Source organism: Salinimicrobium sediminilitoris, from assembly GCF_020866905.1.
Classification (GTDB): Bacteria; Bacteroidota; Bacteroidia; order Flavobacteriales; family Flavobacteriaceae; genus Salinimicrobium; species Salinimicrobium sediminilitoris.
In genome coordinates this window covers 218,365-333,707 of sequence record NZ_JAIVCC010000001.1, presented here as the reverse complement: position 1 = coordinate 333,707, position 115,343 = coordinate 218,365, and the positions used below count along the sequence as shown (strand labels likewise).

At 39.3% G+C, this 115,343-nt stretch carries 105 protein-coding genes and 1 pseudogene (1 of these 106 running past the window's edge); 58 read left to right on the top strand and 48 right to left on the bottom strand.

The features are described 5' to 3' along the window. From LA313_RS01420 to LA313_RS01305, 24 genes are all read right to left on the bottom strand, one after another. Positions 1–932: the 5' portion of a glycosyltransferase family 4 protein gene (locus LA313_RS01420; RefSeq protein WP_228912823.1), read on the bottom strand. Its footprint begins 85 nt before the window's first position; 932 of the gene's 1,017 nt are visible here — the first part of the coding sequence; its start codon is at positions 930–932; the stop codon falls past the left edge of the window. 31 nt (positions 933–963) lie between these two features. Continuing rightward, complete coding sequence (locus tag LA313_RS01415; RefSeq protein ID WP_228912822.1) at positions 964–2,331, bottom strand: O-antigen ligase family protein; 1,368 nt, start codon at positions 2,329–2,331, stop codon at positions 964–966. A 73-nt stretch (positions 2,332–2,404) separates the two neighbouring features. Then, positions 2,405–3,535, bottom strand: coding sequence for a glycosyltransferase (locus LA313_RS01410; RefSeq protein ID WP_228912821.1), 1,131 nt, complete (start codon positions 3,533–3,535; stop codon positions 2,405–2,407). Positions 3,536–3,579: 44 nt separating this feature from the next. Next, positions 3,580–3,981, bottom strand: a complete 402-nt coding sequence (locus LA313_RS01405) for a four helix bundle protein (RefSeq protein WP_228912820.1) — start codon at positions 3,979–3,981, stop codon at positions 3,580–3,582. Between the two features lie 63 nt (positions 3,982–4,044). After that, entirely contained in the window at positions 4,045–5,256 is a 1,212-nt protein-coding gene (locus LA313_RS01400) for a glycosyltransferase family 4 protein (RefSeq protein WP_228912819.1), read from the bottom strand. Positions 5,257–5,261: 5 nt separating this feature from the next. Beyond that, positions 5,262–6,251 carry a glucosamine inositolphosphorylceramide transferase family protein gene (locus LA313_RS01395; protein ID WP_228912818.1) on the bottom strand — a complete coding sequence of 330 codons (990 nt, stop codon included), beginning with the start codon at positions 6,249–6,251 and terminating at the stop codon, positions 5,262–5,264. 1 nt (position 6,252) lies between these two features. Then, positions 6,253–7,251, bottom strand: a complete 999-nt coding sequence (locus LA313_RS01390) for a glycosyltransferase family 2 protein (RefSeq protein ID WP_255702450.1) — start codon at positions 7,249–7,251, stop codon at positions 6,253–6,255. 64 nt (positions 7,252–7,315) lie between these two features. Beyond that, positions 7,316–8,887 (bottom strand): glycosyltransferase family 2 protein, encoded by a 1,572-nt coding sequence (locus LA313_RS01385; RefSeq protein WP_228912816.1) that lies wholly within the window; start codon positions 8,885–8,887, stop codon positions 7,316–7,318. An 86-nt stretch (positions 8,888–8,973) separates the two neighbouring features. After that, a complete protein-coding gene (locus tag LA313_RS01380; RefSeq protein WP_228912815.1) occupies positions 8,974–10,116 on the bottom strand; it encodes a glycosyltransferase family 4 protein in 1,143 nt (380 codons plus the stop codon). Further along, the gene (locus LA313_RS01375) at positions 10,107–11,186 is read right to left on the bottom strand and encodes a glycosyltransferase family 4 protein (RefSeq protein WP_228912814.1); all 1,080 of its coding nucleotides are present in this window, start codon (positions 11,184–11,186) and stop codon (positions 10,107–10,109) included. The genes LA313_RS01380 and LA313_RS01375 overlap by 10 nt, the downstream gene beginning before the upstream one ends. Then, positions 11,179–12,597, bottom strand: a complete 1,419-nt coding sequence (locus LA313_RS01370; RefSeq protein ID WP_228912813.1) for a CDP-glycerol glycerophosphotransferase family protein — start codon at positions 12,595–12,597, stop codon at positions 11,179–11,181. The genes LA313_RS01375 and LA313_RS01370 overlap by 8 nt, the downstream gene beginning before the upstream one ends. Positions 12,598–12,643: 46 nt before the next feature. Continuing rightward, positions 12,644–14,356: an asparagine synthase (glutamine-hydrolyzing) gene (asnB, locus tag LA313_RS01365; RefSeq protein ID WP_228912812.1), complete on the bottom strand. Its 1,713-nt coding sequence runs from the start codon at positions 14,354–14,356 to the stop codon at positions 12,644–12,646. Then, positions 14,356–15,048 carry an acylneuraminate cytidylyltransferase family protein gene (locus tag LA313_RS01360; RefSeq protein WP_255702449.1) on the bottom strand — a complete coding sequence of 231 codons (693 nt, stop codon included), beginning with the start codon at positions 15,046–15,048 and terminating at the stop codon, positions 14,356–14,358. The genes asnB and LA313_RS01360 overlap by 1 nt, the downstream gene beginning before the upstream one ends. Beyond that, complete coding sequence (gene neuC, locus LA313_RS01355) at positions 15,045–16,199, bottom strand: UDP-N-acetylglucosamine 2-epimerase (RefSeq protein WP_228912811.1); 1,155 nt, start codon at positions 16,197–16,199, stop codon at positions 15,045–15,047. The genes LA313_RS01360 and neuC overlap by 4 nt, the downstream gene beginning before the upstream one ends. Positions 16,200–16,338: 139 nt before the next feature. Beyond that, complete coding sequence (locus tag LA313_RS01350; protein WP_228912810.1) at positions 16,339–17,334, bottom strand: N-acetylneuraminate synthase family protein; 996 nt, start codon at positions 17,332–17,334, stop codon at positions 16,339–16,341. Positions 17,335–17,337: 3 nt separating this feature from the next. Beyond that, positions 17,338–18,222 (bottom strand): glycosyltransferase family 2 protein, encoded by an 885-nt coding sequence (locus LA313_RS01345; protein ID WP_228912809.1) that lies wholly within the window; start codon positions 18,220–18,222, stop codon positions 17,338–17,340. Position 18,223: 1 nt separating this feature from the next. Then, positions 18,224–19,483: a glycosyltransferase family protein gene (locus LA313_RS01340; RefSeq protein ID WP_228912808.1), complete on the bottom strand. Its 1,260-nt coding sequence runs from the start codon at positions 19,481–19,483 to the stop codon at positions 18,224–18,226. Positions 19,484–19,554: 71 nt separating this feature from the next. Beyond that, on the bottom strand, positions 19,555–20,655 hold the full coding sequence (wecB, locus tag LA313_RS01335) for a non-hydrolyzing UDP-N-acetylglucosamine 2-epimerase (protein WP_228912807.1): 1,101 nt from the start codon (positions 20,653–20,655) through the stop codon (positions 19,555–19,557). Continuing rightward, positions 20,652–21,593, bottom strand: a complete 942-nt coding sequence (locus tag LA313_RS01330; protein ID WP_228912806.1) for a glycosyltransferase family 2 protein — start codon at positions 21,591–21,593, stop codon at positions 20,652–20,654. Before LA313_RS01330 ends, wecB begins: the two co-directional genes overlap by 4 nt. A gap of 4 nt (positions 21,594–21,597) precedes the next feature. Then, positions 21,598–22,536: a glycosyltransferase family 2 protein gene (locus tag LA313_RS01325; protein ID WP_228912805.1), complete on the bottom strand. Its 939-nt coding sequence runs from the start codon at positions 22,534–22,536 to the stop codon at positions 21,598–21,600. A gap of 21 nt (positions 22,537–22,557) precedes the next feature. Next, positions 22,558–23,301 (bottom strand): class I SAM-dependent methyltransferase, encoded by a 744-nt coding sequence (locus LA313_RS01320; protein ID WP_228912804.1) that lies wholly within the window; start codon positions 23,299–23,301, stop codon positions 22,558–22,560. Positions 23,302–23,327: 26 nt separating this feature from the next. Further along, a complete protein-coding gene (locus LA313_RS01315) occupies positions 23,328–24,371 on the bottom strand; it encodes a glycosyltransferase family 2 protein (RefSeq protein WP_228912803.1) in 1,044 nt (347 codons plus the stop codon). Beyond that, the gene (locus LA313_RS01310) at positions 24,358–25,584 is read right to left on the bottom strand and encodes a glycosyltransferase (RefSeq protein WP_228912802.1); all 1,227 of its coding nucleotides are present in this window, start codon (positions 25,582–25,584) and stop codon (positions 24,358–24,360) included. Before LA313_RS01310 ends, LA313_RS01315 begins: the two co-directional genes overlap by 14 nt. Then, positions 25,581–26,588, bottom strand: a complete 1,008-nt coding sequence (locus LA313_RS01305; protein WP_228912801.1) for a glycosyltransferase family 2 protein — start codon at positions 26,586–26,588, stop codon at positions 25,581–25,583. Before LA313_RS01305 ends, LA313_RS01310 begins: the two co-directional genes overlap by 4 nt. A 98-nt stretch (positions 26,589–26,686) precedes the next feature. Between LA313_RS01305 and LA313_RS01300 the strand changes: the two genes are divergently transcribed. Both LA313_RS01300 and LA313_RS01295 read left to right on the top strand, forming a co-directional pair. After that, complete coding sequence (locus LA313_RS01300) at positions 26,687–27,619, top strand: beta-1,6-N-acetylglucosaminyltransferase (protein ID WP_333473539.1); 933 nt, start codon at positions 26,687–26,689, stop codon at positions 27,617–27,619. Between the two features lie 12 nt (positions 27,620–27,631). After that, positions 27,632–28,426, top strand: coding sequence for a class I SAM-dependent methyltransferase (locus tag LA313_RS01295; protein ID WP_228912799.1), 795 nt, complete (start codon positions 27,632–27,634; stop codon positions 28,424–28,426). A 14-nt stretch (positions 28,427–28,440) separates the two neighbouring features. Here LA313_RS01295 and LA313_RS01290 read toward each other — a convergent pair whose 3' ends face one another. The 10 genes and pseudogenes from LA313_RS01290 to LA313_RS01250 form a co-directional block, all read right to left on the bottom strand. Further along, positions 28,441–29,385, bottom strand: a complete 945-nt coding sequence (locus tag LA313_RS01290) for a glycosyltransferase family 2 protein (RefSeq protein ID WP_228912798.1) — start codon at positions 29,383–29,385, stop codon at positions 28,441–28,443. Then, complete coding sequence (locus LA313_RS01285; protein WP_228912797.1) at positions 29,385–31,232, bottom strand: ATP-grasp fold amidoligase family protein; 1,848 nt, start codon at positions 31,230–31,232, stop codon at positions 29,385–29,387. Before LA313_RS01285 ends, LA313_RS01290 begins: the two co-directional genes overlap by 1 nt. A 6-nt stretch (positions 31,233–31,238) precedes the next feature. Then, positions 31,239–32,099, bottom strand: coding sequence for a glycosyltransferase (locus LA313_RS01280; protein WP_228912796.1), 861 nt, complete (start codon positions 32,097–32,099; stop codon positions 31,239–31,241). Further along, entirely contained in the window at positions 32,092–32,670 is a 579-nt protein-coding gene (locus LA313_RS01275) for a hypothetical protein (RefSeq protein WP_228912795.1), read from the bottom strand. Before LA313_RS01275 ends, LA313_RS01280 begins: the two co-directional genes overlap by 8 nt. Positions 32,671–32,688: 18 nt before the next feature. After that, a pseudogene (locus LA313_RS16435) lies at positions 32,689–33,069 on the bottom strand (glycosyltransferase family 2 protein); the annotation flags it as partial. Beyond that, entirely contained in the window at positions 33,063–33,872 is an 810-nt protein-coding gene (locus LA313_RS01270; RefSeq protein WP_228912794.1) for a glycosyltransferase family 2 protein, read from the bottom strand. The gene LA313_RS01270 and the pseudogene LA313_RS16435, both read right to left, overlap by 7 nt. A gap of 7 nt (positions 33,873–33,879) precedes the next feature. After that, entirely contained in the window at positions 33,880–34,551 is a 672-nt protein-coding gene (locus tag LA313_RS01265) for a class I SAM-dependent methyltransferase (RefSeq protein ID WP_228912793.1), read from the bottom strand. Next, complete coding sequence (locus LA313_RS01260; RefSeq protein ID WP_228912792.1) at positions 34,548–35,297, bottom strand: class I SAM-dependent methyltransferase; 750 nt, start codon at positions 35,295–35,297, stop codon at positions 34,548–34,550. The genes LA313_RS01265 and LA313_RS01260 overlap by 4 nt, the downstream gene beginning before the upstream one ends. A gap of 71 nt (positions 35,298–35,368) precedes the next feature. Further along, entirely contained in the window at positions 35,369–36,622 is a 1,254-nt protein-coding gene (locus tag LA313_RS01255; protein WP_228912791.1) for an ABC transporter ATP-binding protein, read from the bottom strand. A gap of 23 nt (positions 36,623–36,645) precedes the next feature. Further along, a complete protein-coding gene (locus tag LA313_RS01250; RefSeq protein ID WP_228912790.1) occupies positions 36,646–37,506 on the bottom strand; it encodes an ABC transporter permease in 861 nt (286 codons plus the stop codon). Between the two features lie 217 nt (positions 37,507–37,723). Between LA313_RS01250 and LA313_RS01245 the strand changes: the two genes are divergently transcribed. The 4 genes from LA313_RS01245 (at position 37,724) to LA313_RS01230 (ending at position 42,129) form a co-directional block, all read left to right on the top strand. After that, on the top strand, positions 37,724–38,440 hold the full coding sequence (locus LA313_RS01245; protein WP_228912789.1) for a glycosyltransferase family 2 protein: 717 nt from the start codon (positions 37,724–37,726) through the stop codon (positions 38,438–38,440). Further along, complete coding sequence (locus LA313_RS01240) at positions 38,441–39,748, top strand: ArnT family glycosyltransferase (RefSeq protein ID WP_228912788.1); 1,308 nt, start codon at positions 38,441–38,443, stop codon at positions 39,746–39,748. It begins immediately after the preceding gene. A gap of 68 nt (positions 39,749–39,816) precedes the next feature. After that, positions 39,817–40,707 carry a hypothetical protein gene (locus LA313_RS01235; protein WP_228912787.1) on the top strand — a complete coding sequence of 297 codons (891 nt, stop codon included), beginning with the start codon at positions 39,817–39,819 and terminating at the stop codon, positions 40,705–40,707. Next, a complete protein-coding gene (locus LA313_RS01230; protein ID WP_228912786.1) occupies positions 40,708–42,129 on the top strand; it encodes an MBOAT family O-acyltransferase in 1,422 nt (473 codons plus the stop codon). 262 nt (positions 42,130–42,391) lie between these two features. Here the strand turns inward: LA313_RS01230 and LA313_RS01225 are convergent, their stop codons facing one another. The 4 genes from LA313_RS01225 to LA313_RS01210 form a co-directional block, all read right to left on the bottom strand. Beyond that, positions 42,392–44,860 carry an exopolysaccharide transport family protein gene (locus LA313_RS01225; RefSeq protein WP_228912785.1) on the bottom strand — a complete coding sequence of 823 codons (2,469 nt, stop codon included), beginning with the start codon at positions 44,858–44,860 and terminating at the stop codon, positions 42,392–42,394. Between the two features lie 3 nt (positions 44,861–44,863). Then, positions 44,864–45,652 (bottom strand): polysaccharide biosynthesis/export family protein, encoded by a 789-nt coding sequence (locus LA313_RS01220; RefSeq protein ID WP_228912784.1) that lies wholly within the window; start codon positions 45,650–45,652, stop codon positions 44,864–44,866. A gap of 635 nt (positions 45,653–46,287) precedes the next feature. Beyond that, the gene (locus LA313_RS01215; RefSeq protein ID WP_228912783.1) at positions 46,288–46,986 is read right to left on the bottom strand and encodes an outer membrane beta-barrel protein; all 699 of its coding nucleotides are present in this window, start codon (positions 46,984–46,986) and stop codon (positions 46,288–46,290) included. A 157-nt stretch (positions 46,987–47,143) separates the two neighbouring features. Further along, on the bottom strand, positions 47,144–48,070 hold the full coding sequence (locus LA313_RS01210; protein WP_333473538.1) for a GDP-L-fucose synthase family protein: 927 nt from the start codon (positions 48,068–48,070) through the stop codon (positions 47,144–47,146). A gap of 728 nt (positions 48,071–48,798) precedes the next feature. On the opposite strand from LA313_RS01210, the gene LA313_RS01205 reads away from it, so the two are divergent. Then, positions 48,799–50,667: an ABC-F family ATP-binding cassette domain-containing protein gene (locus LA313_RS01205; protein ID WP_228912782.1), complete on the top strand. Its 1,869-nt coding sequence runs from the start codon at positions 48,799–48,801 to the stop codon at positions 50,665–50,667. A gap of 21 nt (positions 50,668–50,688) precedes the next feature. Here LA313_RS01205 and LA313_RS01200 read toward each other — a convergent pair whose 3' ends face one another. Continuing rightward, positions 50,689–50,958, bottom strand: a complete 270-nt coding sequence (locus tag LA313_RS01200; RefSeq protein ID WP_228912781.1) for a hypothetical protein — start codon at positions 50,956–50,958, stop codon at positions 50,689–50,691. A 10-nt stretch (positions 50,959–50,968) separates the two neighbouring features. On the opposite strand from LA313_RS01200, the gene LA313_RS01195 reads away from it, so the two are divergent. The 14 genes from LA313_RS01195 to tnpA all read left to right on the top strand — a co-directional run bounded on the left by LA313_RS01195 (position 50,969) and on the right by tnpA (position 66,069). Further along, positions 50,969–51,559, top strand: coding sequence for a hypothetical protein (locus LA313_RS01195; RefSeq protein WP_228912780.1), 591 nt, complete (start codon positions 50,969–50,971; stop codon positions 51,557–51,559). Positions 51,560–51,844: 285 nt separating this feature from the next. Then, positions 51,845–52,726 carry an O-methyltransferase gene (locus tag LA313_RS01190; protein ID WP_228912779.1) on the top strand — a complete coding sequence of 294 codons (882 nt, stop codon included), beginning with the start codon at positions 51,845–51,847 and terminating at the stop codon, positions 52,724–52,726. Positions 52,727–53,500: 774 nt separating this feature from the next. Then, a complete protein-coding gene (locus LA313_RS01185) occupies positions 53,501–54,208 on the top strand; it encodes an ABC transporter ATP-binding protein (protein WP_228912778.1) in 708 nt (235 codons plus the stop codon). A gap of 577 nt (positions 54,209–54,785) precedes the next feature. Beyond that, positions 54,786–54,983: a hypothetical protein gene (locus LA313_RS01180; protein WP_228912777.1), complete on the top strand. Its 198-nt coding sequence runs from the start codon at positions 54,786–54,788 to the stop codon at positions 54,981–54,983. A gap of 261 nt (positions 54,984–55,244) precedes the next feature. Next, the gene (locus LA313_RS01175; protein WP_228912776.1) at positions 55,245–55,820 is read left to right on the top strand and encodes a cob(I)yrinic acid a,c-diamide adenosyltransferase; all 576 of its coding nucleotides are present in this window, start codon (positions 55,245–55,247) and stop codon (positions 55,818–55,820) included. 157 nt (positions 55,821–55,977) lie between these two features. After that, entirely contained in the window at positions 55,978–56,199 is a 222-nt protein-coding gene (locus LA313_RS01170; RefSeq protein WP_008272287.1) for a DUF2795 domain-containing protein, read from the top strand. Between the two features lie 88 nt (positions 56,200–56,287). Further along, positions 56,288–59,647 carry a preprotein translocase subunit SecA gene (gene secA, locus LA313_RS01165; RefSeq protein ID WP_228912775.1) on the top strand — a complete coding sequence of 1,120 codons (3,360 nt, stop codon included), beginning with the start codon at positions 56,288–56,290 and terminating at the stop codon, positions 59,645–59,647. A 309-nt stretch (positions 59,648–59,956) separates the two neighbouring features. Further along, a complete protein-coding gene (locus tag LA313_RS01160; RefSeq protein WP_228912774.1) occupies positions 59,957–60,190 on the top strand; it encodes a hypothetical protein in 234 nt (77 codons plus the stop codon). Positions 60,191–60,307: 117 nt separating this feature from the next. Continuing rightward, on the top strand, positions 60,308–60,826 hold the full coding sequence (locus LA313_RS01155) for a DUF4199 domain-containing protein (RefSeq protein WP_228912773.1): 519 nt from the start codon (positions 60,308–60,310) through the stop codon (positions 60,824–60,826). A 175-nt stretch (positions 60,827–61,001) separates the two neighbouring features. Further along, the gene (locus LA313_RS01150) at positions 61,002–61,571 is read left to right on the top strand and encodes an iron transporter (protein WP_228912772.1); all 570 of its coding nucleotides are present in this window, start codon (positions 61,002–61,004) and stop codon (positions 61,569–61,571) included. A gap of 21 nt (positions 61,572–61,592) precedes the next feature. Then, positions 61,593–62,324: a VIT1/CCC1 transporter family protein gene (locus LA313_RS01145; RefSeq protein WP_228912771.1), complete on the top strand. Its 732-nt coding sequence runs from the start codon at positions 61,593–61,595 to the stop codon at positions 62,322–62,324. A 147-nt stretch (positions 62,325–62,471) separates the two neighbouring features. Beyond that, on the top strand, positions 62,472–62,969 hold the full coding sequence (locus LA313_RS01140; protein ID WP_228912770.1) for a DUF2383 domain-containing protein: 498 nt from the start codon (positions 62,472–62,474) through the stop codon (positions 62,967–62,969). Positions 62,970–63,549: 580 nt separating this feature from the next. Continuing rightward, positions 63,550–64,134 (top strand): DUF2911 domain-containing protein, encoded by a 585-nt coding sequence (locus tag LA313_RS01135; protein WP_228912769.1) that lies wholly within the window; start codon positions 63,550–63,552, stop codon positions 64,132–64,134. A gap of 1,476 nt (positions 64,135–65,610) precedes the next feature. Beyond that, on the top strand, positions 65,611–66,069 hold the full coding sequence (gene tnpA / locus LA313_RS01130) for an IS200/IS605 family transposase (protein WP_228912768.1): 459 nt from the start codon (positions 65,611–65,613) through the stop codon (positions 66,067–66,069). A gap of 673 nt (positions 66,070–66,742) precedes the next feature. Here the strand turns inward: tnpA and LA313_RS01125 are convergent. The 5 genes from LA313_RS01125 to LA313_RS01105 all read right to left on the bottom strand — a co-directional run bounded on the left by LA313_RS01125 (position 66,743) and on the right by LA313_RS01105 (position 72,287). Further along, positions 66,743–67,429 (bottom strand): peptidoglycan DD-metalloendopeptidase family protein, encoded by a 687-nt coding sequence (locus LA313_RS01125; protein WP_228912767.1) that lies wholly within the window; start codon positions 67,427–67,429, stop codon positions 66,743–66,745. Between the two features lie 23 nt (positions 67,430–67,452). Continuing rightward, complete coding sequence (locus LA313_RS01120; protein ID WP_228912766.1) at positions 67,453–68,850, bottom strand: YggN family protein; 1,398 nt, start codon at positions 68,848–68,850, stop codon at positions 67,453–67,455. After that, complete coding sequence (locus tag LA313_RS01115) at positions 68,831–69,454, bottom strand: hypothetical protein (protein ID WP_228912765.1); 624 nt, start codon at positions 69,452–69,454, stop codon at positions 68,831–68,833. Before LA313_RS01115 ends, LA313_RS01120 begins: the two co-directional genes overlap by 20 nt. Beyond that, positions 69,438–69,983: an RNA polymerase sigma factor gene (locus LA313_RS01110; protein ID WP_228912892.1), complete on the bottom strand. Its 546-nt coding sequence runs from the start codon at positions 69,981–69,983 to the stop codon at positions 69,438–69,440. Before LA313_RS01110 ends, LA313_RS01115 begins: the two co-directional genes overlap by 17 nt. 957 nt (positions 69,984–70,940) lie before the next feature. Beyond that, complete coding sequence (locus LA313_RS01105; protein WP_228912764.1) at positions 70,941–72,287, bottom strand: FAD-dependent oxidoreductase; 1,347 nt, start codon at positions 72,285–72,287, stop codon at positions 70,941–70,943. Between the two features lie 321 nt (positions 72,288–72,608). Here LA313_RS01105 and LA313_RS01100 point away from each other — a divergent pair, with 321 nt between their 5' ends. Further along, positions 72,609–72,764 carry a lmo0937 family membrane protein gene (locus LA313_RS01100; RefSeq protein ID WP_029038389.1) on the top strand — a complete coding sequence of 52 codons (156 nt, stop codon included), beginning with the start codon at positions 72,609–72,611 and terminating at the stop codon, positions 72,762–72,764. A 234-nt stretch (positions 72,765–72,998) separates the two neighbouring features. On the opposite strand, the gene LA313_RS01095 is transcribed toward LA313_RS01100, so the two are convergent. Continuing rightward, positions 72,999–73,829, bottom strand: a complete 831-nt coding sequence (locus LA313_RS01095; protein ID WP_228912763.1) for an IS3 family transposase — start codon at positions 73,827–73,829, stop codon at positions 72,999–73,001. An 8-nt stretch (positions 73,830–73,837) separates the two neighbouring features. Continuing rightward, a complete protein-coding gene (locus LA313_RS01090) occupies positions 73,838–74,236 on the bottom strand; it encodes a transposase (protein WP_228912762.1) in 399 nt (132 codons plus the stop codon). Between the two features lie 167 nt (positions 74,237–74,403). On the opposite strand from LA313_RS01090, the gene LA313_RS01085 reads away from it, so the two are divergent. The 6 genes from LA313_RS01085 (at position 74,404) to LA313_RS01060 (ending at position 79,099) form a co-directional block, all read left to right on the top strand. Further along, positions 74,404–74,742: a four helix bundle protein gene (locus LA313_RS01085; RefSeq protein WP_228912761.1), complete on the top strand. Its 339-nt coding sequence runs from the start codon at positions 74,404–74,406 to the stop codon at positions 74,740–74,742. Between the two features lie 122 nt (positions 74,743–74,864). After that, on the top strand, positions 74,865–75,620 hold the full coding sequence (locus LA313_RS01080; RefSeq protein WP_228912760.1) for an SDR family oxidoreductase: 756 nt from the start codon (positions 74,865–74,867) through the stop codon (positions 75,618–75,620). A gap of 527 nt (positions 75,621–76,147) precedes the next feature. After that, positions 76,148–76,795 carry a hypothetical protein gene (locus LA313_RS01075; RefSeq protein ID WP_228912759.1) on the top strand — a complete coding sequence of 216 codons (648 nt, stop codon included), beginning with the start codon at positions 76,148–76,150 and terminating at the stop codon, positions 76,793–76,795. Positions 76,796–77,823: 1,028 nt separating this feature from the next. Beyond that, entirely contained in the window at positions 77,824–78,057 is a 234-nt protein-coding gene (locus LA313_RS01070; RefSeq protein WP_228912758.1) for a hypothetical protein, read from the top strand. After that, a complete protein-coding gene (locus tag LA313_RS01065) occupies positions 78,042–78,335 on the top strand; it encodes a type II toxin-antitoxin system RelE/ParE family toxin (RefSeq protein ID WP_228912757.1) in 294 nt (97 codons plus the stop codon). The genes LA313_RS01070 and LA313_RS01065 overlap by 16 nt, the downstream gene beginning before the upstream one ends. Before the next feature lie 287 nt (positions 78,336–78,622). Beyond that, the gene (locus LA313_RS01060; RefSeq protein ID WP_228912756.1) at positions 78,623–79,099 is read left to right on the top strand and encodes a UpxY family transcription antiterminator; all 477 of its coding nucleotides are present in this window, start codon (positions 78,623–78,625) and stop codon (positions 79,097–79,099) included. A 737-nt stretch (positions 79,100–79,836) separates the two neighbouring features. Here the strand turns inward: LA313_RS01060 and LA313_RS01055 are convergent. Together LA313_RS01055 and LA313_RS01050 are read right to left on the bottom strand one after the other, a co-directional pair. Beyond that, positions 79,837–80,250 (bottom strand): type II toxin-antitoxin system VapC family toxin, encoded by a 414-nt coding sequence (locus LA313_RS01055; protein WP_228912755.1) that lies wholly within the window; start codon positions 80,248–80,250, stop codon positions 79,837–79,839. Beyond that, on the bottom strand, positions 80,247–80,492 hold the full coding sequence (locus tag LA313_RS01050; RefSeq protein WP_228912754.1) for a DUF6364 family protein: 246 nt from the start codon (positions 80,490–80,492) through the stop codon (positions 80,247–80,249). The genes LA313_RS01055 and LA313_RS01050 overlap by 4 nt, the downstream gene beginning before the upstream one ends. 1,520 nt (positions 80,493–82,012) lie before the next feature. Between LA313_RS01050 and LA313_RS01045 the strand changes: the two genes are divergently transcribed. From LA313_RS01045 to LA313_RS00900, 30 genes are all read left to right on the top strand, one after another. Beyond that, a complete protein-coding gene (locus tag LA313_RS01045) occupies positions 82,013–83,017 on the top strand; it encodes a mannose-1-phosphate guanylyltransferase (RefSeq protein ID WP_228912753.1) in 1,005 nt (334 codons plus the stop codon). Positions 83,018–83,061: 44 nt separating this feature from the next. Further along, positions 83,062–83,499: a DUF2061 domain-containing protein gene (locus LA313_RS01040; protein WP_228912752.1), complete on the top strand. Its 438-nt coding sequence runs from the start codon at positions 83,062–83,064 to the stop codon at positions 83,497–83,499. Then, a complete protein-coding gene (gene cysC / locus LA313_RS01035; protein ID WP_228912751.1) occupies positions 83,492–84,094 on the top strand; it encodes an adenylyl-sulfate kinase in 603 nt (200 codons plus the stop codon). The genes LA313_RS01040 and cysC overlap by 8 nt, the downstream gene beginning before the upstream one ends. Beyond that, positions 84,087–84,992: a sulfate adenylyltransferase subunit CysD gene (gene cysD, locus LA313_RS01030; RefSeq protein WP_228912750.1), complete on the top strand. Its 906-nt coding sequence runs from the start codon at positions 84,087–84,089 to the stop codon at positions 84,990–84,992. Before cysC ends, cysD begins: the two co-directional genes overlap by 8 nt. 29 nt (positions 84,993–85,021) lie before the next feature. After that, the gene (locus LA313_RS01025) at positions 85,022–85,417 is read left to right on the top strand and encodes a GxxExxY protein (RefSeq protein ID WP_228912749.1); all 396 of its coding nucleotides are present in this window, start codon (positions 85,022–85,024) and stop codon (positions 85,415–85,417) included. Between the two features lie 69 nt (positions 85,418–85,486). Next, the gene (locus tag LA313_RS01020) at positions 85,487–86,743 is read left to right on the top strand and encodes a sulfate adenylyltransferase subunit 1 (RefSeq protein ID WP_228912748.1); all 1,257 of its coding nucleotides are present in this window, start codon (positions 85,487–85,489) and stop codon (positions 86,741–86,743) included. A gap of 162 nt (positions 86,744–86,905) precedes the next feature. Then, positions 86,906–87,694 carry a 3'(2'),5'-bisphosphate nucleotidase CysQ gene (gene cysQ / locus LA313_RS01015; RefSeq protein WP_228912747.1) on the top strand — a complete coding sequence of 263 codons (789 nt, stop codon included), beginning with the start codon at positions 86,906–86,908 and terminating at the stop codon, positions 87,692–87,694. Between the two features lie 113 nt (positions 87,695–87,807). Beyond that, positions 87,808–88,149, top strand: a complete 342-nt coding sequence (locus LA313_RS01010; RefSeq protein WP_228912746.1) for a phosphomannose isomerase type II C-terminal cupin domain — start codon at positions 87,808–87,810, stop codon at positions 88,147–88,149. A 45-nt stretch (positions 88,150–88,194) separates the two neighbouring features. After that, on the top strand, positions 88,195–89,313 hold the full coding sequence (gene gmd, locus LA313_RS01005) for a GDP-mannose 4,6-dehydratase (protein WP_228912745.1): 1,119 nt from the start codon (positions 88,195–88,197) through the stop codon (positions 89,311–89,313). Between the two features lie 375 nt (positions 89,314–89,688). Next, positions 89,689–90,639: a GDP-L-fucose synthase family protein gene (locus LA313_RS01000; RefSeq protein ID WP_228912744.1), complete on the top strand. Its 951-nt coding sequence runs from the start codon at positions 89,689–89,691 to the stop codon at positions 90,637–90,639. Positions 90,640–90,779: 140 nt separating this feature from the next. Continuing rightward, positions 90,780–92,219, top strand: coding sequence for a UDP-glucose 6-dehydrogenase (locus tag LA313_RS00995; protein ID WP_228912743.1), 1,440 nt, complete (start codon positions 90,780–90,782; stop codon positions 92,217–92,219). A 156-nt stretch (positions 92,220–92,375) separates the two neighbouring features. Further along, positions 92,376–93,209, top strand: coding sequence for an exostosin domain-containing protein (locus LA313_RS00990; protein ID WP_228912742.1), 834 nt, complete (start codon positions 92,376–92,378; stop codon positions 93,207–93,209). A gap of 37 nt (positions 93,210–93,246) precedes the next feature. Further along, on the top strand, positions 93,247–94,998 hold the full coding sequence (locus tag LA313_RS00985; RefSeq protein ID WP_228912741.1) for an ABC transporter ATP-binding protein: 1,752 nt from the start codon (positions 93,247–93,249) through the stop codon (positions 94,996–94,998). Positions 94,999–95,046: 48 nt separating this feature from the next. Next, positions 95,047–95,835 carry a polysaccharide pyruvyl transferase family protein gene (locus LA313_RS00980; RefSeq protein ID WP_228912740.1) on the top strand — a complete coding sequence of 263 codons (789 nt, stop codon included), beginning with the start codon at positions 95,047–95,049 and terminating at the stop codon, positions 95,833–95,835. Next, positions 95,816–96,808: a glycosyltransferase family 2 protein gene (locus LA313_RS00975; protein WP_228912739.1), complete on the top strand. Its 993-nt coding sequence runs from the start codon at positions 95,816–95,818 to the stop codon at positions 96,806–96,808. Before LA313_RS00980 ends, LA313_RS00975 begins: the two co-directional genes overlap by 20 nt. Further along, the gene (locus tag LA313_RS00970; RefSeq protein ID WP_228912738.1) at positions 96,808–98,073 is read left to right on the top strand and encodes a protoporphyrinogen/coproporphyrinogen oxidase; all 1,266 of its coding nucleotides are present in this window, start codon (positions 96,808–96,810) and stop codon (positions 98,071–98,073) included. The genes LA313_RS00975 and LA313_RS00970 overlap by 1 nt, the downstream gene beginning before the upstream one ends. Before the next feature lie 299 nt (positions 98,074–98,372). Continuing rightward, positions 98,373–99,287: a sulfotransferase family protein gene (locus tag LA313_RS00965; RefSeq protein WP_228912737.1), complete on the top strand. Its 915-nt coding sequence runs from the start codon at positions 98,373–98,375 to the stop codon at positions 99,285–99,287. Positions 99,288–99,370: 83 nt separating this feature from the next. After that, positions 99,371–100,381 (top strand): glycosyltransferase, encoded by a 1,011-nt coding sequence (locus tag LA313_RS00960; RefSeq protein ID WP_228912736.1) that lies wholly within the window; start codon positions 99,371–99,373, stop codon positions 100,379–100,381. Continuing rightward, the gene (locus tag LA313_RS00955; RefSeq protein WP_228912735.1) at positions 100,378–101,511 is read left to right on the top strand and encodes a glycosyltransferase; all 1,134 of its coding nucleotides are present in this window, start codon (positions 100,378–100,380) and stop codon (positions 101,509–101,511) included. The genes LA313_RS00960 and LA313_RS00955 overlap by 4 nt, the downstream gene beginning before the upstream one ends. Before the next feature lie 128 nt (positions 101,512–101,639). Then, positions 101,640–102,041, top strand: a complete 402-nt coding sequence (locus LA313_RS00950) for an acyltransferase (RefSeq protein ID WP_228912734.1) — start codon at positions 101,640–101,642, stop codon at positions 102,039–102,041. An 8-nt stretch (positions 102,042–102,049) separates the two neighbouring features. Continuing rightward, complete coding sequence (locus tag LA313_RS00945; protein WP_228912733.1) at positions 102,050–103,309, top strand: glycosyltransferase family 4 protein; 1,260 nt, start codon at positions 102,050–102,052, stop codon at positions 103,307–103,309. After that, positions 103,303–104,625, top strand: coding sequence for a hypothetical protein (locus LA313_RS00940; RefSeq protein ID WP_228912732.1), 1,323 nt, complete (start codon positions 103,303–103,305; stop codon positions 104,623–104,625). The genes LA313_RS00945 and LA313_RS00940 overlap by 7 nt, the downstream gene beginning before the upstream one ends. 15 nt (positions 104,626–104,640) lie before the next feature. Then, positions 104,641–105,717: a glycosyltransferase family 4 protein gene (locus tag LA313_RS00935; protein WP_228912731.1), complete on the top strand. Its 1,077-nt coding sequence runs from the start codon at positions 104,641–104,643 to the stop codon at positions 105,715–105,717. Further along, the gene (locus LA313_RS00930; protein WP_228912730.1) at positions 105,717–106,799 is read left to right on the top strand and encodes a glycosyltransferase; all 1,083 of its coding nucleotides are present in this window, start codon (positions 105,717–105,719) and stop codon (positions 106,797–106,799) included. Before LA313_RS00935 ends, LA313_RS00930 begins: the two co-directional genes overlap by 1 nt. A gap of 16 nt (positions 106,800–106,815) precedes the next feature. Further along, on the top strand, positions 106,816–107,775 hold the full coding sequence (locus LA313_RS00925; RefSeq protein WP_228912729.1) for a UDP-glucuronic acid decarboxylase family protein: 960 nt from the start codon (positions 106,816–106,818) through the stop codon (positions 107,773–107,775). Between the two features lie 326 nt (positions 107,776–108,101). Then, positions 108,102–108,686, top strand: a complete 585-nt coding sequence (locus LA313_RS00920) for a putative colanic acid biosynthesis acetyltransferase (RefSeq protein ID WP_228912728.1) — start codon at positions 108,102–108,104, stop codon at positions 108,684–108,686. Between the two features lie 75 nt (positions 108,687–108,761). After that, the gene (locus LA313_RS00915) at positions 108,762–109,508 is read left to right on the top strand and encodes a glycosyltransferase family 2 protein (RefSeq protein WP_228912727.1); all 747 of its coding nucleotides are present in this window, start codon (positions 108,762–108,764) and stop codon (positions 109,506–109,508) included. 158 nt (positions 109,509–109,666) lie between these two features. After that, positions 109,667–110,824 carry an MraY family glycosyltransferase gene (locus LA313_RS00910; protein ID WP_228912726.1) on the top strand — a complete coding sequence of 386 codons (1,158 nt, stop codon included), beginning with the start codon at positions 109,667–109,669 and terminating at the stop codon, positions 110,822–110,824. 240 nt (positions 110,825–111,064) lie between these two features. Then, entirely contained in the window at positions 111,065–111,850 is a 786-nt protein-coding gene (locus LA313_RS00905; protein ID WP_228912725.1) for a polysaccharide biosynthesis/export family protein, read from the top strand. Between the two features lie 3 nt (positions 111,851–111,853). Next, complete coding sequence (locus LA313_RS00900; RefSeq protein ID WP_228912724.1) at positions 111,854–114,247, top strand: GumC family protein; 2,394 nt, start codon at positions 111,854–111,856, stop codon at positions 114,245–114,247. Positions 114,248–115,343: the final 1,096 nt, after the last annotated feature.

The following is a 115,343-nucleotide window of genomic DNA, read 5'->3' as shown; positions in this document are numbered from 1 at the left end:
TTTTGAGATTTTTCAGGATTCTGCAGCAAATCTTCAATGGCAGAGACCATTGCGGGTACATCGTTTTGAGGCACCAGAATCCCATCTTTATCGTTTTCAATGAGATAGGGCATGCCGCCAACATCTGTAGAGATCACGGGAAGGCCCAGGGCCATTGCTTCAATAACACTTATTGGCGTGTTATCGACATCTGTGGAGTTGATGAAAAAATCGTAATCCAAAGAGAGTGCTGCCCAGTCCTTCTTTTTCATTTTGCCCGGAAATTCTACAGGCAAGTTTTTTTGCTTTGCATACTCCTTGCAGGTGGCAAGAGAGCCATCTTTCTCGGGGCCCACCATACACATTTTAGCTTCGGGATGTTTTTTGTAAACCTGTTCGAAAACTTTTATTGCCATTAGCGGATTGTATCGCTCTTGGAACCTGCGTACCCAAAGAAATTTTGGTTTAAATGTCTTCCTCTCTTTAAAAGGATAATTCTCCAGGGTGATTGAATTGGGAATGATCCGGGAGTTGGAAAAACCATGGTCAACGAATATGTCGAATAAAAAGTGAGAAGGTGCTACATTGATCCTGGCGTTGCCAAAGAGGGACTTTGTAAGGTTTGGAGTTTTATCCAGGCGTTCTTTTAAATTCCCGCCGTGTAAGATTGGAATATAAGGCAGCTTTAGTTGCTGACATAACTTCCCGATGCTGTAGGCATAATAGAAATTCTGGGCCCCGTAAGTGTCAATAAGAACAACATCAGTTTGTTTGCGGTTTGTCCAGATAAGGGAGAGCATCTCCATCAGCCGCAGTGCTTTATTATCCTTTCCCGATGCCGTTTTCACCCAATACCCTTCCTGCTTTAATACTTCACTAAAAAAAGAAATATAGGTAGCGGTAAAGGTGGGATTGGAAAGATTGTTACCTATATAAAGAATTCTTTTTTTCATTAACTATTTATAACAGCGCCAGCCCATCTACTTATTGAGCTTCTACTTTTTTCTTGTATACCGATTTCTTTTTATCATCAACTATATACAACAGGGCTAGCCCATAAACAAAAGCCGGCATGGCTATTCGCATCGCCGAATGGTTGATGGTAAGAAACCAAAAGGCTAAGAAAGCTAAAAAATAATAATTGTTTTTAAATTTTGTCCAAAATATGATTGGGACAAATATAAGAATTAGAATGGCTACCAAGCCTAATAAACCATGTTCTGAGAGTAACCTACTGATTTCGTTATGAGAAGCTGTTTCTGTTCCGGTTTCTTCACTCCTATACTCTTTTCCTTTGCCAACTCCGATTCCCACCACAGGATTATAATAAAAACCTTGAAGTTCTGTTACGATCAACTCCTTTCTGCCGGTAGTAATATCAGTTTCCAATTGCCCGGCCGCATCTCTATTGGTATATCTGTTAACGATTAGTCCCTGGGTTAAAACTGTAGTGAGAAACCAGATACCGAATACCACTCCTCCAAATATCATAATCTTATTCCAGATTTTTTTCCTGTCATAGATATCTTGTTTATAAATTAATAACACTAAAAACGCAGCAATGCAAATAATAGCCGTCAAGACTCCCCCCCGGGAAAATGTCACAATAGCTCGATAGCTCATCATGCCAAAAAGAACAAGATCAATAAGATTTATGATTCTGTTCTTAATTGTAAAAAGTCGTGTGGCAAGTAAAAAAGCTCCCATTCCCATAACCGTGGAAATCTGATTTGGTCCAAAACCTCCGGAAGCAGCATAGTTAGAATTTGTGCCAGAATGAAGAGCCTCTCCAATATTTGGAGTAACTAAGAAAAGGTAAATCATATGGCTAACGAGAGGAAGTAGCAGAAACATTAGCACGTAATTGAACTGTATTTTTGAAATCTTTTTATAGTAGCAATAAAGGGCAGAAATTCCCAGACATACAGGACCAGCTAAATTGAATGCAACGGCTTTTCTGAAAACCACATCATAACTTAAGGTTTGGGAGGCAATTACCACTCCCGGCACGAGTATTATAAGGTAAATCCAAAAAGGTGTAGTTCTGGAAGAAGTACCTTTAAAAAACATTCCGATTAGAAGAAACAGGATAACAGAATATTTTCCCGTCTCGTAGAAAATGACTCCTCCCGTTTGTCTGAAAAAAACCTCTGCTCCTGCAATGTAAGCAGCAGCCATTAAGGCTTCATTGTTTTTATTGCCCCTGCTAATGACGAAAAACAACAAAAAAATAAGAATTCCTATAAGTATAGGCTTAGCAAAACCTCCATACATGGAAATAGCAATTCCCATTGCTAAGTGGATGAGCAAAAGCTTTACATATTCAGTATAGGTTAAATTTTTAAATGCCATAAATCATAAAAACCAGAAGAAAAACTTAATTTTTCTTATAAACACCATCATCCTACCTCTCTTAACTATTCTTCTAAACACAGGACGTTCTGCGTAGTATATCCTCATAAAAGGTGGTAATCATTGTTATAACAGCTCCAGAAGAATAAAACCTTTCAACTTTTTCCTGGAAAGCTACTGAATCTATTTTCCTTTTCTTGTCATCATAAATATAAAAAGAAATAGCTTCTGCCAATGCTTTTGGATTGTGGGGTAGAACCAATTTACCATGATCTCCAATAACTTCGCTACATTCTCCTACACTCGTGCAGACAACCGGCAGACCAGAAAGTCCATACTCCAAAAGAGCTATCGGTAAACCCTCGGAAGCTGAAGCTAATACTCCAATGTCAGCTTGTTTTAAATAACCTGAAATATTTGCCTGTTCTCCGTAGATAAATACTTCCCCATTCAACTGATGATCTCTTATGTACTTCTTTATTTTTGTGGAATATTTATCCTCTTTATCTTTTCCTATTAGATGTAAAGTAAGCTGCAAATTTTGATTCTTTAAAAGCACAAACGCCTTCAGAAGATTCAAATGGTCCTTCTGAGGCCGAAGATTTGCCAAACAAATAATTTTAAAGCTTTTCTGCGGTCCAAGTAGTACCCTCTCCTTCCTACCATTAACTATCTCTAAATTTTCTGGTAAAAAATTATTAAAGAACTGAACCTTGGGAGCTAATAATTTTTCTTTCGCCCATAGCTCAAGATTTTTGTTTACAACAATAACACCGTTGAAAAATTTAGAGGCGGGTTTCAATAACCCCGGTTTCCTTTTATCAAGCTCTCTTCCGTAATGATCATGCCACACTAGTTTCACCTGTGACAGACTCAGCTTTACCATTAGCGCCAGGAACCACGAACTACTATGCGCCTGGATGAGATCGATCCTATTTTCTTTTATAAATCTTCGTAGCTTAAAAAATGCCTTCGGGTCGAGGGTACTTTTTTTATTCAAAAACAGGTAACCTACTTCAGGAGCCAACTGCTTTTTCAGTAAACCTTCTTTTCGGGTACAGCAGAGAAAAGACCCTTCAATACGCTTCACCAGGCCGTTGGCATAGGAGACGGACATACGTTCAGCACCGCCGGAGCGTAAGCTGTCGATTAGCTGTAGGATTCGTATCTTGCTTCTTGGCTCACGATTAGATTCCTGTTTCATTGTTGTTCAACGTTTAACGTTCAAGGTGCATGCGTTTTTTATTGTTAATTTTTATCCTTTTTAAATTTCGAACCTTTTAAAGTGGATCTGTTCAGAAAACTGATAAAGGAAGTGATCTTCGCGATCTCCTTTTCACATTTTTGAGATAACTTCTGAAATTCTTCTTCGGTGATTAAATTTTTATCCTTTGCGCGATACAGTTGAGACTTTAATTCGGTACAGGAGCCGCGGGAGAAACCTAGGAAATTTCTGAACTCCAGGTTTCCTCCCCTACCAAATCCCTCTGCAATATTATCCATAACAGAACCGGAACTTCTGTCCATTTGATTTAGTAAAGAAAACCTTTTTCCTAATGGCGTGGTTTCAAACAGAGTTTCAACATCCACACAAATTTCTCTAGCTAAAACCCAGACCTCTAAATCTTCAAAACTTTCTACTTTCCCCATACCTTTAATTTAAGTTCAGAAGTCACCTTGAACTTTAAACGTTACACCTTGAACCTTGGTTATCTACTTTTTATTATTTAGCAACTCTTTAATCGCCCCTTCAAACCTTTCTAACGTATACTGCTGACTCCACTTTTTTGCTTCCTCAGACATTCGTTTCATACGTTCGGGATCTGTCATTAGGTTACGAATCTTTTCCAGATCACCCGACCACTGACCACTGACCACTGACCACTCTTTTCTCCCGTCTTGATTCTTGGCTCTTGGCTCTAGATTCTTGTATTCATCTAATAATATCCCCCTACTTCCATAATTCAGCATCCAAGGGACACAACTAACCGGAGACGCAATAGGTATGCAACCAAAGAACATAGCCTCGGCAAGTGCCTTAGGCCAACCTTCAGATTTGGACGGCAGGATCACGAAATGAGCTTTTTTATATGCGTCTTTTAGTTCTTCCAAAGGTCGGCTGCCTTTGAAAATTATATATTGATGCAATTGATTTTCTTTAACGTAGGTTTCCAGTTTAAACCTTTCCGGTCCATCTCCATAAATTTCCAGGCTGGCGCGGATCTTCGGAGCTCTATTCTGAACAACTTCTGCATTCATCGCCTCTACCAACTTAACTGCCTCCAGAGGCCTTTTCCCCTCCACCAGGTTGCCAACAAATAAAAATGTAAAAGGTTCTGAAAATGTCTTTTTAGGCACCTCAACTTTTTCTTTTTCTGAAAATGAGGCTGTAAAAAAGGGGATAATGTTCTTCGACTGCCGGGGCCATTCCCCATATACCAGCACCTGCATATTCCGGGTCAAAAAAGTGTTGCTCAGAATCCATTTTTGAAGCCTATAGCTCCTTGGCTGTCTGGCCTCTGGATCCCAATTTCCGGCATATTTTGCAGTTTTAGGTTTTCCAGGAAAAAACACTTGCACGAAACAACCAATTAAACCTATGTTTCCCGGACACCGCAGATGAATATGATCTGCACGGCTCATTATTTTAATGATCATGATAATTACAAAAGGTAAAAACAAGATGGCTCCAAGAATTTCTTTTAAGTTGATTAGGGAAATTTCAGGAATCTCATAAAATTTAGTGGGTCTGCAATTGTAAGGAATCTCGAGAGGATCTGGATTTTTATCTTCGTTAGGTGCTAATAAAAGAAACTCCGGAAAAAATCTCAACCAGATGTTCATTTCTCTTATATAAGGTTCATACGAATAATACTCCCCTTTAATTCTCTTATGCAGAATATATGTAATAATACCAAATTTCATCCAGGCTATCTAAAGTAGTTATAAAGATCGATAAGGTTTAATTTAATCGTTCGCTTATACTGGAACTCCTCTTCTCCAAAATTTCGATCCCCATCATACACCATGTAGAAACCTCCATCAATATCCTGTATATCAAGGTGGTGCATTCCCCGGTTAAACCATTGGATTTCGTTTTGAGGACCGAGATAAAGTTTTTTTGCTGGCCTCAGTTCTAAGGTTTTCTGATTGTACACTTTATATAGTGAAATACCTGTTCCATATCCTTTAGATGCATTCTGAACCGGAAGATACCATTCCCCTTCTAGTTTAAAAAACCTCCCTCCAGGTCTGGTCTCATTCCCCCATCGTGGTTTGTAATTCTCAGCTTCCCGCCAAACACCATTAAGAGAATCTGCCACAAACATATACTGCTTAAGTTCGTCATCTACAGCCACGATCATATTTAAATCTTCACTTAAAAGCAACGAAGGATCTTTTAAGTGCTTATTGCTGACTAAAGTATCTACAGGTTTCCAGGTAAATGGGAATTTTTCTGCTTTATATAATATTAACCCTTTAGCACCTATGGTCTCAGGGAGCAAATAGAATTCCCCGTTATACCTAAAAACCTGAGGATAGGACAGATGAAACTCCTCATCCAATATTATTCCTTTATAAACATATTTTTCCCCATCAGCAGAAGTGAGCAAAGCTATATTTGCATTTCCTTCTCCCTTAAGTTCTACAAATAAATAAAAGGTGTCTTTTTCCTTTATAAAAAAAGGATCTGCTATATATTCAGTTTTTTTGGAGGTGATGCTCTTAATGTATTCGTAGGTTATAATATTTCCCTTACTAACATTAACTTCGGGAAGTACCTGATCGGCATGATGATAACCAACTGACCAATTTCCAACGGAAGGATTAAAAAAAGGGTACCTCGCATTAAACACCAGAAGAATAATGATACCCGTAAAAAAAAAGATACTTAAAACAATGATTATTCTCTTTTTCATTCTACCTCTGAATCTTTGGAGGGTTCCAAACCAGACTCCACCATCCGACTATTCTTCCAATACCTTCTGTAAATGCAGCTTTCTTCTCCCTGGTTGTCAGAATATTCATTAATCGCACTATGGATAACACCAGGGCAATACTATGCCATTTAAATCTGGCCTGCAAGCTAGTTTCTTTATATTTCACCTTCCAGACATACCATCCATTTCTGATCACCATTTTTCCATACCTAAACCTATTCGGCCGTCCACTAGCTTCATGATGATGATATAATTGCCCTTCTGTATTCACATAAAGCTGCCCAAGCTGCGATGCGCGAAGACAGAAATCCATATCCTCATACAATCCATATCCTATGAAATAATTCGAAAAAGATATTTTTGAAAAAACCTCTTTTTTATAAGAAGCAACACCACCCATAAAAAATTCCACCGGATAGACTTTACCAGTCGGCGGAAGGAAACCGGTTGAAAAACCATTTGAAAAATCGGGCATATATCCTGGTGGTTTATCACTTAAAAGACCTAACTTCCTTCTGAGGACATTCCTACTTCCCAAATCCCTCATCCAGCCATCAAAAACAAATTTTGAATCTTCGTGCTGAACAGCTCCTGTTTTCTGCCAGTTCACTTCTTCAATAATATATCCACCCACCCCAATCGCATCTGGAAATCGGTTATAGGTATTAATGAGGTTCTTAAAATACTGAGGTGTTAGTACTATATCATCATCAAGAAAACAAATGATTTCAGATGTTAAAGCTGTCTTTCGTATTCCAAAATTCCTCTGTCTGGTAAGACCTCGATCTTCCTCTTCTACTTTAAAATACTCAAGATTTTTCCCAGGGTGTAGCTCCAGCATTTCCTTAGTTCGATTATCCGGAGACCCATCTATTATCAGGATCTGGTCCGGATAAAGTATCTGCCCGGCAACCGAAACTAAAAGCCTCATTAGAGAATCAGGACGCCGATAGGTACAAACAATTAGGGTGAATTTCATCTTGAGAGGTCAAATAACAAATTGAAGCATTAACAAAGATAGAAAAAGGAGATTAGCTCGATAATCAGTCATCATGAGCAGGACAGGATCCACGTTGAGAGTTCTCTGTGAGGATCTTTCTAGCCCATCTTTCACTGAGTTTCCATCTCCTTCTCATGTCATTGATATATTTTAGCGGATTCCTGATCTTTTGGCGATTGTAAAATTTTAATGCAAGCGATACCTTATAACCATTGATTTGCTCCTGAGAATAATGCTTAATAGCATAAGCCATTAAAGTAGGTGACGGCTTTGGTAAAACTTCCCCCTGTTCCCAGGGAAGAACAGGCTTTGTTCTAAATCCACCAACTGGTGCTTTAAGATGCAAAGTTTCCAGATGGGGATGATAAATTATATCGCATCCGTTGTTACGCAGTTGCATTCCGAAATCGGCATCCTCTCCAAAACCATATTCAAATATTTCTGAAAACCTGCATTGTTTTGCAAAAGAAGTTTTCACGACACTAGTCCCGGCACCAAAACTTCCCCATTGTTTTACTTTGGAAAAAACCGTCTTTTCATGCGATTGTCTGCAGTTCAAATTTAAAGCAGAAATTCCATATCGTGCAGACTCTTTAATAACCTTCTCCAGTAAATCTTTTTCAAGCCTTATATCATCATCGGCAAAAAATATCCATTCACTCTCCACTTCATCCAGGGCAAGATTCCGGGCCTTACATGCACCGGTCTTGTGAATAAAAACATGAATAATCTTAAAGGGCCATTCTTTGCTTATAATATCTTCCAGCCCGGAAGAAGATCCTTCCTCAGGGTTCTGCTCAACAACTATAACATTCTTTGGCAGGAGAGTCTGGGCACTCAAATCTTCCAATACTTGCCGTAGATAATCTTTTCTATCTAACGTGGGAATAATGACATCTATGGAATTATCGGGGACCTCTTCCCCTGGATTTGGTTTAAAAGAAGACAAATCCACCGCAGTATTGAATTTCTTTTTTTGCAAAAAAGATCTAAGATAAGCACCAACAGGATATTTCTTTTCATACTTCTGAAAACAAAAAAGCAGCACAGACGTCCAGGAGGAGGTGTAATGTTGGGAAACAAAAGAAAATAAATTGCCGGCTGAAGCGAGTGCCTTCGGTTTCTCCTTCACCGATAAATTTATCAAGCCTGGATGACTATAGCAGAAAAGACCATTTTGTTGTCCAATTTTGGCAACAGAATTTAATAGATAACCAAGATCTGATTCATCCCCCAGGATATCTTTGAATTGTAAAAAAACTTCACCTTTGATTCCTCCTACATCATGACTCATTAACCAGGTGGGAAACTGTACCTCTCTATTTACATTCACGAAAGGTAAGAGATCTACATAACCAATACTTTCAGGTAGAAAGGTACTGTTAACGGCGTAAGAAGCCATTATTAAATCGTGCTCAAAGATCTTTTCCCAATCCTGTAACATTAATTGATCCTCAAAACTTTCGTCAGACCATCCAATTATCTCCTCCGGATATTTCCTTGCTAGTTCCCACATGGCCCCCGTGCAGGAAGTACTTCTAAGCTCAACTTCCTCAGAATCGGTGGAAATCACTTTTAATGGGGTCTGGGAATTTTTGTGAATAAGAACTTTCAATGCTACCGCTTTGGACAAATGTAGTACAAATTAACATTTTAGCCATCGGACAATTTATAGTGTTAAGTGGCCAAAAGTTTGAGTTCTTAACTGGACTGTATCATTTTTTTAAAAATGTCAATATTCTGCTGCACCACCACCTGCGTAGAAAATTTGTTGATTACCTGCTCTCTGGCTCTCCTCCCCATTTTTATCGAGAGCTCCTGATCATTTAGTAATCGGATTATTTTTTCAGCGAAAGCTGTATGATTTTTAGGATCCACCGTATATCCGGTTTTACCGTTTATCATGATTTCTTTTGCCCAACCAATATTCGAGGTAACAAGGGCTTTTCCCATGGACATTGATTCCAGCCATGTCATTGGGAGAGCCTCGGCAAAACTGGGTAGGGTAATTACAGCAGCAGAAGCGATATACCCCCTGACATTTTTGTAATCAATCCAGGTAATATTCTGCACCTGTCTTTTTGCGTCCTGAGAAAGTTTTTCCTGGAACAATTCGAAGGTGGATCTGTTTTCCAGAATATCCTTAACGTCCTTTCCCAGCAGCACCAATTTAGCTTCAGGCTTTTGTTTCACGACCAGGTTAAATATCTCCGCCAGTTCCAGCAAGCCCTTTTTCCTGATAAGGCTGCCGAAGTAAAGCAGCATATCAGGTTCAACTTCTTTAGTAGAAGGACTAAAAAATCTGGTATCAACCGAATTAGGAATAATTTCTATTTTCTGCTTCAGTTTGAAAATTTTTGTTGTCTGCCGGGCCGTAAATTCGCTGACAGAGAGAAGACCGTCTGCTCCTTGCAGGGCTTCTCTTTCAAACCAAAAATTTTTCTTCTTCTGTGGTCGCCCCTCAAGCTTACAGAAGTAAGAATCACTGCCATGCATTCTAATTACCAGTGGACAGCGCAGCTTCATAAAAGCTGTAATTCCCGTCCAGTCGGGAGCCTCTATGGCTTCTATTTTATCTACTACAATAAATTTATTCAAATAGTTCTGAAGAAACTTTCGATGAAAGAACCAACCGGCAAGAGAAAATTTCCGCTGCCGGATCAAATGAAATTTTATACCATTTTCGGAGAAAACAGCGTCTTCCTTCTGGCCGTAAACAAAAACTGAAACTTTTATTCCTTCAGCTGTCAGGGCAACTGCCAGGTTACCTACACTAGTTCCGATTCCGGCTGAAGAATGCACTCGCGGATGAGGATATTCGGGAGTTAAAAAAGCTAGGTGCACGGAAGCAGTTTTAGATGATTTTCAAGCATTTTATCCAAGTTATAGTCCTCTTCTACTAAGCGGTTTACATCGCTGGATATTTCGATTTCCCTACAGAGTATTTTTTGCAGGAGGTCAGAAAGTTCTTGAATATTCCCTGTGGGAAAAATGAATCCATTTCTGCCATGACTTATGATCTCCGGGTTCCCGCCTACAGGAGTTGTAATCACAGGAACGTTTGCCGCCAGGCTTTCCAATATGGATAAACTGAAACACTCCATATAGGTCGGTTGCAACAAATAAGAATAGTGTCCAAAGAGCTGCGGCAGATGGGGACTGCTCCCTTTAAAGCTAAATTGTTCCCGGAGACCGAATGCCTCCACCATTTCCTTTAAATTCCCTTCCATCGGTCCTTCTCCAAAAATGTCGATTCGAACAGTATTTCGTACTTCTATCGGCAGTAACTTTACTGCTTCTATTAGGTCCTGAATCCCTTTGGATTCTCTTAAATGGGAAGCTACAATAAACCTGGAATGGTTTTCTTCGGTGCGCTTCAGGTAGACAGAAGTATCAATTCCATTATAAATGACCTTGGTTTTTTCTCGCAGATTGCTGCCGTAATCTTTTAAAATACAATCGACGGTATATTTAGAAACTCCAACAAAACAATCTATAAGTTGTGAAAATAGTTTTCCTCTGACTTTGTTTTTAAGTCGCTTTTTCAACGGAAATCCTCCCGGAGGTCGCGGGTTGTGATCTACGGCAATAATGTAAGGCTGACTTCTTTTCTTCAGTTCTTTGTAAAATGGTGTGCAAAGAGTGAGGAAATGAGTAACTACAATGTCAAAACCCTGATTCTTTTCCAGGTAGTGGAGAACATAAGTTTCAACAGATTCATTCTTGCCGGCAATGTAAAGTTCAAAACCGGAATAAAAATCAAAATGTTCTCCTCCCGAAAAAAACCAGGTGGGTTTATAACCTTTTTGGAGCAGCTGCTTATTATAGGCCTGGAAAAACCTGTCCATGCCCCCTATCCGCTTCGGGTTTAATTTGTAATTACAAATAATTCCAATGTTCTTCTTCTTAATCAAATTCTGAAAATTCTTTTAATGCACGAACTATCCTACTACTCGTCCCCTCCAGAGGTTTTCCAATTTGAAGGTCCAGAAGATTTCTTCTTTCCTCTTTATCTTCTGTCGGATTCTGCAGGTAAAAATTTATAGCATCTATTAATTCTTTTCTATTGCGTGCCAACTTCACCGCGCTGCTTTTCACCACCTTCTCATAGTGTCCAAACTTTAAGAATCGCTGATCGTTGTAAAGTTCGTTAGTTTCATTCCCAAATACAGGATTAATAACAGGTTTATCGAATAACATGAAATCAAGGCTCATTGTGGAACACATATTTATACTGATATCCGCGTACATCAAGAGGGCACGTAAATCTTTAAGATCCTTTTCAGACGGAATCCTTTGAGACCAGGGCTCCGGATGATCTAATCTTGCTAAATACCAATCCGGATAGTTCCAGCGGATAAAAGGGAATTTTTGCCCCAGGAAAAAGAATCGATCAGAATCTTCAGCCGGGGATGTCCTAACAATCAATTCTACTTTTTCTGAAAGTTCATTTTGTTCAATAGCTGCTGCAATAACTTCTATGTACAATTCATCGTTTCGGCTGGTGGAAATATCTCCACAGCTATAGCATAGAATTTTCTTTCCTTCGGAAACCTTTAGGGTGGCTAAAAAATCCTCTTTCTTCATGTAATATTTCGGCATTACATACGGCTCAAATTGCGGCGTACCGACGATTTCAACTTTGCGAGGTGAGGTAGAAGGATAAAAATAGAGAAGTTCCTGCTCCATCAAGGAGCTCCAGACAAGAAAGAAGTCAAACCTGGCAGCCATTCTCCCTTTTGAGGACAGATTGTCCCAACTAAAAATAAAGGAGCTTGTTCTAATCTTTAATTTTTCTGCAGCAGCAACAAGGGAGACCACATACGGAGGTCTCTGATGTGTAAAAAACAGCAAATCCGGTTTATCCTGTTTTAGATAAGCAATACATTCCCGGGTAATTGTATGGGCGGAAAGGGAGTGTATCTGTCGCCTTTCAACAAATTCTATAAACTTCTCGGAATGCAGTTTACTTGTGACAGAATATATAAAACGTGTAGCTCTGGCTCTTTTTGAGCTGCCGGTTGATTTGTTGAGGAGAAGGTTATCCTTAATTCCAAAAAAGTCTTTGTGCAATTGAAGATGAGCTACTTCTTTAGTCTTTCTCCAAAACCATGTTGTGGAAGGTTCTGCAAAGACCGGTAGTTCTTTTATCTCGACTTGAGGCATTTCTTTTGCGTCGTATACCTCTTTAGGAAGACCGGAATAAATAATAAGCTTATCGAACTCTGATGAAGCAGCTTTCAGAAAGTCACTAAGGACAAAATTTCTGAAGCCCACTCCGTCAGTAATAACTAAGCCTAAAGTTTTCAACCGCCTTGTCTGCATTTGGGGAATATGGTTTTAACAAAAATAGAAGAAATACCGGGTAAAACTAATGAACATTTATAAAGGAAGTATTTACCCACTGCCATATATGGAAGCTACTTTTGTTCTCTCCTGCAAGGAAAGCCTTCCATTCTTTCTCTATCTCGTTATGATCAAACCAACCGGAAATATCTTTTTCCTTTAGAATTTTAAGACGTACATCCACAAAATCTTTCAGTTGATGGCCAAGCCATTCTCTTTGCGGGGTTTGTAAAGGCCTTTTTGGAGCATAAGAAATTTCTGCCGGCACAAGATCCTTTATTAAATCTCTTAATAGATATTTATGTATTCCATCCCTGATCTTATAGTGATTCGGCTGAGCAAAGGCAAATTCGACCAACCGGTGATCTAAAAACGGTTCTCTTAATTCTGTGGAAGAGGCCATTGATATCCTGTCGTTGAAACGGAGAGCTCTTGGAATTTTGGTATAAAACAAATCCCGGTATTGCAAATTCTGAAGATCATTCTCAAATGGCGCCGGATATTCTGGTTTTTCAGCCAATCGCAGCATATCCTGACTGAGCACATTAATTTTAAAAGGAGATTTCTTATCAGTCTGGCCCTGAATGGTCATATCATGGCTTTTGCCATAGTAGTCATAACCGGCCCATTGTTCATCCATTCCCTGTCCATCCAAAAGCACAAGAACATTATCTTTTTTTGCCCTGTCGAAAATCTTTGAATAGGCTATGGTAGGAATTCCTCCGTATGGTTCATCCTGAAATACTGAAATCTCGCTAGCAAGGAGATTAACCTCTTCGGGTTTTAAGGCTACACAGGTCAATGGATTTCCGGTAGATGATATCATTTTCTCCACCCATGGCAGTTCGTCGTACCGTTCATCTCCAGTGTAAAAGGTGTAAGCTCTTATCTTTTCAGTAGGTTTTTCTCTATTGACCAAAGCCAGCAAAAGTGAACTATCGATCCCTCCACTTACATTAAATCCAACTTTGACATCAGCCCTAAACCGAAGTGAAATACTGTCGAGCAGGAGATCGAGATATTTTTCTTTGGTTTTTTCAAAATCAGGAACAATCTCTGTTTCTCTAATTCTTCTTACGAAATCGTACCATTTCTCTGTCCTTAGCTTGCCTTTACTGAATTCTAAAAAATGACCTGCAGGAAGTTGATGTATTCCTTCAAAAAAGGTTTCTTCAGGAAAGCCGTATGAACCAAAGGCAAAATAATTTGCCCATACTTTCGTAGCTGCTTTTTCTCTTTTTAAAACAGCCTTTATAGCCTTAATCTCACTGGAAAAATAAAGATCTTGCTGGTCAATAGAATAAAAGAATGGTTTTACACCAAACCTGTCTCTGGCGGCAAAGAGATGTTTTTCTTTGGAATCCCAGATTGCAAAGGAAAACATACCGTTAAGTCTTTCAAGACAATTTCTCCCGTAGACAAGGTAACAAGCCAGAAGAACCTCGGTATCTGAGGAAGTCCTGAAATGGAACTGATCCTTTAACTCTTCCCTAAGCTCCCTGTAATTATATATTTCCCCATTAAAGCTTAAACTGTAACGGCCCGAAGTGTCCTGGAAAGGTTGGTTGGCAGCATCTGAAAGATCTATAATAGACAGCCGGTTGTGCCCAATGAGAGCAAATCCATTCTCACAATAAATACCGGTGTGATCGGGGCCTCTGTGATGCTGTTCAAAAAGCATTCTCTCCAACTGGACTCTCTTGTCTTCAGAAGTGATGATCCCCGAAATACCACACATTAGCTGTAATTTTTAAGTAGAATTTCAGCCTCCTCCCAGTCTGAGGGAACATCAAGATTAATATGGGGTCCTGAGGATACTATAGAACCGATCTTCTCTCCATAAAGTGAATTTTGCTCCATTAGCACTTCAACCTTTACAATGTAAACGGCTCCATCACGGTAAAAAGTCTTAGGTAATTCCTGTCTTCTCGGAATAATTTTCTTTTCACCGGTAGCTATTTTCAGCTTTCCATCCTCTTCTTCAAAACACCAGTGTGGATTAAATTCGTCCGGAACTGTTCTAACTGAAATTACTGAATCGAAGTCACCGGAGATAAATTTATCAATGGCTGAATCAATGAGATCTTTTCCGCGAATAGGAGAAGTAGGTTGTAACAAACAAACTGCATCAAATTCTTCCCCCTGAGCCAGGAAATGTTCTACGGCATGTCGCACAACATCTATTGCCGGAGTCTCATCAAGGGCTAAGTCTGAAGGCCTTTTGAACGGCACCTCAATTCCCAAATCCTTTGCTACATTTATTATTTCTTCGGAATCTGACGACAGAATGACCTTTGGAAGAAGCTTTGAATTAACAGCAGATTCAAACGTATAGGCAAGTAAAGGTCGACCCGCGAGATGTTTTACGTTTTTACCCGGTATACCTTTGCTTCCACCCCTGGCGGGTATTATCCCTAAGATCTTTATCAATATGTAATAGTTTTGGAAAAAGTTAATTTTTCAGAAGAGAGAATATCAGCAATTCTTTTTCCCGAATCTCCGTCCCCATAGATGTCTGAACTTTTGTAATTGTCATGAGCAATGGCTTTTTCAACTTCTTCATAAATAAGCTGCCGGTCGTGCGGAACATCAGTGACATTATTAGCCCTTAATCTTCTATTTTGCCTGTTTCCAATGTTTACCACAGGAGTTCCCAGGAAGGAACATTCTCTTAGCCCTGCACTCGAATTTCCAACAAGTGCTCTTGCATTCTTTAAAAGCTTCAGGAAATCATCGGGCTCCATGTTCTTAAAGAAATGAATATTCCGTGGGTTTTCCATTTCCCTGAAGGACCTGATGCCATTAGAGGTTCCATCTGAGCCTGCATCTACATTAGGCCAGAACCAAAAGGCCGGATAGTTGAGATCTCTTATTGCTCTTAAGGTTTCCAGTATTTGCAATTTGGCCTCCTTATATTCAGTTGTCACAGGGTGTTGCATCACAACAATGTAACCTGATTTCCAATCCAGTTGAACTCCCACTCCACCATATTTTTCTACCGGATCAAAATCCAGGGAAGAATTATGCAGTACCTGTTTGGCCAGGTCAATGGAAGGACAGCCGGTGTTAAGGACTTTGGCGGGATCTTCTCCAAGTTTTATTACCCGCTCCCTGGCATCTTCACTACACACAAGGTGAAGGTCTGCAAGTTTAGTATTTGCATGTCTTACCTTTTCATCAATGCTCCCGGTAACTTCCCCTCCCTGCATATGCACCAGGGGGATATTCTGGTAGGCTGCTGCAATAGAGGTAGCTATGGTTTCAAAACGGTCGGCTATTGTTATGACAGCATCCGGCTTGAGATTATAGAACACATTGGTAAGTTCCATTACTCCTAAACCTGTAGTTTTGGCCATGGTAGTAGGATTCTCGCCTTCCAAAACCATAAAAACTTTTGCTGCAATGGGAAAGCCATCTTTTTCAATAAAATCTACTGCATTTCCATACCTATCCAGTAAAGCTGAACCTGCTATCACTAATTGTAATTCAAGATCGGGATGTTCCTGAATAGCCGATAGGGCTGTTTTTATTCTACTATAGGAAGGCCGGGCTGTAACGACTACACAAATACGTCGGGGCATTTAGAGTTCTTTTTAGACTTTAGACGAATGTATTAAAAATGATTTTTAGAAGCTTTATACTAACGCATTTTTAGCCGTAAAAGGTGAAAAGATTTAAATCCCGGATAGGACCATGATGAAATCGCAAAAACTATTACTCCTATTCCAGGTCATCTTCCTTTAAAAATTCCCATTGTTCCAGGCCGCGGGACAATTTCCTGCCGATAATCTCCTCAAAACAGCCAGCGCTTATTCCCATTCCTTTAGGCTTTTTAGCTTCCAGATCGCTGAATTTTAAAATATGGCCGACCGGAAGCTTTTTATTCACCGCAAGAGATTTTTCGAATATGTTCTTAAGGTCTTTATACTTTGTATTCTCTGTCTTATCAACGGGATTTTTCAGTGCGATTTCTAACTCTCTTAAACTCTTTACCAGTCTCGCGATCTCCCCTATTTCCAGGGAAGAAGAGGCATCAGGCCCAAAGCTTCGCCTGTCGAAGACAGCATGAAATTCCAGAATTTCGGCACCCAAAGCTGCAGCGGCAATACAGGTTTCTATTTTGGCAGAGTGATCGGAATATCCTACCACAACTCCGTAACGGTTTTTTAGTTCGGGAATAACATTAAGTCCGTAATTTTCCGGTTGTGTAGGATATGCTGTAGTGCATTGCAAAACAGAAAATTCCACGCCTTTCTTTTTTAGAAAATCAACAGATTTATCCAATTCGGAATAAGAACTCATTCCAGAAGAAAGAATGACCGGTTTCCCTGTTTTAGCAATTTTTTCGAGCAGGAGAAAATTGTTAACTTCTCCCGATCCTATTTTGTAAGCCTTTACACCTATTTCTTCAAGTAGGTCCACAGCGGCATTACTGAAAGGCGAGGCTAAAAACTCCACACCTTTTTCGTCACATCTGTCTTTGATTAGCTTCCACTGTTCTTTTGAAAATTCCATCCGTTTCCAATAGTCGAACCGGGTTTCATCCTGCATGGAAAACTGAACTCTAAAAGGTTCATGGATGCTGCTTTCAGCTTCTGCAATATGCACCTGAAACTTGACAGCATCCACACCGGTTCCTGCCAAAGCATCTATATAGGCCAATGCCATTCCCAAACTTCCTTCATGTGCTTGTGCTATTTCGGCTATGATCTTCATCGCTTAGTATTTTGGATTTGGGAGTGAGTTAAACTTCTGAATAGTACTGCTTGATACCGGCCTGCGATATCTGATAACTACCGGAAATTGAATTATATTTTTATAGAGTGACTTCCAGAATTCTTTGAAAAAAGACCAATTTTTAAATCCATATTTAAAGAGATTCAAAAAATACAACCGGGCCACTTTCTTCAGCAATAGCGGAAAAGGATAATAGACTAAATAAAAATTTGCAGTATTTTTTAATTGCCTTCCAAACCTGAAATAATTCCCTCCCTGAAGTTTTCTCGCCTCGGTATCTACCCTATGATTGACCACGATCTTATAAGTAAAAAGAATTTCATGATTTAAATTAAGAACTTCAAGAGCGACACAAATTTCTTCTCCATAAATATCTATCCATTTTGGAAAACCAGCGGTTTTCATATACACATCCTTTCTAATGGCAAAGCCGCATCCCATGAAATCCTTCGTAAGATAATCTTCTTCCAATGGATCTTCATGCCCCAAATAGTTGTCAATATTCTTCCCTCTAAGTTCCCTGAAGGCAATTATTCCCAATTGTTGCCGGCTCCTGAAAAGACCCAGGGCTTTCGAAATAAAGTCTTCCTGCATAGGATGTGCATCATCATCAAACCCAAAAAATATCGAACCCCTTGCTTTTTTGTACAGAAGATTCCTTGCTCTGGAAGCTCCGATACTAACTTCGGAAGAATACCACTGTACCCAGGGGAATTCCTGCTTTAATTCCCCGGACTCGTCTGTACAACCATCAAGAAAGACAAGGATTTCATGCTCTTTTTTACTCACGCATTTCTCCAGAATTAAAAGTGTCTTTTGAAGCTCATCTTTGCGATTTTTTGAAACAATAAGAATAGATGCTTCCATTTTACACCTGAATTTTATTCAATTCGTCTCTGAGATGTGCCGAAGAAAGATAGAATAACAAATCCTCCCTTTCAAGAATAAAACTTTCAGGATCGCGCTTCCACAGCTCAAACATTTCCTTTATAAGTTGAGATATTTTATCCACATCATCTGCCGGCGACCAGTACTCATAATCCTGTCCTAACAATCTCCTGGACTCACTCCTGGGCGGTCCCAGTAATAGAATTGGCTTTCCCGCCGCGATACAATGGGGGAATTTCCCCGGCAGGAACGGGCTTTCTTCCGCTTTTGATTCCAGGATAATATTAACGGCTGCTTTCTTTTGCATTTGAAGCACCTGAGCAAAAGCTGCGTTTTCTTTTATAAAATAAAATTGTTCTATCTCTCCCTTTAGTTTTTCCAAATGCTCTTCATGATACTGTGCACTACCAATTAAGATTAATTTACTCAGTGGTTTTGCTTCAGGGTTCTCTTTTAGAAACTTTTGAAAGCCCCGGATAAGATCAAAAGGAGGTCTTTGCTTCATAAGATTACCGGCATGTAAAAGATTGAACTTTTTCTCATCGAAAAATTCCGGTAGATCAATTTCTGTCGTATCTGACTCTTCTCTCAATTGATGGGGAATGACTAAACTCTTTTGCGAAAACCCGGGGTAATGTTTTTCCATCCACTGTTTCAACCCCAGGCTTGGAAAGGCAGCCCATCTGCATTTATCTGCTACTTCCTCAAAAAACCTGATCTTTTGCCTGTATCCGGGTTCCGACCAGTTGTAAGGATCCGGGTAGTAATGAAAAGGATAGGGATCATGAATATAGGCTATCCACTTTGGGTGGTGCGCCGGCAATCCCAATAGAGCGTGATGAGGGCGAAAACTAGCTCCTTTACTAAGAGTAAGAATAAGCTCCGGATTAAAATTCAACTTTTTTAGAGCCTTCTCAATACTTTTTGAATCATTTAAAAAAGTAAAGGAGAAACCAAATCTGGGCTCAAGAAATCTGGCCAGATTAACCTTAAGACCATGTTGAATTTTCCTCTGACCCCTGCTTAGAAAGTAAAGAAGATTTGTTTTCCTCTCTTTAATCTGAATACAACGAATACCTTCGAGCTCTATTCTCTTGCGGGTGTAGTGATATACCACAACTTCAAAACCGAGATCTCTCAGGTTTAAAATTAAAGCAACGTTTGCCTTTGACCCACTACTGTCCTCCACATTAATGGATTCAGCAACGACAAGTATTTTTTTCGGTTCAGCGGAAGTCAAGAGGTTTACAGATTTGGTGTACAGCGAAAATAGAGATATTTCTTAAGAAGAAAGGTACATAAATAGTCGAGCTATAATCCCATGAGAGCATCAATGATCCTTTCGGAAGCTTTTCCGTCCCCAAACGGATTCTCAATTCCTGAGAGATCAGCGGGGTTATCGAGCGCTTTATTAGCTTCTGAGACGATTCTTTCGGTATCGGTACCCACCAGGATTGAGAAACCGGCTTGTACTCCTTCCATTCTTTCGCTAAGCTCTCGGGTAACAAGAACTTGCTTTTTAAAGGCAGGAGCTTCTTCCTGCATTCCGCCCGAATCGGATATGATAAGACCGGCTTTTTTGATTAACCAGACCATTGCAGGATAAGACAGCGGCGGAACCAAAAGTATGTTCTTGTCATCTTTCAGGAATTGTGTTACTGAACTTTTAAGGTTTGGATTGGGATGCACGGGATATAAAATTTCCACATCCTCCCTCTCTCCAATCTTCCGGAGAGCCTTAAAGATAGATTCAAAACCTCTTCCAAAGTTTTCTCTGCGATGCCCGGTAAAAAGGATAAGTTTCTTTTTAGGGTCCAACTGCTCATCCAGATCGTTGATCTCCTTAGTTCCTGAAGCAAAAGAAGTTTTATCTGCTGCCCACTTTATGGCATCCACTACAGTATTCCCTGTGAGATAAATTTGATTTCCCCTGATATTCTCCTTTAAAAGATTGTTTTTCGCCAGGGCAGTAGGAGCAAAATGAAAATCGGTAATTCTTCCTGTTAGCTGCCTGTTCATCTCCTCGGGAAAAGGAGCAGCTTTATTGAACGTCCTTAGACCTGCCTCCACATGCCCCACCTTGATCTGCCTGTGAAAAGCGGCCAAAGCCACCATTGCCGAAGTGGAAGTATCGCCATGAACCAGGACCACATCCGGTTTCTCCTGTTCTAAAACTTCATCCATAGTTGTTAAAATTCGTGCACTAAGACGGTTTAGAGATTGATTGGGCTCCATCAGGTTCAGATCGAAATCTGGCTTTATTTCAAAGAAGTCTATAACCTGGTCCAGCATTTCCCTGTGTTGGGCGGTAACACATATTTTGAAGGAAAGGCCTCTTTGCTTAAGCTGATAAATGACCGGAGCCATCTTTATGGCTTCAGGGCGGGTTCCGAAACAAACCAGAAACTTCATCTAGTTAACTTTTTTATTTTCTTAAAAATGGGAAACAACACTAAATAGATTGAATGTTTCATATTATAATACCTGTAAAACCGCAAATAAATTCCATATTCTTTGAAAAGTGGCTCATGTTTCTTAAGTAATTTAGGATCAATACCTCTATAATTATTTATGATTTTAAGCAACTTCCATTTAAAAAATTTCTCTGCTTTGACTCCATCATTTTTTAGATAAAAATTTATGCATTCTAAACTTATTAAAAAGGAGTTTAGAGATTTTCTATCCATTTGGCGACTTAGCCTTTCCTCAGAATGATTCCGGTACAAAGCAAAACAATTTGCAACATTCAACAAACCTTCTGAATTGATGAAAATTCTAGTAACATACTCTGCATCATCATTCAAGGATAAATCCTTCCTCCACCCGCCCGCCTTCTTGCACAGTTCTTTTGGAATAAGAAATGCATTAGCCGGAATAAAAGATTGATTTGCAGCCAATGTTTGAAAGTAATCCTCAGAATTTATGATTCTTTTATTTCTAAAATAATCTATTAACTGCATTTTTTTTGAGGGCCAGAAATAATCCCAGGGACAAACAGTAAAACAGTTCCTTTTATCGGCCTCCATTGCCGTGATCTGATATTCTAACTTATTCTTTGATATTTTATCATCATCATCCAACCACTGAATATATTTACCATTACTCAATTCAAACCCGTAATTCCTGGCACTATTGGCTCCTTTTGAAATGTTAGCCGGAAGGGAAGTATATTTGAATCGTTTATCCCAAAGGAAGCCTTCCACTATTTGTTTTGTTCCATCGGTAGACCCGTCATCCACAATTATACATTCCCATTCGGTTAAACTCTGTTCCTGTACTGACCTGAGAGCATCTCCAATGAAATGGGCTCTATTATGTGTTGGAATGATTATCGAAACTTTTATTTCCAAAATTTCAATATTTTAGAGTCCTTAAAATAATTTTTCTTGAAATCCAATGATATTTTTTAGCCATCCAAAACCTGGGCATCAGCTCAGGAAAATTAATTTTCAATTCTTTTTCTATCTCCTTTAGAATACCGGAATCATAATTGTATAATAAAAAATATCTTAAATAATGAAGAATACTTGTTCGCGTATGAATATTGTTTTGAGAAAGAAAATCTAAGACTTTTATACCTGCAATAGCAGAGGTTTTCCTGACGTTGAAATTCCGATTGCCACCGGAGGTAATGGAAATTGAATGTTTCCGTCGATAAAACAAAGTATCCTCAACATTTGAAAATACCGGCTTTTCATTATAAAATTGCTGGACAAAAAGAACCCATTCCTCTGCATAATGTAGCTCTTCATCAAACCTATAATTTGAAAAGAAAGAACTTCTAAAAATAGGTACCTGAGCAACGAATTTAATTTTACCTATTAGATACGCATCCCATAATTCATATTCAAGGACGGTGTTGTTTTCTGAATTGAGTTCAAAATTTATATCTTTTAAGGAAGTGAAATTTTGAGCCCCACAAAGGGAAAATTGTGATGTAGGATTTTTCTCTAGATTTTTTATTTGCACTTCTAATTTCCGGGGATGCATTAAATCATCATCATCAAAAAACTGGAGATAATCATATTCTTTTTCTTTGATTAAATCCAGCCCCATATTTCTACTTGCTGAAAGCCCTTTGGATTTTGCTTCAGGCTTTTTAAAAAAGCAAAATCTATCGTCCTTTTCAACAAATCTTTTTACGACTGCTGGCGTATTGTCTGTGGAAAAATCGTCTATAATATAGCAATGAAACTTTGTGAATGTTTGGTTTTGAATTGAAACCAGAGTTTCTTCAATAAGTTTTTCTCTATTATGACTCGTTAAAATGATTGCTACTTTAGCTTCTGCCATTATACATTTTTCTATTGACTCTTATTTAGTAAGCTCGATCACCATCGTTTCGTGAAAATTGATTTCTTGAGGAATAATATAGCCATGTCTTTCTACATCCCTAAGAATAGGATCTTCACTTTCTCCAACAGACGTTTTTTTAATTTTAGAAAAACCTGCACTATCCCCAAGATTACTTAAGCTTTCAAAATTGTGAATAGTTTGATGACCCCAAGCCTTGAAAAAATGATTGATTACATAAATATGATAAAACCTGCTATCTACACCACGTGTTCTCACATCTTTTAAACCCGGTAACATATCTACAGCCCATTTTGAATATTTTTGATTTATATGTTCTTCGGGGTTATCATAGAGATCGAATAAAAAATCAATAGACGGGGTCGCTATTCGAAGAATACCACCTTTTTTCAAAATTCTAAAAGCTTCTTCAAGCATTGTTTTCTGCTCAGACAAATTTAGATGCTCAAAAAGATGCTCAGAATATATATAGTGAAAGGTGTCATCATTAAAAGGAAACTCTTTACCGGCATCCAGTTTTATTGCTTTTTCTGAAGGCTTAAGATCCGAATTTAACCAGCCGTTGTGCAAATTTTCACCGCAGCCTATTTGAAGTTTATAGATTTTATTATTATCAAAATAATTCTGGGTGATCTGTTCATCTTTTATTGAATCGATTCTCCGCTGTCTACTATTTCTCAATATTTCGTAAAGCTGATAGGGTGATTTCTTTAAAAAATTTTTCAGTCTGTACCTCAATTTCATTTTTTTGAACTTTTAATCACCACAAATTACCTCCTTGGGAATAAACACTTTTGAAGAATTTGAAAACTGCGTTTCTTCTCATAGCCTAGAATCATATACGGCCTTACTTTTAATATTGAACATAAAACTTTAAAGTTTTGATTATTTCTGTTATTCAAAATACTTGACCTTAATTTTATATCTAATTCTCTTTTCAACCTGTCAAAATCCAAGGCTGGCATTTTTAGACAAACCTTACTTAAAAAATCCAAATAATCAATGTAGTACTTCAAAAACTTTAAAACATCCAGGCTTTTATATAGATGAATATTCATGAAGGAATCAACAAACTCTTTTGAATTAGCTGTACCTAAATTATCAATTATTTGTTGATAAACCCTTCTCAAGTTTTGAATATACAACCGGTTTTCTCTTGAATCTGAAATTCTCAATTTACTAGAAAGAGTAAGGTCATGAATTCTATAATTATATAAGACCTGATGAATGTGATAGAAATCACTATGCTCGCATGCCCTTAACCAAAAATCATAATCCTCAATGCTATGTAATTTTTCGTCATAGCCCTTGTTCCTGTAAAATACTTCTTTTCTGTAAAGAAAAACCGCTCCGATCGAATTACCAAAAAGAAGCCTGGTATAATCTCCCGGATTTATAGACTTTCTTAAGGAACCATTACTTTCAATTATATTTAGATCTGCATAGACTATATCAACATTATGCTTAATAATACCTTCTAAAAGTTTCTCAATTGCATTATTTTCATAAATATTATCATGTGAAGTCCAAGTGTAGAATTCTCCCTTGGCGGCCTTATGACCAATATTTAAACTAGCGGGAAGTTTTCTATTTCTTTCATTAGAAATGATCTTGATGCGACCATCAAAATTCTTAAAGGATTCTGCAATTTTTAAAGAATTATCTGTTGAACAATCATTAACAATGATAAGTTCAAAATTATTATAGGTTTGATCCAGACAACTCTGAATAGATTGGTCAAGATATCTTTCTCCATTGAAAACAGGAAGAATTATTGATATTAAAGCCCCGGTTTCGCTTTTACTCCCGCTCACTACTGTAGATTTTTTTCCATTCCCTGTCGATTTTTTCCTGGGCAAAATGCTGCTCTACAAAGTTACGGGCTTTTTCACCCATTTCTATTCGTGATTTTTTATCCAGTAAGAATGTTGCTTTTTCCCACAGACATTTCATGTCATATTCCTTACACAGATAACCTGTCTCATTATTTACAATTGTATATCTCACTCCACCCGAATCAAAAGCCAGCACAGGTAACCCCGCAGCTGCCGCTTCCAGTGTCGCTAAGCCCTGGGTCTCTCTCCTACCGTCTTTTAGTGGTACGGCCGTTAATATGTAAATATCACTTTCTGCGAGGTAGTTTCTGACTTCCTCCTGTGATTTTTTTCCCACTAAAAAAACTGAATCAGCAAGTTGATGTTTATTAATAAGACTTACTAAGTTCTCTCTTTCTGCACCATCTCCAATGATCGTTAGCTCTACATCAAGATCTCTTTCTTTCATCATTTTAATGAATTCTATAGCATACATTTGCCCTTTCACCTTATCTAGCCTGCCAACATTTACAAACTTCACCGAACCACCAGGCTTTTCCCTATTCTCCACTTTAAAAAAATCCGTATCAACTCCTACAGGAATTACTTTAAGATTTTTCTCCGGACAACCAAGCTCTTTTATTCTTTCAGCGAGATAAGAAGTGTTAGCTATAATTAAATTATCACCTCCGAAGAGGTAATTATAATATCCATTATTCTGGATAAAACCATTAATCGGAAAAAACGCATCATGCCCATGAAATGAAACAATAAGACGACCTTGAAAAAAACCTATGCTTTTGAGAATATCTACCGGATGTATATTGGTTCCATATTGAATGTGGATAATCTCAACATTTTTGAACTGAGAGTAAAAATGAAACTGGTAGATCCAGGTTAAACTAAATTTTTTCTTGTGCTTTAAAAAAACAGCCAATTCTCTGAGCTGCGCAATCTGTTTTAGAACTATTAAACCTGCTTTTAAAACTCTTATAATCCTATTCCTCGGAATTTGGTAATCCTCCAGAATTAACTTTTTTCTTATTTGATGTTTTTCCAGTACCTCCAGGTGAGTGCTCGCTTCAAAATCTAGTATCTCACTCACGAGGATACGGACGTCCAGATCTGCTTTTATAGCTGTAATTATTTGCGCTAGTACAAAAGTCTCCGAAAGATGAGGAAACTGGCGCATCTTAAACAATATTTTCCTCACCGGCTATAAATTTTAATGTATTGTCTGAACTTGAGCTCCAGGATTTTCAACAAATCTTCTTTATCTAATAGCCGAAGCGCCTTGACTCTCCACCTTTTATCAATCCCAAAATCAGAGTTCGAGAAAAAAATATTAAACAAAAGATCCTGCTTTATAGTCATCAATACTTTCTCCAATTGTGCGTGTGGAAAAATTTTCTTTTTGAGATTTATCTTTTCCAGTACCCTCAGCCAATCTAGAAAAATTCTAAACTCCTTCAAGTCAAAAAATTCCCGAAACAAGATTATTTTTTTGATCACCTCATCTGGAAATGATTCCTGACAGTAACCTAATTTTTTATAAAGTGAAAGGCGAATTTCAGCATCCAAAGACAATTGCTCTTGTTTGTTTCTACCTGAGATTTGATCTTGATGGGTTCTATAGAAAAGAAGTGGTTCCTGAATGTTATAAAACCTACTCTTCCATCCCACCCTGCTCCAAAGCTCATAATCTTCACCAAATTGCAACCGTTCATCGAGTAAAAGATCCCGGAAAATCCTATTATACATCACAGCTCCCAAGCTAAGGGAACAATTTAAGAGTAGTTGTGTAAAAACATCATCATGCTCTTCCTGATGTTTTATTATCTTATCGGAATTCAGGAATTGAAGCCAACTACCGCAAATCTCAATCTCCGGTTTTTGCTGTAAAAGTCGAAGTTGTTTCCAAAGTCTCTCGGGAGCAGAGATATCATCACTATCCATAAAAGCAACGAATTCTCCTTTAGCTTCTTTTATGCCACTATTTCTGGAGGCCGAGACTCCCGTGTTACTCTTATTCCTTAAAATCTTAATTCTATGGTCATTAAAACTTTTGACTACCTCTAATGTGGAATCAGTAGATCCATCATCTATAACTATAAGCTCAAAATTCTGGTAGGTTTGATTAAGAATACTCTGAATTGCATCTCCAACAAAAGCTTCACGATTATATACCGGTAGTATGACTGAAATAAGGGTTGACATTTAATAACGGTAATTTCAAAAATTATCGGCGAAAGATTATCTTAGCTTTTTCCAAGGTAAATATAGGTTTCCTTTTTGAAAAAAGAAGATATGAACGAGTGGATCTAAACTACATCATTTTAGCACATAAAAATCCGATTCAGCTAGGGAGATTAATTTTGAGGCTTCAGCACCCTGGATGCCGGTTCTATGTCCACATCGACAGAAATGTCGAAATTTCTCCTTTCCTGAAAGAGTTGGCTGATCAACACCAAATATTCTTCCTGAAAGAAGAGCAACGTCAATCCTGTATCTGGGGTGACATTGGAATTGTCACAGCCACTATTAATGCAATGAGACAAGTTGTTGAAGAAGAAAGAAGCGGATATTGTATTCTTTTGAGCGGCCAGGATTATCCCCTCAGACCAAACAAGGAGATCCAGGACTTCTTAGAAAATGAGAATGGCACCTCCTTTATCTCCACATTTTCTTTGCCTCATCCCAATTGGAAAAATGGTTTCGACAGAATTGAAAAATATAAAATAGATAAAACTCCGAAAAGGAAACATTTTCTTCAGTTGTCCTCGATCTTTGATAAAGATTTTTACAGCTTGGAAACTGCTGGAAAACTTAATTTCCTGCGTAAATCCGGCAGGGCTCAATTAATCCCTTTGGTTTTAAAAAAAAGAAGATTTCCTTCCTATCTCAAACCTTACGGAGGCGGTCAGTGGTGGGCTTTGCCTATGCTGAAGGTAAAAGAAATCCTGAACTTTATTGATGAACATCCAGATTACCTGGTTTATCACAAATATACTCTAATTCCGGACGAGATTTTTTTCCATAGCATCATGGCAACCCTGGATGGACCTGTCGCCCCTTCACTGACTTATGTAAACTGGGATCGAAAAAATACACCTTTACCAGTAACCTTTGAAAAAGAAGATCTGGAAGAACTAAAATTGGCATCGGTAGAAAAACTTTTCGCCAGGAAATTTGATATTACCATTGATACAACCATTCTTGACCTTTTGGATCAGGAATTACTCCAATAGATTGCGAACCACATGAGAGAAACTATAAAGAAATTCCTTCCGGAGAGGGTAAAGTACAACTACCGCAATTTTAGAAAATACAGGAAAAAGCAGCAGCTTGAAAGAGAGTATGCAGGTAATGAAGTTACTTGTAATATCTGTGATCATCAGTATCGTATCTTTGAGCCTTTTAAAAATGTCCCAAATGAAAAGTGCACTAATTGTGGCTCGATGAAAAGGCATAGACTGCTCTTCCAGTATCTTAACGGGGAAACTGAATTATTCAGAGAAAAAAAGGAAAAGCTAAAGTTGTTGCACTTTGCTCCTGAAAAAGCATTCTATGATATCTTTTCAAAACGTCCCGACATAGAATACTTTCCTTGTGACATCGATCCCGGGATGTACAAATTCAACAGAAATACTCAGATATATGAGATCGATATAACCTCTATAGATTTCAAAAGTGAAACGTTTGACATTATCCTCTGCAATCATGTTCTGGAACATATCATTGACGATAAAAAAGCAATGACTGAACTTTTCAGGGTAATGAAGAAAAGCGGGTGGGGAATTTTTCAGGTACCCATTGCTTTCAACAGAGAGAAAACGTATGAGGACTTCTCCAAGATAACTCCCGAAGAAAGATATGCTGCGTTCGGACAGATCGATCACGTTCGCTGGTACGGTCTCGACTATCCTCGAAGACTGGAATCAGCAGGATTTAAAGTCCACGACATAAAATATACACATGAATTTACAGAGGAAGAAAAATTCAGGTTCGGCTTCCCGGAAAAAGAATCTATTTATTTTTGCTCAAAGAGCAGTTAGAAAAGAATTTTTTACTAGCGTTTTTTAGCTCTTTCAAGGAGAGCAAATCCTCTACCTGAAGAAAGTCCGGCAAAAAGAGAAACCCCAAAAACAGTTGCGAACTCAAAACCTAGATGTTTTTTTACAAGAGAGAGGACTTGAAACCATTTCTTAGAAACAGATCTGAGTTTCGCAAGCTCAAAGCAATGGTTCATCAAAGCGTAGAGCATCTCTTTTCTGGTCCCGGCATCCATCTGTGCCGAAACATCATGAAAGGTAAGGATCCGGTTTTCAAGAAGTTCATTATGGAAATTAACCGGACTTGCGAGAAGTTCTTTTTGAATTGACTTAGAATGCAATCTCCTGTGAGTGAGAACCTCATCCAGGTAAATACCGTTTTCTGTAACTAACAACATTTTACAGAAGTAATTGTAGTCCTGCCAGGACTTCATTTTTTCATTCCAGCTAATTTGATTGGCTACCTCTCTCTTCAGTATTACATCATAAGTATACCAGTGGATCTTTGAAAGTACAAAGTCTGCTGCTTTTATACCGGAGGATTTCTTTTCATATTGATAAGGCTCCAGGAGTTCGTCTCCCTCAAAATTAGCAGTTTTCGCGATCACAAAATCTGCATTAGAAGCTTCAAGAGCTACTACTTTTTCCTCAATGTGGTTAGCAGTCATAAGATCATCACTATCAAACCAAATGACGTAATCACCACTGCTTTTTTCAAAACCAAAGTTTCGACAGGAATTAGCACCTTTAGGTTTGCCTTCTGGGCGCTTAAAAAATCTAATCCTTTCGTACTTATTACAATATTCCTCCAGTATTTCTTTTATTCCATCAGTCGAGCCATCGTCTACGACTATACACTCCCAATTTGTGTATGACTGCGATAAAACTGAATCTATTGTTTCTCCAATGAGATTAGCTCTGTTAAAGACGGGTATTATAACTGAAACTTTTAGCTGATCCATCACACCATTCCGTTACAATAATTATCCCACGCCTCAATTAGTTCTCTATTCCCGTACCGGGTAAGATTTTTCCCTTTTCTTGGAGTGGGTGTAAATTCTCCAAAAATAGCACCTCTAGAAGAAGCGTAAAAATCTATCCTGCAAAACAATTTGTAATGTGTACTCAATTTTTTCACCTCACGAATCATTTCTTGCAAACAAGCGGGTGGAGGATCATATTTATCAACTGAAGCATCAATCAGAACTTTTTCTTTTATTAGATCCCAATTCTCGGTATAGAACGAAACCTGTTCTTTGGCAAAACCGGTCCTTTTATCCAGTTGAATAAATCTTATCTTCCCATTAAATGTATAGAAACGGTAATCATTTGGAACCTTAATTTCTCCAGCTTCATTTGACAAAAACTCTTCAATGATTATTTCTGTTACTCCGACAGATTTATATAAAATATTTATGGCTATTCGCAAATCTGAAAAAGAATATGATTTTTTATCGAACAAATTATATCCATCCTTCATTAGAAAGACATTTTTACTGGCTTCACCAAGGATAGGTTTAACGATAAAGGTCTTAGGCAAAATAGACAAATCCAAAGATTCGAAGTCTTCTCTGCGTCCACGCCAATACACTTCAGCTACCTTGCAACCGGCTTTAAGAGCGAATTCCTTAGCATTCCATTTGTTTTCAAGTCTCCTTTGCCATAGATCCATGTTTTTCCATGTAGACCAATCCTCTTGTCTGTACAGTTTAAATAAGACTATTGAGCGGAGATGATCATTACCAAAGTACAATTGTTGACGCTTCCAAATCCTTCTTTCGAATTCAGTTTTCTCCAGATTTTCTCTTTGACGATATACTTTCCTTCTCAGACGATAGAAACGCAGTTTAATTCCAGAAAGATTATTTTGGAGAGCATTTTTAAACGTTTCTCTTCCCACAAACAATGTAGATAATTTTAACATTGACCTTCTATTGAATTTAGCCAGCTGCAACAAACCTCCCTCTTTCAAAATTAAATGAGAAAGTTTGAACCAATGCAGGAAAGAAAATTGTTCTGTGGTATAAAGAATTTGTTCAAACAAGAGAATGAGTTTTAACCTTTGATAAGGCTCAAACTTTTCTATATAATCATATATTAATTTTGAAAAAAATATAACCCTCGCATTCTGCTTTGTCTCCTCAAGATACCCACCCCGCGAAATGTTATGATCAGAAATTCTGAAAAAAGCTGTAGCATCGTTAATAGCATAATTTTTTTCAAATTCGCTGAATTCTAACCAAGCCATGAGATCTGCACCCCAAGCTAAGGGAAAATCATGAAAACCATACTTCAGGAATTGATCTCTCCTAAAAATTTGTTCGGTTAATGAGCCCCGAGAAACTTCGAAATATCTCCTGTAAATAAAATCAGTTGATTTCTCGATCTTAGGGTGCGTGAATTTTTTTGAAACCTCTCCAGACGAAGTTCTGTGAATTTTAGATGCATAACGTACCACTTTTATGTTGCGATTCTCAATATCTTCCAAATTCCTGTAAAACTCCTCCACATAATTGGAACTTAGATAATCATCATCCCCGAGAATCATGATCCACTTTTCTCCCTGGGAAAGGTTGATACACCTATGCCATTGCTTAGTCAAAGAAACGCCTCCCATGTTCTCCGGGAAGTAATGGTACTTTATGTCCAGATCTTGTGAAAAATGTGAGATGATATCCAAAGGATTTTCCGGGGAAGCATCATTACCTACATAGACTATGAAGTTTTTGTTTGATTGACGTGAAAGTGAATCAAGACATTCGAAGAAGAAGTTCTTCTTATAGTACGGTATTACTACTGCTAAACTCAAAAAATATCATTTTGTTATAAAATAACGCCAAAAATCTGAGAGAAGAAATTTGTGTTTTTTTGAAAGTGGATTCTGCTTTAGGAGTTTTAGCCAATATAGAAAAGCAAGTTTCTGGTTTCCGGTACTTTTACAATGAATGATATAATTAATCAAATATTTTTCCCTTTGAACTTTGTCAATAGCTGTACCCGAAACAACTTTTGGTAAATCATTTTTATATAACCGATGAAATTTGTGCATCGAATTTACCCAGGTGCCATCAATTCGGCCATTGGAAAAATGTTCAATTAAGACCTGATTCGTCACAAAAACTTTATGGCCCTTTTTAATGTAGTCCAGACAAATGCTTTGGTCGTAATTATGAAATCCTTCTAGCATTTCGTTAAAACATACACCCTTTTTCTTTTTCATGCTTATAAAAACGCCATCCACGATTACAGCTTCCTGAAGATCACCAGCTTCAAATCCTAACTCTATATGTTCTTTTACTCCATTTGGCCTATGTTGAATAAGGTTTTTAACTAAAAATCTTCTTTCGTGTTCCCACCAACCGGCGGGCACATTAGATTTCACCTTACTTCCCGCTAAACCAATTATTCCCGCCTCTTTATGTTCTACAAATAAGCGATGAATAATTTTGCCCCAATTTCTAGTGTGTATCTGAATATCCTCGTGGAGAAAACAAATAATTTCAAATTTACTTTTTTGAATTCCAAGGTTATAGGCTTCAAAAATCGAGTATTGATTTTCTTTATTATCCACACTGATTATTTCGTGTCGACACCCAATGGTAGCCTTTATATTTTCTTGTAAATTTTTTAAAAGCTCAGTCTCCCTTGAACAAACAACAACAGAAATATCAACCATCCTGAATGATTTTCTTAAAGGTATGTTTTAAGGCTTTTTTTAATAAGTATGGCTTATTCCAGACCAAAACTAATCCTTTTAAATAGTTTTGCCTATTAATGAGGCTCCGGGCCGTCAATTGATATAACCTGTTATCCCCTATCCTTGCCTGTTTTTGTACTTTATCAAAATTGGGTAAATTTTCTTTTGAAAGAAACTTAATCATTGTCTTCCTAACTTCCAATTCCATTCTAAATATCTTAACCCAGCCACTTTCTCCGCCTGCCTTAGCAATCACGCTACTTTCGTGGTACCTAAAATAATTTAAAGTCTCAGCCACAAAATATACATTAGAATTGCAAAGAAGCTGAATATAATAGAACCAGTCTGCATTATACCTCATAAAGGGTTCAAACCTCAGGGGAGCAATTTTATTTAGTCCAATTTTTCTGAAAAGTACAGCACTGACATTGGGAATTACGTTTTTATGAATCAAATAATTTTCAATAAATACATTCCCATCCATTTTAAAATCCTTTTCAAAAGCATTTTTCCCATGTTCTGCAGTATGAGTGATCCAGTTTCCTGTCACTTCACCTCCTGAATCGACCCGGTGAGATTGGCAAAAGGATAAAGCTAAGGTGTGATCAACAAAATGAGGCTCTAAGAGTCGCTCAAGAAAGATATCCTCACAGAAATCATCAGATTCTGCGATCCATACAAATTTTCCCTTAGCCAAAGCTATTCCTTTGTCCCATTGTTTAAAGGTGCTCCCGGAATTGGCTTCGTTAAAGATACACTGACTTACCTTGGAATGTCTGGAATATTGCAACAGTATATTCCGACTGTTATCCGTACTGAAATCATCTAGAAGAATAACTTCAATGTCCTGAACGGTCTGATTGAAGATACTTTCCAATCGCTGTTTTAAGTATTTTTCGTGATTATAATTGGGTAATATTACAGATACAAGAGGAGCTTTTGTTACCATAAGGCCTTTTTTATTCTTGACAATAATTCACTTACCAAATCCTGTGAAGTTTTATTTTTACATTGTTCAGAATTAAAAGATTCATTTTGACTGTAAAGTCTGGAATAGTATTTATGAAAAACTCTCGAATATTTTTGAACTAAGTAGTCCTGGTTCAACAATAACATTTCACGATTAAATGAATTAATCATAGATCCACCACAAACGCAATATCTAAAGGTTATTTGATTTAGATGATAAAATCTGACGTTTTGTATTCCTAAAGCGATCCAAAAATCCCAATCTTCATGACCTTGATAGGGCATATTTTCGTCATATCCACCAACTTTTTCCCAAAGCTCTTTTCTATAAATTGCACAGGCATCAATATAATTACCTACGAGTATTTTTTCCAGGTTAAATTCATCAATGGCCCATATACCTGTTTTTTCACCAAAATATTCCGCATGACCGTGTACGACCCCTACTTCATGATGAGAATCTAAAAAGGCGACTGCTTTTTCAGCAAAATCTTCAACTACCAAATTATCTGAATCTAACGGTAAAATATATTCGCCAGCTGCATTAGAAATACCAAAGTTTCTTGATTTCCCCAGTCCTTCATTTTCTTTAGAGAAATACTTAATTCGTTTATCTTTCTCTATCCACACTGAAGCAATAGCCTCAGTACCATCATTAGAACCATCATTTATTATAAGAGCTTCCCAGTTTTGGTGCCTTTGGTTAAGTACAGAGTTCAAAGTCTCTTCTAAAGTTTTCTCTGAATTAAAGCATGGTATTATAACACTTAGTTTAGGGTCCATGCTTCAACTATTTTTTTGCTATTACTAAATAGTTCATGGTATTATAATCATAATAGTACTTGTCATCTAAATATGAGAAAAACATATTACTGTATTTTCTAAAAAGTTTTCTTTTGATTAAGAAATTCGGAAAGGTATGTATTACCATTTGACCAAAAGTCGCCCATTTACCTCCATTAGCAAGTATTTCAACAGGTCGTAATCCTTGATTTTCAAATATAAATTTGAAACCATACTTTGTAAATCGAAAAAAATCGTAAGGTTCTTCATGCAAATGCCAATACATCGGACCTGATAATATTATATGACCATCAGGTTTTAACAATCGAAAGATTTCTTTTAATAGTCTATTGTGATCATCCACATGTTCTATTACTTGTGTACAAAAAATGGTGTCAATTGAATTATCATCTAAAGGAATATTTGTTGCGTCACAAATAATATCAACACATTTTTCACTAGATTGAACAATATCACACCCCACATACTCATCACACTTATTTTCAAACAAGCTTTTATATGGTTTATTACCGCACCCTATATCTAAAACTTTTCCCGCACTATAATTATTTATAGCATACTTAATATCCCGAATTAGAGGTTTATAAACTAAATAGTAATGATTAGAAATATCAATTACTGTAGAGTCCTTGAATCTATCCAAATGCTCTTTTCTCATCTAAAATTATTAAAGGCCTTTTTTAATATCCTCGTGATAGAAGTATTTTTCTTTTTATTCAAATTGACAAGCTCATTGTATTTGTCAATTTTATGAATTAATAGTTCTTTTCGAACCAAATCAAAACAATTAAAAGTTTGCATATTTGACAAATCTATTTCTAAAGTGGCTCCCTCTTTAATAAATAACACAATATTTTGTCTGAACCACCAAGAAATCGTTTCGACTTCCCAGATCAGCGGCCTAATTACATCATAACATTTATAATCATATTTATTAAATTTTTCAACCCAATATTTTAAAAATTGTTCATTAACATGATTTGTTCCTTCCTGTCCAGGAATAGCAGCTGAAAAAACAATAACATCTGATAAATCCGTTAAGTCTTTTATAAAAGAAACTGCTCTTTTTTCATCAAGATGTTCAGCTACTTCGAGACACATTGCCACATCAAATTTTTTTAGGTGCGGCAAATTTTTATTTAAATCTGCTTCAATAAATTCGTTTAAATCATCTATTAGAAAAAGTGATTTATCTACGAAATGAGCATCAACACCTTTAACTTCGATAACATTTTTGCAATTCTTCCAGATATTTAGCCATGATCCAACACCGCATCCTACATCTATTATAGATTTAGGAAGAAACCACTCATTTATGAGTGGAACTATGTGTTTTGCGGAATTTGTCGATTCTAGAACCTGGTTCTGATAGAATAAATGATTATATGTTTTTAAGTCGCTCATGATCTGCTTTTTACAACTACATTAATTAAACCTAGAGCAACTGCAACTAATGCCTTTTTGCCGCATAAGGTTTAAATTCTCCACCTTCCCTTATCCAGATATTGGCAGACATTTTTTTGCCAGCCCCATTCTGGTTCTTTCTGTCCTATCATTTCTACTTGAAAGGAACAACAATCAATTTCCTGAAACTTAATTCTTGATTTTGTATCTGCCAAATGAACTTTTAGACTGTAATTACCCTTATAAAGTAATAATTCATCATATGTAAAGGAAAGGACATTCTTACCCTTTAACCTACAAAAGGGGGTATAAATATCAAAAATATAATCATACAAAATAGGCGTCTGTAAATGGTTTAAAATTTGAAAAGACAATCCCAGATTCTGCATATTGGCAGCTGGCATGTTTATTTCAAATTCGATAGTTAATTCACCTCTATTTCGCTGAATTGTTCCACCTTCCGATGTCAAAATTTTCACCTTAGTTACAGAAGGACTACTGTTAGCGGGTTCCTGAGTATAAATATTTTGATCTCTATCGGCTTTAGAATAGACAGCTATTGCTTTATTTGTCTCCTCAAAGGCAATAATTTCTCCATTGCCCAAAACAATAGTTTTTTCTGTAATTGTACTAACTGCACTTAAGTCATGGCTCACAAAGATTACAGTTCTACCTTCACCACTTGAAAGGTTCTGTATTTTCCCAATGGCTTTTTTTTGAAATTCAGCATCTCCTACGGCCAAGACTTCGTCAATTACTAAAATTTCCGGCTCCAGGTGTGCAGCAACGGCAAATCCTAAACGGACAGTCATTCCACTGCTATATCTTTTGACGGGAGTATCTATATATTTTTCGCAACCGGAGAAATCGATAATTTCATCTAATTTATTTTTAATGTCCGCCTTAGTCATTCCAAGTACTGCACCGTTCATAAAAATATTTTCACGGCCGGTAAGTTCTGCATGAAAGCCTGTACCTACTTCCAGTAAAGAGGCAATACGCCCCTTGGTTTTAATACTTCCAGTGGTTGGAGCGGTGACCCGAGACAGAATTTTTAATAATGTAGATTTCCCGGCGCCGTTCTTTCCAATAATCCCTAAAACTTCCCCCTGTTTTACTTCAAAATTTATATCGCGTAAAGCCCATACATAATCTTCGACAGCTTTTATGCTCCTGTCATTAATGCCGCCTACCTTAAGAAAGGGATCTTCTTTTCCCTGCATTTTATACCACCATCGCTTAAGATCATCACTAAGTGTCCCGGTCCCCACTAAACCGAGTCTGTATTGTTTAGAAATATCTTCAGCTTTTAAAATATTACTCATATCCACTATTCAATTAACCATGCTTACACAGTATCAATAAAATTCTTTTCTGTTCGATTAAAAACTATCAGTCCTGTCAGAAACAGAAAAATTGAGATAAAAAGGGTATATAGAAATCCGTACCAGCTAAAAATGCCGGTATCCAGGATCATAAACCTGAATCCCTCTATAATGTGCGTTAATGGGTTGTATTGTACTATCCATGCGTACTCGGGCATCTCCTTTTCAACCTCAGCCAGAGGATAAGGTACTGCAGAAATATACAATAAAAGAGAAGTTGCAAAACCTACCAATACAGAGAGATCCCTATATTTTGTTGTAAAAGCAGAAATGATCATTCCAAGTCCCAATCCCATGAAAGCCATCATTATGATGTAAACCGGAAAAAGAAGTAGGTTGATGTTTGGTTCAATTTCAATTCCACTAGCCACAGCATAAAGATAGGCAATCAACAGCACCCCCATTTGTATTCCAAATTTGAATAAATTGGTGATCACGTTGGAAAGTGGCATGATTACCCGTGGGAAATAAACTTTTCCAAAAATACCTGCATTGGCCTGGAAGGTACTTGAGGTGCCGGTAAGACATTGAGCAAAGTAATTCCATGCTGTAATGCCGGTAAGATTAAATAAAAAAGGAGGGACCTCCCCTGTGGGGACATTGGCAATTTTATTAAATACAAGGGTGAACGTAATTGCAGTAAACAACGGCTGAATAAAATACCACAAGGGGCCCAGAATAGTCTGTTTATAAACAGTCACAATATTCCGCTTCACAAACAGGATCAACAAATCGCGGTATCGCCATATCTCCCCGAAATTCAGGTCGATCAGCTTCCGTTTGGGGGTAATTTCATAGAGCCAATCCTGGTTTTCTTCAGTCAATTTTTGGCTGTTTGGGTTTAAAATACGAAGTTAGAAGATTTCCCGAAGTAGGAGTGGATTTCGGAGAAAATTTACTTTCTTTTCTTTTAAACCATATGCAATGAAACTCTGCTTTTCCGGGAGAGGGTACTTTAACCGAGCCGCAAAGCTCTAACAAGAAAAATTAGTTTTTCTGGTTGGAAAATCTATATTTGTCTTTGTCCAAGCGCTTTTTCATTTGAAAAGATTATCTGTTTTAATTCCGGCTTATAACGAAGAAGAAACCATCACTTCTATTCTAGAGACTCTGAGGGATCTTAAGCTGGATTTCTCTCTTGAGAAAGAGATCATAATAGTGAATGATCATTCAACTGATGCCACTAAGACACTGATTGAACAATTCATAGCATCACACCCCGAAGTTCCGGTCTTTTTGTATAACCAAAAATATAACCAGGGAAAAGGGGCTGCCCTACACAAGGGGATCGAAATGGCTACCGGAGATTATATTATTATTCAGGATGCCGACCTTGAATATGACCCGAATGAATATAATATCCTTTTAAAACCGATGTTGGACGGTAAGGCTGATGTCGTTTACGGCTCCAGATTCATGGGTGGCAATCCCCACCGTATCCTTTTCTTCTGGCACACCATAGGAAACAAATTTCTGACTACCCTCAGCAACGCTTTCACCAATTTAAATCTGACAGACATGGAAACCTGCTATAAGCTCTTTAGAGCAGAGATCCTTAAGAGCCTGGTGATGAAGGAAAAGAGATTCGGATTTGAACCTGAGGTTACGGCTAAAATAAGCAGGATTCCAAAGATCAGGATCTATGAGGTAGGGATTTCTTATTATGGCCGTACTTATGATGAAGGAAAGAAGATCAATTGGAAAGATGGGGTAAGAGCACTCTGGTGCGTATTTAAGTATAATATCATCACAAGATAAATGAAGTTTCTAGCCGGTCCTTTTTACTTAAAGATCTTTTTGGGACCCATATTTATCCTTATTACCGGCTATAACTTCTACATAGCTGAAAGCACAAAGTATGAATCTGATGGCGATGCTGCCAGTTTTGTCGGTCTGGGGGTGAGTTTAGCCCAACATGGAAAGTACGGACATCTAATCACAGAAGGAGGTTTAATAAATAGCTTTAAGGGGAACAAGATATCAGAAGAGAAGTTGCACTTTGCAAACCACAGTACCTGGCGTCCTCCGGTTTGGCCGCTAATCATAGCAGGTATCTTCCTCATTTTTGGCTATCAACTCACCTATATTCTCATATTCAAATTTCTTCTTCATTTTCTGGGTATATTTATTTTTTATAGAACCCTGAAGCTTCTAAAACTGAAAGAGGTCCTGGTAATAATCGGCAGCTTTCTCTATGCAATTAGTCCCGCATGGCAAATTTATTCCCGGGTGTTCCTTTCTGAACCTGTTACTTTCTTCTTCATTACCTTATGGATATATCTATTGATCAGGAATGTGCAGAAAAAATCAGGTCCCATACCACAGGGGTTTGTAGGTGGGCTCTTGATCCTGTCGCATCCATATTATCTCTTTCTACCTTTTACAGTCTGGTTTATACTCTTTCTTTACCGGCAAATTAAATTTAAAAGCTTACTCATTACCTCACTTCTTGCTGTGGCCGTGGTGTCCATTTGGATCATAAGAAATTCGATTGTTCTGGATACTAACTCCCTTATTCTAACTACATCTTCAGGTGCGGTCATGGCTAAAGGCTGGAACAAAAATGTTATAGCCGAACACACAAACACCAAAGGAGATTTAGCCAATGAAGGTCTGGTATTGGAAGATTATGACTTCAACAGAAATAAAGGCTATGGTGAAGTTGAGATGTTACAGCTGTACAAAGACGCGACTATTCATTTCATCAATACACATCCTGAAATGGTGGTTCCAATTGTTGGTAAAAAGTTGGTGAGTGCTTTTAATCCTTTTCCTGAAACTCCCAAACCGGGTGTTCTGGAGACAGGAAGGTGGATGTTTCATCTATTGGCATTAGTAGCTTTGATATACCTTTTAATATTTTCCCGCAATAAATTGGTTCTTACTCTGGCCATAGGCTTGATCCTGTCCACAATTGGGATAACCATAATCACCTACTCAGGTTTCCGGTTCAGGATGCCACAGGCGGCGCTGGAATTACTATTACTAGTTTATGCGATAAATGTAAAAGTGGAGAAATTAAAAAGAGAGAATAAAGAGTATAAATTTAAAAATACAATGAACTGAGAATCTTTTTTATTTACATTATCAAACTGGCTTTAACTTCTTACGTAATAGCACTTTCCGTTCAACTAATGGCTGATTCGGGACTGAAAAAAATTGATCGCAGTATTTTTCAGGATTGGGATCATATTATCAGAGGAGAAATAAATGCTGATTTATTGGTTCTTGGTTCTTCGAGAGGAGCAGTTGGATATGATCCTTCCGTTTTGGAGGAGCAACTTGGCTTAAGTTCTTTCAACCTCAGTTTTAATGCGGGTTCGTACAACCTTCAAGAGGTTAAGCTAGAGGCTTATGTAGAAAATAATGAGCCGCCCAAAATGATAATTCATAATTTAGATTTGGCCCATTTCGTTTCATCAAAGGAAGTTCCTGAACGTTATCAATTTTTACCATTTTTAGAAAATAAATACTTACGTGAAGAATTAAATTCAATTGACCCACACTTTGGAAGGCACGCCTGGGTTACTCTTTTAAAATATAACCACTATAAGCCTCTTCTCGTCAAAGGGATATTTTCTTTTTTCGGAAAAAGTTATTCCATATATCCCACGGAAAAAGGTTTTACACCTTATGACAAGAATTTTGAACGAGATGTAAATAATCTCAAGAGACTTGAGCTTGAAAACCTAAAGCCTCTAAACATCTCAAGATATCGGGATGGTTTGAACCATACAAGATTTTTTTTACAGAAAAAAATTCCACTCCAAAAAAAAGTATTTTTAGTGTGGGCACCAGAACTTAAGGAACGAGCTATTATATCCTCTCCACTTAGGAAGCTAATAATAGCAGAAATACACAATATTACTTCAGATTTACCAAATGTACATTTTTTAGATTTTTCACAAGATGAAATGTCTGGTAATCCGGAATTTTTTTATGACACATTTCATTTGAATAAGGCTGGAGCTACATATTTCACCTACAAACTTTCTTCGGAAATAAGTAGAATTCTCGAAAATTAAATGCTGTTTAATACCATTACATATGCTCTATTTTTACCTGCTATTATTCTCTTGTACTGGGGACTACTAAGAAAATCTGTTAGAGCACAAAATATATTGTTGTTCCTTGGAAGTTATTTTTTTTACGGCTGGTGGGACTATAGATTTTTGCTTTTAATTTTTGTCAGCACGCTTGTTGACTATGCAATTGGGATAAAATTAGAAAAAGAAACCGATAAGACACAAAGAAAGATTTTATTAGCCGCTAGTATTATTCTGAATCTCGGACTCTTATTTTTTTTCAAATATTTTAACTTCTTCATAGAAAATTGGATTAGTGCCTGGTCAGGATTGGGTGTCCAAATGAATATGTGGAGCATGAAAATAATTCTTCCTATAGGTATTTCCTTCTATACATTTCAAACCCTTAGCTATACTATTGATATCTATAAGAAGCGAATCCAGGCAACTAATAATTTTCTCAATTTTGCAACTTATGTTGCTTTTTTCCCGCAGTTAGTGGCAGGGCCTATTGAACGTGCTAAAAATTTACTACCTCAATTTCATTCCCGAAGAATATTTAACCTAGAGGAATCTAAATCTGGATTCAATTTGATTCTTTGGGGACTTTTTAAAAAAGTGGTAATTGCCGACAATTGTGCTCAACTTGTAAATAATATTTTTGAAAATTATACAAGCCTCAGTGCTGAAGTACTGGTTTTGGGAATATTCCTTTTCTCTTTCCAAATCTATGGAGATTTTTCCGGTTACAGCGATATAGCTATTGGATCAGCACGGCTCCTTGGTTTCAAGCTCATGCGCAATTTTAATTACCCCTATTTTTCTAGAAATATTGGTGAATTCTGGAGAAGATGGCACATTTCGCTTTCAACATGGTTTAGGGATTATTTGTATATCCCTCTAGGGGGCTCAAAAGGTAATAGATGGATGACGACGAGGAACATTGTTATAATATTTTTAGTGAGTGGATTTTGGCATGGGGCAAATTGGACTTTTTTAATTTGGGGGCTACTCCATGCACTCTTTTTTATTCCACTTCTATGGATGGCCGGTAATCGCAAATACTTGGAGGACACTCCAACCTCTTCTTTAAGGGAAATCTCTAAAATCTTCTTTACTTTTTCAATTATAAGTTTTGCATGGATCTTTTTTAGATCAACAGACTTGTTTATGGCTGTGCAATATATTCTAAGACTTTTAACCTATGACAACTGGAGGGGATTAGACGAAATATTTTTTTATCCTTTTTTTGAGATTTTATTCGTTCTAACTTCTTTTATAGCAATAGAATGGCTCCATAGAAATCAAGAACAACCATTATGTGGTAGAAATGTAATTCTTAAAACTTCAATTCTAATAGTTGTAATAATAGTTTTTGGTTATTTTGAAGAATCTAAAGATTTTATTTACTTCCAATTTTGAATATAAAAATTAATAACTTCTTTTTAAAAGGCCTATTAGCTCTGTAGGCTTAAAATCAATTTCAAAACCGGAAAGCACATCTCACGATAAGAAAAAGGTGAATTCCTATCAGTTTTTTAATGTTTTTTATTTGTTGGAAAAATAAAAAATTAAACTGCTAGGGTAGTACCATAAGGATGGGCTTCTTTTGAAGAAGAACATTTCTGAAAATGATCTAACCTTTCTAAATTTTCTTTTCAAGAAATTGGCAATCCGACAACTGTTATTCGAAATTTCGAAGTACTTCCCTCCACTTTTTCTTCAGTCTGCTCTTCATGGTTTCCTGCTGTCCGTAGCCTTTTCCGTATTGCCCGTAACCATAGCCGTAACCGTAGCCGTAGCCGTAGCCATAACCATACCCATATTTAGCTCTGTGCACAAAGTGGTTGAGTACGAAGGAGATGTTTTTTACTTCGCCTTTGTTGTATTTCTCATTGATCACCTCCAGCATTCCACGCTTGGTGTAATCCTGGCGAATAAGATATAAAGTAGCATCAGCGTATTTGATAAGGTTGAGGGCATCGGCAACCACACCCACCGGCGGAGTATCCATGATGATATAATCATAACGCTCTTTAAGCTCAGCCATTAAGGTTTCCATCTGCTCGTTCATGAGCAACTCGGAAGGATTTGGGGGAATAGGCCCGGCAGTGATCACATCAAGGTGCGGCACCATACTCGGCTGAATGATTGTATCCAGAGACTCTTGCCCTATCAAGTAATTTACCACCCCCACTTCATTATTGATCTTAAAATCATCAAAGATCTTCGGCTTACGCAAGTCGGCACCCAACAGCAAAGTCTTCTTCTCACTCAGAGCGAAAACCGTGGCGAGGTTCATGGCACAGAAAGTCTTTCCTTCCCCGGAAACCGAGGAGGTAATAAGAACAGTTTTAGAGCCTTTAACCCCCTGCTTCTTGTACATGAACTGCAGACTCGATCGGAGGCCACGAAAACCTTCAGCAATAGCCGATTTAGGTTTATTGAACACAGCGAGATTTGTATCCATTTTGCTTTTCCCGATCATACCAAGAATAGGAATGGGTGACAATCGGGTTACCTCCTGGGCGTTGTGAACATTCGTATTTAGGAAAACCAAGAGAAAAACAAATGTAAGAGGGATCATTCCCCCTACCATTAATGCCATTACATAATTTAACTGAGTGTTTGGTCCAATCTGTCCGCCGCCGGTATCCTTTGCGGTATCAATGACCATCACATCACTCACATTTGCCGCTTTAATAAGTCCAGCTTCGCTGCGTTTCTCCAGGAACAGGTTATAAGTCTTTTCACTCAGGGAATATTTTCGCTGGATCTTAATAAGGTCCTGTTCCTCCTGAGGCAATTTCTTAATTTCTCCTTCTGCCAATGTAATGTCCCGGTTAATATCCCGCAGTTCATCCCTCAAAAGATCTTGGGAAGAAGTCATATTCTCCAGCAGCACGTCTTTTACCGCATTGATCTGCCGGTCAATATCTTTAAAAACAGGAGAATTCTCCTGAAGGGAGTACTCATACTTACGACGCTCTTCAGCCAGAGTAAGGATCCTTCCAACTCCACTTACTATACTCCCTTCCGAAATACCGGCAACCGAAGGTGCAGGCACGTCTGAATAATCACTCCTGTTTCGCAGATAATCTTCTAGGGTTTCATAATAAGCTAATTGCCGGTCGATCTCTTCCCTTTTTACATCAAGGGTCATTAGCTTTCCATTTAATTGACTACTTTCCGCGGAAATATCCAGTATTGAATTCTTATTCCTAAAATTATTGAGTTCATCTTCTACTACCTGCAGCTCCATTGCTTTTACATTGAGGCTACTATCTATGAACCGGATGGTCTTGGTAGCAAAAAGATTTTTTCGCTCTAGCATATTTTCACTCAGCACTCTAACCGTCCCGTTTAAGTAATCAACTATTTCAGGTTTGTTATCTCCTACCATGGATAAGTTGAGCACTGAAGCACCTTGTGATTGCGGATTTACTGCAACTCCCCGGAATCTTCCTACGGTGCCATCGAAATGCCGGAATTGCACATAGAAAGGCTTATCAATGGTAGGAGCGTGATGAGTGGGCACCAGAGTTCCGCTAAAAAAAGGTAGATCTATAGGTTCATTTAGTTTGTATTCTCTTTTAAACTCACCTTCTTCCACCACTACGGTAGAATATTCTTTTGTACGGTAATTGAAGACGGAGGCAGTTACTCCGGAGAAATTTGTACTAAGAGTGAAGGTTTCAGGATCCTTAAAACTGATGGTGAAGGTATTTCCCTGAGCCTGAAATGCCGTGGTATCAGCTACCACTTTAAAAGGGGTAAAGCCATAGGCGTTCACCCGCTGATACTCCCCGTCCTGTTGATATCCAACATAGTACTGAAGCCGCTCTACCACCTCCTCGTTATGAGACCTGGAACGGAGGATTGTCATTGCAGTATTTACCTTATCTGAAGTCCCTCCCCAGTTAAAGGTAAGACTGGTATTACTGGTGAAAAAAGGATTTTGATCATCCTTAATAGAAATGGAATTTCCTAACTGATAGACTGGGAGCTTTCTAACATTGTTGTAATACGCCACCCCCACGCTTATAGCTATGGAAAGCAGAATAAGCTGCCAGTAACTAAATACTTTGAGTACAAAACCTTTAAAATCAAAGGTAGAACCTACGTCACTAATATGATCATCTTCATGTGCCATACATCACCTGGTAATTAATAGTATTGCCGAAGTTAAAAACGCCAAGACAGTAGTAAAAGTTTGAAAATTTGATAATCCTGTGGTACCTAGTCCCCAGGCTTTTTGCGGAAGAGGATTTACTATGATCAAGTCATTTGGTTGGATATAATAATAGGGCGAGCGCATTGCATCTATGGTGGTAAGATCAATATGATGCCGCTTCTCCCCTCCCGGATATTGTCTAACGATCACCACATCTGTCCTGTCTCCAAATTCCCCAATATCCCCGGCATTGGCAATAGCTTCCATGATAGTCACCTGCTCCTTATAGATCACCTGGCTCCCGGAACCAATTTCTCCAATGGTTGTATATCTTATTCCCGCCAGCTTTACGGTGACAAATATATTTGCCTCCTCCTTAAAATATTGCTCTAAAAGAGCTTTTTCGATCTTCTCTCTCACCTCCTCTACGGTAAACCCCAGCACATTCACTTCCCCTAATGTAGGCACCCGAATATTCCCATGAGCATCGACTAAAAACCCGTCATAATAAAGTCTTTCTTCTCCCGTGGCGTTAAGATTCTGCTCCCCAATAGGATTAAACATCCCTACCACATCCTGATCAATGGCTTTTACTCTAATACTCAACAAGTCGTTTACCTGAATCCTGTAAGGCTTTTGAATCCGCTCCACCTTGATAATACTATCTGTCTCCCCACCATCCTCCTGCAGGTACATCAACCTTTTGGTAGGAACGCAGGAAGAAAAAAAAGATATAACACTAACAATAACAATTAAATGCCTGATACTCATTTGGGATAAATAGGTAAAGACAAATATAGGTGTTGAATGTTAATAATAAAATAAATGGAGGTTTAGTTTGTTAAATGAAGTTAAATCGAAATACGAGTTTAGAAGTACGAAGGTAGAAGTTGTTGCCGGTTGCCAGTTGCCTGTTTCCAGTTTGAGCTTGCCTGAATATGGTTGCGGGTTGCGGGTTGCGGGTTGCGGGTTATACCTGTTGCCGGTTGTCGGTTTTTTCTGAACAGAAAGCATTCAAAAGTCCTGGATTAGTTGTCATCCCGACAGAGCAATTTCTTTCGGCAGAAAGGAGATGCGACGAGAGATCTCATCATGAGAACGAGGAATCAAGTTTTCAGTAAAGCTGAGGCAGATTTCTCAGTCGCTCAAAAGCTTCTTCGAAATGACGTTAGTTACTGGCAGACCGGCCACTAAACAGAAAAAAGTCTTGGTTCTTGTCTCTTGTTTCTTGGTTCTAAGAAGAGAAACTGCCAACTTCAAAACTGCGTCCTGCTTACTGAAAATATGGCTCTCAAAAAAGACTGATCACCTAACACTGAAAACTAAAAAATCCTGGTTCTTGACTCTTGTCTCTTGGTTCTAAAAATTAAACTGCCCACTAAAACACTGCCTACTGCCCACTTGATTTAGTAACAGGCTCTCCTTCTTCTTTCGTTCAATCCGGGTCCACCAATTTTAAAGATAAGGCTAACAATGACCTGATTAATAGTGGCATCATTAAAATAAGCTCTGTTGGCTCCACCCTGGTTACCCCCATATTCAGTATTTACAAAATCCAGTTCCTGTCTTTCTGCATCGGACAGAGAATGTTCGTATCGAACGTCAAGACCAAAACGGCCAATCTCCACCTTAGCTCCTATCTGTGCATTTATGGGGGTATTCTGCACTACAATTAGATCATTTAATTCCTCATCGGGAATTTGAGCATCCAAAACATTGGAATATACCGGGCCGGCATAAACATCCAACGGGCCGTAGATATTGTACCCCACCATCAAAGGAATAGTAAATGTCTGAACATTAAAGTCGGTATTCTCTTGCCTTTTCGGAATAGCAAATTCCTGGGTTAAAGAACTATAGACCACCTCTGGTCGTATAAAGAATTTCCCAAAGTTGACCTGTCCGAAAACTCCACCATGAAATCCAAGAGCTCCTTCCCCTTCTGCAATTCCGCCCCAATATGTTGTATTTGAATCATTCCCCTGGATCTCTCCGCCCATAGAATAATTTATTCCGCCTTTAAGGCCATATTCGAAAGTGGTTTGGGAAAAGCCGGTATAGGTAGTGGCAAATATGAACAGGAGGGCAAAAAAATATTTTCTCATGAGAATTGGATATGGAGTACAAGTTTACAAATAAAATAAAATAAGGTGATATGTCAATTATTTCTTTTCAATATTAAATCAACAGCTGTTAATTAATAACGTTTAAACTCTTTATTTGTTATAAAGCGCTATAAAGGGGGAGAAGAAGATGAAACATTCACCACTGCTTTTTGACCTTTTCATAAACCCTTTTAATTCCTTCTCTTAAAGATATTTTTGCATGCCATCCAAAACTATGGACCAAAGAAACATCCAGTAATTTTCTGGGAGTACCGTCTGGTTTGGAGCGGTCATAAGTGATCTTGCCTTTATAGCCTGTTATCTCCGCAATTAAAGCAGCCAAACCCTTAATTGCTATGTCTTCTCCCGTGCCAATGTTAAGGCTGATATTCCCTTTATAAGTATTCATAAGGTGGACACAGGCCGCGGCGAGATCATCTACATGCAGGAATTCCCTACGGGGTTCTCCACTTCCCCACACCACTACTTCTTCGGCACCTGTGATCTTTGCCTCATGGAATTTCCGCAGCAATGCCGGAAGCACATGAGCGGTCTCAGGGTCAAAATTGTCATTGGGCCCATACAGATTTGTAGGCATTACCGATATGAAGTTGCAGCCATACTGCCGGTTGTAATTTTCACACATCTTCACCCCCGCTATCTTGGCAATTGCGTAAGGTTCATTGGTGGGCTCAAGCTCTCCCGTAAGCAGATATTCTTCCTTAATGGGTTGCAGCGCCATTTTAGGATATATACAGGAGGAAGCTAAAAACAGTAGCTTTTTTACTCCGTGTACATAGCTTTGGTGAATCAGGTTGCTCTGTATCATGAGGTTCTCATACAGGAATTGGGCCCTGTAGGTATCATTTGCAGCTATACCACCAACTTTGGCAGCTGCCATAAACACATATTCCGGCTTTTCTGCCTCAAAGAATTCTACAACCGCCTCCTGTTTCGTAAGATCGAGTTCTGCAGAGGTGCGAAAAATGACATTTTTAAAGCCTTCCTGTTCCAGCTTTCTCATTATGGCCGAACCCACCATTCCGGTATGCCCCACCACGTATATTTTTGATTCTTTCTCCACTATTTATGCTGCTGCTTTATTTTCTTATTGATCCAGACTTATTAATTAAAAAGCTGTTAGCTGTTTGCCTTTAGCTGTTGGCCTTAAGGAATTCCAATTCATTTTCTGACTCTTCAAGCTGTTATACTTTGGCTAACATAGCAAATCTTAATTTTATCATCAACAATTTAGTTTTAAAGGGTTTTAAGTTGTGGATATTAGCTGGCGGTTTAAATATTGTTAGAGCTTGAAATTATACCGTCGCAGGTGAGCTGCAGGTACCGCTCCTCCCGAGCTGCTTTAGAAATCTACTTCAGAATATTTTGGAATAGGTTTCATCATGGCGAGGATCTGTGATCCGTGTCGAGCCTTCCGCACTGATACGAATCCAACTCTCTGTCGCTCCTCTGGAGCTCACTAATTAGAAATAGAACCAGAATTCCGTGCCTCTAGGTACGGGATATAAGATCGGAGGTATAACTTTACATATTGAGGTATTATTTAAATGATATAATTAATTCAAAACCTTATGAAACAACTATATCCTGTACCTAACGGCACAGCTATCATTGTGGATAATTTTTCTACTTAAATTAAGTCCCTACGGGACTATCAGGCTGTGATCAGTCACCCTAATCAAAAAGAAAATCTACACATCTTCAACTCTTCAAATTCTCAAATCGATTTTGTTAAACCCTATTAATTAAACATTAATCCTTTAAAATGTTACTTTTGCCAAAAATAACTGCGTGAATTATTTATCTGTTGAAAATGTAGCCAAGGCTTACGGGGAAAGAGAACTGTTCTCAAATATCTCTTTTGGGATCAATGAAGGGGACAAGGTGGGATTTGTAGCCAAGAACGGAACGGGGAAAACTTCCCTGCTAAACATTCTTTCGGGCGCCGATACTCCCGATGCGGGAAATGTAGTCTATCGCAAAGACATTACCACTGCCTTTCTTCCGCAGGAACCAAACCTGGATCCAAAGCTTACGGTAGAGCAAACCATCTTTGCTTCAGATAATGAGATCCTAAAAGTGATCGAGCGCTATGAAAAGGCCCTGGAAAACCCGGAAGATTCTGAAGCTTACCAAAAAGCCTTTGAGCAAATGGAAGCACATCAGGCCTGGGATTTTGAATCCACTTATAAGCAAATTCTTTTCAAGCTTAACCTGGAAGACCTGCATGCCAAGGTAGGCAGCCTTAGCGGCGGACAAAAGAAACGTCTTGCCCTGGCTTCAATGATCCTCAATAAGCCCGACCTCATTATCATGGATGAACCTACTAACCACCTGGATCTGGACATGATCGAGTGGCTGGAGGAATTTTTCCGCAAGGAGAATTTTACCATTTTTATGGTTACTCACGACAGGTATTTCCTGGAACGTGTATGTAATGAGATCGTAGAACTGGAGGACGGAAACCTTTATACCTATAAAGGGAACTACTCCTACTATCTTGACAAAAAAGAGGACAGGATCACCACAGAGCAAACCAATACAGATAAGGCAAAGCAGCTTTTTAAAAAGGAACTCGACTGGATGCGCCGGCAGCCAAAAGCCAGGACCACAAAATCCAAATCCCGGATCGAGGATTTTCACGAGATCAAAGACAGGGCCTCCAAACGTCGCAATGACCACCAGGTCCAACTGGAGATCAATATGGAGCGGCTGGGGAATAAGATCGTGGAATTCCATAATGTGTCTAAAAGCTTTGGAGACCTTGAGTTGCTTGACAAGTTCAACTATAACTTCCAGCCGGGGGATCGTATTGGGATCATAGGAAAGAACGGAACCGGAAAATCCACTTTTCTGAACATCCTCACCGGCGGACTTGAACCGGACTCCGGAAAGATCACTATCGGAGAAACCATTAAGTTCGGATATTATACTCAGCGGGGAATTGAGGTGAAAGAAGGACAAAAAGTTATTGATGTGATACGAGAGTTCGGAGATTATATTCCGCTGAAGAAAGGTCGGCAGATCTCTGCACAGCAATTGCTGGAGCGCTTCCTTTTTGACCGGAAGAAGCAGTATGATTATGTAGAGAAGCTAAGCGGGGGTGAAAAGAAACGCTTGTACCTGTGTACAGTTTTAATTCAGAACCCAAACTTCCTCATCCTTGATGAGCCTACCAACGACTTAGACATCGTTACCCTGAACGTGCTTGAAAACTTCCTGCTCGATTTTCCCGGTTGTCTCGTGGTGGTTTCCCACGACAGGTATTTCATGGACAAGATCGTGGATCATTTGTTTGTTTTTAAAGGAAAAGCCGAGATCGAAGATTTCCCCGGAAATTATACCGATTATAGAGAATACGAAGCCAGTACTGAAGCTGCTCCTGCTGAAAAAACTGAAACTTCTACCGATAAAAAATCATGGAAGAAGGAAAGCAACACCTCCGCCGGCCTCAACTATAACGAGCAGAAGGAGTACAACAAACTGGAAAAGGAGATCCATAACCTGGAAAAGAAAAAGGAAGAAGTCCAGAAGAAATTCCTGCAGGACCTGAGCCCGGAAGAGATCGAAAAATCTTCTGTGGAACTAAGCAGGATCGAAGACGAGATTGAAAAGAAAACTGAGAGGTGGTTTGAATTGGGAGCGAAGATGGAAAGTTAAGAAAACCCTTTCAGCGGTTTTTTAAAGCTGAAAGAGGTTGTCGACTTCCACCCGCTTTCCGGGCTCTAAGCCGCGGAAAGGGGTGATTACCACAGACACCCAACCTTTAAAACGGCTTTCAACCCTGGAAGAGGTTGTTTTGCCGGCCATCTTCTTTCCGGATTTGGAGCCGCAGAAAGATTGCAGAGCAAGCCGCGGAAAGGGGTGACCGATTGCCAACCCTTTCAGCGGTTTTTTTACCCTGAAAGCGGTTGGTTGAATAAAATTTTTATCTTTAATTTCTTTCCTCAAAATTAAAAAATTGCAGATCGAACCTATAGAACCGGGAAACTTCTACCACATCTACAACCGTGGGAACAATGGTTCTAAGATCTTTTTTGAAGATGAGAATTACCAACATTTTCTACGACTCTATAAAAAGTATATTCCTCCAATAGCGGATACCTTTGCCTGGTGCCTAATGCAGAATCATTTTCATGTACTTATTTATCTCAAAACTGACGGTGAAATTAAGAAGGAGGACTATTTATTTTCACCGGGTAAAGAACCAAAGAAACCCGATGCCTCCAGGCAGCTCGGTCATTTATTTAATGCATATGCTCAGGCCATAAACAAAAATTATGGGAGAACTGGAAGTCTGATGGAAAAGCCATACGAAAGAAAAAGGATCACGTCTGAAGAATATCTTAAACGAGTAATTTTTTACATCCATAATAATCCTGTGCATCATAAGGTTGTTCAAAGAATTAGAGAATATTCCTGGTCCTCCTATAATATTATTATATCCAAAAGTCCAACTATTTTAAAGCGGGAAGAAGTTATTCAAATGTTTGGCGACATAGAAAATTTTAAAGCTTACCATGAGAGAAATGAGAAGAGGGATTTGTTTTAAAACCCGCTTTCGGGGCTCCAAGCCGCCGAAAGCGGGGGATCGATTGCCTAACCCTTTCAGTAGTTTTTTTACCATTAAAGCGATTGATTTTGTCCAATTTTTGAACACTTAATCCTGGAACAGACATTGTTTGCCTTACATTTGCCGTCAAGATAGAAAATGAAATAACCGTCTAACTCCGATTTCAAATCATTGCCCTATTGATTATTGTTAATTGTTAATTGCCAATTGTTCACTTTTCTCGCCTTCATAAAATTCCTCCTCCGCTCCAGCAATCAACATGGGGTGCATTCACCTTTTGTTTACAATCTGGTGACCAAATGCTTCTATGACCGGAAGAAACATCTCTCTTACTTAATTCTGAAGCAATACCGCAAATCGCTGCTGAAAGACGAGAGAACCATTCGCATCAAAGATTTCGGCGCCGGAAGCAGAGTCTTAAAATCTGATGAAAGGGAGGTGTCAAAAATGGCAAAAATCGCGGGCATTTCTCCAAAACGCGCCCGACTCTTAAATCGGCTGGTAAGGTATTTAGAAGTGGATACAGCTCTGGAGCTCGGGACTTCCCTGGGGATGGGAACAGCTGCCATGGCAGCGGGAAATAACATAAAGATCACCACCCTTGAAGGTTGCCCTGAGACAGGAAAAGTTGCTGAAGAGAAATTTCAGGAATTTGGATTGAGGAATGTGGAGCTTAAGGTTGGGGAATTTGAGGAAAAATTAGTGGTCAGTGGTCAGTGGTCAGTGGTCAGGCCAAACTCTCAACTGACAACTGATAACCGATTAGCCTATGGTGCGGATTTTCAATCCATGACGAACAGAAATTCTAAATTCCAAATTCCAAATTCCCAAAAAAAACAACCGACAACCGACAGCCCACAACCCACAACTCCAATTTCCATACTCAATACTAAGTACTCATTACTCTTCATCGACGGCAATCACCAAAAAGAAGCCACTTTAGCATATTTTGAAAAGCTTCTCGCTACTGTCCACAATGACAGCGTCATGATCTTTGATGACATCCACTGGTCCAGAGGAATGGAAGAAGCATGGGAGGAGATCAAAGCACATCCACAGGTAAGAGTAAGTATAGACACTTTCCAGTGGGGAATGGTCTTTTTCAGGAGAGAACAGGAGAAGGAGCATTTTGTGATAAGAGTGTAGATTAGTAGGCAGTGCGCAGGTGTTCAGTTGGCAGTTGACAATAATGTCCTTCAGAGGGAAGCTTTTGCGGAGCGAAGAATCTCTCGTCTACAAATGAGATTCCTCCTAACGTCGGAATGACATTTTTCCTGAAACAGCTGTTAGCTATTAGCTGTTGGCTTTTAGCTACTTTCCCCAAAAATCCATGCGCTTCCCACCCTTTAGGGAGGGGAAAAGGAAGCGCTAATTTAGAATCTCTGTCTTTCAGAGCGAAGTTTATGCGGAGCGAAGAATCCTTTGTATCCAAATGGGATTCCTCCTAACGTCGGAATGACATTTTACTTAAAGCAACTATTAGCCATTTGCTACTGGCCTTTGGCTTTTTCTTGTAGGTTATCTGCGCTTCCCACCCTAGGGAAAGGAAAAGGAAGCGCTAACTTGAAATCCCTGTCATTCAGAACGAAGCTTTTGCGGAGTGAAGAATCTCTCGTTTTCCACAAGAGATTCCTCCTTCGTCGGAATGACATTTTACCTAAAACAGCTATTAGCTATTAGCTGTTGACTTTTGGCTACTTTCCCTAAAACACATGCGCTTCCCACCCTTTAGGGAGGGCAAAAGGAAGCGCTAACTTGGAATCCCTGTCATTCAAAGCGAAGCTTTTGCGGAGCGAAGAATCTCTCGTATACAAAGGAGATTCCTCCTGGCGTCGGAATGACAATTTTCAAATCCCCGACAAGAGAACTTGTAACATATTCCTCTATCTTGCGTCTAACAATTTGAATTCACATTAGTCTATGAGCAGCGTCATAAAGATCAGCCAGATTACCAGGGATTTTAACCTGGGTCAGGAAGTAGTAAAAGTTTTAAAAGGTATCGACCTTGAGATCGAAAAAGGGGAATATGTTGCCTTTATGGGCCCTTCGGGTTCAGGAAAGTCTACTTTAATGAACCTTTTAGGATGTCTGGACACCCCCACCTCCGGTCAATACATACTTAACGGAAAGGACGTAAGTAAAATGACAGACGATGAGCTGGCAGAGATCCGTAACAAGGAGATTGGCTTTGTCTTTCAAACCTTTAACCTTCTCCCCCGCACCACCGCTCTTGAAAACGTGGCTCTTCCCATGATCTATGCGGGTGCTTCAAAAAGTCAGCGGAAAGAACGTGCCGAGAAAGTACTCACCGATGTTGGCCTGGCCGACAGGATGGACCATAAACCTAATCAGCTTTCCGGAGGGCAGCGACAAAGGGTTGCTGTAGGTAGAGCCCTGGTTAACAAGCCATCCATTATTCTTGCCGATGAACCCACAGGAAACCTGGATTCAAAAACTTCCGTAGAGATCATGAACCTTTTTGATGAGATCCACAGGTCCGGAAATACAGTGATCCTGGTAACGCACGAAGAAGATATCGCCCGACATGCACATCGTATCATAAGATTACGCGACGGAATGGTCGAAAGTGACGAAAGGAAGGAAGTGAATTTGGAAGTACGAAATTAGCTCTACGAAATACGAAGTGAAATTAATAACAGCTCAGTATAAAATTTATATTTTTATTGTAAAACGGGCAACAGGCAACTATCTTGTTCAGTAGGCAGTGCGCATTGGTTAGTTGGCAGTTTTTGATGTATATTGTAGCTTATATATTGTAAACTGTAATTGAGGCAGGATAAAAGGCAAAAGTTAACTGCAAAGCACCTCCCAAAAAAGCCCTTTTTGAAACTCTTTTTAATAGCAGTGATTGGTAGTTATCAGATCAAGGTCAATTTGTAAAACCCGAACCTCGCAACAAGCAACACCTCCTTCTAAATTCTAACTTCTAAAATCTACCTTCCAAAAATGTCTTTTTTCGACAGCGACACTTTAAAATATATCATCCTTATCGTGGTTTTCCTTGTCTTTTTTCTCTGGACGCGAAATCGAACAAAGAAGAACAGGCAAAACGAAAGCTTTAGAAAGCGATATCACGAAAGAAAAAGGAAGAAACAATAAAACTTTTATACGGGTTTTAACAGGACATAAGTTTCAGTTTATCAGGAATTTTCTGTAAATTAACTGTATCTAAAACCCTTGTGCCATGGAAGAGTTTTTTTTAAACGAGATATTTCTATACCTGGCCCTGGCATGTGTCTGTGTTGCTTTTTTGCTTTGGATAAGAAGCATAAAAAGAAGGAAAAAGGAACTGGAGTGGCGTCGTTCGCTAAGCAAAAAGATACGCGAGAAATTCAGAAGACAGAACGGGAATAATACGCCCGAAATAAATATTGGAGAATAGCCTTCAGCCGAAGTGTTATTAAAAATAATAATCCTGTTCCTTCAGGAGACACCTCTGGAAATCCCTCTCAAAAAGGTCATTTTTAAGGGATGTTAATAAGAAGTTTCAGAAGTGAGATCTTCTAAACATTTTTGGATGTATTGTCTTTTCATTCAGGGCGTGCTAACTTTTCATAATACCTGATTGCTTTCCGTTTCAAAAACACTTCAAATTTTCCTACTTTAGGCAACCTTTCACAGAGGAGATATTAAAATTGAAAACATGAAGATTTACACAAAAACAGGAGACAAAGGCACTACTGCTCTTTTTGGCGGCACCCGGGTTCCCAAACATCATATTCGCATTGAAAGTTACGGCACTGTAGACGAGCTAAATTCTAACCTGGGCCTCCTGCGTGACCAGCAGGTGGACGAACACAGCAAGGAGATCATCCTAAAGATCCAGGACCGGCTGTTCACCATGGGTTCCACCCTTGCAACCGATCCTCAAAAAGCCGTGCTTAAAAGTGGTAAAAAGCGCCTGGAGATCCCTTTGATCTCACAAGAGGATATTGAGCTGCTGGAGCAGGAAATGGATAAAATGAATGAAGCTCTACCGCCTATGACACATTTTGTACTTCCGGGGGGGCATCAAACCGTGTCAGTTTGTCACGTAGCCCGCTGTGTATGCCGCCGCGCCGAGCGTTTAGCCACTGCCCTATACGAAATTGAACCTTTTGAAGAGCAGGTGCTGCAGTACCTCAACCGCCTAAGTGACTACCTTTTTGTGCTGGCACGAAAGTTGTCTCATGATCTACAGGCAGAGGAAATTCAATGGATTCCGCAAAAGGAATCTTAAAAATCCGGATCCTGCAAATTTTTTACTTAAGGCCTCTATTTTATAAGGAATTACAGTGGAAGAGATACGTTCTTAAAATTAGTGATAAAAAGATGATTTTTTTCTTGACTATCTCGTCAAAAAAATTATTTTTGCAAAAATTAAAACCGATTAACCAATGTATTGGACATTAGAATTAGCATCCTACCTTAGTGATGCGCCATGGCCCGCCACAAAAGATGAGTTAATTGATTACGCCATCAGGACGGGTGCGCCCCTGGAGGTTGTCGAAAACCTGCAGGCTATTGAAGATGAGGGAGATTCCTATGATTCAATAGAGGAAATCTGGCCCGATTACCCTACAGATGAGGACTACCTCTGGAATGAAGATGAATATTAAAAGCACACCTAAATAACAGCAGAAAAAAGTCTCAGAATTGAGGCTTTTTTTTTGCTTAACTTTGACATATTAAATACCACAAAAACATATGAGTTTTTTAGATACCGTATTGAAAGTTTTTGTCGGCGACAAGTCTAAGAAAGACATTAAGGAGATTCAGCCTATAGTCAACCAGATCCTCGCTCTCGAAAAAGAATATGAAGCTCTTAGCCTGGATGAACTCCGCGCCAAGACCACAGCTTTCAAGACCAGGATTAAAGATGCGCTTAAGGAGGTGAATGAACAGATCACCAGTCTAAATGCCGAAGCCGATGCATCTGAAGATATTACCCGAAAAGAAGACATTTACGCCGAAGTTGACGCCTTAAAAGAGAAGTCTTATGAGATCTCTGAAGGTGTTCTCAACGAGATCCTGCCCGAAGCATTTGCCACCGTTAAGGAAACAGCTAAACGTTTTAAAAACAATACCGAATTAAAGGTCACGGCATCTGCCTATGACCGCGAGCTTTCTGCCGAAAAAGATTATGTAAATCTTGAAGGGGATCATGCAATTTGGAAGAATTCATGGGATGCTGCCGGGAAACCCATTACCTGGGACATGGTACACTACGATGTGCAGCTTATAGGTGGTGTCGCAATGCACCAGGGAAAGATCGCAGAGATGCAAACAGGGGAAGGTAAAACACTTGTGGCCACACTTCCCATGTACCTTAACGGACTTACCGGAAACGGGGTACACCTGGTTACGGTGAACGATTACCTGGCAAAACGTGACAGCGCATGGATGGCTCCTATTTTCCAGTTCCATGGCCTGACTGTTGACTGTATAGATTACCACCGTCCCAATTCGGCTTCCCGTAGAAAAGCATACAATGCCGATATCACCTACGGAACCAATAATGAATTTGGATTTGATTACCTGCGGGATAACATGTCGCATTCGCCCGACGATCTTGTACAACGTCCACACAACTACGCAATAGTAGATGAGGTGGATTCGGTGCTGGTTGATGATGCAAGGACGCCCCTTATTATTTCGGGACCAATTCCCAAGGGAGACGTACATGAATTCGATCAATTAAAACCCGCAATCGCAAACGTCGTTGAGGTACAGCGAAAATATTTAACCGGGGTTCTTGCTGAAGCTAAAAGACTTATAGCTTCAGGAAACACTGAAGAAGGAGGCTTACAACTGTTGCGCGTTTACCGCGGACTTCCAAAGAATAAGGCTCTTATAAAATATCTGAGTGAGGAAGGTGTTAAGGCGCTTCTTCAGAAAACAGAGAACAAGTACATGGCCGATAACAACCGGGAAATGCCCACGGTTGATGCCGAATTGTACTTCGTGATCGAGGAGAAAAATAACCAGATCGACCTTACAGATAAGGGAATCGAATTCCTTTCAGGAAAAGACGACCCCGATTTCTTTGTGATGCCCGAAATTGGAATGGAGATCGCAAAAATTGAGAAAGAAGGTCTTTCTAAAGAAGAAGAAGCCGAAAAGAAAGAAGACCTTTTCCGCGACTACAGCGTGAAGAGCGAGCGAATTCACACTATGCGTCAGCTGTTAAAGGCTTACACCCTGTTTGAAAAAGACACCGAATATGTGGTGATGGATAATAAGGTGAAGATCGTTGACGAGCAAACCGGTCGTATCATGGAAGGGCGTCGTTACAGCGACGGACTGCACCAGGCTATCGAGGCTAAGGAGAATGTGAAGATCGAAGATGCCACGCAAACCTTTGCTACGGTAACTCTTCAGAATTATTTCAGGATGTACAGCAAACTATCGGGGATGACCGGTACAGCTGTAACCGAAGCAGGAGAATTATGGGAGATCTACAAACTCGATGTGGTAGAAATTCCGACGAACCGTCCTATAGCAAGAAAAGATAAAGAAGATTTGGTCTACAAGACCAAACGTGAAAAATATAATGCAGTAATCGATCATGTGACTGACCTTTCTAAAGCAGGAAGGCCTGTGTTGATTGGTACTACTTCCGTAGAAATTTCGGAATTGTTAAGCCGTATGCTGAAGCTGCGAAACGTGCCGCACAACGTTCTTAACGCGAAACTGCATAAGAAAGAAGCCGATATTGTTGCCGAAGCAGGTAACTCGGGCGTTGTGACCATAGCCACCAACATGGCAGGACGTGGTACAGATATCAAATTGTCCAAAGAAGTTAAGGAAGCCGGTGGTCTTGCCATTGTAGGTACAGAGCGTCATGATTCAAGACGTGTGGACAGGCAGTTAAGAGGTCGTGCAGGACGACAGGGAGATCCCGGTAGTTCTCAATTTTATGTGTCTCTCGAAGATAACCTGATGCGCTTGTTTGGATCTGAAAAGATCGCGAAACTAATGGACCGCATGGGTCTGGAAGAAGGAGAAGTGATCCAGCATTCCATGATCTCTAAATCCATTGAACGCGCTCAGAAAAAGGTGGAAGAGAACAACTTTGGAGTACGTAAACGACTTCTGGAGTATGATGACGTGATGAATGCCCAGCGTGAGGTGGTTTATAAGCGCCGTTACCACGCCTTATTTGGAGACAGGCTGCGCGTGGACATTTCGAACATGATCTATGATACTGCAGAAGGTATTGCAGAAACAAATAAACTGGCGAGCGACTTTAAGAATTTTGAGTTCGAACTTATTCGCTATTTCTCCATGAGTTCTCCTGTAACTAAGGAAGAGTTCGATAAAATGGATTTCCAAAAGATTGCAAGAATCGTTTACAAGGCTGCCTACGAGCACTATCTTGAAAAGATGAAGCGCAATGCCGAAGCTGCTTACCCTGTGATCAAGCAGGTGTGGGAAGATAAAGGCAATAGCTTTGAAAGGATCGCTGTTCCATTTACCGATGGTACGAAAACCCTGCAGGTAGTTACCAATCTTGAAAAAGCATATGAAAGTGAAGGTAAGCAGTTGATCACCGACTTTGAAAAGAATATAAGTTTAGCGATCATTGACGACGCCTGGAAGACTCACCTAAGAAAGATGGACGAACTTAAGCAGAGTGTGCAGTTGGCTGTACACGAGCAAAAAGATCCTTTGTTGATCTATAAGTTCGAAGCTTTTGAATTGTTCAAGGTAATGCTTGACCTGGTAAACAAAGATGTGATCTCCTTCCTGTTCAAGGGAGAACTTCCTGCACCAAATCCTGCTCAAATTAAAGAGGCAAGACAAACCAGGAAAAAAGAGACTGTCGAGACCTCGAAAGAAGAGATCCCGAATATGGATGAGAGAGCTGCCCAAAGCAGGGCTGCAGGTCAAACCCAGCAACGTCGCCCGCAGGTAACTGAAACCATCACCCGGGAACGTCCAAAAATTGGTCGTAACGACAAAGTGAACATTAAAAATGTAATGACGGGAGAGAATAAGAGTATGAAGTTCAAACAGGCCATCCCACTTCTCGACAAAGGGGACTGGGTGCTTGTTGATGAATAGGGATTAGTTATTGGTGACTGGTGATTAGTTAATTTGTAGTTAGCGACCATCAGTTAGAATACCGACATATCCACTACTAGTTATTTTGACAACATATTTCTCCCCTTTTTTTTCAAGGGGAGATGTCCGCAGGACAGAGGGGTAAGGCCTGAAGAGCATAACTGCTTTTCAGGCCTTTTCCTTTTTATTAGCCCTACGTCATGCCGAATTTATTTCAGCATCTTCCCATGGAACTCCCGTCCCTCTTAATGTATTTCAGAATCTACTCAGGTGCTACTGCAGTAAAAGAGAACCTGAAACAAGTTCAGGTTGACCAAGTTATTCTACGTCATGCTGAATTTATTTCAGCATCTTCCCATGGAACTCCCGTCCCTCTTAATGTATTTCAGAATCTACTCAGGTGCTACTGCAATAAAAGAGAACCTGAAACAAGTTCAGGTTGACCAGGTTATTCTACGTCATGCTGAATTTATTTCAGCATCTCCTTTCACAAGCTCCCGTCATTCTGAATTTATTTCAAAATCTATTCAGGTGCTACTGTAGTAAAAAAGAGCTTGAAATGAGCTCTGATTGATGTGAATCCTTTTTATCAATTTTCTTTTTTATTGTCCTGTTTAAAAATGCATTTTTTCCTATTTTTATAGAACCAACCTTTCTATTATGAGAAAATACCGCATCGAAATCAAATGGGCTATTATTTTCTCTGTGGTCATGATCCTGTGGATGCTGGGAGAGAAATTCCTGGGGCTTCACGATGAATACATAGCAGACCACTCCTTCTACACCAGCTTTTTCGCGATTGTCGCTATTGGGATCTACCTGCTTGCCCTTTTCGACAAACGTAAGAATTACCATAACGGCTTTATGAGCTGGCAGGAAGGGTTTAAATCGGGAGCTATTCTTACAGCCGGTATCGTGATCCTCTCCCCTTTCGTACAGCTTCTCATAATCCAGGTCATTACTCCCGATTACTTCAGGAATATCACTGAATATTCCGTAGAAGCAGGCGAAATGAACCGGGAAGAAGCGGAGTTGTACTTTAGCCTTAAGAATTACATCATGCAAAGTATGGTTTGGGCAGCAATCACAGGTTTGATCACCGCAGCCATTGCAGCATTGATACTCCGCCGCAAAATACCCAATCCCAATCAGGTGAAAGGAACTACTCCATATAGATAAAAGGCCATGGCAAGTTTCAGAAAAATCTTCCGCAGAAATATTTCTTCATTTAATGTTCTCTGTTCCGGAATAATTTCTTTTTTGAAGCGCCAAAAAGATCTGCGGAAAACCTCTTCCAAAATGCCATTTTCGGCCCCTCATTTTAACAGCTCTTTAGCAGCAAAAGCAAGCCCTTATGCCTAACTTAAAGGGACTAACCTATAAGACTGAAAAAATGAAAATTGAAGACAACGAAAAAAAGATCAAATTAGCCGAAGACCAGGGAAAAGCATATTCGGCAGCCCTGGATTACATGAAAGAAATGGATAACCACGCCGAAAAGGAGGTGGATGATTACATTATAAGCCTGGCTTCGGAAGAAGCTGAAGGCACCTACCAACTTCAGGAAGGAAAGCTGAAGTGGAACACTCCAAAAGAAGGTTTTAATACGCACCTGGAAATCGTAGTGAGAGACAGGAAAGACAAGCGATTCATTCCGGGGCTAAAGATCCGCGGAAAAGTGCTCGATCAGGATGGAAAGCAGATCGTTGAGACAGATTTCCCCCTCCTGTGGCATCCATTCCTGCTGCATTATGGCGCATTTTTTAAAATTCCGAAAGAAGGAAAATATAAAGTCCAACTGGAAATTCCTGCACCCGAATTCCACAGGCATGATGAGATAAAAGGAAAACGTTACGAGAAGGATGTAAATGTCGAAATCGAAATCGAAATGGAAACAGGCAGGGAACCTCATGGACCGGAATAGACACTAATAAAATATCGTCTCATGAAGGAAAAACAACTTCACTCCCAGGAAAAGATCCTTTTTTTTAACAAAGATTATATTGCTGAATTCGTGTACGGCGGCATCGATGGCGCCATCACCACCTTTGCGGTAGTAGCAGGAGCCGAAGGTGCCAGCCTTGGAATACAGGTTGTGGTCATCCTCGGGCTGGCGAATCTAATTGCCGACGGCTTTTCAATGAGCGTTGGCAATTTTTTTTCTACCAAGGCAGAACGGGACACCTTTGAACGCCATAAGCAGGTGGAATACTGGGAAATTGAAAATCTACGGGAAAAGGAAATAGAGGAAATTAGGGAGATCTATGCGGCCAAAGGCTTTAAAGGTGACCTGCTGGAACAGGTTGTGGACGTAATTACAGCCGATAAGGATGTCTGGGTGGATACGATGATGAAAGAGGAACTGGAAATGGTAAAAAGTGATAAGGCTCCATATAAAACTGCCGGAATGACATTTGTAAGTTTCGTAGTCGTAGGTTCTGTCCCACTGCTTTCTTACGTTTTCACGGGCTCGGGACCATCTATACAGGATGATCTTTTTCTTTACTCCTGTATCTTAACCGGGGTGGCCCTCGCAATTGTTGGCAGCCTAAAGAGTTTTGTGACCGAAAAGAATATCCTTTTCGGCATTTTTGAGACCCTGCTGTTAGGAGGTTTGGCAGCCTTCCTCGCCTACTTCGTGGGAGATGTTCTGGAAAAGATGTTTGTGGCGATGTAGGAAATTTCTAATCACGGAATTTCTTAACACCTGATTTCTTATTCTTAAATTTTACTGAATATTCTATTAAAAATCAGTGATTTAACAGTTGGTTAGCACTAAGGAATCTACAAACGTAACTATCTTCGAAATTATAAAACTATAACTATGGAAGATCGTTACTCTAAATTTAAGAAGTTAAATTCGCTGCTTATCGAGAGTTTTGAAGCAGAACGCATTTATTACAATGCAAGCGAGGATGTACAGCAAGTGGAGTTGAAGCGATTTTTCAACCACGAGACTGTAAACAGGAACCGCTTTAGCTACGAAATTTCTGAACAGCTTGTTCAGGCAGACGTGGAACCCGCCAAGGAATGGGTACAAAAAGGAAATCTTGATCGCGACTGGAGGGAAGTGAGAAAAGCCCTGGTAAAGGCCAAACCCCTAAAGCTGCTGAAAAAATGCAGAAAAAAGGATGAGGAAAACCTGGAGCTGTATAATGAAATAATTGAAAATAAAGCCTTGCCTAAAGAGATCCTGAAGACCCTTAAAAGGCACAAAGAAACCATAGAAAGTGCAATACAGAAATGCCTTAAATACGAATCTGGAGAAGAAGCTTTAGATCCTTCTAATCGTCCAAGAGTTCGTAAGCTGAAGGCGATGTAATACGCACAAAAATATTTCTACTTTAAGCCCCTTTCGGGGCTTTTTATATTTTTAAGGTATCGATTTATGAGCCTGACCATCAGCGCAAATTAGAAATCAAATGCCATTCAGATCGTAGATTTTGCGAAGCGAAGAATCTCTTTTCTACCAGAGATTCCTCCTATCGTCGGAATGACATTTTTATCCAACAGCTTTTGGCTACTTTTTACGAAAAAAGGGCTTCCCACCCTTTAAGGAGGGACAAAGGAGTTCATTGTCATTCAGAGCGAAGCGTTTGCAGAGCGAAGAATCTATCGTTTCTATCAGAGATTCCTCCTATCGTCGGAATGACATTTTTATTCAACAGCTTTTGGCTACTTTTTACGAACAAAGGGCTTCCCACCCTTTAAGGAGGGACAAAGGAGTTCATTGTCATTCAGAGCGTAGCGTTTGCGGAGCGAAGAATCTTCTTTTCCACACGAGATTCCTCCTGCCGTCGGAATGACATTGTCTATAGAATGGGTTTTGGTATTCCGCTGTTATTCCGCAGCGATTCAACCTTTCAAACATGTTTCGGCGCGGAAATTGTTTACATTAGCTTATGCAAAGCACTGTAAAAAAAGGATTTCTGGGGTTTATTATTGTGACGGGGGTGATCATGCTCAGCTACATCATCTATAAAAACAACACCAAATCATTTAGTCCCGAAGCTACTGTGGAGTATAGCAGTGGAGATTTGCAGCTCGAAGTCTTTTATAACCGTCCTTATAAGAAAGACAGGACTATCTTTGGCGGACTTGTTCCTTACGACCAGGTGTGGAGAACCGGGGCTAATGAAGCCACCACTTTTTACACTTCTAAGGATATTCTTGTAGATGGTTCTCTCCTGCAGGCAGGCACCTACACCCTTTGGACCATTCCAAAAGAGGATTCCTGGAAGGTCATCTTCAATTCTGAAATGTACCCCTGGGGCATTACCGCCGACGAACTCCCCTCCCGAATCCCGGAATATGATGTTCTTACTGTCGAAGTACCGGTGAAAAAATTAAAGAACCCGATCGAACAATTCACTATTTATTTCGAAGAAAAGCAGGGCCTAATAAACTTTAATCTTGCCTGGGACCAAACTCTGGTGCGTGTCCCCCTGAAAGATCCTGAGACCATTGAGCGGGTGAGAGCATCGTGAAAGGATAATGTCTTGTAGGAAATATTTATTTAGAATAAGATTGGTGTGCTTTAAGAGACGGGTTTCACAGAAGGATTAAATTTCATTAAAAAGAATCATGTCCCGTTAGGGACCTCCTACCGGTAGAAATTAGAATTTATTCAGGTTTCCGTGCTTTTAGGTACGGGGTTTCACAGAAAGAATTAAATTCCATAAAAGGAATTATGTCCCGTTAGGGACACCCTACAGGTAGAAATTAGAATTTATTTAGGTTTCCGTGTCTTCAGGATACAGTGAGTTTCACAGTAAGGATTAAATTTCATTAAAAAGAATCTTGTCCCGTTAGCGACATCCTACCGGTAAAAATTAGAATTTATTTAGATGTCCGTGCCTTTAGGTAAGGTGAGTTTCACAGAAAGAATTAAATTCCATAAAAGGAATTATGTCCCGTTAGGGACATCCTATCGGTAGAAATTAGAATTTATTTAGATTTCCGTGCCTTTAGGTACGGTGAGTTTCACAGAAAGGATTAAATTCAATTCCAATAAAAAGAATTATGTCCCGTTAGCGACATCCTACCGGTAGAAATTAGAATTTATTTAGATTCCCGTGCCTTTAGGTACGGGGGTTTCACAGAAAGGATTAAATTCCATAAAAGGAATTATGTCCCGTTAGGGACACCCTACAGGTAGAAATTAGAATTTATTCAGGTTTCCGTGCCTTTGGGTACGGGGTTTCACAGAAAGAATTAAATTCCATAAAAGGAATTATGTCCCGTTAGGGACACCCTACAGGTAGAAATTAGAATTTATTCAGGTTTCCGTGCCTTTGGGTACGGGGTTTCACAGAAAGAATTAAATTCCATAAAAGGAATTATGTCCCGTTAGGGACACCCTACAGGTAGAAATTAGAATTTATTCAGGTTTCCGTGCCTTTAGGTACGGGGTTTCACAGAAAGAATTAAATTCCATAAAAGGAATTATGTCCCGTTAGGGGCACCCTACAGGTAGAAATTAGAATTTATTTAGATTTCCGTGCCTTTAGGTACGGGGTTTCACAGAAAGAATTAAATTCCATAAAAGGAATTATGTCCCGTTAGGGACACCCTACAGGTAGAAATTAGAATTTATTTAGGTTTCCGTGTCTTCAGGATACAGTGAGTTTCACAGTAAGGATTAAATTTCATTAAAAGGAATTATGTCCTGTTAGGGACATCCTACAGGTAGAAATTAGAATTTATTTAGATGTCCGTGCCTTTAGGTACGGTGAGTTTCACAATAAGGATTAAATTTCATTAAAAAGAATTATGTCCCGTTAGGGACATTCTATCGGTAGAAATTAGAATTTATTTAGATTCCCGTGCCTTTAGGTACGGGGTTTCACAGAAAGAATTAAATTCCATAAAAGGAATTATGTCCCGTTAGGGACATTCTATCGGTAGAAATTAGAATTTATTTAGATTCCCGTGCCTCTAGGTACGGGATATATAAAGGAAGTATGGCAAACACATATACAGAAATACATATTCAGACAGTATTTGCGGTACAAAACAGGGAAAGTCTGATTCGAAATGCTTTTAAAGACGAATTGTATAAATACATCACCGGCATTATACAAAACAATGAACATAAAGTATTACAAATAAACGGTATGCCAGACCACATCCATATTTTGTTTGGAATGCGACCTTCGCAATCTCTTTCTGATCTTATGAAACAGGTAAAGCAGGATTCATCTAAATGGATAAACAATAAAGGATTTGTAAATGGAAAATTTTCCTGGCAAGCCGGGTACGGTGCATTTTCATATGCAAAAACGCAACTGCCAGGTGTGATAAGATATATTCAAAACCAGGAAGAGCATCACAAAACACTGACATTTCAGGAGGAATATATAAACCTTCTGGAAGCATTTAATGTCAAATTTGAGGAACGATATATATTTAAACGAATTTGATGATCGGTCATATGCTGTACCTAACGGCACAGTTGCCTTCTCTATATTTTTTCTACCCATAGGTAGTCCCTACGGGATTGGAAATGAAATATCATTCCCCAATATCTTGTTCTAACCATAGGTAGTCCCTACGGGACTGGAAATGAAATATTCACTTGAAATATCCTTACTACCCATAGGTAGTCCCTACGGGATTGGAAATGAAATATCATTCCCCAATATCAAAATCTATCCATAGATAGTTCTTACGGGATTGAAAATATATCTGGGCATTCTATTAACCTGCCGTCGGAATGACATTTTTCATACAACGGCTTTTGGGCCTTACATGTTAGCCTTTCGCTATTTCTAAATGGTTATCTGCGCTTCCCACCCTCTAGGGAGGGGGAAAGGAAGCGCAAATTTGAAATCAAATGTCATCCAGAGGGAAGCTTTTGCGGAGTGAAGAATCTTCTATGAAAACAGAGATTCCTCCTACCGCCGGAATGACATGGTCACTAAAACAGCTTTTGTTTTTAGCTGTTAGCCACTCACGATTTGTAAAATGTTATCTGTGCTCCCCAACTTTTACGGAAGGGGAAAGGAAGCGCAAATTTGAAATCAAATGGCATTCAGAGCGATGCTTTTGCGGAGCGAAGAATCCTATTTGACAGGAGAGATCCCTTCTGGAATGTTAATAGATCTTCAGCAACAAATTTGGATCGGGACAATTGTCCAGGTAGAAATCCAGGTCTTTTTTGGCGGCGACCCCGGGATAATCTCCTTTTTTGCCCTGCATATCCAGGATGATCTGAAAATGAAGATGAGGTGCATAACTTCCGTTTTCTAACGCAGCTCCCAACGTAGCGATCTGTTCTCCCTGTTTTACCTTCTGCCCCTCCTTCAGGTTTTCCAGCGATCTTTTTTCCAGATGTCCGTATAGCGTGTAGAACTTTTTGTCTGCGCTTTGATGCTCCAGAATAATAGTAGGTCCGTAATCACCAAAATTATCATTATCTCTAAAACTATGGATCTTTCCATCCAGAACAGCAAGTACACTGGTACCCAGCGGTGCCCAGATATCCAAGCCTACATGCCGGTTCCTTATCAAATCTTCCTCTTCAGCAGAAGAAAATAGATCACTGCGCTTGTAAAGTCCGCGGTGTTCATTGTAACCTCCATAGGTTATCTTTCCTCCTTTCTTCCGCAGAAAATTATCGAGGTATTCCTGAAAAGCTTCAGGAGAATTAAAATGAGCCTGGGATAACTCAGGGTTCTTGACCGAGAGGTCAACATGCCGGTAATCTGGCAAAGAAAAACCGGCATCAATTACGGGAGTGAATCCTGTAGTGAGGCCGGTTAAGAAATTATGTCGGGACATTTACTTTTTTGTCCAAAAATATGCTACTTCAAAACAACATCGCTAAATCTTACCTGAATATTTATTGAAGCTCCGGCATTTTGGCTGCCGTTATAACCTTTTAACTTTTGATTGTCGTAGGATTTGCTGGATGTTAGTTTCAACCCTTTTGGATATTCTACTTCGCTATTGGTTCCATTATATGTGAAATTGAAAGAGCTTTCAGGGAGATCAAGCACAAGGTCTGAATTCTCAAGAGTGATATCCAAATTCTTAAAACGAGGCGATACCTTATCTATCCTAAGCTCTCCAAAAGTCCCGGCAAGAATTCCTGTTTCACCCAGCTCTTTAAGATGCACATTGCTTGAGTTGGATTCAAGCTTAAGGCTTTCGGCTTTTTCGATCCTAAGGTCCTGCACATAAGCCGCGTTAAGAACTCCGTACTTCCAGTTCTTGATCATTACAGGTGTATAGGCCAATTTGAAATTGGTGTTTCTCCCCGCAATTTCCCCAGCACTGAATTTAGAATGAGAAACTTCCCCTCTAAGATTGTTGGTAGTTCCTCCAAGCTGCACTTCTCCGTGGCGCACGTTGAGCTTTAGTTGTCCATTTCGGGGCATTCTCACCTCCAAAACCTTCTTCTCAGAATTTCCATCTTTAAGAATAATAACATTGGATTTTGAATTCCCTTTTTGCTCCTTTGCCTGCTTTTCTACACTGGCGGCCCAGGTCTCCATCTCCTTTCCAAATTCTTCACCCCACTTTTCCATATCTTTCCCAAAGCTTTCGCCCCAAGCTTCCATTTTTTTCTCAAAATCCTTACTCCAGGCCTCCATTTTCATCTCCTGCTTTTTTCGAAGTGCAGAATCCCTTTCAAAATTCTGTGCCCAGTCTTCCATCGCCTTTTCGAAATCCTTCCCAAAGTTCTTCTCTATCTTTTTCTCAAACTGCTCCATATACTTCTCACCATCTTTTTGATACTGCTCATAATCGAAGTTGATCTCTCCCATGCTGGCATAGAATTCCGGTGGTAAAGGATGATTTGCCATACCTTCCAGCATTGGTCCGATCATGTTGGTAAGCGGGGCGATCATCTCCGGCAGTTTTGCAAGTGGTGCCTGCAGTGCGGCCATATTAAAATCCCCGGGGCCACCCGGTGCTGCTGCCGAATTTATCTTCACCTCCGATGCCGATCCATCCACATCCAGCATCCAGCTTTGAAGAGCCTTGGTGTTATTGCCTTCCCCTCCTTCAAGGTGAGCCGATACGCGGACTTCATTTTTATCCCAGTACTCAACATTCACCAGCGTATGGCGGGCATCAATATTCACCGTTACGTCCTTATTCGTTTTAAAAGTTTTATCCAGTTTGCTTGTCTGCGCCAGCATAGGAGCCGCACAGAGTAGTGCTATGATCGCGGTTTTAAGCCCTGTAGTTTTCATTTTCCTGTGTTTTAGATTGATTGATATCTTTAATTTTATTCTTCAGTTTGTTTAACAATTCCAGTCTTAATTGCAGGTTGGAGATCAAAGCCTCCACACTGCTTTCTGTTAGTCCGGTTTCATTTATCTCGGCATTTAATTTTTTATATTCCTGGTCGAGGCCCGATAATTGCTTCATAAAAGAATCCACCAGCACCTTATTAGAATCGTTCACATCCAGTTTTGCCAGTTCCATATTTAAGCTCGCCAGGTAAAAGTTCTCGATCTTTTTATATTCGGGCGAAACATCGCTTAATTGATACTCTTTGGTCACCGGGATATCGCTGTCATTGTCGCTTTTAGTTTGTACCTCAACAGGAGCGTCGGTTACCTGGCTGCCGTTAAAGCTGTCGTTTTGGTTAAGAAAGAAGAATCCAATTCCCAATACCACTATGAAAACAGCGGCTATCTTAAGGAAGAAGAAATTCCTGTTTGAAGATTTATCATTTTTTTCCTGCGGGAAGTTTTCTTCCAGTCTTGCCTCAAATCTCTTTTGATGTCCTTTTGGAGGCCTGGAAGGCAAAGTTCTGTCTTCCTGTAACATCTTTCTAATATCCTGTGCCATGTCTTTTTTCTTTAAGTTCTTCCTGTAATTTCTTTTTTCCGCGGTGAACCAGTGTTCTGGAGGCCACCTGAGAAATATTCAGTATATCTGCAATTTCTTCGTGATCATAACCTTCAATGAGATACAACATGAGAGGATAGCGGTATTTTTCGGGCAGCTCCTCCATGGCTTTTTTCACCTCTTCGAGTCCGACACCGTCATCAACATTCCAGTTCTCCTCTTCCTCAACAGTTCCAAGGATCTGTTCATTGATCGCTACAAGCTCCAACTTTCGGGCCTTTAGCTTATCGAGGCACTTGTTGATAACGATCCTTTTAAGCCAGGCTCCAAACGACACCTCCCCGGTGAATTGCGCCAATTTCTCGAAGGCTTTGATAAAAGCCTCCTGCATGGCATCCTCAGCTTCAAACGGATCGTTGATAAACCTCTGGGCAACATAATACATGCCATCGCAGTACTTGTTATAAAGCTTGAGCTGCGCCCTACGGTCGTTCTGTTTGCAAGCCTCTATTAATTGATGTTGTATCAAAATAACTTCAGTTTGGTTGGGTTTCACTTTAAAGACGACAGTATTTCTGTCGCGTTGCAAAAAAATTAATTAAATGTAGATTTTTTTTCTGAAGACCTTTTCAAAAGGGCATTCTTAAGAGGTTTGCTGCGGAAGGTGTGGTCACGCTGAGCCCGACCGAAGGGAGGATCAGTCGAAGCGCTGATGACAAACTTCTGTTCCAAAGGACTTCGACTATTCGCCTGTCGGCGGCTCAGTCTGACAGGTCGAGCGTCGTATGTCTGTCGTCCCTACAGGACTCTTTTTCCTTGCTCTTTTATTTTTACCAATCTTTTGTCCCTAGGGGACAAGCGAATTCAGAAGTAAATGATGTGAGCTTAGCTTTTGTACGTAGAATTGTAAGATCCCTGGTCACTTCCTTCCCTGTCGGTCAGGAAGTTCTGTAGGGATGACAAACGGGTGTCATTTCGAAGGAGCTTTTTTAGCGACTGAGAAATCTCTTTTTAGGGGACGGAGGGTGGAGGACAGTGGACAGGAAGAAGCAGTGGTCAGTGGTCAGTGGTCAATATAATGTCCTTAAAAGAAAGTCTCTGAAAGTGACATTTTTGGAAGATAGTACTGAAGAAGGTTTTATCCAGCATATTTCAAAATGTTGCGAGCTGCGGGTTCCGAGATGCGGGTTGCAGGTTCTAAACTGTTGCAGGTTGCCGGTTGCCTGTTCTCCGAAGCTTTAGCAAAGGAGCGCTGTTTACAGTTTTATTGTCATTTCGAAGGAGCTTTTTTAGCGACTGAGAAATCTCTTTTTTGTGGACGGAGGGTGGAGGACAGTGAACAGGAAGAAAAGTGAGATCCCTCGTCACTCCCTTTCCTGCCGGTCAGGACGTTCTGTCGGGATGATAAACGTGTCATTTCGAGCTGCGGGTTGCGCGTAGTTCTGTCGCAATGACAAAGAAAAGTCGTACTTCGTACTTCGTAGATCTAACTTCCTTTAAGCAACTCCAGGATCTTCTGCTCCACTTCAGCCGACTCCCATTTTTCTTCTATTTCGGGAAGTTGCATTATTTTATCCATAATAGCAGCCTGCCGGTCGCCGGTTTTTAAAGCTTCAGCATAAGGGGCTTCAGAAAATGTGACCCTGGAATATACAGGAATCCATTGTTCAGGATGTTTGGCGGCAAATTTCTTTTCGATCTTCTTCCGAAGTAAAAAGTCGAGATCGGCAGTTTTACTACTCATTTCAAGAAAATTCCGGTAACTGAGTTCGGCAATGGCATCGGCATTGGGCTTCCGCAGGGCCTGGTATTGTGCAAAGATCTTTTCCCAATCATCCCCAAATTCAGTTTCAAGGCGGCTGAGTTCAGAAATATCTTCAAAGCCGGCATTCATTCCCTGCCCGTAAAAAGGAACTATGGCATGAGCGGCGTCACCGACCAAGGCTATTTTGTCATAATAGGTCCAGGGATAACATTTTACCGTCACCAGGGCGCTGGTTGGATTTTTAAAAAAGTCGCGGGTAAGATTGGAGATCTCGTCCTTGATATCGGGAAAGAACTCTGTAAAAAAACTCTCGGCTTTAGCTTCGTTAGTGAGACTTTCAAAGGAATGCTCCCCTTCAAAAGGCAGGAACAAAGTGCAGGTAAAACTACCATCAAGGTTGGGCATGGCAATCAACATGAACTTGCCACGGGGCCATATATGAAAGGAATTTTTATCGAGCTTGTGCGAACCATCGGGATTGGCCGGAATGCGCAGTTCCTTATAGCCCACATCAATGAAATGCTGGGAATAGTTAAACCTGCTTTGTCGCTGCATCTTGTGACGCACCCGTGAGAAAGCACCATCGGCCCCGAAAATAAGGTCGAAATTGTACTCCTGCCACTCCCCTTTTTCAGATTCTCCCGTGTAGAGCCTGGCTTCTGTTAGATCCACATCCCATACCTTCTCTTCAAAACGAAATTCGGCCCCGGCAGCTTCTGCCAGGTCGATCATCTTTCGGTTTAAAACTCCGCGGGAAATCGAGTAAATAGCCTCCCCTTCCTTTCCATAATTCTGAAAATAAACGGGGCTGCTGTTCACATGCATGGCACGGCGATACAGGGGAATCGCCAGTTTCCTCACCTCCTCCTCAATACCGGCTTCACGCAAAGCTTTCCAGCCGCGATTGGACATGGCGAGATTAATAGAGCGGCCCGAGAACTCAACCTTGCGCACATCGGGGCGGCGGTCAAAAACGGTTACAGAATGGCCTTTTTGCTTAAGGTGAAGGGCAAGTAAAGAACCGACGAGGCCGGTGCCTACTATGGCAATATTTTTTTTGTGCTGCATGTTGCCTGCGAAAATACAATTTTTTCCGGTTGCTAGTTTAGTATTGCCCGGCAGCTGTTGCGGGTTACGAGTTGCGGATTGCAAAAATGTTTCAGGTTACAGGTAGTTACCGCTCACTTTCCCTATTTTCCATTAATCCTTATTCCTTAAACCTTAATATTTTCGAAGGGTTAAACCTCCGTTAAAGTCAAAACCAAGGAATGAAAGCTTTTGTACATTTAATAAATAATCTGTTAGAAACTAATTAAAAATTCACAGATTAATAATACATACAACCATTATATCTAACCAGCGGCCATAAGGTTGCACAAATTATGAACTATGAGAGATTTAGTGTGGCTTATTATCGTTTTACTGATCATTGGATGGTTGATAGGCTATTTCGCCTTTCCGGACCTTGGTAGTATTATCCATATCCTGATCGTAATCGCAGTGATCCTGATCATTTATAAATTACTAACGGGAAGGAGCCTGTAAATCGATTATTTGCAGCCCAAAGAATAAGAGGCCGCCCCGGTAAATATGGAAAAGAATTTCTGAATCCTCTATTTTAGAGTGATCTCTCATTTCTTATTCATATTTGGAGCGGTCTCTCCTTTTTTAAAAAGTTCGAGAACTGGAAAATAGAAGTTGAGGACTGGGATTAGGGATTAGGGATTAGGGATTAGGGATTAGGTGAACTTCCCTGATTAGTGTTGACCGGTTTAAAGGTTAATTTTCATTATCAAAAATAGTAATTACTGGTCGCTCTTCTGGTTCGAGGGTTAACCAATAATTGATGAACTCTTCAGGGTTTCTTTTTTCTAAGTGACCATGTGATCTTTTACTATTGTAGTTCTTCACTGCCTTTTTCACCTGACTTTTAAGTTGAGTAAAAGTTTGTGGTTTCCAGTGATCCAGATATTCCTCTTTAATCGTTCTGTTGATCCTTTCGGCATAAGCATTATCCTGGGCACTTAAAGCCATACTGATCGTCGTTGTATTGGACTTTAAAAGATCAATATAGGATTTGTAAGTGTACTGACTCCCTCGATCTGAGTGATGGATCTTTGGAGCTTTATTGTCTTTTAAAGCCATCTTTAAAGCCTTCAGGTTTGCTGTCCCCCTCATGTGATCAGAGACTTCATAGCCAACTAATTTCTTAGTGTAGACATCTATAATGAAGACTGCATAATAAAATTTATCTCCTACCCGGTAATAAGTGATATCACTTTGCCAGATCACCGAAGGTGCATTGATCTCTATGCCTTTTATCTTGTTTGGATAGTAGATCTTACCCGCAATAGTGGTGCGTCTGTAATTCTTCTTCCTTTTAAGACGATAACCTAGTTGCATAAAAGTATCAACAAAGCGATCTCTTCCAATAAAATCAGGCTTTAGAGTATAGTACATTTTCTCCACCCCACAACCAGGATGGTCTTCTCGAAGGTCATCAGCTTCTTCCATCAACTGCATCAGGCGATGATCAAATACAGTTTGCCTTCGTGCATATTGATGTACAGCTTGTTTACTGATCCCGATACCTTCATAGAATTGGTTCATGGAATAACTCACTTTTTCTTTGTTTTTCCTGAACCAGTTGACTGTGGGGTGCTGTAGTTTTTTTTAATGTCGATATCCAGCTCTGACTTAGCCAGTTCAATCATCTTTTCCAGATAATCCAGCTGTATCTGTTTACGTCCTAAAGCTGCCTCCAGTTCTTTGTTCCTGGATTCCAGCTCTTGCATCTTTTTATTGCTACTGTCTTTTATTTCTACGACTCTAAAACCTTTCTCGTTAAAGGTAGAAAATTTATAAATCCATCGGTAAATGACCTGATTAGCTATTCCATGAAGCTTTGAAAGTTGATTGACACTAAACTCTCCACTTTCAAAATCGGCAACAATTTGTCTCTTGAATTCATCAGAATACTGACGAGATTTTCGCAATAATCGTACATTGGGTTTCATACAAGTTGATTTTGTGGTCAACCTATATCAGGGACGTACAGGGATTAGGGATTAGGGAAATTAAAAAAACAATTAACCATTCCCCAATTAACTGATTAACCAATTTCAGGGATTAGGGAAAATAAAAACCTGACCACTCTCTAATTAATCAAATAACCAAAAAGAAGATGGCAGAGAATTTTGAAAACCTTCAATGTTGGCAGGTTTGTAATGAACTGAAAACTTACATTAAAGAAAAAATTCTCCCTTCTTTACCAAAATCGGAGCGATTCGAATTATATTCTCAACTCTTGCGAGCTTCTAGATCAGCTACAGCTAACATAGCAGAAGGATGGGGTAGATATCATTACAAAGAAAATATAAAATTTCTCTTGAATGCCCGGGGCTCAATAGCAGAAATCCTGGACCACACTTTAGAAGCAAAGGCATGGGATTATATCTCGGATGAAATCCTACAAAACGTCCGTCACCAAACTGAGTCTTGTATAAAATTGATCAATGGATAAATTAATTACCTTAGGAGACAAGCCGATGAAAAGCAGTAATTTAGTATTAGAATTAACGATTTAGAAATGAAAAACTAAACCTTTTCCAATTAACCGATCACTAATTAACTAATAACAAAAACATGTGGAACTTAAAAGGACAAACGGCTGTCATTACCGGCGGCTCCAAAGGAATTGGTCGTGCGACCGTACTTGAATTCTTAAAATTGGGTGCAGAAGTACTGTTCACCGCCAGGAATGCAGATGATATCCTGAAGGTAGAAGATGAATTCACTTCGGACGGATACAAAGTAAAAGGAATAGTTGCTGATGTTACGAAAGCTGAAGACCGTCAAAAGATCTCGACCTGGGTAGATAACAACTGGAAAGCTGTGACCATTCTGGTAAATAACGCCGGGATCAACATTCGGAAGAAAGCTACTGAAATTTCAGAAGATGAACACCGGCAGGTACTCGAGACCAATCTAATATCGCCGTTTCTGCTGGCCCGGGAACTTTATCCACAACTAGTGAAGTCCAAAAATGGAAAGATCATCAACATAGCGTCGGCTGCTGCGACCCAGGATGTGGGCACCGGTACGCCCTATGCTATGGCTAAAGCCGGACTTTTGCAGCAAACCCGTAGTCTGGCAGTAGAATGGGCAAGAGATCATATTAGGGTAAACGCAGTTTCTCCCTGGTACACCCGTACTCCGCTTACAGATTCAGTTCTGCAAGGCGAAAGAAAGGAGATGATCTTAAGGAGAACTCCTCTCCACCGCATCGCAGAACCCGAAGAAATTGCTTCGATAATAGCATTTTTGGCCATGGATAAATCATCCTTCATTACCGGACAAAACATAGTTGCTGATGGGGGAATGAGTGTGAAAGCGCTTTAGGAAGTTAGATTTACGAAGGTAGAAGTTAGAAGTAAAAAAGGTTTTGTTGTCATCTCGACAGAGCTTTTTCTTTCGTGAGAAAGAGGGAGCGACGAGAGATCTCATCATTTGAGCTATTGAATGCTGGTTATATACGTCCTTTCGAAGGAGCTTTTCCTGCAACTGAAGCCAGCCTACCGGCGAGACAGGCAATATTATTCCCGGTAAGGAGAAAAGTTACTGCTAATCCTCTCCCCCGCCCTTTTCCCATTTTGTCCTGGCCGTAAAGCGAGCCGGGAAAAGTAGTTGGCAGTGCGCAGTGATTAGCTGGCGGTTTTATTATTATAAACTGATAGCTGTTAGTGATGGGGTATTAGCCTTTAGACTTTGTTCTCATGGTGAATTGTGAATTTTGGCTTGGAATCGTGCTTTTTAATTTATCGATTAACCAATCCCCAGGTAACTAGTTAACTAATTCACCAATCCCCAATTCACCAATTAACTAATCCCCCATTTTCATATCTTTATCCAATACCAACTATAATTATATGAAAAAGATCACTCTCCTCGTTCTCCTTCTCGTTGCCATCACATCCTGCAATAAAAATGAAGATCAAACTATTGTGCAAAAAATAGCTGAAGCTAACGGAATACAAAATTTTGATGATGTAAAGGAACTCCGCTACACCTTTAATGTAAAAGTTAATGATACGCTGAGGACCAGCAGAGCCTGGACGTGGCGGCCACAGGAGAAGACAGCTACCCTCACAACGCCCGACAGTACGGTAAGCTACAACTACGAAACAGAGGCTTCTCAACATGAAGCGGTAGATCAGCGGTTCATTAATGATCAGTACTGGCTGCTGTTTCCATTCCACCTGGTATGGGATGAGATGGAATGGGAGCATACGGAAGAGGCTACAGCGCCTATCAGCGGTGAAGAAATGCAGCGCGTCACCGTCACCTATCCCGATGGCGCAGGTTATACCCCGGGAGACATGTACGAAGTCTACTTTGGAAATGATTATATGATACAGGAATGGGTATACCTATCTGGAGGAAGTAGAGAAAATCCATTGGCTACTACCTGGGAAGATTATGAAGTTTTTGAGGGAATAGCCATTGCTAAAATGCACCGAAGTGAGGATGGGAGTTTTGAGTTGTTTTTTACGGATGTTAATGTTGTGACGGAGTGATGGAGTGACGGAGTGATGGAGTGACGGAGTGATGGAGTGACGGAGTGATGGAGTGATGGAGTGAAAATCGTTGCGGGTTACGGGTTGGGAGTTTTCCTGTTTCCTGTTTCCTGTTTCCTGTTTCCTGTTGCCAGTTCTCTGTTATCAGTTCTCGGTTATCAGTTTTTTTGATTTTACACCTGATGTTTATCCTTTTATTTATTAATCTTCAAACACACACTAAGCACTTACTGCCGACTTAGTACTACGTACTGCCGACTGAATTTCTTCTGTCATCTCGACAGAGCTTTTTCTTTCGTGACAAGGGATCTCATCTTTTGATCAGGTGTCAGTTCTCTGTTGTCCGTTCTTTTGATTTACACCTGATGTTTATCTTCTTTATTTATTATTCTTCACACACACCAAAAGCACTTACTGCCGACTAGTACTTCGTACTGCCTACTGATTTCTTCTGTCATCTCGACAGAGCTTTTTCTTTCGTGAGAAAGATGATGCGACGAGGGATCTCATCTTTTGATCAGGTGTCAGTTCTCTGTTGTCAGTTCTTTTGATTTACACCTGATGTTTATCTTTTTTATTTAGAATTTCTTCTGTCATTTCAACAGAACATTTTCTTTGGGTAGAAAGATGATGAGACGAAGGATCTCATCATTTGAGCTAGCGGCTGCCCGCCCGCCGAAGCTTTAGCACAGGAGAGTTGGCCTTTCTAAATGGAGTGAGCAAGCGACGAAGTAATGGTGTGAAGAGCTTTTAACCGTTGGCCATTTATCTGGTGGCAGAGGACAGTGAAGGTGGAGTTTAAACTACAATTACAGTGGCCGTCTCTTCGAGTGATTTCTTTGAGCGCAGCAAGAGGAAATAGTATCGAGAAGAGAGGCAGGGAATATAAGATTTCAGAAGTAAGAAAGTATAGTTACTTTTTTTGCTGCGCCTTTTCCCGTTTCGCCCCTCACCCTTTCCCTAGGTTTCGGGAGGAGCCGGGAAAAATAATTAAATTATTACTTATCTTTGAGTTAAAGATCTTGGTTATGGATATAAAGGCCACAAAACTGGAACTTATGCAGCTCCTACTTCAAACAGATGAAGAGAGTGTTTTAAAAAGAGTGAAGTCCATTTTAGAGGAAGAATCTACTGATTGGTGGGATGATCTCAACGAGGAAGAGATAGACGAAATTTATATTGGTTTATTACAAGCTGATAGCGGAGAGGTAATTGACCATGAGGAAGTCAGGAAAAAGTTTAATAAATGGCTACAAAAGTAGTCTGGACCCACCAGGCAGTAATTGGTCTTGAGAAAGTAATGGGTTATCTTGAAAAAGAATGGACTGTAAAAGAGATTATTAGCCTGAACCAAAAAATTGATAGTCTTATAATAAATTTACAAAACCAGCCAGAATTATTTAAAAACTCCCATAAGTATAAAAAACTCCGAAAAGCACTTATCGACAAAAATAATTACCTGATATACAAGTGGATACCTGCTGAAAATAAAATTATAATAATTAATTTTCGAGGTGCCAAACAGAGACCGATTTACTAATTCCAGGGAGGAGCCGGGAAAAGAAAATCGGCAGTTCCCCGTGATTGGTGGGTAAGTTTTGTTCGGTAATTAGGGGGCCGAATAATTAAAACCATTCGTGTATTCGTGGCCAAGAAAACTTCCCCTCCCAATCTTCACATTCTCACATCTTCAAATTTTCAAATCATTTCCTCCTTTTCATTCTTCCAACTAATCCTTACATTTGTTCAACAGCGGGGTTGCCCCCCAAAAATTTCTGCTTCCCTACCGCAGAAAAAATTTTATCAAATACAGACAACAGAGATTATATGAATTGGTACGCCCTGTATACTAAACCGCGGTGGGAGCAAAAAGTTGCGAATGAACTTGAGAAAAGAGACATTAAGGTCTACTGCCCTACTATTACGGAAGTAAAACAGTGGAGCGACCGCAAAAAGAAAGTCACTTCTCCCCTTTTTAAATCTTATGTTTTCGTGTACCTGGAGGAAAAAAACCGGTCACAAGTTTTCGATGTTCCCGGGGCAGTCCAATATGTATTCTGGTTGGGCAAACCTGCTATTATCCGCCAGGAAGAGATCAATACAATCAAAAACTGGCTGGAGGATGACCGCGTGGAAGCGGTAGAAGTATCCCACCTCTCCCCCGGCGACCGACTCACTATTGCAGAGGGCAGTTTTAAAGGTAAAGAAGGGGTTGTAGAGCAGATCGGAAAAAAGCGCCTCAGACTTGTCTTAAAAGATCTTGGAGTGGTTGTGAATGTCAGGGTGTCGGATGTTCTTTCGTAATTCAATATTCCGTGTTCAAAATTCAGGATTAAATGATTAAAGATCCTATTTTTCCATTCGCTAATTAACTAATTAACCATTCCCGAATAACCAATTAACTAATTCACCATTCCCCAATTAACTAATTCACTATTTCAGGGATTAGGGATTAGGGATTAGTGATCAGTGGTCAGTGGTCAGTGGTCAGTGGTCAGTAACCACTAAAAAGAAATCCAAGACACCAATCCCCATTAACCAATCCCCATTAACCAATCCCCAATTAACCAATTAACCATTCCAAGGATTAGAGATTAGGGATTAGTATTCAGTGATCAGTGGTCAGTGGTCAGTGGTCAGTGGTCAGTGGTCAGTTAAAAAAACAAATTGCCAAATAACCATTCCCCAGTTCACCAAAGCACCAAATTCCAATCTTTCCATTCCCTAATTAACTAATTAACCATTCCCCGAATAACCAATTAACTATTTCAGGGATTAGGGACTAGGGACTAGTATTCAGTGATCAGTAATCAGTAACCAGTAAAAAAATTCAAATTACCAATCCCCATTTAAACAATCCCCATTTAACCATCCCGTCAGTTAGAGTGAATTTGAGCCTGCGAGAGCAGGGGAAAATTAGTATCGAGAACAACCATTCCCAACTAACCATTCCCCAGTTCACCAATCCCCAATTAACCAATCTCCAATTAACCAATCCCCAATTAACTTATTAAACATCCGGTACTGTGTAATCTTGGGAACTATTTTGCTGCTAAATATTCTTTGGCGGTCATTACTGGTATTTTGGAGCTTGTAAAATCTTTTTTATTTCTGGTAATAATAATGTCTACGTCATTTTCTATTGCAGAATAATATTGCAGTCCATCTTCAAAATCAGGAAAACTGTTATCACTTAAGGCCAGTTCGATGATTTTATCATCGAGATTCAATATCTCCACAAGCACTTTAAATTTCCTTAAGATTTCCCTTGCTTCTTTTGCAGATTTTAATTTTGTCAGAATGTAATTCGTATTGGCAAATGTGTGAGAAGAAATGGCGAGATGAACTTCCTTTTTATCCGCCTGAGAAAAAATACGGGCTGCATCGTTATAAAATCCTTTTTTTTCTGAAAGCAGATCAATAACAATATTAGTGTCAACCAGTAATTTTTTCATTTATATTTTTCAATTAAATATTGAGAATATTCTTCTTTTTCATCAAAATCATTCTCAATTGAAATTACTCCACTCAGGCTTCTTACCAAAGGAGTAATTTCAGTTTTACCGGCCTCTTTTTTGGTAAGGGAGCTCAGATAAGATTCTATCAATTTTGAAAGACTAACCTCGTTTGATCGTGCATAACGTTTTGCAGCCTCAATAACATCGGCTTTTAAACTTAAGGTAAGTTTTTTGTCCATCTCTTAATAGTTTACGTACAAATATACAAATTTATTACGTATGAAGTTAGTGAATAGTGAATAGTGAATAGTGAATAGTGAATAGTGAATAGTGAATAGTGAATAGTGAATAGTGAATAGTGAATAGTGAATAGTGAATAGTGAATAGTGAATAGTGAATAGTGAATAGTGAATAGTGAATAGTGAATAGTGAATAGTGAATAGTGAATTTAAAAAACAATTATTATTCCCGAACTATTTAATTGACCATTCTAATTAACTAATTAAATATTCCCAAATTAGCTATTCTCCAATTAACTAATTAACTAATTTCAGGGATTAGGGATTAGGGATTAGTATTCAGTGGTCAGTCATCAGTGATCAGTAACCACTAAAAAGAAATCCAAGACACCAATCCCCATTAACCAATCCCAATTAACTAATTAACTATTTCAGGGATTAGGGATTAGGGAAAATAAAAAAATCTAATAACCGTTCCCCATTTAACCAATCCCCACTTAACCAATCCCCACTTAACCATTCCCCAGTTAACCAATTAACCAATTAACCAGTCCCCAATTAACCAGTCCCCAATTAACTAATTAACTATTTCAGCGATCAGGGATTAGGGATTAGTATTCAGTGATCATTGGTCAGTGGTCAGTGGGTCAGTTAAAAAAACAAATTGCCAAATAACCATTCCCCAGTTCACCAAAGCACCAAATTCCAATCTTTCCATTCCCTAATTAACTAATTAACCATTCCCCGAATAACCAATTAACTAATCCCCAATTAACCAATTAACTATTTTAGGGATTAGGGACTAGGGACTAGTATTCAGTGATCAGTAACCAGTAAAAAAAATTCAAATTACCAATCCCCATTTAACCAATCCCCATTTAACCATCCCGTCAGTTCGAGTGAATTTGAGCCTGCGAGAGCAGGGGGAAATTAGTATCGAGAAAAACCAATACCCAGTTAACCAATCCCCAATTAACCAATCCCCAATTAACCAATTAACCAATCTCCTGCCAGAAAAACCGACAACTGAGAACTCACAACCCATAACCGAAAGAGCGCAAACGTTTTCTTAAAGATTACTAAAAAAATCCTCCCGTCTCCTTAGAAAAATTTAACATTTCCTTCTCCTCGCTTCTTTCATTTTCCACCTTCTTCTCGACCATAAAACCTTCTGCCATTACGGTTTTCCGTAAAAATTGGTGTTTTTGACCAATGTTGATAAAAACCTCCATTATTTAACATTCATTGTTTGTCTTAAAGTAAAGTTAACGAATATATTTGCCGGCTCGTAGGTTTGGATGTCAGTCATCTGATTTTCTGAACCTTTCATCGATCTGATTTCACTAAATGTGGGACTCAGAGCGGCGAAGCCGTGACAGGAAGGTAGAAATACGAACTTAGAATTGCGAAGTTTGAATAACATCTTCTTAAATCTTACAGCGGAAATCGTTAACAGCAAAGTAATACTCGCCACGACGAAGCCTCTACCTTCTGAATTGGCAAAATAATCAAGAGACTTTATGTCAAGAATTCTTCACGTCCTCCTTACGGGAGGAGTAGGAAGCCGCTTGTGGCCTCTTTCCCGACAATCCCGGCCAAAACAGTACCTGAATATTTTTTCAGAATCAAAAAGCCTGTTTGAAATGGCTGTAGAGCGAAATGCAGGTTTTGTAGATCAAATAATAGTGGTTGGAAATCAGGGCAACAGGCAGCTTTCTGAAGAATGTCTTCAAAAACTTGGTGTCTCAGAATATATTGATATTGTAGAAGCCACACCTCGCAATACCGCTCCTGCTATTGCTTTTGCAGCTTTCGCTGCCAAACCTGAAGATATTCTCCTCGTAACCCCTGCAGACCACATCATACAGGAAGGACCGGAATATTCTACCGCAGTTCAAAAAGCTATTGATCTTGCCGGGCAGGACAGCATTGTTACTTTCGGAATTCAACCTTCGCGCCCGGAAACCGGCTATGGATATATTGAACATACCGGAGAAGATGTCCTCTCCTTTAGAGAAAAACCTGCTGCTTCAACTGCAGAAGATTTTTTAAGTAAAGGAAATTTCCTCTGGAATAGCGGGATGTTTTGTTTTAAAGCAGGTATCTTTCTTAATGAACTGAAACAGTTTCAACCGGAAGTTTACGAGAACTCTCTTACCGCCTGGGGAAACAGCAATGATGGTCGATTGGAACTTGAAACTTCCCTGAAGATCCCATCAATAAGCGTGGATTATGCTGTAATGGAAAACAGTGACAAAATCAAAGTAGTCCCCTCCTCTTTTGAATGGAGTGACATGGGCAGTTTTGAAGCTATTTATGATTACCTCCGCCAGCAGGGACACCCTGTGGATCTTGAGGGGAATATGGTAATAGGCACGGGTAAATTCACTGCTTTTGTTGGTATGAGAAACAGCATTCTTGTATGCACCCAAGATGCAAACCTGGTACTTCAAAAAGAAGTGTCCCAGGATGTAAAGAAAATATATCAGCAACTGGAGGAGGAAAATTCTCTTCTTCTTAATTAGAACGATCCGCGGAATCCTTACCAATCCGCGGAATCTATTTTAAAATGAAAGATTCCTCCCATAAGAGACATATAGCTAAAGCCATTACCTGGCGGGCTGTTGGAACCCTGGATACCATCCTGCTATCCTGGTTCATCACAGGAGATCCTTTGTTGGGATTGCAGATAGGACTGGCAGAAGTTCTTACTAAAATGCTGCTTTACTACCTGCATGAACGTCTTTGGTTTAAGATCAATATTGACAGCGAATCCTCAAACTGGCGACATTTAGCCAAGACGATAAGCTGGCGTGTAGTTGGTACAATTGACACAATGGTCCTCGCCTGGATCATCTCAGGCGATCCTATGATAGGATTAAAAATTGGGCTGGTCGAAGTAATAACGAAAATGATTCTTTATTATTTACACGAAAAGATCTGGTATCGTTCCAATTATGGATTACCAAATAGAAGAAATCAAACTAGTTCTGTAACAAATGAATAATATAGTACCACAGGATTACGCCATAACTCGTGCTATGCGCAGTGAACTTAAAAAGCATCAGCCACTGGTGATCTGGTTTACAGGGCTTTCCGGCTCCGGAAAATCAACTATCTCCAATGCGGTGGAAAAAGCACTTTTTGAAAAAGGAATTCACACCTATACCCTTGACGGAGATAATATTCGTGGCGGACTGAATAAAAACCTAGGCTTTACTGAAGAAGATCGAACTGAAAATCTAAGACGGATCGCAGAAGTAGCAAAATTATTTCTAAATGCAGGAGAAGTTGTTCTTTCTGCTTTTATTACGCCATTGGAATCTGACAGAAATCTCATCAGGGAAATAGTCGAAAAAGAAAATTTCGTAGAGGTATTTGTCAACACCTCATTAGAGGAATGTGAACGACGAGATGTGAAGGGGCTATACAAGAAAGCACGAGCGGGAGAAATCCCAAATTTCACGGGAATATCGGCCCCATTTGAAAAACCCAACAATCCCTCTGTGGAAATAAGAACAGAAGAAGAAACAATTGAAAGATCAGCTCAAAGAGTACTGGATCATATTTTACCTATAATACAATTGAAGCACAATGAATAAGTACTACCTGAACTATTTAGACGAACTGGAAGCAGAGGCCATTTATATCCTAAGGGAGGTTTGGGCTCAATTTGAGAATCCGGTTATTTTATTTTCCGGAGGAAAAGATTCTATTCTGGTGACTCATCTGGCAAAAAAAGCTTTCTATCCCGCTAAGATCCCGTTCGCTTTGATGCATGTGGATACAGGACATAACTTTCCGGAAACTATCCAGTTCAGGGATGATCTTATCAAGGAACTTGGAGTAAAACTTATTGTAGGTTCTGTACAGGATTCTATAGACCAGGGACGAGTAGCCGAAGAAAAGGGGAAAAATGCAACCAGAAATGCATTGCAGATCACTACGCTTCTTGACGCTATTGAAGCAAATAAAGTCGACTGCGCTATTGGAGGCGGAAGGAGAGATGAAGAAAAAGCCCGTGCGAAGGAACGGTTCTTTTCACATAGAAATGACTTTGGGGAATGGGACCCTAAGAACCAGCGACCGGAATTATGGAATCTCTTAAACGGAAAACACTTTGAAGGAGAACATTTCAGAGCATTTCCTATAAGTAACTGGACAGAAATGGATGTATGGAATTACATCAAACGTGAAAATATCGCCATTCCATCGTTATATTTTGCCCATGAGCGGGAAGTTGTGAGAAGAAGTAATTCTTGGATCCCACTTTCAGAATTTCTACGTCTAGAGCAGGGTGAAAAAGTAGAGAAAAAGAAGATCCGCTTCAGAACGCTTGGAGATATCACCATTACCGGCGGAATAGAGTCTGATGCCGATACTTTGGAAAAAATCGCACAGGAGGTTTCTGCAATGAGAAAGACAGAACGCGGTGATAGATCAGATGATAAAAGATCTGAAACGGCGATGGAGGACAGAAAAAAACAAGGTTACTTCTAATTATCGCGAATTAAAGCGAATTCACCCGAATGCCTTCTCAGGACGACAAAATTCTTTACAAAGAAGAAAGCTACAAGATCATTGGAGCCTGTATGAAAGTTCATCGTGCATTAGGTCCCGGATTTTTGGAGGCTGTTTATGAAGAAGCCCTGGAAAAAGAATTTGCAAATTCACACATACCTTGTCAAAAACAGGTAAAGCTGAATGTCTTTTATGAAGATGAAAAACTGACCAGATACTATGTAGCAGATTTTATTTGCTTTGAAGAGATCATTTTGGAGATAAAATCAGTAAAACATATACCTGTTGCTTTTTATTCTCAACTCAATAATTACTTAACAGCAACAAAAAAAGAACTGGGAATCCTCATTAATTTTGGAACTCCCTCCTTAACATATATGCGAGTAATAAACACGAAAAAGTAAATTCGCGTTAATTCGCACAAGAAATTCGCAAAATTCGGGTTAAAAAATTCGCGAAAATTCGCAACTAAAATGGAGATCAACAATAACCAACTACTAAGATTCACAACTGCCGGAAGTGTAGATGACGGGAAGAGCACCCTTATCGGTCGCCTTTTGTACGATTCAAAATCAATTTTCGAGGATCAGCTGGAATCGGTTACCGCAAGTAGTGTCAAAAAGGGACATGCCGGGGTGGACCTGGCCATGTTTACCGATGGACTAAAGGATGAAAGAGAACAGGGAATTACTATTGATGTAGCTTACCGCTACTTTACTACTCCAAAAAGGAAATTCATTATTGCCGATACTCCGGGACATATTCAGTATACCCGGAACATGGTGACCGGCGCTTCTACTGCCAACGCGGCAATAATTTTAATTGACGCCAGACATGGAGTTATTGAACAAACCAAGAGGCATTCATTTATTGCTTCTCTTTTAAACATTCCTCACCTGATCGTCTGTGTAAATAAAATGGATCTGGTGGATTTTTCTGAAGAACGCTTTAATGAAATTGAAGCTGAGTTCGAAGAATTTGCTTCAAAACTTCTGGTAAAAGACGTACGTTTTATTCCAATTAGTGCTTTGCTGGGTGACAATGTTGTTAACCGTTCAGAAAATATGGCCTGGTATCAGGGAGGAACTTTATTAAACATTCTGGAAACCCTGCACATTAGCAGTGACATCAATAAAATTGATGCCAGGTTCCCGGTGCAGACGGTTCTAAGGCCGCAAAGAGATGGCTTTATCGATTACAGAGGTTATGCAGGCAGGGTCGCCAGCGGCATCTACCGCCTAGGAGATGAAGTAGCTGTATTGCCTTCAGGTTTTACATCCAGGATCAAAAGTATCAATGCCGGGGAACAGGAACTGGAAGAAGCTTATGCCCCTATGTCCATTGCCATGACTCTGGAAGATGATATTGACATCAGCCGCGGGGACATGATCGTTAGAAAAAATAATCAGCCGGAGCCTTCTCAGGAGTTTGATGTGATGCTTTGCTGGCTGAACAATTCTGCTGCCAAACCTAAAACGAAATATACTTTGGTACATACCTCGAATAGCCAAAGGGCTATGATCAAAGAGGTGGTTTATAAAATGAACATTAATAGCTTTGAGCGAGACAGTGAAGATAAAGATCTTGCGATGAATGACATTGCCAGAGTGAAGATCCGTGCGACAAGTCCGTTAATGATCGATTCTTACCGTGACAACCGCAATACCGGCAGCATCATCCTTATCGATGAGAGCACGAATGAGACCGTGGCTGCGGGAATGATTGTTTAAAGCACAGATTGCACGGATTTTAAAAGGGATTACACAGATTAGGGATTAGGGATTAGGGATTAGAATAAAAAAAAATGAATGACCGATTAACCAATTTCCATTCAGTTAATCCCAGTTAACCAATTAACCAATCCCCAATTAACTCAATAACCAAACTTTAGAATGAGACAATTACTTGAAGTAGCTATACAAGCTTCATTAGCCGCCGGAAAACGCATCATGGAGATCTACAACAATGAAGACTTTGAAATAGAGGCCAAAGGTGATGATTCTCCGCTGACGAAAGCCGACCTTGCTTCTCATGATATTATCATGGAATACCTCAGGGAAACTAATATTCCTGTACTTTCTGAGGAAGGAAAGGATCTGCCTTATGAAGAGCGAAAGCAGTGGTCTGAGCTATGGATCGTAGATCCTATCGACGGCACCAAGGAATTCATTAAAAGGAACGGAGAATTTACAGTAAATATAGCATTGGTTAAAGATCAGGTGCCGGTAATGGGGGTGATCTATGTACCGGCATTAAAGGAACTGTATTTTGCTGAAAAGGCAACGGGTTCCTACAAACTAGAAGGAATTACAGAATTTTCAGGTATGGAAGAAATTGCAAAAACAGCAACGAAACTTCCACAAACCACAAACAACAAACCATATACAGTAGTAGCCAGCAAATCTCACCTTTCTCCTGAAACGGAGGAATATATAAAGGAACTTCAAAAAGAACTTGGGGAGGTGAATAGCATTTCCAAGGGAAGTTCTTTAAAGCTCTGTATGGTGGCAGAAGGGCAGGCCGACTGCTACCCCCGCTTCGCCCCTACCATGGAATGGGACACTGCTGCCGGACAGGCCATTTGCATGTATGCCGGCAAAACAGTAACAGACTACACCACAAAAAAAGAAATGCTATACAATCGGGAGAATCTTTTGAATAACTGGTTCCTTGTAAAATAAAGTTAGCGTCAGTTCGAGTGGCCGACCTAAGGAGGCTGTATCGAGAACAAGTGAACACAGAATAAAGTTAAAATCCGCGGAATCCACTCTACTCCGCAAAATCTTCATAAAAAATGGAAACAGACATTAGGCCCTGGGGGCAATATTGGATATTGGAAGATGCCGATACTCATAAAGTAAAAAGAATAGAGGTGAAACCCGGAGGACGTCTATCATATCAATATCACCACAAACGTGCAGAAGCATGGACTATGGTTCAGGGAACGGGAAGAATAACCTTGGACGGAGTGGTAAAAGATTATCAGACCGGAGAAACCGCCATGATTCCTTTGGGTGCAAAACACCGCATCGAAAATGCAACAGATGAAAAACTTGTTTTCATCGAAGTGCAGCACGGCACCTACTTTGGGGAAGATGACATAGTGAGAATAGAAGACGACTATAACAGAGACTAACACAATCCGCGGAATCAGCCAGAATCCGTGTAATTAACGAATAAAATGAGTAAAAAAGTAGCCTTAATAACGGGAGTAACCGGACAGGATGGAGCATATTTAGCTGAGTTCCTTCTGAAAAAAAATTACACTGTACATGGATTAAAAAGAAGAACTTCTTTATTCAATACAGACCGAATTGATCACCTGTACCAGGATCCGCATGAAGAGAACAGGAATTTTATTCTTCACTATGGGGACATGACCGACAGTACAAATCTTATTCGTTTGATCCAGGAGATACAACCGGACGAGATCTACAATCTGGCAGCAATGTCTCACGTTGCCGTATCTTTTGAAACTCCTGAATATACAGGTAATGCCGACGGATTGGGAACATTGAGAATTTTGGATGCGGTTCGTCTCCTCGGACTGGAAAAAAAGACCCGAATCTATCAGGCTTCAACTTCCGAATTATATGGGAAAGTACAGGAGGTACCACAAACAGAAACCACTCCTTTTTATCCGCGTAGTCCATATGCTGTTGCTAAAATGTATGCTTACTGGATCACGGTAAATTACCGTGAGGCTTACGGCATGTATGCCTGCAATGGAATTCTTTTCAATCACGAATCTCCGCTAAGAGGAGAAACTTTTGTAACCCGAAAAATTACCCGTGCAGCTTCAAGAATTGCTCTTGGGCTACAGGATAAGTTCTACTTAGGAAACCTTGATGCCCAAAGAGACTGGGGGCATGCCAAGGATTATGTTCGCATGATGTGGATGATCCTGCAGGCCGAAGAAGCTGAAGACTGGGTCATTGCTACCGGTAAAACAACGCCTGTGAGGGATTTTGTTCGTATGGCTTTTGCTGAAGTTGGAATTGAACTTGAGTTTATTGGTAATGGCGTAGATGAAAAAGCCTACGTAAAATCCTGCAGCAATCCAGACTTCCAAATAGAAGAAGGAAAAGAAGTGCTTGCCGTAGATCCTAAATATTTCCGTCCAACAGAAGTAGATCTGCTAATTGGAGACGCCAGTAAAGCAAAGAACAAACTCGGCTGGGTACCCGAATATGATCTGCAGGACCTGGTAAAAGACATGATGAGCAGTGATGTGGAGTTGATGAGAAAGGATAAGCATTTGAAAGAAGGTGGTTACCAGGTTTTAAATTACTTCGAGTAACAAACAAGATTACACGGATTAGAACGGATTACACGTAAACTCAATTCCTTTACCCCAGCCCTAAAGGGAGGGAATTGAGTTGAGAAATCGAATTCAGAAAATGGCCTATCGAAAGGTTTTCGTGAAATTTGAAATGAAAGTGCCGTAAAATTTTATGCTGTTTGAGCGGACCTGAACATAGTTTTCACACCTCTCATTAACGCGAGTTCATAAAATTTAGGCACTAAATGAAAAATTTAGAAAAGGTTTCGTAAGCCTAGACTTTTTTGTTTCTTTTTTGGGCGATGCAAAAAAGAAAAATATTACAGATAGCACCTTCCAAAATAGAAAATAGTGGGGTAATCTCTTAAAGTGAGAATCTACAATATTACATAGATGAATAAAGAAACTAGAATATATATAGCAGGCCACCGCGGCATGGTTGGCTCCGCAATTTGGAGAAAACTTAAAGCTGAAGGCTACACCGACCTAATAGGAAAAACCTCCAAAGAACTGGACCTTCGCAACCAGCAGGCAGTTACCGACTTCTTCGCAACAGAAAACCCTGAAGTGGTCATTGATGCAGCTGCAAGAGTTGGAGGCATACTTGCTAACAATGATTATCCATACCAGTTCCTGATGGAGAACCTGCAGATCCAGAACAACCTGATCGATGCTGCTCACAAAAATGATGTAGAAAAATTCATCTTTTTGGGTAGTTCCTGCATCTATCCCAAAAACGCACCACAGCCCTTAAAGGAGGAATACCTGCTAACCGATAGCCTGGAGCCCACCAACCAGTGGTATGCCATTGCCAAGATCGCCGGAGTAAAAGCTTGTGAGGCCATAAGAAAACAATACGGAAAAGATTTTGTCTCTCTTATGCCAACTAACCTTTACGGGAGCCATGACAATTTTGACCTGGAAACCTCCCACGTACTTCCTGCAATGATCAGGAAATTTCATGATGCCAAGGAGAATGGACATGTGCCGGTAACCTTATGGGGTTCAGGGAAACCAATGCGGGAATTTTTACACGTGGACGACCTTGCCGCTGCTGTATTTTTTGCACTGGACAACAAGCTCGAAGAAAACCTATACAATGTAGGTACAGGAGAAGACCTGACCATTAAAGAACTGGCAGAACTTATCCAGGAGATCACCGGTCATAAGGGAGAGATCATTTGGGACAGCTCCAAACCCGATGGGACTCCTCGAAAATTAATGAACGTGGACAAGCTGAAAAACGAAGGTTGGTCCTCCTCCACTCCACTCGAAGAAGGGATCAGAAAAACCTATGACTGGTTCTTAAACAATCAGAACAAATTCAAAGAAGTTAAACTTTAATTCTAACCATAGAGGACACAGAGCACCCCACAGAGGTCACAGAGAAAGACTCTTTTAATTCTGTGCCGTACTCTGCGAAACTCAGTGGGTAACAAATCCGCGTAATCCGCCCAAATCAGTGGAATCCGCATCTGAATGAAATGAAGATAACAAATATTTGCTGCATAGGAGCAGGCTACGTAGGTGGTCCAACTATGGCCGTGATCGCACAAAAGTGCCCCGAGATCAACGTCACTGTTGTTGACATTAATGAGGCAAGAATTGCTGCATGGAATGATGAGGATGTAGAAAATATTCCAATTTACGAGCCTGGTTTATCTGAAGTAGTAAAAGAAGCAAGGGGAAGAAACCTCTTTTTCTCTACAGATGTGGATGCCGCCATAGATAAAGCGGACATGATCTTCATCTCCGTAAACACTCCTACCAAGACCTACGGAATTGGTAAAGGCATGGCGGCCGATCTTAAATGGATCGAGCTTTGCGCTCGACAGATCGCCAGGGTATCCAAAAATGACAAAATAGTAGTAGAAAAATCCACACTGCCGGTGCGTACGGCCGAGGCTTTAAAAAGCATTCTGGACAATACCGGCAACGGAGTAAATTTCCAGATCCTTTCCAACCCGGAATTTTTAGCAGAAGGAACTGCGGTTGAAGATCTGCAAAACGCAGACAGGGTATTGATTGGAGGAGACTCGACTACTGCTGCAGGACAGGATGCTATCCAGGCGCTGGTTCATATTTATAACCATTGGCTTCCGAAGGAAAGGGTCCTTACCACCAATGTGTGGTCCTCAGAATTGTCAAAACTTACCGCCAATGCTTTTCTCGCACAGCGTGTATCCAGTATTAACGCCATGAGCGAACTCTGCGAAAAAACCGGCGCTGACGTAAATGAAGTAGCAAGAGCAATAGGAATGGATTCCCGTATTGGCCCAAAATTCCTCAAATCATCTGTTGGTTTTGGGGGCTCATGTTTCCAAAAAGATATTCTAAACCTGGTGTACATCGCAAAATCTTACGGCCTAAATGAGGTAGCCGATTACTGGGAGCAGGTGATCATAATGAACGATCACCAGAAAAGAAGGTTTGCGGCCAATATTGTCAGCAACCTGTACAATACTGTAGCCGGTAAAAAGATTGCACTGCTGGGTTGGGCCTTTAAAAAGGACACCAATGACACCCGGGAGACCGCTGCAATGTATGTAGCAGATTACCTGCTCAACGAACAAGCTGAGATCGTGGTATATGATCCAAAAGTAAAAGTGGAGCAGATCTACGCCGATCTCGATTACCTGGGCAGCAGAAGCCGGGAAGAAAACAGAAAATTACTTACAGTCGTAAATGAACCCTATGAAGCTTGCAGGGATGCACATGCCATTGCGGTAATGACCGAATGGGACGAATTTAGAACTTATGACTGGGAAAGGATCTACGACTGCATGCTAAAGCCTGCTTTTATCTTTGACGGAAGAAACATCTTAAATATTAAAGAATTGGCTAACTATGGCTTCAATATTAGCAGCATTGGCCTTCCACCTTTTAGGAAAGAAAAAGAACCGCAGAAATCTATTGTAATATAAGAAAAACCTGTTTAGCGTAGGAGTAGGTAATCCAGTCACCTCTGAATAGGGGGATTGAAGTGAGCGCTCCTGAACAAGTTTTACTTCGCTAAGAATTAGAGCCAAACATCTTTGATACCTGTTTAGCCTTAACCTATTAAATATCACCTCCTAATTTTGAGAAAAAGTACCATTGTAATCGATAGGGAAATCGAAAAAATCCAAGAAATTCGCGTTATTCAGGCTCTTGCAGAATCTGGCTACTCTATTGTCATTTCAAATGAGCAGAAAAAAAATCTGCAATTCATTGTTAAACACTTCCCTAAAAAGTTTAACACCGGTTATAAAGACGGATTGTTTTTTTCTGAATTGATAGCAATTAACCACTCTGAGCCTACCACCTCGATTGGATCTTTGATTAGACCTCTTATTTTTCCCCATTATTTTTGCTACCGTCTTAAATCCGAGTGGAAAGAAAAACGCAGAGTGAGGTTTTCTTTTGCAGGTTTAATGTCCGCAGAACGAAAAAGAGTCATTGAATTATGGTTAAATAAGCACAGAGTTCAGAAGAAAAAACTTGAACTTCCAGATGAAAGTGGAACTACATTTCGAGCAAAAAGAAAAATTCTAGCCTTACTTGGGAAAGGAATCTACTGGAGACATAAGGACACATATATTTGGCTATCAGATAGAGGCAGAAGATTCCCAATAAAAGCATGGGACAGAGAATATTATGATAATCTTTGCCAATCCCAATTTGTTTTATGTCCCTCAGGAGATTTTATCTGGACCTACCGGTTTTTTGAAGCAATTCTGTGCGGTGCAATTCCTGTGATTGAAGAGAATTGTCCTCTATATGAAAATTATAGGTTTTACTATATGCAAGATAATCGGGAAAATTTTACATGGTCGTGTGAGGATGCAGAGTACAATTACAATCTCTGTCTGAAAAATATGACTTTACCTATTAATCTGCTCAGGAATGAAATAAGAAAATATAGCCTTGTGTAATTAAAAAAAGGCAATAACTCTGCTGCCAGAAATATATATGAAAATAATTGTTAGAACTCTAAATTTTATTTTCCAAATACTTCCTAACAATCAAAAATGGAAGCTATTTGGAGTAGGCTTATTACTATTTATTAATTCCCTGCTAGAATTAGCAGGACTGGGAGCAATTATTCCCGTTTTTTCTGTTTTACTCGAAGAAAATATCGTGGAAAAAGCTGCTTGGGCCAAATGGCTTTACGATCTTTTTTCTTTAACAGACCAACGTCAATTGATCTTAATATTAGCTGCGGGTTTAGTAATCGTTGTCATTCTGAAAAATATATTAAGCCTATGGATCGCCAATATTAACAGCACATTTGCTTTATCTCTCTATAAAGATTTTTCATTGCGTCTTCACAAATATTATTATAGAAGCGGTTTTTCTTTTTTCAAGTCCCAGAATTCTAATGTTACAGTTCGTGATCTAAAATACGCAACAAATCAATTTGCCAATGCACAGGTTCTTGGATCTTTAAATCTAATAAATGAAATAACTATTTTAATGTTAATAATTATTTTTATCGCGCTTTATAATGTTCAGATCTTAGGGCTTCTTCTTATAACCGTTGTGCCTCCTTTTTTTATTTTTTATCGATGGGTTCGTCTCAGGTCTATTAAGTTGGGAGAAATAAAAAATAAAATTGAGCCCATGATCCTTAAGAACATGTTCCAGAGCATCTACGGATATGTAGACATAACTATTACTGGGAGTGAAGAAAGCTTTAGAAAGAAAATTAGTGACAATCTTGAAGATCTAGTAGATGTTGATATAAAGACGCACGTTTATAATCTTGCTCCAACAAAGGTCATAGAAACCTCCTTGATGTTGGCTATTGCAGTAATTATTTCTTTTGGTATTTACTACCTTCCCTCAAATTCAGAACTTATAAAGCTTTTAGGATTATTCGCAGTTGCAGGTTACCGAATTATGCCTTCAATAAATCGGATGATGATAGCCGTAAATGGATTAAACCAATTCTACTGGGTTACAACCATTCTAGAACCTTTAAAAAGCTTAAAAAAGCAACCTGACAATCAAGAAGTAGACGAAGAGCTCCCTTTTCACAATTATCTGATGCTCAAAAACGTAGATTTTTCTTATGATAAAAATGAAGAAAAAATCTTAGACAATTTTTCTCTTAAGATTCAAAAAGGAGAAGTTATTGGTATAACTGGGCCCTCTGGCGCAGGAAAAACAACCCTTATGAACATTTTATTAGGTTTTCTAAGGCCAATCCAAGGTAAATATCTGATAGATGGAATCGAATTAAAAGATAAGCATCTTAAATCTTTTTACGAAAAAATCGGATATGTGCAGCAGCAGGTGTATATAATAGATGGCACTTTAGCAGAAAATGTCGCTTTTGGCCATGAACCTAATAAAATTGACCAGAAAAAATTGAAGGAGGTATTAGTAAAAGCAAGTTTATGGCAAACTGTAGAGAATCTTCCTTTAGGTGTTAATGAACTGATAGGTGAAAATGGAACAAAACTTTCAGGAGGGCAGCGACAAAGGGTAGGAATCGCAAGAGCTTTATATTCTAACGCGGAAATTCTTCTTTTCGATGAAGCAACCTCATCCCTAGATACTGACACCGAAGAAGAAATTACTAATGCTATCCAACGACTTTCAGATGGGAATCTTACGCTAATAATTATTGCACATAGGTTAAGTACACTTAAGCATTGTAATCGAATTTTAGAAGTAAATACAAGAAATTCTAAACCCACTATGGTCACAAAGGAATAATTCCAACCTATTGTTACTATATCACAAGAAAATAAACCAGTAAGTTATATGGAAAAAAAGGTAAAAGCATGGTGGCATGCCAATGAGGGGAAATTTAATTTTGGTGATGAATTAAATCCTTATTTGATCCAGAAGATATCTGGCAAAGAAGTAATTAGAGTAGAAACGATTCCACTATTTTCCTTTCAGAAAGTAAATATTTGCATAGGAAGTGTGATTATCAAAGCAACACGAAGCTGCAATGTGTGGGGAGCAGGAATTATTGAGAAAAACTCTCATATACACAAATCCAACTTTTTTGCTGTTCGCGGACCTTTTACCCAAAGGAGGATGACAGATTTAGGATTAAAAGCGCCTAAAGTGGTAGGTGATCCTGCCCTTCTTTTATCCATGTTCTATAAACCTAAATTGAAAAAGAAGTACAAAATAGGAGTTATACCTCATATAATTGATCTTCCAGCGATTGCATCGAAAAAATTTTCAGAAGATATAACTGTTATTGATTTCACCTATCCTAGTGTGGAGTCTATTATAGATAGAATCGGAGAATGCGAGTATATAATTTCTAGTTCGCTTCATGGTATTATAGTAGCACATTCCTATGGAATTCCGGCAGTTTGGGCCGAATTTTCGAACAAATTATTTGGAGATGGAATAAAATTTTTAGACTATTTCGCATCCGTCGGTCTTCCGACAGAACTTACTCCTATTAAATTAGATCCCAAAAAGTTAGAAGAAAAAGGATTAAAGAAAATATTACCTGTGAGCACTTTAGCTGACCCGGCAGTTATAAAAGCTCGTCAAAAAGAACTGTTATATGTCTGCCCGTTTAAATAGCATATCTGTAATTATTCCGAACCGCAATAGAAAAGAAATAGCTGCAAATACCATAGATAATGTTTTAAATCAAAAAATTAATAATCTCGAAGTTATTGTCATAGATGATCATTCGGAAGACGGAACATTCCAATTTCTCGAAGAGAGATTTGGAAATTCAATTGTTCTAATCAAAAACAAAGGAAGAGGACCAGGAGCAGCACGAAATACTGGGCTTAAAATTGCAAAAGGGGCATACATTAAATTTTTTGATTCAGATGATTTAATGACCTGTAATACTTTAGAACATCAGAGAAATATTTTGGACGAGAGTGGTAAAGGATATATATATAGTCCTTATTTTCATGCTTTTCAAAACGAAAAGGATAATAAATGGAATGTTCCCAATAATGTAATTCTCAGTTACTTCAATACCCTAAAAGGTCACGGTCTGCAGGATAGGATGTGCAATGGACTCTTCATCTGCATACCTTCTATGCTGTTTAAGCGCGAATTTTTAGAAAAAGTTGGACCATGGAAAGAGGACGTAGTGGCTTACGAGGATTGGGAGTATTTATGGAGGATTAGTTGTTTGGAGAATTATCCTGCTCATACTAATGACTGCGCCTTTTTATACCGTCTTCACGCGGCTCAAACCACGTCAAGAAATTTTAGCAATAAGGAAAGAGATTTGCAGAAACTTCAAACATTTTCAAAAATCTATAAGGAACATTTCGAAAACAACCAACATCTAAGTCGGTTTCAAAAATCCCTTTTTCTAACTCAAATGTCACGAACTTGGTTAATCTATAAACACGATAAAGCTTTTGAAGAATTTAATTTTCTGAAAAGAGATAATTTACGTGTTCTCGCCTTTCTAATGAGAATAAAAAACAAGTTCGGCAGACTCACCACCAGAAACATGTGGCAACCAATGCACGGAACTATTAATTCCGGAAAAATAGTAACAAATTTTTTAGAAAAAATAAATTAATGATTTACGATTACATAGTTGTAGGATCAGGTATTTCGGGTATTTCAAGTGCCAAAATACTTTCAGAAAAGAAAAAGAAAGTAAAGATTTTGGAAGCAAAGCCTTATACGGGAGGTTTGGTTCATTGCGAAATTTCCTCGGGTAATCTTTACCATAAAGTCGGTGGTCATGTTTTTAATTCAAAAAATGAGGATGTTCTTGCTTGGTTTTGGAAATATTTTGATAAAGAAAATGAGTTTATTCCGGCAAAAAGAAATGCTCAGATATGGATGAATAATAGTTTTTTTGGTTATCCTCTTGAAAATTTCTTGTACAAACTTCCAGAAGATATTTTAAAGAAAGTCATCAATGATATATTGGCTTTAAGTTCTCAAAAGGAAAAGCCACCAATGCACTACGATAACTTTGAGCAATTTCTAAAGGGAAATTTCGGTGAAACTTTGTATGAACTTTATTTCCATCCATATAATCAAAAAATTTGGCAGTTTGATTTGTCCCAGGTGCCAATGGAATGGTTGAAAGGCAAATTACCTATGCCAAATTATCGTGATATAATCCTGCAAAATATTTTACAAAAGGAGGAAAGTGACATGGTTCACAGTTCATTTTACTACCCCAAAAGAGGAGGTTCTCAATTCATTATTGACAGGTTGGCAGAGGGTCTAGATATCAATTGCAATGAACCTGTTACAGAAATTAGTTATGAGAATGACGTTTGGACACTCAATAAGAAGTGGAAAACAAAAAATATTGTTTATACCGGAGATGTGAGAAATCTAAGAAAAATTTCTCAGCCTCATTTTGCCTATTTGGACAAGTTATTTGACACAATCGAAAAGTTACCTTCTCACGGAACCAGCAACTTACTATGTGAATGCGACAAGACCGATTTGTCATGGCTGTATATTCCGGAAAAAAAATTTAAAACACATAGAATAATATATACCGGAAACTTTTCACCATATAATAATAGTAACAATAACGGTGACAGGATTTCTTGTACTGTCGAGTTTAGTGGCGAACAGGACTTGAAAACTATGACAGAAGAAATAAAGAAACTTCCCGGCAACCTGAAGGCTCTGGATTCTAATAAAGAAAAAAATTCATACATTATTCATCGGAAAAACACGCAAACCTCTATTTCTCAACTGCAAAAGGAACTTAATAACAAAAACTTCATACTACTTGGAAGATTTGCCGAATGGGAATATTATAACATGGATAAAGCGATAGAAAAGGCTCTTTCTTATTTTCAACCTATGTAAAGTTTTAAATAATTTCAATAAAGCATACATACATAGAAGGTCCACCCTAGTTTTAAATATAATAATTGAAATTCTAAGATTTTATAAATGCATTTATACCTTAAAACATCAAATATGCAACCCTATTGAAATTATTATTACAAATGTGCATGGCTATGTAACTAAATTTACTAAACCGAAAGGGATATCCATAATTGAAGAACCCCATAAAAACGCTGAGATCCTCATTTTATAACTCGAGTTAAAAATTTTCATTTTTTATTCCGTAGGGTCTAATTGCATAATAAAAAGGATATATTATGAAAGACAATAGTAAAAGAGAACTCTATTTTCTAACCGGTTTACCTCGATCTGGTACCACATGGTTAGCTGACATTTTAGGAACACACGAATCATTTAATTATTTATCCGGTGAAATTTTTAATCCTGGTACTTCTAAAAATACATTTGGACTGAACAATTTACCATGGTACATTCATTCATCGAAAATGACAGAACAATTAGAAGAGCAAATCCCTAAAGCTCTTTCAATAAATTTCTCCCTTTCTTTTTTCCTGCAAAGAGTGTCGATTTTAATTAGAGAGAGAAATTTTAATCCAAAAAATTATGGGAAAATTATAAAGCATACATATTATTCTCTAAACAAAAAAGCAATTTTCACTAAAGATCCTACTGGTTTTTTATTAGTCCCGTATTTAAACCAAAAGCTTAATGCTAAAATCGTCATCATAAAACGAAATCCTTATCGGTTCATTGCTTCGATGAAAAGAATGAATTGGTTCTTTGATTTTAATTGTTTACCAGAATTATATTCTAAAAAATTTGAAGATGAAATTGCTGCGTACAGAAATTCAGGCAAAGAAGATATAGTTCATAACAGTATAATATTGTGGCAAATATTTGAGTGTTTTTTACTTGATTTGAAAAAAGACTGTATATCCTTTTATGAAATTAACCATGAAACGATAATGGAAAATCCACATAAAGAAGTTAGTCAAATTTTAGCCTTTTTTGGAGAAAAGATGGATAGTTCAGTAAGAAAAAAAATAGCTTTTTATCAAAATCAGAAAGGAGAAAAAAAAAACAAAAAAGAGGAGACACATAATATGTTACGCACAAAGGCAGCCGTGATGAAGTCGTGGAAGGAACAACTTTCAGAAGAGGACTTAATACTGATCAGGGAAAAAACAGGACATGAACCTATAGAGTTATGATTATGCTTATTTAAAATTCAAATTCTTGTGGTTGTAATAACGAATACGGTTATAAAATATAAAAATAATACAATTAATATACTATGAACTTTACTCTTGTCTCTACAACATTTAACGAAAATTATCGACTTGAAAAAAGTATAGTTGACATAGAAAGACAATCTCTTCTTCCCACAGAAATAATAATAACAGACGCGGGTTCAACTGACGGAACTTATGAAAAATTAATTAATTGGGGGAAAAAATCTTCTATTGATATAACTATTTTATCTGAAAAGGGTTGTAATGTGGCCAGAGGAAGAAATATAGCCATACAACACGCCAAATATACTCTAATTGTATCTACAGATTTTGGATGTAGATACCACCCTGATTGGCTTAAAGAACTTACCTCTCCTATCCAAGATAGAAATGTTGAAGTAGTGGGAGGTTTTTTTGGGGTGATTGAAGATAATATTCAATCACTATCCGCAAGGGCAAATTATCTGTTATCAAATGGTTATATGTGTTATAACGATGAAAATTTTATTCCATCATCGAGGAGCATAGCTTATTATAAAGATGTTTGGCAGGATGTAGGAGGATATTGTGAATGGTTAACTTTAGCAGCTGATGATCTAATTTTTGGAAAAGCATTATTAGCTAAAGGTTACAATATACATATAGTTGAAAAACAACATGTTTTTTGGGGGAGACATGAAAAGCGAATGGCCTATGCTAAAGAGGCAGGGAGATATGGTTTGGGAGACGGAGAGGCCAAAGTAAATAGAAATAATACATTTAAATTATTTGCGGAAACTGGTCTTAGGTATTTATTCTTTCCTTTAATTTTAATAGGGCTTAGATTCCATATTTTATTCTTTTTGCCTGTTCTTTTTTGCTTATTAGGGTTCAGGCCTTATTGGTTTGTCTATAATCAGTGGAAGAAATTTAGATCTGAAAAGTATAATTTTGCAGTATTTATTGAGGCTTTAATGATTCTAGAACTTTCCAGATTTAATTACTTAAAAGGCTATTGGAAAGGTTTTTTTTCCCAAAGACCGGAAAGAATAGTTGGTGTTAGAAGAATTCACAAAACTTTACAGCTGTCTTGAATTTAGTTATTTATAATCCTAATTCCTTTGGAGGAAATTACGATTATGCTCATAAACTTTTAAAGGAATATGGTTCTCAGGGAATCTCCAGTGAAATTATTTTGCCCAGGAATTCCGGAGGTATTGAAAGTCCAAGTCGAAAAAGGTTTCTAATTCCTGATGTATTAAATTCTAAATATGTATTCCTTAAGAAGGTTTATTTTTTAATCAGATCCTTCTTTAATCCGATTATCCTTTGGTTTTATTTGCTATTTAAAAAAAGGAGCATTGTATATTTTAATGATTTCGATCAGGTAACTTCAATTTTCTGGGCTCCTTTTTTTCATATTTTACGAGTGCGCCATCGCTTTGCCGTAATGCTACATGATCCGGATAGGGATGCTTATTTTCCTTTCAAAAAATTATCCGAAGTAAGTATGAAGGCTATTACTTCTTTTATGGATTGGGGGTTATACCACGAGAAATTACCTGATAAGACTTATTATAAAAATAGAACTTCTTATTTCTCTGTACCTCATGGAATTTTCAGTAAAAATATTGGTGAAGATGTGGCTTTGACTAATAAACTTGCTCCATTGCAGAAAAAGTTTATTACCTGTACTATTTTAGGAAATATTCGGCGGGAAAAGAATTATGAGGCAGCAATACAATCCTTGAAAAACAATCCTCAGTTGCATTTAATTATTGCTGGAAAGGAAGCTAACTCTTCTTTTACAATTGATGCTTTAAAGACTTTAGCAGGAAAGGTTAACGTAGAAAATCAAATTACGTGGATAAATAAATATCTATCTGATTCCGAAATAAACAGTGTAATTGCTAAAAGTGATCTGATTTTAATGAATTATGCATCAAGTTTCACTTCTCAAAGCGGAATATTGAATCTGATTGCTCCCTTTTCACCTCATATTATTGTTTCCAAAACATCTAGTGCATTGTTCGAAATTTGTGAGAGATTTAATCTTGGAACACATATAGAGGCAGACAAGCCTCAGGCCTTAAAAATGACACTAGAAAACTTCGACAAGGCTAGATTAAAAAAAGAAAGTGTAAAAAACTGGGAGGCTTATAGAAAATATGCCTCCTGGAAGAATAATATTACTATTTCTCTAAATAAATTTCAGATAAGGTGAAAAGGTACACTGGCGCTTTTATTAATTTTATTTTTAACGAGCTGATAACCCATATTCCTTTTCATTTCATTAGGATAAGTTTTCTCAGGCTATTCAATAAGAAAATTTCCAGATCCTCTGTGATTTTAATGCATACCAAAATTCCAAATTTCTGGAATTTAGAAATAGGTGACAATTCTATTATTAATCAAAGTTGTCATTTAGATTGTAGACAATTTAAGGTGATTATAAAAGATAATGTTGACATAGGCCCATATACGAGGATTTGGACTTTAGGTCATGATCCTCACGATGATAAGCATTCTCTATATGGAGGTGATGTTGTTTTAAGCGATCACGTTTGGGTGGCTTCCGGCGTAACGATTTTACCTTATGTTAATTTAGAAAAAGGTGCCGTGGTCGCTGCTTCATCTGTTGTGCATAAAAGCGTGAAGGAAAAAGAAATTGTTGCGGGAAATCCCGCAAAATTTATAAAGCTGCGTAATAATAAATTAATCTACACCATTAATTATAAACCTTTGTTGGATTAAAATTAATCATGAAACAGAAAATACTTCTATCTCATTCAGGCAAACAACATAGCTACCAGGTGGCCAGGGCTATGAAAAACCTTGGGGAGCTTGACACTTTTTATACAAGTTCATATGTGAAAAGTGAATGGTTTCAAAATTTTTTCAACCGGACAGAAAATGATTATTTCACGCGAAGATTTATAACTGGTGTTAATGGAAAAAATATAGATTCGAACTGGCGATTTGAATTAAAAGAAATAGTCTTAAGAAAGCTTTTCGGGAAGTCTAAGAAAGCCCAGGATGCTGTTTATCAACGCGATGTAAAATTCGATAAATATGTGGCTGGACAAATACGACGAAGAGCCAAAAAAGAAAAGGGACTTGAAAATAAAATTTTCTGGGGTTTTCAGGGGTCTTGTCATGACTCACTAATTGCCGCTAGTGAGGCTGGGATGACCACAGTGATCGAATTAGCTACAGCTCATGTTACGGCAGCTCAAAGAATCCTGGGGGAGGAAAAGGAACTTCACCCAGAATGGGCAGACAGCATTGATAACCTCTATTTCCCTCCAACCTATGAAAAGCGTTTAGAGCAGGAGCCCCATTTAGCCGATTATGTGGTTGCAGCTTCAGAGTTTACAATGAGTACTCTTAATGAAATTGGAATCCCTTCAGAAAAAATAATATATCTGCCATTGGGTGTTGATACTTCCAGTATTGAAGAGAAAAAAAAGGGTAGCTACAAAAAGCCGGTCAAATTGCTTTATGCCGGTACGGTTACGCAGCGTAAAGGTATAAAGTATCTTTTGGAAGCTCTTGCTGATATCGATTCCAAGGATTTGGAACTTCATATATATGGTCATATTCAGGGAAGCGGAAATGCTTTTAAGGAATATTCTTCTAAAGTTTATTATTATGGACCGGTAAGTCAGATGGAGCTATTTAAGTTATATAAAGAATTTGATTTCCTGGTCCTGCCATCGGTATTTGAAGGATTCGGACTGGTAATTGTGGAAGCTATGGCTGCAGGATTACCTGTGATAACTACAAGGCATACTTTTGGAGCAGAATTGATAGAACATGGTACAAATGGATTTTTAACCGAATTAAGGTCTGCCGATGACCTAAGAAATAATTTTGAAACTATAATCCAATTGAAAGAAGATGAATACAATTTAATATCAGATTTATCAAGAAAGGCAGTAGAAGAATTGACTTGGGGAAAATACGAGGATAATCTTAAAAACAGACTAAGCGAAAATCTGGGTAATTCTATTGTATGTTAGGATACGATATACTGAATATTTTTGCGGTTGCTTTTATCCTCTTGTGTGGAATCTATTACATCCGCAAGAACGATGAATTTCCTTTTATTCTATCCATTTTCAATTATTTTATTTCTATCCATCGATTTAATCTTATACAGCAGGGAACAATTGACTATATTAGAGTTAGATATTCTTTTAATATCTTCAATTTTACCGATGAGAAGGCCGTTATGGCAATGAACTATATTTTTATAGGCACTACCGTCTTTATTATCTTTTACGTGATTTTTTCTGCGGCTTACCGGAAAAAAGATGTTTTTAAGAAAGATAATCCAGATATCCTTTCTGTCTTTATTCAGAAAAATCAAAGCAAGTTAATTATTGGCTTTTTTATATTTTTTATGGTCAATTCCGTGATGCGGGCAAGTATTTCAGGCTCTCTGGCACTTGGGAATTCTTATTTTTTTCTTTTTGCCATGGCTGTTGGAGGCTTTAATTTATTAATAGCATTGTTGATCATTTCAGGAAAATTAAAACTTTCTCAAAAGATCTTTTTAAGTGCTTGCTTGACATTTGGTATTGTCGGTTCATATAATCCATCAACACGCTTTATTTTTCTTTCCTGGGCGATTGGAATCTCTTTTCTTTTATTTCGGGATATGAATCCCGGAAGAAAGTTGAAATTTTTAGTACCTGCAGGAATTCTAATTGTTCTATTCTTTTCCTTATTAGGTGCTGAACGAAAAAATAAGCTCGAGGATCTAAGCTGGCAGGAAAATTTGGAGCTGGCATTTGAAAGAGCTGCAACCAGTGAAGATCAGAATATGCTGGATGGTTTTATGATGGTGCTGGACGTTTATCCTGAACATCTTGACTTCCATTACGGTTTAGAACACCTTGAAATTCTTATGCGTCCTATTCCCCGCTCTTTATGGCCAGATAAGCCATTGGGAGGTTACGCCAATAAGCTCGGGCTTAATGATGTAAATAAAGGAACTGTGGGTATTTCGCAGACTATATACGGCTCTTTTTATGGTGAAGGCGGTTTTCTGGGCATAATTATCTTTTCCATTCTCTATGCAAAACTATTTGCCTGGTTGTTAAATCTGACTCGCTCCTACGCCTCAGATCTTCGCTTTCTGATCAAAGGTGTTATTATCGCCTCTCTAATTCCACTACTGCGGGGTGGAGACATACCAGGTATTTATGCCTTTATCGGCATGTCCTTCTGGCCTGTTTTTATCTTTATATATCTATACAATAAATTCTTGCAGAAAGAGGAATGGCAAGCAGAACTGTACGAAGAAGATAATCTTTCTTTAGGATCAAATTAATAAACAAGCAAAATATTGAAAATTTTAGTTGTTTGGGACCGGATGGGTGATTATCACCGCATTCGTACAGAAACATATAAAAAGCAATTCGGAACGGACAAGTTATTTACAGCTGACCTCGGTTCATCAGATAATTTGTATCACTGGAAAAATACTGAAGGAGAAGGTCACTATTCCCTGTCAAAACTACCTGCCGGAAAGAGAGATATTAAAAGAAGATTTGCCCAATTTAAGCAAATTATTAAAGAACATAAGATCCAAAAGGTAGTTTTATCCGGCTATGGGAAACCTGAATATCTCCTTTTTACTCTCTGGCTGAAAACAAAAAGAATAGACTGCTATTATTTTGCTGAATCGTGGTACCCCGGCAGCTATATTATGGATCGAGTAAAGAATAAGTTCCTGCAAAAGTTTGTAAGAGGGATCTTTGCTTCAGGGGAGCGGGCAAAGGAGCATTTCTCAAAAAGATTAAATTTTCCTGTGAATCTAATAAGGACAGGTTACAGTGTAGTGGATAATAACCATTTTCTTTATACGAGAAACATTTCTGAAGTTGAAGAAGCTCTTGCGAAAAAGCCGGTACTCCTTTGCGTAGCAAGACATTCTCCTGAAAAAAATCTTTTAATCCTTATTCGGTCTTTTCAAAACTCAGATCTTTATCCAAACTGGAAACTCCGCATTGTCGGAGGCGGGCCTTTGACCGAGGATTTAAAAAAGGAAGTTCAGGATCCTTCAAAGGTAGAACTAATGCACTGGCAGTCTTACCATGATCTTCCGAAACTTTATAAAGAGGCCAGTTGCTTCATATTGCCCAGTAGTTTTGAACCCTGGGGACTGGTAGTAAACGAAGCCATGGCAGCTTCTTTGCCGGTTATTTTATCTAAACAATGTGGTTGTGTGCCCGATCTCTTGGACGGCAATGGCTTTGTCTTTGACGCTTTGGATACCAAAATGCTTATCGGTACACTGAATAAGCTAAACTCCACATCAGCTGAAGAGTTGCATGGGATGGGAAAAAGATCGTTTCATATAATAAAAAATTACATCCCTACAACCTGGGCCCAAAATCTCAATACCCTTCTAAAGAATTAATGAATTATAATATCCTACATCTAATAGATAACGTCACACAGGTAAATTTCGGGATCTGGAATGCCGCCCTTGCCAATTCCACAAACCTTGCCGAAGAAGGGATTAACTCTTATGCTGCTTTTCCTGCTGCCAATGATTTTTTCTATGAAAATGTTAGCCTGCTGCCCCTAAGATCTTCAAAGGATATCTATGATTATATCCGGAAAAATGAGTTTTCACCAAATAACACTATCATTGTCTCTCACGGCTGCTGGAGATGGGCGACCAAAACAGGGTGTGATCTGGAAGCAAAAGGCTTTAAATGGATAGCAGTTCCGCATGGTATGCTAGAGCCATGGTCCTTAAAGCAAAAGGCGCTCAAAAAGTTCATTTACTGGAACCTTCTGGAAAAAAGAAAATTAAAAAAAGCTTCCGCTATTCGTGCTGTAGGTGCACCTGAATTCAAGAACCTGAAAAACGAATTCGGCCCGAAAGTACGGCTTATCCCAAACGGAATTGATGAACCTGATTTTCAGGCAGAAGAAGTCGAAAAACCTGTTCAGTTTTTATATATGGCCCGGCTGCACCATAAGAAAGGTATTGTTCCCTTGGTAAAAGCCTGGCTTTCCTCTACTCTTGCAGAAACTGACAACTACAAATTCGTAATAGCGGGTCCCGATGATGGGGAACTAGATCAGGTACAAAAACATATTGTTGAAGCAAGGAATATTGAGTACGTAGGTGCCGTTTATGGAGAGACAAAAACGCAACTTTTAAGGGAAAGTCACTTTTATCTTTTGCCTTCTTACAGTGAAGGTTTTCCTACTAGTGTCCTAGAGGCAATGAGTTATGGTTTGATCCCGCTGATCTCGGAAGGCTGCAATTTTCCCGAAGCTTTCGAAAATAAAGTTGCAATACGACTGGAACCTTCTGCGGAGCAAATAAGGAACAGCCTTGAAAGTGTAGTGACATTTTCTCCTGATAGAATCAAAGAAGAAGGGGGAAAAGCTAGGAATTTCATAATAAATAATTATACGAACAAGGAGATAAGTAGGCAACTGGATTATCTAAACAGATCCTTATTGGCATCTGTACCACAATAAATTAATTTAGAATTAAATGAAAAGAATTTTGATCACCGGTGGTGCCGGATTTGTTGGGTCACATTTATGTAAACGTCTCCTAAATGAAGGCAATGAAGTTATCTGCCTGGATAATTATTTTACAGGAAGTAAATCAAATATTATTGAGCTGCTGGATAACCCCTACTTCGAATTGGTTAGACATGATATAACTGAGCCGTATTACGCAGAGGTGGATGAGATCTATAACCTCGCCTGCCCTGCTTCCCCGGTACATTACCAGTATAACCCAATTAAGACCATAAAGACTTCTGTTATGGGGGCTATAAATACTCTTGGATTAGCTAAAAGAGTAAAAGCAAAGATCCTGCAGGCCAGCACCAGTGAAGTATACGGAGATCCTGCCGTACATCCCCAACCGGAGAGCTACTGGGGGAATGTAAACCCTATTGGTACGCGCTCCTGCTATGATGAAGGGAAACGTTGCGCGGAAACTCTTTTTATGGATTACCATTTACAGAATGATGTAAAGATCAAGATCATCAGGATCTTTAACACCTACGGGCCCAACATGAATCCGAATGACGGTCGGGTGGTTTCCAATTTTATAGTACAGGCGCTAAAAGGTGAAGACATTACCATTTTTGGGGACGGTACCCAGACCCGCAGTTTTCAGTATGTAGATGACCTGGTTGAAGGAACCATTAGAATGATGAACAGCAGGGATGGATTTATTGGTCCGGTGAACCTGGGAAATCCGGGAGAGTTTACCATGCTGGAATTGGCTGATAAGGTAATTGAACTTACAGGTTCAAAATCAAAAATCATCCACCTCGAGCTGCCAAAAGATGATCCTACTCAGCGAAAGCCCGTTATCGATCTGGCGAAGAAGGAGTTGAATGGTTGGGAACCGAAGGTGCATTTGGAAGAAGGATTGGTGAAGACCATTGCTTATTTCGATCATTTACTGAAAGAGGATAAAGTTTTAGTGTCCTAAAGGATGGACGCGGCGGTCGCCAAAGTAAAGCGCAACCTCGCCTCCCCTCCTCTGTTCTCGATACTGATCCCAATCTGCTATCGCAGTTCAGGATCAACTCGAACTGACGGAAAGTAAATCGGCCTATCGAAAATTTTGCGTAAAAATTAAGATGAGTGAGCCGTAAAATTTTAGGCTGTTTGAGCCAGACAGATTTTAGTTTGAAATTTACTGTTGGTGGCGAGTTCCTAAAATTTAGGCTCCGAATGAAAATTTTAGCAACATTTTCGTAAGCCTAGACTTTTTTGGTTCTTTTTTGGGCGATGCAAAAAAGAACAAACACAATTATGAAAACAAATCTTTCAAAATACGACAATAGCTGGTATAAGCCAGGAGGAAAACTAAAGATCCTGCTATGGTATTTCACCAACGTACTCTTTTTTCACAATACCTTAAATCCTTCTTCGGGTTTAAAAGTGGCTTTACTGAAGCTGTTTGGAGCAAAAATAGGATCGGGGGTAGTGGTGAAACCGGGAGTAAACATTAAATATCCCTGGAAGCTGAGTATCGGTGATCATTGTTGGATAGGAGAAAAAGTATGGATCGATAATCTGGGAGAGGTGAAGATCGGCAGTAACGTATGCATCTCCCAGGGCGCGATGTTGCTTTGCGGAAATCACAACTATAAAACATCCTCTTTTGATCTCATTGTGGAAGATATTGTTCTGGAAGACGGGGTATGGATCGGCGCACAGAGTGTTGTTTGTCCCGGAGTTACATGCCACTCTCACTCTATTTTGGCAGTGAACTCTGTGGCAACGAAAGACCTGGAGGCTTATAAAGTTTATCAGGGAAATCCTGCAGTTGTGGTGAGGGAGAGAATTTCTCGCAAGGAAGAGATTGCCACGTCGGCTGTCGCCTCCTCGCAATGACAATTTATATAGTTTCACGCGGAGGACGCGGAGGAAAAAGCGCGGCGTTCGCTGCGAGAAAAATTAAATTTCTGAATGAAAGTTTCAATAATAACAGCCACTTACAACTCTGAAGCAAGTATAGCCTCAGCTCTAAGATCTATTGAAGAGCAGGATCACCAGAATATTGAGGTGCTGCTAATAGATGGCAAATCCAAAGACAACACCATAGAGGTGGCAAAAAAGGCATTTTCAGGAGGCCTTAAGATCATCTCTGAAAAAGACCGCGGGATCTATGATGCTTTGAATAAAGGGATTTTTCATGCTACAGGCGATATAGTAGGTTTTGTTCATTCTGATGATCTGCTTGCATCGCCAACTACCATCTCAGATATAGTAAAAGCATTTGAAGAAAAGGTGGACGGGGTATATGGAGACCTGCAGTACGTGAAAAAAGAAGATCCTTCCAAAGTTGTAAGGTACTGGAAGAGTCAGCCGTTCAGATCACAGTTGTTAAGCAACGGCTGGATGCCGGCGCATCCTTCCCTGTTCCTGAAGAAAGAAGTTTATAAAAAACATGGTTTCTTTGACCTTGATTACAACATCGCTGCCGACTATGATTTTATGCTACGCATCCTTCAGGATCCCAATCTTAAATTTGCTTACCTGCCTCAGGTGATCACCAAAATGAGAGTCGGCGGAGCAAGTAACAGAAGTTTGAAAAATATTGTTCAAAAATCTTCCGAAGATTTACGAGCTTTGCGCGCAAATAAAATAAAAAATCCCGCTAAGGTTTTGGCCTATAAGAATTTGAGCAAGCTGTCACAATTTGTAAAAAAGTAGCTATTGGCCATTGGCTGTTGGCTTAGTGCTAAATAAAGCCAAAGGCTAACGGCTAAAAGCTAAAGGCTTCAATAGACAATATTCAATATACAATATTCAATATACATTATACAATTTCTAACCGTCGTCCCCTACCCGACTTTGACAAATAACCAACTATGAATATTCTCGATCAGGAAGTGATCCTGGAATTTTTTCGTCAGAACTACCTGTGGTTTGTAGCCATTGTCTTTGCAGGTACCTTTGGTCTTACCTATTATTTGATCCCCAAGGTTTTATGGGTGACCAAAGAAAAGAACCTGCTCACCGGTATGAATGAACGCAGTTCTCACAGCATCGCCGTGCCTTCTTTTGGGGGGGTAGCATTTTATATTAGCATTATAATGGTACTATCTATTTTGCAAAGTATGCGGTTAACCTATATTGGCAACCATTTGATTGCAGCCTGCACTATATTATTTATGGTAGGACTGAAGGATGACCTGGTGATCTCGACCGCCCGTGTAAAGCTGTTCGGGCAGGCTACCGCAGCAATGTTCCTTATCTTCTCTCCTGAAATGGCATTAAATACCCTTCACGGCTTTCTTGGCATTTATGAGATTCCCCTGGCAGTAGGATTTATAATAAAAGCTTTCCTGGTTGTAGCCTTGATCAATGCTTTCAACCTTATCGACGGGATCGATGGCCTGGCTGCCATTGTGGGAATAGTGATAAGCTCCATGCTGGCTTATGTTTTTTACATAGCACATCAACCCTATTATGTACTGGTAAGCATCAGCATTACCGGGATACTAACAGCTTATCTACGTTATAATTTTTCCAGGGGGGCAAATAAGATCTTTATGGGAGATTCCGGCAGCCTAATCATTGGCCTTGTATTAGCCTTTCTAAGTTTAAAGTTTTTGGTTATGGAGCCTCATCCCGAAACTGTAAAAGCAGGATATGACCCGGCCAACAGATTGCTGTTCCTTGCCTGCCTCCTCTTTATCCCTGCTTTTGACACGCTGCGGGTAATGTTCTTAAGAAAGATGTCGGGTAATTCCATGTTTACGGCAGACCGGAACCATGTACATCACGTACTGCTTGATCTGGGGATGCCTCACTGGAAAGCCAGCCTGGGAATAGGGATCCTGAACCTGATCGTGGTCTGGACCTTTTTCTTTTTTGTCAATAAACTTCCGCAAGCCTGGTTAATTTTTGTGGTAGTACTGCTTTATTCTGCCAGCTTCCTGTTGTTCTCAAAGCTGAAGAAGCTCAGCGAAAAAACTGCAAGACAGGCTATTCGACGTTCAGAATTCAGCATGAACTCAAAATAAAGGTTTAAGGGCTAATGTTTAAGGAATAATGATTTTCTGAATTGAACATGGGCAAATAATTATTGAACCTCTCAAAATTTAATTGTTTGGAAATTCTCCTAATCACTAACCAAGGACCACTGACCACTAACCACTAAAAAAATTGTTCATTTTTAACTGTTCATCGTTGATTGTTAATTGTTAATTGCACGTTGTTAATTGTCTCTTAAAAAATTACCTTCGCGCCTTCATAAAAATACCATGAATTTTAAGTTTTTAAAAGTACTAAGTGTTCTCATTCTGGGAGTTAGTTTAACAGCATCCTGTGTCTCCCGCAAAAGAATAGCCTACTTCCAGGGACTGGAAACAGTTCAAAAGCAGCAGATAGATGCTGCTGAAAAGAATATTCAGGTACAGCCAGGTGACATGTTGAGCATTATAGTTTCTGCTCCCGAACTGCAGGCGGCACAACCGTTTAATAATTTTAGGCCAACTCCAGGTTTAGGACAGGGCAGCGGAGGCGGAGGAAATCAGGAACCTCTTACCTACCTGGTGAATGATAACGGAACTATTAATTTTCCCACCTTAGGAAAAATGAAGGTAACAGGAATGACGGGAAAAGAGCTGGAAGAAAAACTGGAAGAGCAGTTAACTTCCTATCTACAGGATCCTGTTGTTACCGTACGGGTAGAAAACTTCCAGATCAGTATTCTTGGAGAAGTGGGCAACCCGGGGACATTCACTATTGAAAATGACGATATTAGCCTGCCGCAGGCCCTTGGTCTGGCAGGGGATATAACCCTCTCCGGAAAACGAAAAGAAGTGCTGGTAACCAGGGATGTCAATGGCGAAAGGAAATATGCTTACCTGGACCTTACAGATGCAAATGTTATGAATTCCCCCTTTTATTATCTGCAACAAAATGATGTGGTCTATGTAGAACCTGTAGGATCTAAAATACAATCTACAAGTTACCTGAATACGGCAGCCAGTTATCTTTCGGTAGTTTCGGTAATTACCTCCTTAATTTTAATTTTTACACGGTAAGTGATGTCCCAAAATAATAATCCTACAAAAAATAATACAAACGATATCAATATAAGGGAAGAACTAGAAAAGTATCTCAAATACTGGCCGTGGTTTCTACTTTGCGTTGTGCTGGCTCTGGGGTTTGCTTATCTCAAACTCCGCCAAACTACCCCTGTCTATTCTACTACGGCAACCATTCTTATTAAGGATGGCAGCAGCCAGAATTCTGAAATGGCAGCATTTGCAGAGTTGGGAATTTTTGATGGGATGAACAGCAACAGCATTGAAAACGAAATTGGAATTCTTCGTTCGCGTCGCCTGATGAAAAGTGTGGTGAAGGAACTGGATATCAATATCCGGTACTTTGATGTGGATCAACTGCGAAGCCCCGAACTATATCTAAAATCCCCCTTTATTGCAGAGGTGTTATTACTGGATGAAGAAAAACTTCTTGAAACTTCAGAAAGAAATTTTCATATAGAATATTTGGGGAATGATAAGGTGAAAATTTCAAACCTTATTTCCGAAAAAATGACAGAAGCAAATTTAGGATCCCCTGTTGACCTGGGATTTGCACAGGTACTTCTGGTTCGGAATGAATTACTTTCGGAAGAGGCATTTGAAGAAAACAGGCCAATCCTGCTACAGTTTGCTCCTGCAGAAAGCGTGGCAAATCATTACCGCAATGATCTTAGTGTGCAACTAAAGGATTATAATTCAAGTTTAGTTGAGCTTAAATTAAATGATCCTATCAGAAAGAAAGCAGAAGATATCCTGGATCAACTGGTGCTGGAATATAACAGAGAAGCCATAGATGATAAAAACTTGGTAGCTCTCAATACCGCTAAATTTATAGATGAACGTCTCGATATCATAAGTGAAGAACTGGATTCTGTAGAAACAGGAAAAGTAGAATTTAAAGAGAGTAACCGGTTAACCGATATAGAAGCAGAATCTCAGTTATTCATGTCCAATGCCAGCGAATTCAAGAAAAGGCAACAGGAGCTGGATACACAGATCGAACTGGTTAATGCTATGCTTGCGTATCTAAGGTCCAGCAGTATGGGCGATCTATTACCTGCGAACCTGGGAATTGAGGAGTCTGCAGTTAATACTTCCATTGGTGAGTACAACGAGCTGGTCCTGGAACGGAACCGGATTTTAAGCGGGTCAACAGAAAGAAACCCGGTAGTAATAAAATTGAACCGGCAGATAGAAGAACTGAAATCTAATGTACTGCAAAGTCTAAACCGACTGAAGTCCAATTTGGAAATAGCCGAATCCAATCTTAACCGCGAAGCTGCAGCCATAGGTTCCAGGATCGCCGGCGTCCCGTCAAAGGAAAAGCAATTCCGCGGCATAGAACGTCAGCAACAGATCAAGGAAACCCTTTACCTATTCCTGCTTCAAAAGAGGGAAGAAACCTCTATTTCCTTAGCGGTAACAGAACCAAAAGCGAAGATCGTGGACAGTGCCTTTAGTTCGGGTGTTCCTATTTCACCAAATCCCCGCAGCACCTATCTTACAGCCTTACTCTTAGGTTTGGGCCTTCCGTTTGGGATCATCTATTTAAAGAATTTGTTGAATAATAAGATCAGTAATCGTTCTGAGGTAGAAAGCCTGATACAGGATATTCCTGTGGTAGGGGAAATCCCCAAGATCGCCAAGGGCAATAGTGACCTCATTGAGCAGAACGATCGTTCGGTCCTGGCAGAATCTTTCAGGATCCTTCATACGAATTTGCAATACCTGCTTGTGAACAGCAATGAGAAGCAGACGGGGATAAGCATCCTGGTGACTTCTACTGTAAAGGGAGAAGGAAAGACCTTTACTGCTTTTAATCTCGCCATCACTCTGGCGAATACCGGGAAAAAAGTAGTTATAGTAGGTGGTGACTTGCGTAATCCCCAATTACAGCGATATGAGCCGGAAAGCAAAAGCTGGCCGGGAGTAAGTGATTACCTGGCAAACCGAAACCTGAAACTAAAGGAATTAATTAAAAGATCGACCCTTCATCCCGATCTGGATCTTTTAACTTCAGGAAGCATCCCTCCCAACCCATCTGAGCTGTTGCGACAGGAAAAAGCAAAGCTGCTGTTCAGGGAGCTGGAAGGGCAGTACGATTATGTCATTATTGACACCGCACCTTCCATGCTTGTGGCAGACACCTTCCTTATCAATCAGTACGCTGATATCACCCTTTACATGATAAGAGCTGGATACACCGAAAGAAAATTACTGGATTTTGCTGCCGGCGCTAAGCGTGATGGCAAACTTAAAGACGTAAGTTTCGTTCTTAATAACGTGGAAGCGGAGCAATTCGGCTACGGGAATAAGTATGGTTATTACTACGCTTATGGCGAAGAGCACAAGAGCTTGTGGAACAGGATCAAGAACAAAGCTGCTTTTTGGTAGGATGCGAACTCTTTTCCCGTTTTACCCCTCCCCCTAAAGGGAGCCGGGAAAAGCAAAGGAAAAGTTAGATTTACGAAAGTAGAAGTTAGAAGATCAATGCACTTTGTCATTCCGACAGAGCATGGGCTTCGGTAGAAGGCGAGGCGACGAGGAATCTCTTTTGAAGTACGATTTTAGAATTACGAAGAGAGAAATACCCCTGTCATACCTCACGCTGAGTCCGACCGCCCTTCGACTTTCCCGGCGCTACTTAACTCAGGACAGGCATGAAGAATAATCGAAGTTTGAGCTCAGCACAATTGTCACGCTGAGCCCGAGTGCACAGCATGAGGAATAGTCGAAGCGCTTGTTAAGTCCACTATTTATTATTACCAATAAATACCCATCTCCTCAAGGACTTCAACCCTTCGCCGCAACTACCGTTGCAGCGGCTCAGTCTGACAATACGGTTGCCACACTGAGCCAGAGCACAAGAGCGCGAGGAATAGTCGAAGTGTAAACCCAGCTCAATTGTCACGCTGAACCCGAGTGCGCAGCATGAGGAATAGTCGAAGCGCTTAAAAATACTAAATTACCTTTCATCACGAATGTCACGCTGAGCCCGACCGCCCTTCGACTCCCGGTTCCACCAGGCTCAGGACAGGCGCGAGGAATAGTCGAAGCGCTTGTTAAGTCCACTATTTATTATTACCAATAAACACCCATCTCCTCAAGGACTTCGACTTTTCGCCGCAACTACCGTTGCAGCGGCTCAGTCTGACAATACGGTTGCCACACTGAGCCAGAGCGCCAGAGCGCGAGGAATAGGCGAAGTGTAAACCTAGCTCAATTGTCACGCTGAGCCCGAGTGCGCAGCATGAGGAATAGTCGAAGCGCTCGTTACTGCTGAATTTCTTGTTGTCGGGAAACATTCGTTTTCAAAAGCACTTCGACCCTTTGCCACAACTACCGTTGCAGCGGCTCAGTCTGACAATACGGTTGCCACACTGAGCCAGAGCGCCAGAGCGCGAGGAATAGTCGAAGTGTAAACCTAGCTCAATTGTCACGCTGAGCCCGAGTGCGCAGCATGAGGAATAGTCGAAGCGCTCGTTACTGC

What these genes read in the sequence shown, in the direction of transcription:
- LA313_RS01415 (WP_228912822.1), bottom strand. Translation starts at nt 2,331, where the DNA reads ATGGCATTTAAAAATTTAACCTATACTGAATATGTAAAGCTTTTGCTC.
- LA313_RS01410 (WP_228912821.1), bottom strand. Translation starts at nt 3,535, where the DNA reads ATGAAACAGGAATCTAATCGTGAGCCAAGAAGCAAGATACGAATCCTA.
- LA313_RS01405 (WP_228912820.1), bottom strand. Translation starts at nt 3,981, where the DNA reads ATGGGGAAAGTAGAAAGTTTTGAAGATTTAGAGGTCTGGGTTTTAGCT.
- LA313_RS01400 (WP_228912819.1), bottom strand. Translation starts at nt 5,256, where the DNA reads ATGAAATTTGGTATTATTACATATATTCTGCATAAGAGAATTAAAGGG.
- LA313_RS01395 (WP_228912818.1), bottom strand. Translation starts at nt 6,251, where the DNA reads ATGAAAAAGAGAATAATCATTGTTTTAAGTATCTTTTTTTTTACGGGT.
- LA313_RS01390 (WP_255702450.1), bottom strand. Translation starts at nt 7,251, where the DNA reads ATGAAATTCACCCTAATTGTTTGTACCTATCGGCGTCCTGATTCTCTA.
- LA313_RS01370 (WP_228912813.1), bottom strand. Translation starts at nt 12,597, where the DNA reads ATGCAGACAAGGCGGTTGAAAACTTTAGGCTTAGTTATTACTGACGGA.
- asnB (WP_228912812.1), bottom strand. Translation starts at nt 14,356, where the DNA reads ATGTGTGGTATTTCGGGGATCATCACTTCTGAAGACAAGAGAGTCCAG.
- neuC (WP_228912811.1), bottom strand. Translation starts at nt 16,199, where the DNA reads ATGCCCCGACGTATTTGTGTAGTCGTTACAGCCCGGCCTTCCTATAGT.
- LA313_RS01350 (WP_228912810.1), bottom strand. Translation starts at nt 17,334, where the DNA reads ATGAAGATCATAGCCGAAATAGCACAAGCACATGAAGGAAGTTTGGGA.
- LA313_RS01345 (WP_228912809.1), bottom strand. Translation starts at nt 18,222, where the DNA reads ATGGAAGCATCTATTCTTATTGTTTCAAAAAATCGCAAAGATGAGCTT.
- wecB (WP_228912807.1), bottom strand. Translation starts at nt 20,655, where the DNA reads ATGAAGTTTCTGGTTTGTTTCGGAACCCGCCCTGAAGCCATAAAGATG.
- LA313_RS01325 (WP_228912805.1), bottom strand. Translation starts at nt 22,536, where the DNA reads ATGGCAGAAGCTAAAGTAGCAATCATTTTAACGAGTCATAATAGAGAA.
- LA313_RS01320 (WP_228912804.1), bottom strand. Translation starts at nt 23,301, where the DNA reads ATGAAATTGAGGTACAGACTGAAAAATTTTTTAAAGAAATCACCCTAT.
- LA313_RS01305 (WP_228912801.1), bottom strand. Translation starts at nt 26,588, where the DNA reads ATGTCAACCCTTATTTCAGTCATACTACCGGTATATAATCGTGAAGCT.
- LA313_RS01295 (WP_228912799.1), top strand. Translation starts at nt 27,632, where the DNA reads ATGAGAGAAACTATAAAGAAATTCCTTCCGGAGAGGGTAAAGTACAAC.
- LA313_RS01290 (WP_228912798.1), bottom strand. Translation starts at nt 29,385, where the DNA reads ATGGATCAGCTAAAAGTTTCAGTTATAATACCCGTCTTTAACAGAGCT.
- LA313_RS01280 (WP_228912796.1), bottom strand. Translation starts at nt 32,099, where the DNA reads ATGGTTGATATTTCTGTTGTTGTTTGTTCAAGGGAGACTGAGCTTTTA.
- LA313_RS01270 (WP_228912794.1), bottom strand. Translation starts at nt 33,872, where the DNA reads ATGGACCCTAAACTAAGTGTTATAATACCATGCTTTAATTCAGAGAAA.
- LA313_RS01265 (WP_228912793.1), bottom strand. Translation starts at nt 34,551, where the DNA reads ATGAGAAAAGAGCATTTGGATAGATTCAAGGACTCTACAGTAATTGAT.
- LA313_RS01260 (WP_228912792.1), bottom strand. Translation starts at nt 35,297, where the DNA reads ATGAGCGACTTAAAAACATATAATCATTTATTCTATCAGAACCAGGTT.
- LA313_RS01255 (WP_228912791.1), bottom strand. Translation starts at nt 36,622, where the DNA reads ATGAGTAATATTTTAAAAGCTGAAGATATTTCTAAACAATACAGACTC.
- LA313_RS01240 (WP_228912788.1), top strand. Translation starts at nt 38,441, where the DNA reads ATGAAGTTTCTAGCCGGTCCTTTTTACTTAAAGATCTTTTTGGGACCC.
- LA313_RS01235 (WP_228912787.1), top strand. Translation starts at nt 39,817, where the DNA reads ATGGCTGATTCGGGACTGAAAAAAATTGATCGCAGTATTTTTCAGGAT.
- LA313_RS01230 (WP_228912786.1), top strand. Translation starts at nt 40,708, where the DNA reads ATGCTGTTTAATACCATTACATATGCTCTATTTTTACCTGCTATTATT.
- LA313_RS01225 (WP_228912785.1), bottom strand. Translation starts at nt 44,860, where the DNA reads ATGGCACATGAAGATGATCATATTAGTGACGTAGGTTCTACCTTTGAT.
- LA313_RS01220 (WP_228912784.1), bottom strand. Translation starts at nt 45,652, where the DNA reads ATGAGTATCAGGCATTTAATTGTTATTGTTAGTGTTATATCTTTTTTT.
- LA313_RS01215 (WP_228912783.1), bottom strand. Translation starts at nt 46,986, where the DNA reads ATGAGAAAATATTTTTTTGCCCTCCTGTTCATATTTGCCACTACCTAT.
- LA313_RS01185 (WP_228912778.1), top strand. Translation starts at nt 53,501, where the DNA reads ATGAGCAGCGTCATAAAGATCAGCCAGATTACCAGGGATTTTAACCTG.
- LA313_RS01180 (WP_228912777.1), top strand. Translation starts at nt 54,786, where the DNA reads ATGGAAGAGTTTTTTTTAAACGAGATATTTCTATACCTGGCCCTGGCA.
- LA313_RS01175 (WP_228912776.1), top strand. Translation starts at nt 55,245, where the DNA reads ATGAAGATTTACACAAAAACAGGAGACAAAGGCACTACTGCTCTTTTT.
- LA313_RS01170 (WP_008272287.1), top strand. Translation starts at nt 55,978, where the DNA reads ATGTATTGGACATTAGAATTAGCATCCTACCTTAGTGATGCGCCATGG.
- secA (WP_228912775.1), top strand. Translation starts at nt 56,288, where the DNA reads ATGAGTTTTTTAGATACCGTATTGAAAGTTTTTGTCGGCGACAAGTCT.
- LA313_RS01155 (WP_228912773.1), top strand. Translation starts at nt 60,308, where the DNA reads ATGAGAAAATACCGCATCGAAATCAAATGGGCTATTATTTTCTCTGTG.
- LA313_RS01150 (WP_228912772.1), top strand. Translation starts at nt 61,002, where the DNA reads ATGCCTAACTTAAAGGGACTAACCTATAAGACTGAAAAAATGAAAATT.
- LA313_RS01145 (WP_228912771.1), top strand. Translation starts at nt 61,593, where the DNA reads ATGAAGGAAAAACAACTTCACTCCCAGGAAAAGATCCTTTTTTTTAAC.
- LA313_RS01140 (WP_228912770.1), top strand. Translation starts at nt 62,472, where the DNA reads ATGGAAGATCGTTACTCTAAATTTAAGAAGTTAAATTCGCTGCTTATC.
- LA313_RS01135 (WP_228912769.1), top strand. Translation starts at nt 63,550, where the DNA reads ATGCAAAGCACTGTAAAAAAAGGATTTCTGGGGTTTATTATTGTGACG.
- tnpA (WP_228912768.1), top strand. Translation starts at nt 65,611, where the DNA reads ATGGCAAACACATATACAGAAATACATATTCAGACAGTATTTGCGGTA.
- LA313_RS01125 (WP_228912767.1), bottom strand. Translation starts at nt 67,429, where the DNA reads ATGTCCCGACATAATTTCTTAACCGGCCTCACTACAGGATTCACTCCC.
- LA313_RS01120 (WP_228912766.1), bottom strand. Translation starts at nt 68,850, where the DNA reads ATGAAAACTACAGGGCTTAAAACCGCGATCATAGCACTACTCTGTGCG.
- LA313_RS01115 (WP_228912765.1), bottom strand. Translation starts at nt 69,454, where the DNA reads ATGGCACAGGATATTAGAAAGATGTTACAGGAAGACAGAACTTTGCCT.
- LA313_RS01105 (WP_228912764.1), bottom strand. Translation starts at nt 72,287, where the DNA reads ATGCAGCACAAAAAAAATATTGCCATAGTAGGCACCGGCCTCGTCGGT.
- LA313_RS01100 (WP_029038389.1), top strand. Translation starts at nt 72,609, where the DNA reads ATGAGAGATTTAGTGTGGCTTATTATCGTTTTACTGATCATTGGATGG.
- LA313_RS01095 (WP_228912763.1), bottom strand. Translation starts at nt 73,829, where the DNA reads ATGAACCAATTCTATGAAGGTATCGGGATCAGTAAACAAGCTGTACAT.
- LA313_RS01090 (WP_228912762.1), bottom strand. Translation starts at nt 74,236, where the DNA reads ATGAAACCCAATGTACGATTATTGCGAAAATCTCGTCAGTATTCTGAT.
- LA313_RS01085 (WP_228912761.1), top strand. Translation starts at nt 74,404, where the DNA reads ATGGCAGAGAATTTTGAAAACCTTCAATGTTGGCAGGTTTGTAATGAA.
- LA313_RS01080 (WP_228912760.1), top strand. Translation starts at nt 74,865, where the DNA reads ATGTGGAACTTAAAAGGACAAACGGCTGTCATTACCGGCGGCTCCAAA.
- LA313_RS01075 (WP_228912759.1), top strand. Translation starts at nt 76,148, where the DNA reads ATGAAAAAGATCACTCTCCTCGTTCTCCTTCTCGTTGCCATCACATCC.
- LA313_RS01070 (WP_228912758.1), top strand. Translation starts at nt 77,824, where the DNA reads ATGGATATAAAGGCCACAAAACTGGAACTTATGCAGCTCCTACTTCAA.
- LA313_RS01065 (WP_228912757.1), top strand. Translation starts at nt 78,042, where the DNA reads ATGGCTACAAAAGTAGTCTGGACCCACCAGGCAGTAATTGGTCTTGAG.
- LA313_RS01060 (WP_228912756.1), top strand. Translation starts at nt 78,623, where the DNA reads ATGAATTGGTACGCCCTGTATACTAAACCGCGGTGGGAGCAAAAAGTT.
- LA313_RS01055 (WP_228912755.1), bottom strand. Translation starts at nt 80,250, where the DNA reads ATGAAAAAATTACTGGTTGACACTAATATTGTTATTGATCTGCTTTCA.
- LA313_RS01050 (WP_228912754.1), bottom strand. Translation starts at nt 80,492, where the DNA reads ATGGACAAAAAACTTACCTTAAGTTTAAAAGCCGATGTTATTGAGGCT.
- LA313_RS01045 (WP_228912753.1), top strand. Translation starts at nt 82,013, where the DNA reads ATGTCAAGAATTCTTCACGTCCTCCTTACGGGAGGAGTAGGAAGCCGC.
- LA313_RS01040 (WP_228912752.1), top strand. Translation starts at nt 83,062, where the DNA reads ATGAAAGATTCCTCCCATAAGAGACATATAGCTAAAGCCATTACCTGG.
- cysC (WP_228912751.1), top strand. Translation starts at nt 83,492, where the DNA reads ATGAATAATATAGTACCACAGGATTACGCCATAACTCGTGCTATGCGC.
- cysD (WP_228912750.1), top strand. Translation starts at nt 84,087, where the DNA reads ATGAATAAGTACTACCTGAACTATTTAGACGAACTGGAAGCAGAGGCC.
- LA313_RS01025 (WP_228912749.1), top strand. Translation starts at nt 85,022, where the DNA reads ATGCCTTCTCAGGACGACAAAATTCTTTACAAAGAAGAAAGCTACAAG.
- LA313_RS01020 (WP_228912748.1), top strand. Translation starts at nt 85,487, where the DNA reads ATGGAGATCAACAATAACCAACTACTAAGATTCACAACTGCCGGAAGT.
- cysQ (WP_228912747.1), top strand. Translation starts at nt 86,906, where the DNA reads ATGAGACAATTACTTGAAGTAGCTATACAAGCTTCATTAGCCGCCGGA.
- LA313_RS01010 (WP_228912746.1), top strand. Translation starts at nt 87,808, where the DNA reads ATGGAAACAGACATTAGGCCCTGGGGGCAATATTGGATATTGGAAGAT.
- gmd (WP_228912745.1), top strand. Translation starts at nt 88,195, where the DNA reads ATGAGTAAAAAAGTAGCCTTAATAACGGGAGTAACCGGACAGGATGGA.
- LA313_RS01000 (WP_228912744.1), top strand. Translation starts at nt 89,689, where the DNA reads ATGAATAAAGAAACTAGAATATATATAGCAGGCCACCGCGGCATGGTT.
- LA313_RS00995 (WP_228912743.1), top strand. Translation starts at nt 90,780, where the DNA reads ATGAAGATAACAAATATTTGCTGCATAGGAGCAGGCTACGTAGGTGGT.
- LA313_RS00985 (WP_228912741.1), top strand. Translation starts at nt 93,247, where the DNA reads ATGAAAATAATTGTTAGAACTCTAAATTTTATTTTCCAAATACTTCCT.
- LA313_RS00980 (WP_228912740.1), top strand. Translation starts at nt 95,047, where the DNA reads ATGGAAAAAAAGGTAAAAGCATGGTGGCATGCCAATGAGGGGAAATTT.
- LA313_RS00975 (WP_228912739.1), top strand. Translation starts at nt 95,816, where the DNA reads ATGTCTGCCCGTTTAAATAGCATATCTGTAATTATTCCGAACCGCAAT.
- LA313_RS00970 (WP_228912738.1), top strand. Translation starts at nt 96,808, where the DNA reads ATGATTTACGATTACATAGTTGTAGGATCAGGTATTTCGGGTATTTCA.
- LA313_RS00965 (WP_228912737.1), top strand. Translation starts at nt 98,373, where the DNA reads ATGAAAGACAATAGTAAAAGAGAACTCTATTTTCTAACCGGTTTACCT.
- LA313_RS00960 (WP_228912736.1), top strand. Translation starts at nt 99,371, where the DNA reads ATGAACTTTACTCTTGTCTCTACAACATTTAACGAAAATTATCGACTT.
- LA313_RS00950 (WP_228912734.1), top strand. Translation starts at nt 101,640, where the DNA reads ATGCATACCAAAATTCCAAATTTCTGGAATTTAGAAATAGGTGACAAT.
- LA313_RS00945 (WP_228912733.1), top strand. Translation starts at nt 102,050, where the DNA reads ATGAAACAGAAAATACTTCTATCTCATTCAGGCAAACAACATAGCTAC.
- LA313_RS00940 (WP_228912732.1), top strand. Translation starts at nt 103,303, where the DNA reads ATGTTAGGATACGATATACTGAATATTTTTGCGGTTGCTTTTATCCTC.
- LA313_RS00930 (WP_228912730.1), top strand. Translation starts at nt 105,717, where the DNA reads ATGAATTATAATATCCTACATCTAATAGATAACGTCACACAGGTAAAT.
- LA313_RS00925 (WP_228912729.1), top strand. Translation starts at nt 106,816, where the DNA reads ATGAAAAGAATTTTGATCACCGGTGGTGCCGGATTTGTTGGGTCACAT.
- LA313_RS00920 (WP_228912728.1), top strand. Translation starts at nt 108,102, where the DNA reads ATGAAAACAAATCTTTCAAAATACGACAATAGCTGGTATAAGCCAGGA.
- LA313_RS00915 (WP_228912727.1), top strand. Translation starts at nt 108,762, where the DNA reads ATGAAAGTTTCAATAATAACAGCCACTTACAACTCTGAAGCAAGTATA.
- LA313_RS00910 (WP_228912726.1), top strand. Translation starts at nt 109,667, where the DNA reads ATGAATATTCTCGATCAGGAAGTGATCCTGGAATTTTTTCGTCAGAAC.
- LA313_RS00905 (WP_228912725.1), top strand. Translation starts at nt 111,065, where the DNA reads ATGAATTTTAAGTTTTTAAAAGTACTAAGTGTTCTCATTCTGGGAGTT.
- LA313_RS00900 (WP_228912724.1), top strand. Translation starts at nt 111,854, where the DNA reads ATGTCCCAAAATAATAATCCTACAAAAAATAATACAAACGATATCAAT.